At 63.8% G+C, this 115,343-nt stretch carries 102 protein-coding genes and 1 tRNA gene (1 of these 103 running past the window's edge); 65 read left to right on the forward strand and 38 right to left on the reverse strand.

The features are described 5' to 3' along the window. Window positions 1-135: 135 nt before the first annotated feature. Genes H6851_00790 through H6851_00815 form a run of 6 tightly spaced genes read left to right on the forward strand, consistent with a single transcriptional unit; the run spans window position 136 to window position 5,451 of the window. Window positions 136-816: a Tim44 domain-containing protein gene (locus H6851_00790; GenBank protein ID MCB9942144.1), complete on the forward strand. Its 681-nt coding sequence runs from the start codon at window positions 136-138 to the stop codon at window positions 814-816. Further along, a complete protein-coding gene (locus tag H6851_00795) occupies window positions 725-1,990 on the forward strand; it encodes a murein transglycosylase A (protein ID MCB9942145.1) in 1,266 nt (421 codons plus the stop codon). The genes H6851_00790 and H6851_00795 overlap by 92 nt, the downstream gene beginning before the upstream one ends. Window positions 1,991-2,032: 42 nt before the next feature. After that, window positions 2,033-2,791, forward strand: coding sequence for a (Fe-S)-binding protein (locus H6851_00800; GenBank protein ID MCB9942146.1), 759 nt, complete (start codon window positions 2,033-2,035; stop codon window positions 2,789-2,791). A 4-nt stretch (window positions 2,792-2,795) separates the two neighbouring features. Further along, the gene (locus H6851_00805; protein MCB9942147.1) at window positions 2,796-4,208 is read left to right on the forward strand and encodes an iron-sulfur cluster-binding protein; all 1,413 of its coding nucleotides are present in this window, start codon (window positions 2,796-2,798) and stop codon (window positions 4,206-4,208) included. After that, a complete protein-coding gene (locus tag H6851_00810; GenBank protein ID MCB9942148.1) occupies window positions 4,205-4,885 on the forward strand; it encodes an LUD domain-containing protein in 681 nt (226 codons plus the stop codon). The genes H6851_00805 and H6851_00810 overlap by 4 nt, the downstream gene beginning before the upstream one ends. Before the next feature lie 5 nt (window positions 4,886-4,890). Next, window positions 4,891-5,451, forward strand: coding sequence for a Smr/MutS family protein (locus H6851_00815; protein ID MCB9942149.1), 561 nt, complete (start codon window positions 4,891-4,893; stop codon window positions 5,449-5,451). Window positions 5,452-5,473: 22 nt separating this feature from the next. Here the strand turns inward: H6851_00815 and H6851_00820 are convergent, their stop codons facing one another. From H6851_00820 to speB, 3 genes are read right to left on the reverse strand one after another with little or no spacing between them, the layout of a single operon-like run. Then, window positions 5,474-6,184 (reverse strand): CoA synthetase, encoded by a 711-nt coding sequence (locus H6851_00820; GenBank protein MCB9942150.1) that lies wholly within the window; start codon window positions 6,182-6,184, stop codon window positions 5,474-5,476. Beyond that, entirely contained in the window at window positions 6,181-6,981 is an 801-nt protein-coding gene (locus H6851_00825; GenBank protein ID MCB9942151.1) for a CoA synthetase, read from the reverse strand. Before H6851_00825 ends, H6851_00820 begins: the two co-directional genes overlap by 4 nt. After that, window positions 6,968-7,957 carry an agmatinase gene (gene speB, locus H6851_00830; GenBank protein ID MCB9942152.1) on the reverse strand — a complete coding sequence of 330 codons (990 nt, stop codon included), beginning with the start codon at window positions 7,955-7,957 and terminating at the stop codon, window positions 6,968-6,970. Before speB ends, H6851_00825 begins: the two co-directional genes overlap by 14 nt. 219 nt (window positions 7,958-8,176) lie before the next feature. On the opposite strand from speB, the gene H6851_00835 reads away from it, so the two are divergent. Then, complete coding sequence (locus H6851_00835; protein ID MCB9942153.1) at window positions 8,177-8,665, forward strand: thermonuclease family protein; 489 nt, start codon at window positions 8,177-8,179, stop codon at window positions 8,663-8,665. Here H6851_00835 and H6851_00840 read toward each other — a convergent pair whose 3' ends face one another. After that, a complete protein-coding gene (locus tag H6851_00840) occupies window positions 8,666-9,916 on the reverse strand; it encodes an alanine--glyoxylate aminotransferase family protein (protein MCB9942154.1) in 1,251 nt (416 codons plus the stop codon). A 62-nt stretch (window positions 9,917-9,978) separates the two neighbouring features. Between H6851_00840 and H6851_00845 the strand changes: the two genes are divergently transcribed. Next, entirely contained in the window at window positions 9,979-11,169 is a 1,191-nt protein-coding gene (locus tag H6851_00845) for a YbfB/YjiJ family MFS transporter (protein ID MCB9942155.1), read from the forward strand. A gap of 27 nt (window positions 11,170-11,196) precedes the next feature. Here the strand turns inward: H6851_00845 and H6851_00850 are convergent, their stop codons facing one another. The 5 genes from H6851_00850 to galE form a co-directional block, all read right to left on the reverse strand. Then, window positions 11,197-12,411, reverse strand: coding sequence for an MFS transporter (locus H6851_00850; GenBank protein ID MCB9942156.1), 1,215 nt, complete (start codon window positions 12,409-12,411; stop codon window positions 11,197-11,199). A 192-nt stretch (window positions 12,412-12,603) separates the two neighbouring features. Further along, complete coding sequence (locus tag H6851_00855; GenBank protein MCB9942157.1) at window positions 12,604-13,383, reverse strand: hypothetical protein; 780 nt, start codon at window positions 13,381-13,383, stop codon at window positions 12,604-12,606. A gap of 353 nt (window positions 13,384-13,736) precedes the next feature. Beyond that, entirely contained in the window at window positions 13,737-14,417 is a 681-nt protein-coding gene (locus H6851_00860; protein MCB9942158.1) for a fumarate hydratase C-terminal domain-containing protein, read from the reverse strand. After that, window positions 14,378-15,346: a fumarate hydratase gene (locus H6851_00865; protein ID MCB9942159.1), complete on the reverse strand. Its 969-nt coding sequence runs from the start codon at window positions 15,344-15,346 to the stop codon at window positions 14,378-14,380. The genes H6851_00860 and H6851_00865 overlap by 40 nt, the downstream gene beginning before the upstream one ends. Window positions 15,347-15,530: 184 nt before the next feature. Further along, window positions 15,531-16,547 (reverse strand): UDP-glucose 4-epimerase GalE, encoded by a 1,017-nt coding sequence (gene galE, locus H6851_00870; protein MCB9942160.1) that lies wholly within the window; start codon window positions 16,545-16,547, stop codon window positions 15,531-15,533. Between the two features lie 425 nt (window positions 16,548-16,972). Here galE and H6851_00875 point away from each other — a divergent pair, with 425 nt between their 5' ends. From H6851_00875 to H6851_00935, 13 genes are all read left to right on the forward strand, one after another. Then, a complete protein-coding gene (locus H6851_00875) occupies window positions 16,973-17,656 on the forward strand; it encodes a polysaccharide biosynthesis/export family protein (GenBank protein ID MCB9942161.1) in 684 nt (227 codons plus the stop codon). Between the two features lie 19 nt (window positions 17,657-17,675). Continuing rightward, window positions 17,676-19,244, forward strand: coding sequence for a hypothetical protein (locus H6851_00880; GenBank protein MCB9942162.1), 1,569 nt, complete (start codon window positions 17,676-17,678; stop codon window positions 19,242-19,244). Further along, window positions 19,241-21,610, forward strand: coding sequence for a TIGR03016 family PEP-CTERM system-associated outer membrane protein (locus tag H6851_00885; protein MCB9942163.1), 2,370 nt, complete (start codon window positions 19,241-19,243; stop codon window positions 21,608-21,610). Before H6851_00880 ends, H6851_00885 begins: the two co-directional genes overlap by 4 nt. A 1-nt stretch (window position 21,611) precedes the next feature. After that, window positions 21,612-22,520 (forward strand): hypothetical protein, encoded by a 909-nt coding sequence (locus tag H6851_00890; protein MCB9942164.1) that lies wholly within the window; start codon window positions 21,612-21,614, stop codon window positions 22,518-22,520. A 59-nt stretch (window positions 22,521-22,579) separates the two neighbouring features. Beyond that, on the forward strand, window positions 22,580-23,401 hold the full coding sequence (locus H6851_00895) for a DUF3473 domain-containing protein (protein MCB9942165.1): 822 nt from the start codon (window positions 22,580-22,582) through the stop codon (window positions 23,399-23,401). After that, window positions 23,398-24,438: a FemAB family PEP-CTERM system-associated protein gene (locus tag H6851_00900; GenBank protein MCB9942166.1), complete on the forward strand. Its 1,041-nt coding sequence runs from the start codon at window positions 23,398-23,400 to the stop codon at window positions 24,436-24,438. Before H6851_00895 ends, H6851_00900 begins: the two co-directional genes overlap by 4 nt. 224 nt (window positions 24,439-24,662) lie before the next feature. Then, complete coding sequence (locus tag H6851_00905) at window positions 24,663-25,892, forward strand: TIGR03087 family PEP-CTERM/XrtA system glycosyltransferase (GenBank protein ID MCB9942167.1); 1,230 nt, start codon at window positions 24,663-24,665, stop codon at window positions 25,890-25,892. Window positions 25,893-26,009: 117 nt separating this feature from the next. Next, a complete protein-coding gene (locus tag H6851_00910; GenBank protein ID MCB9942168.1) occupies window positions 26,010-26,993 on the forward strand; it encodes a lytic murein transglycosylase in 984 nt (327 codons plus the stop codon). Beyond that, complete coding sequence (locus H6851_00915; protein MCB9942169.1) at window positions 26,993-27,973, forward strand: septal ring lytic transglycosylase RlpA family protein; 981 nt, start codon at window positions 26,993-26,995, stop codon at window positions 27,971-27,973. The genes H6851_00910 and H6851_00915 overlap by 1 nt, the downstream gene beginning before the upstream one ends. Before the next feature lie 83 nt (window positions 27,974-28,056). Continuing rightward, window positions 28,057-29,187 carry a D-alanyl-D-alanine carboxypeptidase gene (locus H6851_00920; GenBank protein MCB9942170.1) on the forward strand — a complete coding sequence of 377 codons (1,131 nt, stop codon included), beginning with the start codon at window positions 28,057-28,059 and terminating at the stop codon, window positions 29,185-29,187. Between the two features lie 35 nt (window positions 29,188-29,222). Next, on the forward strand, window positions 29,223-29,882 hold the full coding sequence (locus H6851_00925; protein ID MCB9942171.1) for a dTMP kinase: 660 nt from the start codon (window positions 29,223-29,225) through the stop codon (window positions 29,880-29,882). Then, complete coding sequence (locus H6851_00930) at window positions 29,879-30,979, forward strand: DNA polymerase III subunit delta' (protein ID MCB9942172.1); 1,101 nt, start codon at window positions 29,879-29,881, stop codon at window positions 30,977-30,979. Before H6851_00925 ends, H6851_00930 begins: the two co-directional genes overlap by 4 nt. Next, complete coding sequence (locus H6851_00935) at window positions 30,921-32,630, forward strand: methionine--tRNA ligase (protein ID MCB9942173.1); 1,710 nt, start codon at window positions 30,921-30,923, stop codon at window positions 32,628-32,630. The genes H6851_00930 and H6851_00935 overlap by 59 nt, the downstream gene beginning before the upstream one ends. Window positions 32,631-32,645: 15 nt before the next feature. Here H6851_00935 and H6851_00940 read toward each other — a convergent pair whose 3' ends face one another. Next, on the reverse strand, window positions 32,646-34,913 hold the full coding sequence (locus tag H6851_00940; GenBank protein MCB9942174.1) for a S8 family serine peptidase: 2,268 nt from the start codon (window positions 34,911-34,913) through the stop codon (window positions 32,646-32,648). 208 nt (window positions 34,914-35,121) lie between these two features. Between H6851_00940 and H6851_00945 the strand changes: the two genes are divergently transcribed. Continuing rightward, on the forward strand, window positions 35,122-35,904 hold the full coding sequence (locus H6851_00945; GenBank protein ID MCB9942175.1) for a TatD family hydrolase: 783 nt from the start codon (window positions 35,122-35,124) through the stop codon (window positions 35,902-35,904). Beyond that, entirely contained in the window at window positions 35,901-36,683 is a 783-nt protein-coding gene (locus tag H6851_00950) for an MBL fold metallo-hydrolase (GenBank protein MCB9942176.1), read from the forward strand. Before H6851_00945 ends, H6851_00950 begins: the two co-directional genes overlap by 4 nt. A 178-nt stretch (window positions 36,684-36,861) precedes the next feature. Here H6851_00950 and H6851_00955 read toward each other — a convergent pair whose 3' ends face one another. The 3 genes from H6851_00955 to H6851_00965 all read right to left on the reverse strand — a co-directional run bounded on the left by H6851_00955 (window position 36,862) and on the right by H6851_00965 (window position 40,168). Further along, on the reverse strand, window positions 36,862-38,268 hold the full coding sequence (locus H6851_00955; protein MCB9942177.1) for a SpoVR family protein: 1,407 nt from the start codon (window positions 38,266-38,268) through the stop codon (window positions 36,862-36,864). Between the two features lie 133 nt (window positions 38,269-38,401). Continuing rightward, window positions 38,402-39,322: a hypothetical protein gene (locus H6851_00960; protein ID MCB9942178.1), complete on the reverse strand. Its 921-nt coding sequence runs from the start codon at window positions 39,320-39,322 to the stop codon at window positions 38,402-38,404. 78 nt (window positions 39,323-39,400) lie between these two features. Then, window positions 39,401-40,168 (reverse strand): DsbA family protein, encoded by a 768-nt coding sequence (locus tag H6851_00965; GenBank protein ID MCB9942179.1) that lies wholly within the window; start codon window positions 40,166-40,168, stop codon window positions 39,401-39,403. A gap of 184 nt (window positions 40,169-40,352) precedes the next feature. Here H6851_00965 and H6851_00970 point away from each other — a divergent pair, with 184 nt between their 5' ends. Then, window positions 40,353-41,279: an IS1595 family transposase gene (locus H6851_00970; protein MCB9942180.1), complete on the forward strand. Its 927-nt coding sequence runs from the start codon at window positions 40,353-40,355 to the stop codon at window positions 41,277-41,279. Window positions 41,280-41,291: 12 nt separating this feature from the next. Here the strand turns inward: H6851_00970 and H6851_00975 are convergent, their stop codons facing one another. The 3 genes from H6851_00975 to H6851_00985 all read right to left on the reverse strand — a co-directional run bounded on the left by H6851_00975 (window position 41,292) and on the right by H6851_00985 (window position 46,980). Then, window positions 41,292-42,653 (reverse strand): M48 family metalloprotease, encoded by a 1,362-nt coding sequence (locus H6851_00975; protein ID MCB9942181.1) that lies wholly within the window; start codon window positions 42,651-42,653, stop codon window positions 41,292-41,294. Between the two features lie 149 nt (window positions 42,654-42,802). After that, entirely contained in the window at window positions 42,803-43,984 is a 1,182-nt protein-coding gene (locus tag H6851_00980; protein ID MCB9942182.1) for an aminotransferase class I/II-fold pyridoxal phosphate-dependent enzyme, read from the reverse strand. A 104-nt stretch (window positions 43,985-44,088) separates the two neighbouring features. Then, window positions 44,089-46,980, reverse strand: a complete 2,892-nt coding sequence (locus H6851_00985) for an Rne/Rng family ribonuclease (protein ID MCB9942183.1) — start codon at window positions 46,978-46,980, stop codon at window positions 44,089-44,091. 441 nt (window positions 46,981-47,421) lie between these two features. On the opposite strand from H6851_00985, the gene H6851_00990 reads away from it, so the two are divergent. The 3 genes from H6851_00990 to prfB all read left to right on the forward strand — a co-directional run bounded on the left by H6851_00990 (window position 47,422) and on the right by prfB (window position 52,641). Then, window positions 47,422-48,972 (forward strand): N-acetylmuramoyl-L-alanine amidase, encoded by a 1,551-nt coding sequence (locus tag H6851_00990; GenBank protein ID MCB9942184.1) that lies wholly within the window; start codon window positions 47,422-47,424, stop codon window positions 48,970-48,972. After that, entirely contained in the window at window positions 48,959-51,475 is a 2,517-nt protein-coding gene (locus H6851_00995; protein MCB9942185.1) for a penicillin-binding protein 1A, read from the forward strand. Before H6851_00990 ends, H6851_00995 begins: the two co-directional genes overlap by 14 nt. A 34-nt stretch (window positions 51,476-51,509) precedes the next feature. Then, window positions 51,510-52,641, forward strand: a protein-coding gene (gene prfB / locus H6851_01000; GenBank protein MCB9942186.1) for a peptide chain release factor 2 whose coding sequence is annotated in 2 segments (ribosomal slippage) — window positions 51,510-51,578 and window positions 51,580-52,641 — 1,131 coding nt in all. Because the reading frame shifts where the segments join, the coding sequence is not laid out codon by codon here. A gap of 77 nt (window positions 52,642-52,718) precedes the next feature. Here prfB and H6851_01005 read toward each other — a convergent pair. Continuing rightward, on the reverse strand, window positions 52,719-53,651 hold the full coding sequence (locus tag H6851_01005) for an AEC family transporter (protein MCB9942187.1): 933 nt from the start codon (window positions 53,649-53,651) through the stop codon (window positions 52,719-52,721). A gap of 164 nt (window positions 53,652-53,815) precedes the next feature. On the opposite strand from H6851_01005, the gene H6851_01010 reads away from it, so the two are divergent. The 5 genes from H6851_01010 (at window position 53,816) to coaD (ending at window position 57,345) form a co-directional block, all read left to right on the forward strand. After that, complete coding sequence (locus H6851_01010; GenBank protein MCB9942188.1) at window positions 53,816-53,977, forward strand: hypothetical protein; 162 nt, start codon at window positions 53,816-53,818, stop codon at window positions 53,975-53,977. A 221-nt stretch (window positions 53,978-54,198) separates the two neighbouring features. Next, window positions 54,199-54,951 (forward strand): hypothetical protein, encoded by a 753-nt coding sequence (locus H6851_01015; GenBank protein MCB9942189.1) that lies wholly within the window; start codon window positions 54,199-54,201, stop codon window positions 54,949-54,951. Window positions 54,952-55,019: 68 nt separating this feature from the next. Continuing rightward, the gene (locus tag H6851_01020) at window positions 55,020-55,529 is read left to right on the forward strand and encodes a transcriptional regulator (GenBank protein ID MCB9942190.1); all 510 of its coding nucleotides are present in this window, start codon (window positions 55,020-55,022) and stop codon (window positions 55,527-55,529) included. Then, window positions 55,513-56,721 carry a HAMP domain-containing histidine kinase gene (locus H6851_01025; GenBank protein MCB9942191.1) on the forward strand — a complete coding sequence of 403 codons (1,209 nt, stop codon included), beginning with the start codon at window positions 55,513-55,515 and terminating at the stop codon, window positions 56,719-56,721. Before H6851_01020 ends, H6851_01025 begins: the two co-directional genes overlap by 17 nt. A gap of 111 nt (window positions 56,722-56,832) precedes the next feature. Then, the gene (gene coaD / locus H6851_01030; GenBank protein ID MCB9942192.1) at window positions 56,833-57,345 is read left to right on the forward strand and encodes a pantetheine-phosphate adenylyltransferase; all 513 of its coding nucleotides are present in this window, start codon (window positions 56,833-56,835) and stop codon (window positions 57,343-57,345) included. 31 nt (window positions 57,346-57,376) lie between these two features. Here the strand turns inward: coaD and H6851_01035 are convergent, their stop codons facing one another. The 3 genes from H6851_01035 to H6851_01045 form a co-directional block, all read right to left on the reverse strand. After that, entirely contained in the window at window positions 57,377-58,165 is a 789-nt protein-coding gene (locus H6851_01035) for an aldolase (GenBank protein ID MCB9942193.1), read from the reverse strand. Window positions 58,166-58,252: 87 nt separating this feature from the next. Then, a complete protein-coding gene (locus tag H6851_01040) occupies window positions 58,253-58,432 on the reverse strand; it encodes a DUF1127 domain-containing protein (protein ID MCB9942194.1) in 180 nt (59 codons plus the stop codon). Between the two features lie 123 nt (window positions 58,433-58,555). After that, entirely contained in the window at window positions 58,556-58,714 is a 159-nt protein-coding gene (locus H6851_01045) for a DUF1127 domain-containing protein (protein ID MCB9942195.1), read from the reverse strand. A gap of 236 nt (window positions 58,715-58,950) precedes the next feature. Here H6851_01045 and H6851_01050 point away from each other — a divergent pair, with 236 nt between their 5' ends. After that, a complete protein-coding gene (locus H6851_01050) occupies window positions 58,951-59,856 on the forward strand; it encodes a UPF0280 family protein (GenBank protein ID MCB9942196.1) in 906 nt (301 codons plus the stop codon). A gap of 41 nt (window positions 59,857-59,897) precedes the next feature. Here the strand turns inward: H6851_01050 and H6851_01055 are convergent, their stop codons facing one another. The 8 genes from H6851_01055 to H6851_01090 all read right to left on the reverse strand — a co-directional run bounded on the left by H6851_01055 (window position 59,898) and on the right by H6851_01090 (window position 68,757). After that, window positions 59,898-60,512, reverse strand: coding sequence for a response regulator transcription factor (locus tag H6851_01055; GenBank protein MCB9942197.1), 615 nt, complete (start codon window positions 60,510-60,512; stop codon window positions 59,898-59,900). Between the two features lie 16 nt (window positions 60,513-60,528). Continuing rightward, window positions 60,529-62,712 (reverse strand): CHASE2 domain-containing protein, encoded by a 2,184-nt coding sequence (locus H6851_01060; GenBank protein MCB9942198.1) that lies wholly within the window; start codon window positions 62,710-62,712, stop codon window positions 60,529-60,531. Between the two features lie 56 nt (window positions 62,713-62,768). Next, window positions 62,769-64,430 carry a FecR domain-containing protein gene (locus H6851_01065; GenBank protein MCB9942199.1) on the reverse strand — a complete coding sequence of 554 codons (1,662 nt, stop codon included), beginning with the start codon at window positions 64,428-64,430 and terminating at the stop codon, window positions 62,769-62,771. A gap of 293 nt (window positions 64,431-64,723) precedes the next feature. Continuing rightward, the gene (locus tag H6851_01070) at window positions 64,724-65,527 is read right to left on the reverse strand and encodes an inositol monophosphatase (protein ID MCB9942200.1); all 804 of its coding nucleotides are present in this window, start codon (window positions 65,525-65,527) and stop codon (window positions 64,724-64,726) included. A 29-nt stretch (window positions 65,528-65,556) separates the two neighbouring features. Next, window positions 65,557-66,153 carry a thiamine phosphate synthase gene (locus H6851_01075; GenBank protein ID MCB9942201.1) on the reverse strand — a complete coding sequence of 199 codons (597 nt, stop codon included), beginning with the start codon at window positions 66,151-66,153 and terminating at the stop codon, window positions 65,557-65,559. Next, complete coding sequence (locus tag H6851_01080; protein MCB9942202.1) at window positions 66,150-67,061, reverse strand: class I fructose-bisphosphate aldolase; 912 nt, start codon at window positions 67,059-67,061, stop codon at window positions 66,150-66,152. The genes H6851_01075 and H6851_01080 overlap by 4 nt, the downstream gene beginning before the upstream one ends. Before the next feature lie 71 nt (window positions 67,062-67,132). Next, window positions 67,133-67,609: a hypothetical protein gene (locus tag H6851_01085; GenBank protein MCB9942203.1), complete on the reverse strand. Its 477-nt coding sequence runs from the start codon at window positions 67,607-67,609 to the stop codon at window positions 67,133-67,135. Further along, window positions 67,555-68,757 (reverse strand): phosphoglycerate kinase, encoded by a 1,203-nt coding sequence (locus H6851_01090; protein ID MCB9942204.1) that lies wholly within the window; start codon window positions 68,755-68,757, stop codon window positions 67,555-67,557. Before H6851_01090 ends, H6851_01085 begins: the two co-directional genes overlap by 55 nt. Before the next feature lie 222 nt (window positions 68,758-68,979). On the opposite strand from H6851_01090, the gene H6851_01095 reads away from it, so the two are divergent. Then, window positions 68,980-70,965: an acetyl/propionyl/methylcrotonyl-CoA carboxylase subunit alpha gene (locus H6851_01095; GenBank protein MCB9942205.1), complete on the forward strand. Its 1,986-nt coding sequence runs from the start codon at window positions 68,980-68,982 to the stop codon at window positions 70,963-70,965. A gap of 8 nt (window positions 70,966-70,973) precedes the next feature. Here the strand turns inward: H6851_01095 and H6851_01100 are convergent, their stop codons facing one another. Together H6851_01100 and H6851_01105 are read right to left on the reverse strand one after the other, a co-directional pair. Further along, window positions 70,974-72,314 (reverse strand): D-alanyl-D-alanine carboxypeptidase, encoded by a 1,341-nt coding sequence (locus tag H6851_01100; GenBank protein ID MCB9942206.1) that lies wholly within the window; start codon window positions 72,312-72,314, stop codon window positions 70,974-70,976. Between the two features lie 49 nt (window positions 72,315-72,363). Then, window positions 72,364-72,603, reverse strand: coding sequence for a DUF1127 domain-containing protein (locus tag H6851_01105; protein ID MCB9942207.1), 240 nt, complete (start codon window positions 72,601-72,603; stop codon window positions 72,364-72,366). 167 nt (window positions 72,604-72,770) lie between these two features. Here H6851_01105 and H6851_01110 point away from each other — a divergent pair, with 167 nt between their 5' ends. The 10 genes from H6851_01110 (at window position 72,771) to H6851_01155 (ending at window position 87,730) form a co-directional block, all read left to right on the forward strand. Next, window positions 72,771-73,643 (forward strand): LysR family transcriptional regulator, encoded by an 873-nt coding sequence (locus H6851_01110; protein ID MCB9942208.1) that lies wholly within the window; start codon window positions 72,771-72,773, stop codon window positions 73,641-73,643. Window positions 73,644-73,801: 158 nt separating this feature from the next. Next, a complete protein-coding gene (pepN, locus tag H6851_01115; GenBank protein MCB9942209.1) occupies window positions 73,802-76,453 on the forward strand; it encodes an aminopeptidase N in 2,652 nt (883 codons plus the stop codon). 114 nt (window positions 76,454-76,567) lie between these two features. Continuing rightward, window positions 76,568-78,067 carry a CoA-acylating methylmalonate-semialdehyde dehydrogenase gene (locus H6851_01120; GenBank protein MCB9942210.1) on the forward strand — a complete coding sequence of 500 codons (1,500 nt, stop codon included), beginning with the start codon at window positions 76,568-76,570 and terminating at the stop codon, window positions 78,065-78,067. A 501-nt stretch (window positions 78,068-78,568) separates the two neighbouring features. Further along, the gene (locus tag H6851_01125) at window positions 78,569-80,476 is read left to right on the forward strand and encodes an EAL domain-containing protein (GenBank protein MCB9942211.1); all 1,908 of its coding nucleotides are present in this window, start codon (window positions 78,569-78,571) and stop codon (window positions 80,474-80,476) included. 37 nt (window positions 80,477-80,513) lie between these two features. Further along, complete coding sequence (locus tag H6851_01130; protein ID MCB9942212.1) at window positions 80,514-82,115, forward strand: ABC transporter substrate-binding protein; 1,602 nt, start codon at window positions 80,514-80,516, stop codon at window positions 82,113-82,115. Between the two features lie 97 nt (window positions 82,116-82,212). Then, complete coding sequence (locus H6851_01135; GenBank protein ID MCB9942213.1) at window positions 82,213-83,802, forward strand: ABC transporter substrate-binding protein; 1,590 nt, start codon at window positions 82,213-82,215, stop codon at window positions 83,800-83,802. A 136-nt stretch (window positions 83,803-83,938) separates the two neighbouring features. Then, the gene (locus H6851_01140; protein MCB9942214.1) at window positions 83,939-84,817 is read left to right on the forward strand and encodes a hypothetical protein; all 879 of its coding nucleotides are present in this window, start codon (window positions 83,939-83,941) and stop codon (window positions 84,815-84,817) included. 56 nt (window positions 84,818-84,873) lie between these two features. Then, window positions 84,874-85,911, forward strand: coding sequence for a TRAP transporter substrate-binding protein (locus H6851_01145; GenBank protein ID MCB9942215.1), 1,038 nt, complete (start codon window positions 84,874-84,876; stop codon window positions 85,909-85,911). Window positions 85,912-85,928: 17 nt separating this feature from the next. After that, the gene (locus H6851_01150; GenBank protein ID MCB9942216.1) at window positions 85,929-86,411 is read left to right on the forward strand and encodes a TRAP transporter small permease; all 483 of its coding nucleotides are present in this window, start codon (window positions 85,929-85,931) and stop codon (window positions 86,409-86,411) included. Beyond that, complete coding sequence (locus tag H6851_01155) at window positions 86,408-87,730, forward strand: TRAP transporter large permease (GenBank protein MCB9942217.1); 1,323 nt, start codon at window positions 86,408-86,410, stop codon at window positions 87,728-87,730. Before H6851_01150 ends, H6851_01155 begins: the two co-directional genes overlap by 4 nt. A 49-nt stretch (window positions 87,731-87,779) precedes the next feature. Here the strand turns inward: H6851_01155 and H6851_01160 are convergent, their stop codons facing one another. Further along, entirely contained in the window at window positions 87,780-88,694 is a 915-nt protein-coding gene (locus H6851_01160) for a dihydrodipicolinate synthase family protein (GenBank protein ID MCB9942218.1), read from the reverse strand. A gap of 202 nt (window positions 88,695-88,896) precedes the next feature. Here H6851_01160 and H6851_01165 point away from each other — a divergent pair, with 202 nt between their 5' ends. From H6851_01165 to H6851_01195, 7 genes are all read left to right on the forward strand, one after another. Further along, window positions 88,897-89,913 carry a Gfo/Idh/MocA family oxidoreductase gene (locus H6851_01165; protein ID MCB9942219.1) on the forward strand — a complete coding sequence of 339 codons (1,017 nt, stop codon included), beginning with the start codon at window positions 88,897-88,899 and terminating at the stop codon, window positions 89,911-89,913. A 2-nt stretch (window positions 89,914-89,915) separates the two neighbouring features. Next, on the forward strand, window positions 89,916-91,088 hold the full coding sequence (locus H6851_01170; GenBank protein ID MCB9942220.1) for a LarC family nickel insertion protein: 1,173 nt from the start codon (window positions 89,916-89,918) through the stop codon (window positions 91,086-91,088). Further along, entirely contained in the window at window positions 91,085-91,888 is an 804-nt protein-coding gene (locus tag H6851_01175; protein MCB9942221.1) for an adenine nucleotide alpha hydrolase, read from the forward strand. The genes H6851_01170 and H6851_01175 overlap by 4 nt, the downstream gene beginning before the upstream one ends. Further along, on the forward strand, window positions 91,885-92,535 hold the full coding sequence (gene larB, locus H6851_01180) for a nickel pincer cofactor biosynthesis protein LarB (GenBank protein MCB9942222.1): 651 nt from the start codon (window positions 91,885-91,887) through the stop codon (window positions 92,533-92,535). The genes H6851_01175 and larB overlap by 4 nt, the downstream gene beginning before the upstream one ends. A 16-nt stretch (window positions 92,536-92,551) precedes the next feature. Continuing rightward, window positions 92,552-93,055, forward strand: coding sequence for a methylated-DNA--[protein]-cysteine S-methyltransferase (locus tag H6851_01185; GenBank protein MCB9942223.1), 504 nt, complete (start codon window positions 92,552-92,554; stop codon window positions 93,053-93,055). 326 nt (window positions 93,056-93,381) lie between these two features. Next, window positions 93,382-94,134 carry a methyltransferase domain-containing protein gene (locus H6851_01190; protein ID MCB9942224.1) on the forward strand — a complete coding sequence of 251 codons (753 nt, stop codon included), beginning with the start codon at window positions 93,382-93,384 and terminating at the stop codon, window positions 94,132-94,134. A 182-nt stretch (window positions 94,135-94,316) separates the two neighbouring features. After that, window positions 94,317-94,631: a hypothetical protein gene (locus H6851_01195; GenBank protein ID MCB9942225.1), complete on the forward strand. Its 315-nt coding sequence runs from the start codon at window positions 94,317-94,319 to the stop codon at window positions 94,629-94,631. A 24-nt stretch (window positions 94,632-94,655) separates the two neighbouring features. Here the strand turns inward: H6851_01195 and H6851_01200 are convergent, their stop codons facing one another. From H6851_01200 to H6851_01220, 5 genes are all read right to left on the reverse strand, one after another. After that, entirely contained in the window at window positions 94,656-95,348 is a 693-nt protein-coding gene (locus H6851_01200; GenBank protein ID MCB9942226.1) for a metal-dependent hydrolase, read from the reverse strand. Continuing rightward, window positions 95,345-96,013 carry an HAD family hydrolase gene (locus H6851_01205; protein ID MCB9942227.1) on the reverse strand — a complete coding sequence of 223 codons (669 nt, stop codon included), beginning with the start codon at window positions 96,011-96,013 and terminating at the stop codon, window positions 95,345-95,347. Before H6851_01205 ends, H6851_01200 begins: the two co-directional genes overlap by 4 nt. A 78-nt stretch (window positions 96,014-96,091) precedes the next feature. Beyond that, window positions 96,092-96,961, reverse strand: a complete 870-nt coding sequence (locus H6851_01210; GenBank protein ID MCB9942228.1) for an SDR family oxidoreductase — start codon at window positions 96,959-96,961, stop codon at window positions 96,092-96,094. Continuing rightward, the gene (gene queG, locus H6851_01215) at window positions 96,958-98,088 is read right to left on the reverse strand and encodes a tRNA epoxyqueuosine(34) reductase QueG (GenBank protein MCB9942229.1); all 1,131 of its coding nucleotides are present in this window, start codon (window positions 98,086-98,088) and stop codon (window positions 96,958-96,960) included. Before queG ends, H6851_01210 begins: the two co-directional genes overlap by 4 nt. Continuing rightward, window positions 98,069-98,734 carry a glutathione S-transferase family protein gene (locus H6851_01220; protein MCB9942230.1) on the reverse strand — a complete coding sequence of 222 codons (666 nt, stop codon included), beginning with the start codon at window positions 98,732-98,734 and terminating at the stop codon, window positions 98,069-98,071. Before H6851_01220 ends, queG begins: the two co-directional genes overlap by 20 nt. 624 nt (window positions 98,735-99,358) lie before the next feature. Between H6851_01220 and radC the strand changes: the two genes are divergently transcribed. From radC to H6851_01260, 8 genes are all read left to right on the forward strand, one after another. Beyond that, window positions 99,359-100,186: a DNA repair protein RadC gene (gene radC / locus H6851_01225; GenBank protein MCB9942231.1), complete on the forward strand. Its 828-nt coding sequence runs from the start codon at window positions 99,359-99,361 to the stop codon at window positions 100,184-100,186. Window positions 100,187-100,286: 100 nt separating this feature from the next. Continuing rightward, window positions 100,287-101,489 carry a CoA transferase gene (locus H6851_01230; GenBank protein ID MCB9942232.1) on the forward strand — a complete coding sequence of 401 codons (1,203 nt, stop codon included), beginning with the start codon at window positions 100,287-100,289 and terminating at the stop codon, window positions 101,487-101,489. Next, entirely contained in the window at window positions 101,486-102,295 is an 810-nt protein-coding gene (locus tag H6851_01235) for a citryl-CoA lyase (protein MCB9942233.1), read from the forward strand. Before H6851_01230 ends, H6851_01235 begins: the two co-directional genes overlap by 4 nt. Before the next feature lie 160 nt (window positions 102,296-102,455). Then, on the forward strand, window positions 102,456-103,439 hold the full coding sequence (locus H6851_01240) for a tripartite tricarboxylate transporter substrate binding protein (protein ID MCB9942234.1): 984 nt from the start codon (window positions 102,456-102,458) through the stop codon (window positions 103,437-103,439). Between the two features lies 1 nt (window position 103,440). Beyond that, window positions 103,441-103,872 (forward strand): tripartite tricarboxylate transporter TctB family protein, encoded by a 432-nt coding sequence (locus tag H6851_01245; GenBank protein MCB9942235.1) that lies wholly within the window; start codon window positions 103,441-103,443, stop codon window positions 103,870-103,872. A gap of 4 nt (window positions 103,873-103,876) precedes the next feature. Then, window positions 103,877-105,394 (forward strand): tripartite tricarboxylate transporter permease, encoded by a 1,518-nt coding sequence (locus tag H6851_01250; GenBank protein ID MCB9942236.1) that lies wholly within the window; start codon window positions 103,877-103,879, stop codon window positions 105,392-105,394. A 164-nt stretch (window positions 105,395-105,558) separates the two neighbouring features. Further along, window positions 105,559-106,605 carry a ferrochelatase gene (locus tag H6851_01255; protein ID MCB9942237.1) on the forward strand — a complete coding sequence of 349 codons (1,047 nt, stop codon included), beginning with the start codon at window positions 105,559-105,561 and terminating at the stop codon, window positions 106,603-106,605. Beyond that, window positions 106,602-107,771: a cell division protein ZapE gene (locus H6851_01260; protein ID MCB9942238.1), complete on the forward strand. Its 1,170-nt coding sequence runs from the start codon at window positions 106,602-106,604 to the stop codon at window positions 107,769-107,771. Before H6851_01255 ends, H6851_01260 begins: the two co-directional genes overlap by 4 nt. Before the next feature lie 109 nt (window positions 107,772-107,880). On the opposite strand, the gene H6851_01265 is transcribed toward H6851_01260, so the two are convergent. Next, window positions 107,881-107,954 (reverse strand) — tRNA-Cys (locus H6851_01265). A gap of 153 nt (window positions 107,955-108,107) precedes the next feature. Here H6851_01265 and H6851_01270 point away from each other — a divergent pair. The 4 genes from H6851_01270 to H6851_01285 all read left to right on the forward strand — a co-directional run bounded on the left by H6851_01270 (window position 108,108) and on the right by H6851_01285 (window position 112,245). Then, window positions 108,108-108,761 carry a protein-L-isoaspartate O-methyltransferase gene (locus H6851_01270; protein ID MCB9942239.1) on the forward strand — a complete coding sequence of 218 codons (654 nt, stop codon included), beginning with the start codon at window positions 108,108-108,110 and terminating at the stop codon, window positions 108,759-108,761. Window positions 108,762-108,941: 180 nt separating this feature from the next. Next, complete coding sequence (locus H6851_01275) at window positions 108,942-110,324, forward strand: TolC family protein (protein ID MCB9942240.1); 1,383 nt, start codon at window positions 108,942-108,944, stop codon at window positions 110,322-110,324. Between the two features lie 155 nt (window positions 110,325-110,479). Continuing rightward, window positions 110,480-111,220 carry a DUF2497 domain-containing protein gene (locus H6851_01280; protein ID MCB9942241.1) on the forward strand — a complete coding sequence of 247 codons (741 nt, stop codon included), beginning with the start codon at window positions 110,480-110,482 and terminating at the stop codon, window positions 111,218-111,220. A 239-nt stretch (window positions 111,221-111,459) separates the two neighbouring features. Continuing rightward, window positions 111,460-112,245, forward strand: coding sequence for a hypothetical protein (locus tag H6851_01285; protein MCB9942242.1), 786 nt, complete (start codon window positions 111,460-111,462; stop codon window positions 112,243-112,245). A gap of 62 nt (window positions 112,246-112,307) precedes the next feature. Here the strand turns inward: H6851_01285 and H6851_01290 are convergent, their stop codons facing one another. Further along, the gene (locus H6851_01290) at window positions 112,308-113,180 is read right to left on the reverse strand and encodes a LysR family transcriptional regulator (GenBank protein MCB9942243.1); all 873 of its coding nucleotides are present in this window, start codon (window positions 113,178-113,180) and stop codon (window positions 112,308-112,310) included. Window positions 113,181-113,284: 104 nt separating this feature from the next. On the opposite strand from H6851_01290, the gene H6851_01295 reads away from it, so the two are divergent. Continuing rightward, a complete protein-coding gene (locus tag H6851_01295; GenBank protein MCB9942244.1) occupies window positions 113,285-114,607 on the forward strand; it encodes an aminotransferase class I/II-fold pyridoxal phosphate-dependent enzyme in 1,323 nt (440 codons plus the stop codon). 133 nt (window positions 114,608-114,740) lie between these two features. After that, window positions 114,741-115,343 carry the 5' portion of a DMT family transporter gene (locus H6851_01300; GenBank protein ID MCB9942245.1) on the forward strand. 315 nt of this gene lie beyond the right edge of the window, so only the first 603 of its 918 coding nucleotides appear in the window; its start codon is at window positions 114,741-114,743; the stop codon falls past the right edge of the window.

The raw sequence follows: 115,343 nt of genomic DNA on the forward strand, positions 1-115,343 counted from the left end.
AGGTTGGCTGATGTAACCTTCTGTCGAGGCATCGTCCAGCGGGCCTCCGGGAGACTTCCTTGATCGGGAGGAATCCTGCAGTTTGCAGGACGGCTCCAGCAGAGCGATAACCAGGACGTAACGTGACCAGGACCCATGTCTGATTCCTTCGCCTATATCGACATCATCTTCTTTGCCATGGTCGCCGCGTTCATCGCCTTGAGACTGCGCAGTGTGCTCGGCCGCAAGACGGGGAACGAGCAGCAGCGCACCGGCATCGGCTCGGCCAACAACCCTTCCGAGAGCGCGCCGGCCAATCCGGCCGATGTGCCGCCGCCCCTGCCCGACATTACCGAGGAAATCATCTCCGACATGGAGAACGAGACGCTCAGGAATGGTCTCGTCCAGTTGCGCAAGGTCGACCCGTCGTTCGATCTGCCGGGTTTCCTGGAAGGCGCAAAGGCTGCCTTTGCCATGATTCTGGAGGCGTATGCCCGTGGTGACCGGGACACACTCAAGCCCCTGCTGTCGGCCGACGTCTACGACAGTTTCGATTCCGTCATCACCCAACGCGACGTCGAAGGTCAGGACATGCAGTTCGAGCTGGTCTCCGTGCGCAAGGCGGATGTGCATGAGGTCAATCTCGTCGATGGTCACATGGCCCGGGTAACGGTGCGCTTCGATACCGACCAGATCAACGCGCTCAAGGATCGTGATGGCAACATTCTTGAGGGCGATCCGACGCATGTCGAGGAACTTACCGATCTCTGGACGTTCGAACGCGATACCAGCAGTACCGACCCCAACTGGACCCTTGTCGAGACCCGCGCTCCCTGACGCCCGGGTGAGCGCCGTTTCACGGTCGGTCATGGCGGCGGCGGTGGCGCTTTTGCTGGCGTCGTGTTCGGAAACCCGCGAGCCTGAACCGACCTCGCCGACGCTCGTGCCAGTATCCTTCGGTTCCATCGATGGCTGGAAGGCCGATGACCAGTGGCCGGCTCTTGCTGCCTTTCGTCGCAGCTGCGGTCGTATCGGCAAGGCCGATGGCAGCCGGGACTGGGGCATTGCCGGCAAGGTCTCTGCGTGGCAGGCAATCTGTGCCGACCTGCAATATTCTCAGGATGCGAGAACATTCTTCGAGAACCATTTCCAGGCCTACGAAGTTCACTGGGGTGACGAGGATACCGGTCTTTTCACCGGCTACTACGAGCCGCTGCTCCATGGCTCGCGGCAACCCGACGAGCATTTCAACGTGCCGCTGCATGCCCGCCCGCAGGATCTGGTGAGCGTGGATCTGGGGCGGTTCTCCGACGAGATGAAGGGCCACCGCATCGGCGGACGGGTCGTCAACGGCAAGCTCGAACCCTATGCCGACCGTGCCGCCATCGATGCCGGAGCGATCGACGATGTCGCCCGGCCGCTGCTCTGGGTCGACGATCCGATTGCCAAGTTCTTCCTTCAGATCCAGGGCTCGGGACAGGTCCGGCTGACCGACGGTTCGGTCGTTCGCGTGGGCTATGCCGATCAGAATGGCCGTCCCTATCGGGCCATCGGCCGGGACCTCATCGACATGGGCGCTCTCACTCGCGAGAATGTCTCGCTCCAGTCCATTCGCGACTGGCTTGAGGCCCATCCCGACCAGGCGAACGATATCATGCACAGGAATGCATCCTATGTATTCTTTCGCGAACTGGATGATCTCGCCGGTGAGAGCGGGCCTCTCGGAGCCAGCAACGTTCCGCTCGAACCTGGCCGCAGCCTCGCCGTCGACCGCAAGTTCTGGTCCATGGGCATGCCCGTCTGGCTCGATACCACGGCCCCCTATCCCGATGGCGAGCGGCCCTTTCGTCGCCTGATGATTGCCCAGGATACCGGGGGCGCGATCCGCGGCGCGATCCGCGGCGATGTTTTTTGGGGTGCTGGCGACTTGGCGGAATACGCTGCAGGCCATATGAAGGGCCGTGGCCGCATGCTGGTGCTGTTGCCGAAGTCTTCTGCACCCTCCAGTTGACCGACCGCTGGAACACGACCTCGCCGATCGAGAAGCCTTACCATGAGCCGTCCGCCAAAAGTCGCCCTGTTCGTGACCTGTCTCGTCGATCTCTTCCGGCCGAGCGTCGGCTTTGCCGCCCTTCGCCTGCTGGAGGAGGCCGGTTGTGACGTCGAGGTTCCCGAGGCCCAGACCTGTTGCGGCCAGCCTGCTTTCAATTCCGGCGATCGCAAGACGGCGCGCGATCTGGCCATGGCCATCCTCGACTCCTTTGCCGGCTATGACTATGTCGTTGCCCCGTCCGGCTCATGTGCGGGAATGCTGCGCAGGCATCTGGCCGAGCAGTTCGAGGAAGGAGACGCCAACCTCGCGCGTGCCCGCGAGCTGTCGCAGCGCTGTCACGAGCTCACCAGCTTTCTCGTCGATGTCATGGGCATGACCTCCGTGGCCGCCCGCGCCGAGATCGACGTCACCTATCATGACAGCTGCTCCGGCCTGCGCGAATTGGGTATCAAGGGCCAGCCCCGGCAATTGCTGCTGAGTGCCGGCGCCGATATCGTCGAGATGGACAACAGCGAAGTGTGCTGCGGCTTTGGCGGCACGTTCTGCGTGAAATATCCCGACCTCTCGACCCGCATGGTTTCCGACAAGATGGCCAATATCGAGATTTCAGGTGCCGACACGGTTGTGGCAGGCGACCTTGGCTGCCTGCTGAACATGGCTGGCCGGCTCAGGCGCGAGGGATCAAGCGTTCATGTTCGCCATGTGGCCGAACTGCTCGTCGGCGATCTCGACACGCCTGCCATCGGCGAGGGGAGCTGAGGCGATGCAGGCCAACAGCCTCGCGTTTGAAGCCAGCGCCAGCGAAGCGATGGCCAACGAGACGTTGCAGGGCTCCCTGCGGCTTCTCGAACAGGGATGGCAGAAGGGACGTGGCCGGGCTGCCGCGAACCTGCCCGAATTCGAGGAACTGCGCGACATCGCCCGCGACATCAAGAACCATACGCTGGCCCATCTCGACCTTTACCTCGAGGTTTTCGAGGAGCGTGTGATCGAGGCCGGCGGTCACGTCCATTGGGCCCGCGACGCCGAGGAGGCACGCGCGATCGTCCTTGGCATCTGCCGCGATGCCGGGGCTCAGTCGGTGACCAAGAGCAAGTCCATGATCGCCGAGGAAATCGGCCTCAACGAATTCATCGAGAGCAACGGTATCGAGCGGGTCGAGACCGACCTTGGCGAATACATCATCCAGCTTGCCAACGAGCCGCCCAGCCATCTCGTCGGCCCTGCCATCCACAAGAGCATGGACGATGTCCGCGACCTCTTCCAGCAACACCATGGCGGCGAGCGCATCGAGGCTCCGGCTGCCCTTGTCGGGGAAGCCCGCCGGATCCTGCGGCGGAAATATTTCGAGGCGGATATCGGCATCACCGGCGCCAATTTCCTCGTGGCCGAGACCGGCACGGCCATCACGGTCACCAACGAGGGCAATGCCGAGCTGACCCAGGGCCTGCCCGATACACAGATCGTGGTGACCAGCATCGAGAAGATGGTTCCACGACTGTTCGACGCCACCACGTTCCTGCGCCTGCTCGCACGGTCGGCAACCGGCCAGGAATTTTCCGCCTACACCACGCTGATGACCGGTCCGCGTCGGGCGGGCGATCTGGATGGCCCCAGGCATTTTCACGTCGTTCTTCTGGACAATGGCCGCAGTTCGATGCTCGGTACCGCATTCCAGGAGATGTTGCGTTGCATCCGCTGCGGTGCCTGCATGAATCACTGCCCGGTCTACCTCGCTGCGGGCGGTCACGCCTATGGCTGGGTGTATGTCGGTCCCATGGGTTCGGTGCTCACCCCGCAGTTCATCGGCATCGACAAGGGCTATCCGCTGCCCAATGCGTCCACCTTCTGCGGGCGCTGCGAATCGGTCTGTCCGGTGCGCATACCGCTGCCCAAGCTCATGCGTCACTGGCGCGAGGAACAGTTCGACCGGAAATTGATGCCGCCGCGCGCACGCATGGGGCTGGCCCTGTGGGCGTATGTCGCCCGAAGGCCGCGCCTCTACCGTCTGGCCACCGGCATCGTGGCGCGCGTGCTTGGCCTGCTGGGCCGGAGGGATGGCAGCTTTTCGAGCCTGCCGTTCGCCAGCGGCTGGACGCTGAGCCGCGACATGCCGGCACCTCAGGGGGCGACATTCATGAGCCGCTACAGGAAGCATCGCCGGAGGAAGACGTGAGCAGCGACAGCCGCTCGGTGGTGCTGGAGCGCATCCGCAAGAGCATCGGCCGCACGCCCGAGGAACTCGCCCGCGCCCGTGCCCGCGTCGCCGAACGGCTCGCCTCGATGGAGCCCAATCTCGTGCCCGCGCGCGGGCAGGGCGATGACGAGCACCGCATCCACCTTTTCACCACCATGGCCACCGGGGTTCAGGCCGAAGTGCAGCGCCTTCGCCACTGGCACGACATACCCTCGGCCACCACCGCGTGGCTGCGCCTCCACAACCTGCCGCAGAAGCTCGTGATGGCCAACGATGCCCGGCTGCTGCAGGCGGGCTGGGATCACCAGCCGCTCCTGCGGACCCACACCGGCACCGCCGAAAATGAAGACACGACCGGCCTCACCGTCGCCGAGAGCGGTGTCGCGGAGACCGGGACACTGTGCCTCGCCTCATCGCCTGAACACCCCACCCTGCTGGCTTTCCTTCCCGAAAACAGCATCGTGGCCGTGCCATCCTCCCGTATCCTTGCATCCTATGAAGACGCGCTCCGCCTCTATAGCGAGGAGCACGACAGTCCGCCGCGGTCGATCAACTTCATCACCGGCCCCTCGCGGACCGGCGACATCGGGCAGAAGCTGGAACTCGGAGCGCATGGGCCGAAACGGTTGCTGATCCTGCTTGTCGACGGGGACTGACACGGGTGCGGCGGCGACCACGTCAGCTCTCCGCGGAAGAAGAGCGCCTGTGGAACCATGCCGTGCGCGATACCACGCCGCTGCATCCGCAAAACCGGCGTCCCGCTGCGACAGGGACCGCGGCCTTGCCGGCGCTTCCGTCCGCTCAGGCATCGGCAGATCGTGCAGGGCCGGCACCGCCGGTCGTGTACCCTTCCCTCCCCCGGACACCGCGGCAGAGCCAGCAGCTCGATCTCAGCCGGCCTGTCGACATGGATCGCCGCAACTGGCAACGGCTCAAACGCGGCCAGATGGGCATCGATGCGAGACTTGACCTGCACGGCCTGTCCCAGGTCGAGGCCCATGACCGGCTGTCCGGGTTCATCATTGCCCAGCAGGCCCGTGGGTCGCGCTGCCTGCTGGTGATCACCGGCATGGGCGAGCGCAATGGCGGCATCCTGCGCAACATGACCCCGCGCTGGCTGGATACCGAGCCCAACCGTTCGCGCATCCTCGCCTACAGCACGGCCCATGTCAGGGACGGCGGACCGGGCGCGCTCTACGTGCTCCTCAAGCGGCGGCGCTGACGATCACGACAGGCGGCATCATCTACCCACGCAGGACCTCCTCGCTGAAGCGGGGATAGATTTCGGCGATCTCCTCCGCGATCCAGCCATTGATGTTGCCGAGCTCCTCGGCCGTGGGCCCGGGCGTCGTCGTCAGTTCGTCCGGCCGTTCGAGCGCAAAGCCCGTGGCTGCTGCAACATCGTCGAAGGTCTCGCCAGGGTGAAGGCTCACGAGCCGCAATCTTCCCCGTTCGCGGCGAAAGAGGCAGCGATTGGTGAGAAGCTCGCGCCCGTCCCTGCCCGGCGCGGTCACAAAGTCGACCCGCTCGACCAGCGTTCGCGGACTGTGGTCCGTGCGGAACAGGATCAGTCGTGGAATGAGGGATGCAAGATAGGGTGCGCCGAAATTGCCGATGAAACGGCGGCGCAGCGAGGGTGGCCTGCCCTCGTCACGGTGCGGGCCGAGCCCCAGAAGGTTGATGCCGGCTTCCGCGTCGATCTGCACGCCGGAAAAGAAGAAGGCATCGATCCGCCCCTGCGCGGCACAGTCGAACAGCTCCCGACCACCGTCGGTAAACCCCGTATGCCGTTCGGAACCGAGAATGGAGACGCGCATGGCCCCTTGCGAGCAATGCCGGGCCAGCAATGCGCCCGCCGCCGGGATCGGTGAGCTCGCTCCCACCGCCACATGCCTGCAACCCGCCAGCAGCCGGGCGATCGTTGCAATCATCAGGCGGGTCGTATCCGGTCTCATGCTTCGTCCAGCCATTGATCGAGAAAGGCGGCAAGTGTGGAGTTTTCGACCGCAGCCTCGACATAGGCTGCCACCCAGTCCGCGCGGGCGGCATAACATCCGAACAGCCCCGATGGTGCGGCACCCCTTTTGATGATTGCCGTTCGTTCGACATACAGGGCGGGGATCGTGCCGGCTGCCGCAAGCGGATCGGTGAGCAGCGAGGCTTCCCGACACTCCTCCACACTCGCCACCGTTCGCCGTGCCGCATGAGCCATCAGCATCAGCTCCCGCCGCACGCCGATCCAGACATTGCCGCTGGCATCGGCGATCGGCGCATGGAACAGCGCAACATCCGGGCGGATTGCCGGCACCAGCAGGACGGGCTCATCCGTGAACGGGTCGACGATCTCCTTCCAGTCATCGCGCATGGCGACGAGATCGGAACCGAGGATCCCGGCCATCGGCATGAAGGCAATGCCCTTTTCCGCGGCCTGCAATCCTGCGTGGATGACCGGACAGGTGGCCTCCCGCACGACAATGCGCCCTTCGCGATAGGCCCTGTCGAATGCCGGTGCCCGCCCCAGCTCGCCGAGGCCGATGGCCGCCGTCTCGATGGCCTCGACACATCCCGCAGCGATGAGCAGTTCGGCCTGGAGGCCCAGTTGCGGACATCCCACCAGCCTCAGGCCGCGGGCCTCGCGCCGGATGAGCTCCCGAACGACCGCCAGCGCGCAGCCGGAATAATCCGGGGCAAGGGCGACCAGGGAACCATCCTCGATGGCACAAGCCAGCCCGGCCGCATCAACGTTCCTCACCCGTGACCCTTTCCACCTTGTCGGCCAGTACGCAGAGCAGCTCGAACATGATGCTCACTCCCACCCACGCGGTGCCACCGGTCGGATCGAATGGCGGGCTGACCTCGACCAGGTCCGCCCCAACGAGATTGAGCCCCTGCAACTGGCGAACCATGCGCTGGGCATCGTGGGTTGTAAAGCCGCCGATCTCCGGGGTCCCCGTGCCGGGCGCCATGGACGGGTCGATGCCGTCGATGTCGAAGCTGACATAGGTGGGCTTGTCGCCGACGATCGAACGGGCCTCGGCCATGACGTCGTCGACCCCTCGATCGCTCAGTTCCTCGATCATGATGATCCGCACGCCCTGGCTACGGCCGAACGCGACATCTTCCATGTCGTAGGACGATCCCCGGATGCCGATCTGCACCACCCGTGCGGGATCGAGCAGTCCCTCCTCGATGGCCCGCCGGAACGGTGTCCCGTGAGTGTAGCGGAACCCGCCGAAATAGCTGTCGAACAGGTCCGTATGGGCATCGAAATGGATCATGCCGACGGGCTCACCCGCCACCAGGCCGCGCAGGATCGGAAGCGAGATGAGGTGATCGCCCCCGGCGCTCATGGGCAGGATGCCACGTACGCGCAACTTGTCGTAGAACCCCTGCACCCGTTCGAGCGTATCCTGCAGATCGGCGGGATTGACCGGCACATCGCCCATGTCGGCACAGCGTGCGATGTGAAACGGGCGGATGAGCGTCGCCTGATTGACCAGCCGGATCATGGTCGACAGGTCGCGCAACTGTCGCGGTCCATGGCGCGCACCGGGACGGTTGGTGGTGCCGCCATCCCAGGGAACGCCGACCAGACCGATCTGTACCTCGTCGGCCCTGTCCTCGTCGGGATCGACGACGGGCAGGCGCATGAAACTCGGCACGCCGGCAAATCGTGGCAGTTCCATGCCCGACAACGGCAGGTAACCGTGGTCCATCTCTACAGTCATGATGCTCGCCTCCAGCTTCGCGTTGTTTCACAGTTCAGATCTGTAACATGCCCGCCCGGAACCTCCTAGACAAGCGAGGTAGAAGGCGCGATATGGCAATTGGTTACTATTCGTTAACCATATAGTGTCAAATGATACGTAAAGTTGAACTTCTCCTTGAGGTACTATTTGTTTATTCGGCAACATCGACGGCGTTCCGTCCGAAACATCCCGTGGTCCATGGCCGCGGCTATCATTGTCACCATACTGATCGGCATCGACCCGTCGCGATTGCAGGTCATGCGCGACATCGTCCGGTCATGGGGAGATCATGCCGGCTGGTCGGAGACCATCGACAAGCGCCACCGGATGACAGCGGGCGATGGACTGCCGGCGATTGGCAGCGTGATCCATGGTCGCGTGCGACGGGTGGCTGATGGCGACAGTCTCTACTTGCAGGATATCGAGCCGCAGATCCGTCTCTGGGGGCTGGATGCACCCGAGTGGAACCGCAGGGGCGGCTCTGCCGCCACGCATCAGCTCCGGCAGATCGTCGCGGACGGCGAGCTTGCCTGCACCGTCATGGACCATGACCGCTACAGGCGGATCGTCGGACGCTGCCGGCGCGGCAACGGCTCCGATGTCGCGGCCCTCATAATCCGGTCGGGCGCAGCACGGGAATACCGCCGCTACAGCGGCGGCTATTACTCGAACATCGGCAACGACTGATCAGGTCGCGGCGTAGGCTTCGTAGGCGGCATCGATACCGGCCTTCGGATCGACCCTGCATCCGTGGCGGGCCAGGACCATGCCCAGCGAAGCCAGACAGCGCATGACATTCGCCTTGCGGCAGACATGTCCCATGGTGCCAATTCGCCAGATCCTGCCATGCAGCGGGCCGAACGACGTGCCGATCTCGATACCGAAATCGAGCAGCATCTCGCTGCGGATCGCGTCGGCCTCACCGATGACCGCCTCCGGAATCCAGACACCCGTGACATTGGCCATGCGATAGGCGGGATCGCCGAACAGCTTCAGTCCCATGGCTTCGAGCCCGGCACGCAGCGCCCTCGATGTCAGTTCGTGGCGGGCTATGCCATTGTCCAGCCCTTCCTCCAGCACCACCCGCGCACATTCGCGCGCCGCCCACAGCATGGTCGTGGCCTCGGTGTGGTGGTTGAGCCGCTTCGGACCCCAGTAATCCATGAGCATGGCGAGGTCGAAATAGTTGGAGCGTATGACCGGGCCACGCGCGGCAACGAAATCATCGGGACGTATTCCGCCTTCGATGTGCTTCCGGCCGTTGACGACCTTCGCCACCCGCTCGTTGAATGTAATCGGGGAAATTCCCGGCGGGCCGGAAAGACACTTCTGCAACCCCGCCGACACGGCATCGAGCATCCACTCGTCCGTGAGCAACCTGTTCCCGGCAATGCTCGCGGTGGCATCGACATAGAGCAGGACGTCGTGTTCGCGACAGATCTTCCCCAGCCGGTCGAGCGGCTGGCACATGGTGGTCGAGGTATCGCCCTGCACCGTGGCGACCATGTGCGGGCGATGCTGCCTGATGGCGGCGCCAATCTCGTCAGGGTCGAACACCCGGCCCCACTCGGTCCCGATCGACACCACCTCGGCACCGCAACGCTCCGCGATCTCGGCAAGCAGATGGCCGAAGCGACCCATGATCGGCACCAGCACCTTCTGTCCGGGCTCGATCATCGAGGTCATGCAGCATTCGATGCCCGACCGGGCGGTACCATCGATCAGGATCGACCAATGGTTGTTGGTAACGAAAACCTGCCGGTAGAGGGCCATGACCTCATTCATGTGCCGGGTGAATTCGGGATCGAACTGCCCCAGCATCGGCGTGGACATGACCCGCAGCACCCGTGGATAGACATCCACCGGCCCCGGCCCCATGAGCAGGCGCGGACTCGGATCGAGTTCGCCGAAGGTGTCACTTGCGGGCTTGTGATTCATGGCTTTCTATTCCCTCGTCTGAACGCGTTATGTAGCCCCGCCAGGGAACCGGAATCAATGACATGCCCCATGCCGAGCAGCCCCTGACCTCGTCCGCATCGTGGAAAATCGCTTTGGGCGGCTGCCTGGTGATGGCATTGGCCATCGGTATCGGCCGCTTCCTGCTCACTCCGCTTCTGCCCGCGATGATGACCGAGCTGGGATTGTCGCCATCGGATGCCGGTCTCGTTGCGGCGGCCAACTATGCCGGCTATCTCGCGGGTGCCCTCATCGGCGCTTCCCCGCTCGTCGACAGTCGCCGATCCGCCGTCCTTTGGGGATCGGTCGCCGGCAGTGCCGCCTCCACGGCGCTGATGGGCCTGGACGGCAACCTGCCGTGGCTCGCAGCCATGCGGCTGATCGCCGGTGTCCTGAGCGCCCTTGCCCTTGTCATCGCGTCGGGTATCGTCGTCGAGAAACTCGCACAGGCCGGGCGACCGGGCCTCGCGGCCATGCATTTTGCCGGTGTCGGCGCGGGAATCGCGGCGAGTGCCATTCTCGTCGGTGTGGAAACCGCCCGCGGTGCGGAATGGTGGCAGCTCTGGCGCGATGGCGGCCTGGTGGCCGCCGCGTTCGGTGTCGTCGCCTGGTTTCTGCTGGGCCGGTACGAACCGCATGTGCCGGGCCGTCAATCGGGGACATCCCTGCGACTCGACCGCCCGATCCTGATGCTGACACTGGCCTATGCCCTGTTCGGCTATGGCTATGTCATCACCGCCACCTTCATGGTCACCATCGCCCGGGAGGCTGAACTGGTACATGCGACGCAGATGACGATCTGGTTCATCGTCGGCGTCACCGCCCTCCCGTCTGTTGCCTTCTGGACTGCAATGGCCAAACGGATCGGGGTGATGCCGGCCTATGTCCGCTCGACACTGACACTGGCCGCGGGAGTGATGGCGGGAGGACTGTTCCAGGGCCTGATCGGGCTGGCCATCGCAGCCCTCCTGCTGGGCGGGACCCTGATGGGTATCACCGCCCTGGGACTGGTTGCCGTGCGGCAGATGCAGCCGGATGCCCGCACACGCGCCATTGCCTTCGTCACCGCCGGATTCGGGCTGGGGCAGATGACCGGTCCGGCCGTGGCCGGATGGATGGCCGAGCACAGCGGCCTCGGCGGCGCTGCGGCCTATACCCTGCCCTCGCTCAGCGCCGCCGGCCTGCTGTTCGTGTCCGCGTGGATCGCGGCTCGCATCAGGACAGGAGCACCCTGAAGGCGGCCTTCCTTCCCCGCCCCCCCCTCAGGCCGGCTGCGTCACTCTCCGCTGCACCGGTTTTTCGACGATGGGCCAGTTCATCGCGGCGGCGAGGACGGCCAGTCCCACGCCGCTCCACCAGACATAGTTATACGTTCCCATGGTGTCATACAGGTAGCCGCCCAGCCAGACGCCGATGAATGCCCCGACCTGGTGGCTGAAGAAGACGATGCCGAACAGGGTCGCCATGTAGCGCGGGCCGAACATGACCGCGATCAGCCCGGAGGTCGCCGGCACCGTCGACAGCCACAGGAGACCCATCGCCGCACCGAAGATCAGGGTGGAGACGGTCGACACCGGCAGGCTCACATAAACGGCGATGACGACCGCACGGCTCAGATAGATGAGGCAGAGCAGGTTCTTCATCGACCAGCGGCCACCGATCCAGCCCGAGGAGAGCGAGCCCACGATGTTGAACAGTCCCACAAGCGCTATGGCCCAGCCACCGACCCAGACCGGGACGCCCCGATCCTGGATGAAGGCCGGCAGATGGGTCTGGATGAACGCCACATGGTAGCCGCAGACGAAGAAGCCCAGGGTCAGCAGTACATAGCTGCGGTGCCCGGCGGCCTCCTTGAGGGCCTGCCCCAGCGTCTGTCCCGCAAGCCCGCCCGGCGTTTCATCCGATTTGGCAAAAGGTGCCGAAAGGGGAATGACGAGCAGCAGCATGGAGCCCGTGAGCAGCAGTGCGACTGACCAGCCATAGGCCATGATGAACGCCTGCCCCAGGGGAACGAGCAGGAACTGGCCGAGCGAGTTGGCGGCGACGATGATGCCGAGCGCCATCGATCGCTTGTCATCCGGCATCATTCGCCCGACGGCGGCCATCACCAGGGCGAAACTCGCTCCCGCCCCGCCGATACCGATGAGCAGGCCGGCCGACAGGTTCAACAGCAACGGCGTGTCGCTCATCGACATCAACACGAAGCCGGCGATGTATATCAGGGTACCAACGACCAGCACCCTTGCGGTGCTGAAACGGTCGGCCAGCGCACCGGCGATGGGCTGGCCGATGCCCCACATGATGTTCTGGATGCCGATGGCCACGGCGAACACTTCGCGCCCCCAGCCATGCGCGGAGGACATCGGCTCCAGATAGATGCCGAAACCGGCGCGTGCACCGAAACTGACAAGGGCAATGAGACAGCCGGCGACAAGGATGACCTCGGGCCGCCGCAGGAATGGACGCGATGACAACATGATTCGGCCTTTGCGGGTGGAACACCGTTGCAGATCGGCCTATCGACCCGATCTGTCCAGTGCCAATCGAAGACCATCATCCATCAGGGACCAACCGCCTCCCGGTCGCTTGCTTGCAAACCCGGATGAGTTCGCAGTAGCCACCCAGGGGGCGTGGATCACTCGAAATGGCACGGGTTGCGATCGCATCGGTCATGGGGTTCCTCCGGATCTGGCACCGCCCGCATAGCGACGGAACAGCAGGGCGGCAAAGACGATGATGGCGACGGTGCCTGCGATGACGGCAAGGAGTTGGTCCGCAAACGCTGCCACGAGGACGATGACGGAAAGGCCGACGACTCCCGCAAACCATCGGGCCGCGAGCGGCACGGGGAGTTTCCGGCCGTGCACTTCCATCCACAGGGTCGCGCCGTTCAAGGCCACATGGATGACGGCCAGCGGCCACCACAGCGCACGGAATTCGGAATCCAGGAGTGTTCCGCCGAAGGCGATCATGTTTCCGATCAGCATGGGATGCGCGGTGAGCGAGTACGGAAATGCCGTGATCCGCTTCGGCGGCACGGAGCCAAGTTCGAATCCGTAGTAGGTCCGCTCGCTGCCGAGTCGAAGCGCTGCACTGATATTCAGTCCCAACCCCGCGATGATCACCAGAAGGGTGACGGCACCCGGGTCGTTGGGGAAGAAGACCACTCCCGCGACGGCCAGTGCAATACCCTTGAGCCAGAATGCATCATATGTGAACGTCGCAACCGGAACGGCTCGCAGGACAAACGCGAGGGCATAGACCGCATAGTGCCAGAAGCTGAGACCATAAACGGCGAGCGCTGGGGATCCCGCGCTCATGCCCGTCAGAAGGAAGATCGCGACCAGGGCGGGAATCGGCCACCAGCATGCGAAAAGTGCCCGTCGAATGTTCCGGATAATACTCTCGATCGACATTCCTCCACCCTTTCTCGACATACTCGACTTCATTGAATTTATCATTCGTGGAAAATATCGAAGCCGGAATCATGATCCAGTGAAATGGCGGGAAAGATCGGCAGCCATGGACGTTGTCGCCACTATTCCCTATTGGCTGACAATCGCCAGACAGACCATGTGACAGAAACGGGAATTTCAACAAAGTCCGGCGCTCCCCGAACCCCGGCAATTCCGCCGTGACATGGAGCAGTTATCACCGATATTCTGCATTGCGATGACAGGATCGAGGCAGGAAAACCCTGCAAGCGCGAAAATTGACACTTGCGGGACAGCCTTGCGCGGACCGGTGTGCCGCGCCGCAAGTGACCGGAACGAACCTTGTCACCCCAGAACGGACATCATCCTCAGATGAGTTCGTCCTTGCGATCGTCGGTTTCGCCGTAACGATGCAATGCCGGCGGCTTCAGCCCTTCGTAGAGTTTCGCCAGACGGGGATTGATTTCCGCCTGCTGCCGCTCGAACAGCGAATGGCCATGGGCATCGCCGTCGACCAGAAGAGGACCGAAATTCTCCACCTCCAGCACCCACATCGCCTGGGCGATGCCGAGTTCGTCGAGCCAGAAGACGTCGCGCACCCGCTTGATGCCGCGCCCGAGCAACGCGCCCGTCCCGTAGCCGAGAGTGGTCAGGTAGACCGCCCCCAGGGGCTGGAACAACTCACGATAGTCGCGAGCGCTCATGCCTCCCTTGCCGATGATCATCCGGGCACCGGAAATCTCGAACCAGCGCCTCATCCATTGGGAGAATCGAAAGGACGCCGTGGCGGTGACGGCACCGACGCGAAAGCCCCCCTGCCCGTCCGGTGCAGCCGCCGGGGAACAGTGAAAGTTGACGTTGGTGATGGCCGCCAGGTCCGCGGGCAATGGGTGACCGTCGCCGACCACCTTCTTGTAGACACTTTCCCGGCCCGTGTAGATCACTCCGTCGAGGAAGACGACCGTGCCGATTTCGAGGGCAGCCAGTTCTTCCGGACCGGCTGGAACCTTCAGGCGGACTTGCTTGATGCCGTTGGCGCCTCGGGCCATTCTACCGTCTCCCGGCGGTGATAGGGTGTGAACCATTGCGGGTCCGTGCGATGCTCGACACGCCCGTCGGCGTGAATGCGCGCGGTGGCCCGCCGTGACGACAGGCAGAAGGTGTGGACACTCATGGGCATGCCGCCCGTATGGGTGAAACCCGCTTCGATGTGGACATCGACACACATCGACGAGCCGATGAACCCCATGGCTCCCATGCCGATCGAATTGCCGAGGTCACGCAACTCCAGCTCCAGCGCGGCGATCCCGGGATCGGGGTTGCGGTCGCCGACGATCCTCAGGCAGGCGGCCTGCTTGCCCAGCACCATGGCGGTGTCCTTCGAGCCACCGAGGCCGATACCGACAATGGCCGGCTGGCAGGCGAGCCCGCGCTTGCCGAAAGCCACGAGCGTGTCGAGGAAGAAGCGCCTGACGCCGTCGATTCCGTCGCCGGGAAACAGCATGCGGTAATCCGTGCCGAACAGTCCGCCCTTGTGCACGGTGGTGATGTCAAGCCAGTCGACATCGGGCTCGAAACTCCATTCCACCTCGGGCGCGTTGAGGCCGACATTGTTGTCATGATCCGTGCGCCACAGCGGATGGACCCTGTTGGGCCGCAACGGAACCTCGCGAGTCGCCCGCGCCGTGGCATGGCGCAGCGCCCTTTCCAGCGCGACGAACCCTCCTTCCACCGACGCGTCGTTCCCCAGTTTGACATAGTATCGCGGCAGGCCGGTATCGGCGCACATGGGACGCCGGTCCTCGGTCGCGGCCTCCCAGTTCTCGACCATCGAACGGAGGACGAAGGCCGACAGGTCTCCCTTTTCGAGATTGATCATCGCCCTGATGCCATCGACATAATCCTGCGGGATGTCGATGGCGGCCCGCGACATGATCTCGAAAGCCGCCTGTTCGATCGTTTGCCCCGGTATAGCCATGGCCGTTTCGCCCTCCCTCGATCCGGCGCACGGTGTACGCGGCCGCGTCACCCATCCATGGACCGGATCATGACTGCCGGCAAGGGCAAGCCGGATCAAATGCGCATGATGCCCGGACGATCAATCACCCGGGACAGCGGCAGTCCGCCCTCCGGACACAGTTCGCGAAGGCGGAGGGAACAGCTCAGCGGCCGAATATGCGCTTGTGTTCCCAGGCGAGCGCATGGGTGACAATGTCATCGAGCCGGGCGAATTCCGGTTGCCAGTCCAGCGTTTCCCGGATCCGGGTGACATCGGCGATCACCTCGGCGGCATCGCCGGGGCGGCGCGGGGCCTCGCGGATATCGAGCCTGTTGCCCGAAAGACGCTGCACGGCTTCCAGGACCTCACGCACCGAAAAGCCACGCCCGTAACCGCAGTTGAGCGTGCAACTCGAACCACCTTGAACGAGATGCTCGACGGCGGCGACATGGGCGCTGGCCAGATCGGAGACGTGGATGAAATCGCGGATGCACGTACCGTCCCGGGTCGGATAATCGGTACCGAAGACGGAAATTCCCGACCGCTCCCCCAATGCTGCCTCACAGGCGACCTTGAGCAGGTGTGTAGCATTTTCGATGAGCTGCCCCGCCCGCCCCCCGGGATCGGCGCCGGCGACATTGAAATAGCGCAGGACCGCAAAGGGCAGGTCGTGGGCGTATGCCACATCGCGGACAATCCGTTCGATCATCAGCTTGGATGCGCCATAGGCATTGAGCGGTTCGGTACGGGCGGTCTCGGCGATGGGACTGGGTGCAGCGCCATAGACGGCCGCCGTGCTGGAAAAGATGAAGGCATCCAGTCCCCGGCGCGCGCAGACATCGAGCAGCGCGTGGGCGGCAACGGTATTGTTGTCATAGTAGCTGAGCGGGTCGCGCACGCTGTCGGGCACCACGATCGAGCCGGCCATGTGGATCACCGCCACCACATCGTGCCGGTCGAGGAGGCGGGCCACAAGTTGCTGGTCGTCGACTTCCCCCTCGACAAAGGCCGCCCGCGCATGGGCGGGACCGAGACGGCCCGTGGACAGATTGTCGAGGATGACCACGGGCCATCCCGCGTCGGCGAGCGCCAGCACCACATGCGATCCGATATAACCGGCTCCACCGGTGACGAGCACACTGCCGGAACGGGGCCGGCGGACATGCGCACGATTTGTCAAAACTGCTGACAAGGGAAACGAACCTTCACCGCGTCCGACGAGCAGGGAATGACCGGTCGATCCGGCGGACAGGACGCATCGACCCCAACGACGAAGCTAGCAGCATCCGGTAAAATGTCCGTTAACGTCGTTTCGACCGGACCTCCAGACACGACTCGCCACCTCCAGTATAGATTGGAACCGACATCATCCAATCGAAATGATCAAAATATTAAACATGTAAAAATTTCCGACACTCGCCCCGGACAACTCCTTTTACCCCTGCATGATTTGTTCATTGAGAAACATTCACTATAGTGCGCCTTTTAACCATGAAACTTCCGGCGATTAACTTGAGATGAGCGACGGCCTATGGCACTTTTTCGGCTAGCAAACCACACCATTTTTGGGAACGCCAAGCCGCGTTCGCGGAGGTCGGCAATATCATGAAGAATGCAGCCCGGACGAGTGCGTCGCACTCGAACCCTTCACCATGCTCTCGATTTCGCCGGCTGCGGTGGAGCAGCGCGATCGTCGCCCTTGCCGTCGCCGCGGCCGTGAGTGGCTGTCAACGCCTGCCCGAAGCGCCGCTGAACGTGTCTCCCACCAATGTCGACGCGGTTTCCGGCGAATACAGCATCGCTCCGGGCGACAAGCTGCAGGTCTTCGTCTGGCAGGACCGCGACCTTTCGCTGACGGTGCGGGTCCGACCCGACGGTCGCATCTCCATGCCCTTGATCAACGAGATCGCCGCTGCCGGCAAAACCCCTCCACAATTAGCGAATGATATTAAACGTCAACTATCGACTTATGTTCAGGACCCGGTGGTGACGGTCATCGTCGCCGACTACGAGGGACCGCTCGACCAGCAGGTCCGGGTCATCGGCGAGGCCACCAAGCCGCAGAGCCTGACCTATCAGCCCGACATGAGCCTGCTCGACGCCCTGATCGCGGTCGAGGGGCTGACCGACTACGCGGATGGCAATGCCGCCGTGCTGGTGCGCAAGACCAAGACGGGAACCGAGCGCTACCGCGTCCGGCTCAACGACCTGCTGCAGGATGGCGACGTCTCCGCCAATGCCAAGCTGCTGCCCGGCGATGTGCTGATCATCCCCGAGACGAGCTTCTGAGCCAGTACGGAGCGTCCCGATGCAAGAAGTCCTCGAACAGGTCGTCGGCCTCATCCGCCATGTGTGGCGGGGACGCTGGCTGGCTCTGGCCATCGCCTGGCTGATCTGCCTGATCGGCTGGGCCGTGGTCAGCATGATCCCCGACAAATTCGAAAGCCAGGCGCGGCTCTACGTCGACACCGAGAGCCTCAGCGGGCCGTTCCTGCCGAGCGGATATACCCAGGCCAACATGGATGCCCGGCTGACGCTGATGCGGCAGACCATGCTGAGCGCGACGAACATCGACCGCATCATCGAAAGCTCGGGGGTGCTGCCCGAGGGCACGCCCCTGGACAGCGCTGCCGCCCGCGCCCTTGCCGACAACATCCGCACGAACATCGACGTGCAGGTCGCCGAACGCAATTTCTTCTCGATCCGCTACACCGACCGGGAACCGCGGCGTGCCCAGGAAGTCGTCGTCGGGCTGCTTGATGTTCTCGGCCAGTCGCCGCAGGACTCCAGTGCCGACCAGATGCAGCAGGCGGCGGAATTCCTCGACGAGCAGATCGAGACGGCGCGTGCCCAGCTGGATACCGCGGAATCCAGGCTGACCGACTTCCAGGAACGCAATGCGGCTCATATCGGCGGCAGCGACCGGTTTTACAGCCGGTTGCAGGAAGCCCAGGCGCAGGTCCAGAAGTTCCGCGGGGATCTGGCGCTGGCCACGGCCGAACGCGACGAGCTGGAGCGACAGCTCAGGACGACCCCGCGAACGGTCGCCCGAATCGGCGCCAACGGGGAACCCCTGACGACGGGCCGCGCGGCGGAGTTGCAGGCGCTGCGCACCCGCCTTGCCGACCTTCAGGGCCGGTATACCCCGCAGCATCCCGACGTCACCGCCACACGGCGCGCGATCGAACGGCTGGAACAGGACCTGCAGGACAATCCGGGCGTGACCGCGGATGGCCCGAACAATCCGACCTATGAACGCCTTCGCCTGCAGCTCGCTCAGGCGGGCGCCAATGTCGCGCGTGCCAGGAGTTCTCTGGAACAGGCCCAGCTTGCCGCGGAAAAGCTCAACGGCGAGATCGATGTCGCGCCGCGGGCCGACGCCGAATATCGCCGCCTCAGCAGCGATGTGGAACTGGCCAAGCGCAACTACACGCAGCTCACGCAGCAGCGCGACCAGGCGAGGATCGCCGGCGAGTTCGATGCCCAGACCAAGAAGATCGAGTTCAGGGTCATCGATCCGCCAAGCCTGCCCACCGCACCGGCGAGCCCCAACCGCGCCCTTCTCCTGGCGGGCGTGCTGCTGGCCGGGTTCGGCATCGGCTGCGCGCTGGCTCTGGTCATCGGCCTGATCAACGCTCCGTTCGACAGCCCCAAGGCCCTGCACGAGGTCTTCGACCTTCGCGTGCTGGGGGCGGTCAGCCGCCTTCACAAGCACGGGCACCGTGTCTCCAGCATGGCCCGCGGCGCCGGCTTCGTCCTCGGCTGCGGACTGTTGATCCTCGCTCTCGGTTTTCTCATCTTCGCGGAACGCATGCAGATCATCCAGCCTCTGCGCAGCGAAGTTTCGCTCCAGCAAGGGGAGGCGCCGTCCGCATGAGTACGGTCCACAAACTGGTACCGATCCACAATCAATCGGCCGGGACGTCCGGGAACAAGTCCCGCAAGGCCGGCGGGGAAAGCGGAAAAGCTACGAAAACGGTATCATCTCCGCCACGCCGCAAGGCCCGCCCGTCCGTCGACGCGCATATCAGCCTCGCCCATCTCCGAGCCCATGGCTTCATCGACCCCCGCGGCGACCGTTCGCTGCTTGCGGAAGAGATGCGGGTCATCAAGCGGCCACTTCTGACCCATGCGATGATCTCGGAAAGAGGCGCGCGCGACCGCGTGATTCTGGTGACCAGCGCCCGGCCGGGCGAAGGCAAGACCTTCACCTCGATCAACCTTGCCCTCAGCCTCGCCCAGGAGCGCGATGCGCGGGTGGTCCTGATCGATGCGGACACGACGATGCGCGGCACACAGCTCGCACTCGGTATCGAGAACGATCGTCCGGGACTGACGGAATTCCTTGCAGGCCAAAAAGTGTCTCTGGCCAATATCCTGCAAAAGACGAATATCCCGAGGCTCACATTCATCGGCGCGGGCGAAGCCGGCAACGGCAATCCGGAACTCTATTCGAGTCGCCGCATGGCACGGGCGATCGAGGCCCTGCTGGGTGCCGACGAGCGCCTGATCGTGGTCATCGACGCCCCGCCGGTTCTGGCGACCAGCGAGGCCCTGGCGATAGCCCCGCTGGCCGGGCAGACGCTGTTCGTGGTCGAGGCGGGCGCCACTGCCCGGGATGCCGTGGAGCAGGCGGTCGAGCTCATTGCCGAGCACACCGACGTCCAGTTGATGCTCAACAAGGCCACCGCGGGCCGGGCCCAGCGCAACTACAGCTATTACTACTATGCGGAATATAACCAGACAGCAAACAAGGAGCCGGCGCGCAAGCCATCATGGTGGCGGCGGCTGTTCATGACCGCTCCGCTGGGCCTTGGCCTCGGCCTGTGGGTGACGATGGCGGCGGCACCGGTGGCACTGGCCGGCTGGGTTGTGGTGCCCCATATCGAACTGGCTTCGGCCTTTGTCGACAATGTCGAGGACGAGGATGACGGCGAGAAGGATTCCGATCTCGTCGGCAAGGTGGCACCCGGCGTGCGCATCGAGGGCAAGGAGCCTTTTCTCAACGTCGTGATGGATTACACACTTGAAGCCATGGGCTTTGCGCGGCACCGTCACGACTCGGATCTGAACCACAAGTTCAAGGGTGGAGCCCGCGCCAAGCTGATCGACAACCTTGTCTATCTCGACCTGCAGGGAGAAATCGGCGACACATTGATCGACAATGTCGGACCGACCTCGGTGAGCGAATTCGTCACCACGGACAAGCGGGTCAACGAATATTCAGGCTCGATCAGTCCCTATATCAAGCGCAAGTTGGGCGATTGGGCCGAAGTCGAGGCGCGCTATCAACTGACGCGACTGACCCAGAACGACAACTCGCTGGCCGATGTCACCGCAACGACCTATTCGGGCAGCCTCGAAAGCCTCGACAAGACCGGCCCGCTGTCCTGGACACTGCGTGGCTTCCGCGACGAGGCCAACTACGATGGCACCCGGGATGAAGAGGCACGGCACAGCACCGCCACGCTCGGTGCCCTCGATACGTCCTACAGGATCAACGATCAATTGGCCCTGCTGGGAGGGATTGGCTATTCCCAGATCAAGGATGACACGCTCAACAACAACACGCAGACCGGCCCATACTGGCAGGTCGGCTTCGAAGCCCGACCCACTCCCCGGACGCGTGTCAGGGCCACGGGCGGACAGATGTTCGAACAACCGAACATCGACGTCAAAGCCGAATGGCAGCCCACGGCAAAGCTGTCCATCAACAGCAACTACGTCAATCGCCTGTCATCCCGCTTCGATCGTTTCCGCCGGGAGATCGAGCAATCCGACCCGTTCGACGAACGCAACGATACTCCCGACGACATCCAGATCGCGCTCGACGACATACTTCCCGACAACGCGATCACCCGCCGCGGCGAGGAACTGTACCAGGACCAGTATCTCGATCTCAACGTCAACTCGCAGATCGGCCGGAACTACTTCCGCGTGGGCGGAATAGTCGAGAAACGGGATTTCGATTCGGCTGACGACCAGAAAAGCTACGGGGCCAATCTCTCCTGGCTGCGTGAACTCAATCAGCGCACGCAACTCCGCTTCGGCAGCTCGTGGCGGCACGTGGATTTTGGCGACGGCCCGAACAAGGACGAGGTCACGCTCACGGCGGCCCTCGTCCAGCAGCTCACCCCGAGCGCGGCCCTTTCGTTCGGTTACGAGTTCGACAAATCGCTGGTCGATGGTGGGCGCAACGAAACCACCAACACCGTTTATGTTCGCCTGCGCAAGGAGTTCTGACATGATCGCCTATGCGGAAAGCTTCGGACTTGCCGGCCGTCCGTTTCGTCTGGAGCCGGACCCCGACTGGTTCTTCGACTGTCACAGCCAGCGCGACGCCCTGGCCAGACTGACACTCTCGCTGGCGGCCGGCACACGGCTGTCCATCCTTACCGGCGAGCCCGGCATCGGCAAGACCATGCTGGCCCGCCTGATCGAGACAAGGCTCCAGCGCCCCAACCTGCCGGTCCTCCACTTTCGTGCCGACGATATCGATGTGCCCGGCGAGACCCGCCTCAATCACACTGCGGGGCGAAAGCTGCTCATCGTCATCGACGAGGCGCAGAGGCTCACTCCGGACAAGCTCGAACGGCTGGCAGGACTGAGCGAGATCAGTGGCGTGCGCGTCTTCATGCTGGGACGGCCCGAATTGCTCGGGCAGCTCAAGGAGACCCGCTCCGGCATTGCCCGCAAGGCGGCACGCGAAACCCTCACCTTGCGCCCGCTGGGCAGCGACGAGATCGTACCCTATGTCCACCACCGCCTGCGGATGGTCGGCTGGCAGGGGACGCGAATCCTCACCAACGGGGGACGCGACGCGCTCTATCTTGCCACAGGTGGGGTTCCTCGCCGATTGGGCAGAATCTGCAGCCGCGCCCTGGCACTGGCCGCCATCGATGGCCACAGCCTGATCGACAGCACGATCGTCGAACAGGCCGTGCAGGATTCGATCAGGCCCGTCGGCCGTGGCCACGACAGCGATATCGACGCCCTTCAGGTACGGATCGACCGTCTCCAGAATTCGATCGAGGCCGGTCGCGCGATCAGCGGCGGCGATGCCCGGCAGGAAGCCGCACGTGATATCGAGGCGGCCCAGCGATTGTTGCGCTGGCTGGGCCGGATGCAGGAGCAGCAGGGTCGGCAGTTGTGACACATCCCGGATCCATTCCCACAGCCGACGCCACGGACAGGTCCGGCGCGGTCCACGCCATGTCCATCGATGTCGAGGAGTTCTTCCAGGTCTGGGCACTGCGCTGCCACTATGCCCGGGACGACTGGGATCGCCTGCCGTCGCGCGTCGTGGCCAGCACCGGACGTCTCCTCGATCTCATGGAAGAAACATCTACAAAGGCGACGTTCTTCACCTTGGGATGGGTGGCCGAGCGCCATCCCGGACTTGTCCGCAGGATCGTCGAGGATGGGCACGAGCTTGCCAGCCACGGCTACGACCACAAACTCGTCCATGAAATGAGCGAATCCCAATTTCGCGAAGATCTTGCGAAGTCAAAGGATCTCCTCGAACAGGCGGGTGGCGTCGCGGTGCACGGCTATCGTGCTCCCAACTTCTCCATCAACACCGCCACCCCCTGGGCCTATGACGCCCTGCGCGAGACGGGATACAGCTACAGTTCGAGTTCCCACCCGGTCGCCAATGACCATTACGGCGATGTTCGCGGCGAGCGCCGGCCGCACTGGCGCGACGGTATAACGGAGCTGCCGGTGACGGTCCTGCCCCTCGCCGGCCGCAATCTGCCCTGCGCCGGCGGAGGCTATTTCCGCATCCTGCCCTATGCATGGACCCGTTACGCGCTGGCTCGGGCCGTGCGCGAACCGGGAATCCGCGGAATGTTCTATCTTCACCCCTGGGAGGTCGATCCGGGCCAGCCACGCCCCGACGGGCTCGATCTGAAAACCCGTTTTCGTCATTACACAAGGCTTTCACGATGCGCCTCGATGCTGAAGGACCTGATGCAGCGGTTCGCCTGGGACCGGATCGACGTCATCTATCGAAACGAGCTGGATCGTCAATGAGCCAGCCCATCCGGACGGCGCCGCTTGCCGCCGACCGCCAGCAGGCATGGGACACTTATGTCGACGCCCATCCGGCCGGCACCTTTTTCCACCGCAGCGACTGGCAAAGGGCGATGAAGGACGGCTTCGGCCATGATTGTCACTTCATCGAGGCGCGGCGCGGCGACGAGGTCACCGGCGTTCTCCCGCTGGTGCAGGTGAAAAGCCCGCTTTTCGGTCACGCATTGATCAGCACCGGGTTTTGCGTCGATGGCGGGCCGCTGGTCAGCGATGACGACAGCCTCGCAGCCCTGCTGGACGCCGCCGAGGCCATCGCAGGCGAGTTGGGAGCGGAGCGCATCGAATTTCGCGCACCGGCTCCGGATCGCGACGGATGGGTCGATGCCGGCGGCACCTATGTCGGCTTCCGGCGAGAGCTTGAGAGCGATCCCGATGCCAATCTGGCACGCATTCGGCGCAAGCAGCGGGCGATGGTGCGCAAGGGGCTGGGTTTCGGCCTGACCGCCGTCATCGACCCCGGGATCGACCGTTTCTACGAGATCTATGCCGCGAGCGTGCACCGGCTGGGGACGCCGGTTTTCGGCAAGGGGTATTTCAGGGCGCTGCAGGAAACCTTTGCCGGGGATTGCGACGTGCTCACGATCGAGCACGAACAGCGGCCCGTGGCCTCGGTACTGAGTTTCTATCACAAGGGTACCGTTCTGCCCTATTATGGCGGCAGCCTGCCGGAGGCTCGCGACCTTGCCGCCAACGACGTGATGTACCACGAACTCATGCGTCATGCGGTGGTGTCGCGCGGCTGCACGATGTTCGACTTCGGTCGCAGCAAGAAGGATACCGGCGCCTACAATTTCAAGCGGCACTGGGGTTTCGAACCCGAGGAACTGACCTATGGATTCTGGATGAAGGACGGAGGCACGCCACCGGAAATCAATCCGCTCAACCCGAAGTACCGGATATTCATCAACATGTGGCAGAAAATGCCATTCTGGTTGACAAAGATCGTGGGGCCACCCATCGCCCGGCAACTGGGCTAGCAACGGGTGGCGTCATGCTGACAATCACATGGCGGGAAGAGGCCGGCCGCATCGCGCGGCCCGTTTCCGCTGACCTTGAAACGCGGACGGGTGGTTGCCTGCGCCGGCGCGGGCATCTGCCATCCTCGCTGCATGTAGGGGGAACGGCCGACGGCCTGTCGTCACATGCGTCGTGGGTCGCAGACGCCGCCAGTCCGCCACCCCGTTGCCCGGAGCGGTGATTCATGGCGGAGATCCTGTTCGTCGCTCATCGGGTTCCCTATCCGCCTGACAAGGGCGACAAGATTCGCGCGTTCAACATCATTCGCCACCTCTCCCGGCACCATCGTGTCCACCTCGCGGCCTTCATCGACGATCCGGCCGATATCGAACCGTCGGGGGAGCTGAACCGATGGTGCGCGAGTTTGCACCTGTCCGTCATGGGACGGGCGGCGAAACTCCGGCGCATGGCGACGGCCCTCCTGACCCGGAAGGCCCTGAGCGTGGCGGTGTTCGAGGATCCTGCCCTGCGCCAGTGGGTTCGCCAGCGCGTCGAACAGGGAATCGATCTCGCCATCGGCTATTCCGGAGCTGTCGCCCCGCTCATCGATGCCACTCCCCTCATCTTCGACCTCGTCGATTGCGACAGCGCCAAATGGCAGGCCATGGCCCGTGACCGGGGGCCGTTGAAGGGGTGGATCTACCGGCGGGAAGCCGAACTCGTCTCCGGTCTCGAACGTTCCATCGTCGCAAGGGCCGCGGCGACGATCCTGGTCTCGGAACCCGAAGCCGAGCTTTGCCGGAAAATCACCGGCGGTTCCCGGCAACGGATTCATGCCGTGGCCAATGGTGTCGACACCGGCATGTTCGATCCGGACAAACCGACATCATCGCCTTACGGGGGAGAACATCGCCCGGTACTGGTCTTCACGGGGGTCATGAACTACCCGCCCAACATCGAGGCCATGCAATGGTTCCACAATCGTGTCTGGCCAATCCTGCGCCGCCACCCGACCCGCCCGCGACTGGCCATCGTCGGGTCTGCACCGACTGCGGCCATCCGGGCATTCGCCGACGGCGATGACGTCCTGGTCACCGGGCGCGTGCCTGAGGTGCAACCCTGGCTAGCTCACGCGACGATCTCGATCGCTCCGCTGCAGCTTGCCCGCGGCATCCAGAACAAGGTGCTCGAAGCCATGGCGATGGGTCTGCCGGTGGTGGCAACCAGCGCAGCAGCCGAAGGGATTGATGCCACCACCGGCGAACATCTCATCATCGCGGACGATCCCGAACAGTTCAATACCACCATCGGCAATCTTCTCGACGATCCCGAGCGGGTCAAGCGCATGGGTCGTGCGGCGCGGCAGCGGGTGATCAAGCGCCATTCCTGGGGCGCAAGCCTTGCCCGGCTCGATGCGATCATCGACGCGATCCGCTCTCCCGGTCGCGGTAGCCCAACCGCGGCAAAGATGTGACGGATGGCCCGGCCTTCACATGGTTGCCCAACGAGTGAACCGGAAGGTCTTTAGCAACCGGACGTTGTACGCTAGGATCATGGCCAGGTACAACATCATGCCTTGGGTAAACAGAACATGGCTTTTCGACGCGGGCGTTTCGGACCGGCCCTCGGTGTGATCGGCCTGATCCTGAGCGCCACGCCGCTATCGGCCCAGACCAGCTTCAAGAGCTGGCTTGAGGGTTTTCGCGGCCAGGCCCTGCGAGCCGGGATCACCGAGCACACGCTTGATACGGCATTCGAGGGTGTGAAACCCATCGACCGCATCATCGAGCTCGACCGCAAGCAGCCTGAAGGGCGCATGACCTTTGTCGAATACAAGAGGAAGGTCATCTCTCGATCGCGGATCGCGAAGGGCCGGGAACTGCTGCGCAGGCATGCGGCCGTCCTCGCCGAAACCGAGCGCCGCTTCGGTGTGCCGGCCGAAGTCATCGTGGCCCTGTGGGGCATCGAATCGAGCTTTGGCGAGTTCAAGGGGCGCTTCCCGGTGATCGATGCACTCGCGACGCTGGCTTATGATGGTCGACGCGAGGAACTCTTCACACGTGAACTGATTTCGGCCCTGCAAATTCTCGACAACGGGGATGTCGACAAGGTCAACATGTTCGGCTCCTGGGCCGGGGCCATGGGCCAGTCGCAGTTCATGCCATCGACATTCGCCGGCTATGCCGTCGATGCCGACGGTGACGGACGCCGCGACATCTGGACGAGCCTGCCTGACGTCTTCGCGTCGATGGCCAATTATCTCTCGCGCATAGGTTGGGATCGAGATTACATCTGGGGGCGCGAGGTTACAGGTGCGGGCAAGGTCGCTGCCTCGAAAATCGGCCTCGACAACGAGCTGCCACTGCGCGAATGGAAGCGCATGGGGCTTCGCCGCGCCGATGGCGGTCCCCTGCCCGTCGCCGACATCAACGCTTCGCTGGTGACCACAGATGACGGTGCCGGGCCTTCCTATCTCGTGTATAACAATTTTCGTGTAATCATGCGCTGGAACCGGTCGACCTATTTTGCCACCAGTGTCGGCCTGCTTTCGGATGCCCTGAGGAGCGGCCGCTGATGCCGTTGTCGCCATTTCGCCGTGCCGCGTGGCTGCGGCCCGTTGTCATTGTCCTGCTGCTGGCGCTGGCCGCCTGCAGCAGCACTCCCCGCCTGCCCGACGATGGCGGCGGTCGTTACAAGTTGGGGCAGCCCTACTCGATCAAGGGGCGCTGGTATCAACCCGAGTTCGATCCGTCCTACGAACGAACCGGTATCGCATCATGGTACGGCGATTACTTTCACGGCCGCAACACGGCCAATGGCGAACGCTTCGACAAGGACCTCATAAGCGCCGCGCACACGACCCTGCCGTTGCCGAGCCTTGTCGAGGTGACCAATCTCGAAAACGGTCGCAAGCTGGTGGTGCGGGTCAATGATCGGGGACCGTTCGTCAATGACCGGCTGATCGACCTCTCTGAAGCGGCTGCGAGCGAACTGGGCTTCCGCGAGAAGGGCCTCGCCCGTGTACGCGTGCGCTTCCTCGAACTGGCTTCGGCCGACGGCACGCCGCCCAGACCGACCACCGGGCAGGCGGCAAGTCCATCCCGGGGGACAACGCAAAGGGCGGCCGCAAAGCCGGCCGCAGCCTCGCCGGACCCGAGAAACCTCGGATCGACCCGCATTCAGACCGCTGCCCTTGAACCCTCCGCGGGCGGTCGACAGCCGCAGGCGGGCACGCTGCTGCCAGGCGATCTCGACGACCTTCCACAGTTGTCCCGGACTAACGACGTACCGGCATCGGGCACGTCATCCGCCACGGCCTGCCTGTCCTCGAACAACTTCGTCCAGATCGGCGCTTTCAGCGACCGACAGCGGGTGGACAGGATATCGCGCGGCCTGCGACGTCTGGGGGACATAAGGATCGACCATGTCGACAGCAGGAGCCGCTCCCTGTTCCGCCTGCGCGTCGGACCTCTGGACACCCGCCTGCGGGCCTTCGACGTGCTGGCCGAACTTCGGCGCCTGGGATACCATGAAGCGTATGTGATCAGTTGCTGACCCATCACCATCCGGGCCAACGGCATGGCAGATGGACCTGCTGCCACGGCCTTGCAATCACCCTCGAAATCCGGAGATCGTGAATGTTGCGCTGCCTGTTCGCCGCCGTCACCCTCACCGTCCTGCTTGTATGCGGTGAAGCGCGGGCCTTTGAAGTCGACGCACGTGCAGCCATTCTTCTCGATTATCGCAACGACAAGGTGCTTTTCGCCAAAAATCCCGACGAGGAACTGCCGCCGGCTTCGATGAGCAAGCTGATGACCGCCTTGGTCATCTTCGAGGATCTCAGGAGCGGCCGCCTCGCACTCGACCAGGAATTGCCGGTCAGCGAGAAGGCGTGGCGCATGGGCGGCTCGCGGATGTTCGTCGAGGTCAACACGCGCGTGAAGGTGCGCGACCTGCTGCGCGGCGTCATCGTCCAGTCCGGCAACGACGCCTGCATCGTGCTGGCCGAAGCCGTCTCCGGCAGCGAACAGGCCTTCGTCGACCGCATGAACGCACGCGCCCGGGAACTCGGCCTCGAACACAGCCATTTCGCCAACGCGACCGGCTGGCCCGCCGAAGACCACTACATGAGCGTTCGTGACCTTGCCACGATCGCCCGCATCATCATCGAAGAATATCCCGAATATTACGATCTCTACTCGATTCGCGAATTCGAGTACAACGGCATCAAGCAGACCAACCGCAATCCCTTGCTGCGGGCCGGGGTTCCGGGCGTGGACGGGATGAAGACCGGACATACCAGCGAGGCCGGCTACGGCCTCGTCGCATCGGCCGAGCGCGACGGACGCCGGCTGGTTCTGGTGGTGGCGGGCACCACCAGTTCGAACAAGCGACGCAGCGAAGCCGAGCGGCTGCTCGAATACGGTTTCCGCAACTTCCACGAGTACCGCATCTACGACAAGGGACAGACGGTGGTCGAGGTTCCGGTCTGGCAAGGTGAGGACAGCACGGTGCCGCTGATCGGGCACGATGTCGTGGGCATCACGCTGGATCGTGCCGAACGCCCCGGCCTCAGCGCCAAGGTGCGTTACGAGAGCCCGGTGGCCGCACCGATCACGGCGGGCCAGAAACTCGGCGAGGTCGAGATCGACCTTCAGGGCAAACCCGCCGCCACGATCCCGCTGGTCGCCGCCATTGATGTGCCACGGGCAGGCATCTTCGGACGCATGACCGGCGCACTGGACTATCTTATCTGGGGACGTGACTGACCGTGCCACGGGCTGAGGTGTCATCGACCCCCGGTATCTCGTCATCGCAACCGGCGTCGCCGCCACGGCGTGGGCGCTTCATCACGCTCGAAGGTGGCGAGGGAGCCGGCAAGACCACGCAGATCGGGTTGCTGGAAGAGCATTTGCGTGGGAGCGGTCATGACGTCATGACGACACGGGAACCCGGCGGAACACCGGGCGCCGAGCAGATTCGCGGTCTGGTGACCAACGGTTCCGTCGATCGCTGGCATCCCATGACCGAACTGCTGTTGATGATGGCGGCGCGCAGCGACCATGTCGAGCGGGTCCTGCGGCCATCGCTGACCGCGGGCTTCTGGGTGATCAGCGACCGGTTCCATGATTCGAGCCGCGTCTATCAGGGACTGGCCGGGGGCCTCGGCCTTGATGTGGTCGACCGGCTTCATGAACCCTTGCTCGTTGGCACTCTTCCCGATCTGACACTTGTTCTCGACTTGCCCGTCGAAACCGGCCTCGCCCGCCGCCATGCCGGTGGCGGTGCCGGACGCTTCGAGGCCAAGGACCACGCCTTCCATGAAACGGTGCGAAAGGGTTTTCTCGAACTGTCTCGCCGCGAACCCCGTCGCATCCGGGTGGTCGATGCGACCCTTCCGGTGGCGGCAGTGGCCCGGCAGATCCGCGATGCCGTCGATGCACTGGAAGCCGGCACCGGATGACCGACCTGCCCTTCCCCCGGCCGCGTGAAAACCCGCTGTGCCTTGGCCACGACAGGGCATTCGACCTGTTCGAGCGGGCGCGGCACAGCGGCCGGCTGCCCCACGCCTGGCTGTTGCAGGGTCCTCGCGGCATCGGCAAGGCGACCTTCGCGTTCAGGCTGGCGCGACACATGCTCGCGCCATCGGACCAGAACCCGGACGATCCCCAATCGGCGATCTTCCGCCAGGTGGCCCATCTCTCGCATGGGGACCTTCACCTCATCAATCGCCGACCTCATCCGCGTACCGGCAGGATGCAGAGCCATATCGTCATCGAGACCGTGCGCGAGGTCATCGACAAGCTGCACGAGACCGCCAGCGGACGGCGCGGCCGCGTCGTGCTCGTCGATGCCGCCGACCTCTTCAACACCAATGCCGCCAACGGCTTTCTCAAGATCCTCGAAGAACCGCCGCCGCAGACGGTGGTCCTGCTGGTCTGTCATCGGCCGGGAGCGGTCCTGCCTACCATCCGCTCGCGTTGCGCCCAGCTCAACCTGCGCCCGCTGAGCCTTGCCGGGACCGTCGACGTGATCGACCCCTGGCTGCCCGATCGACAGCCGGACCGGATCGAGGCTCTGGCGCGGCTCGCCGACGGCTCGCCGGGACGGGCGCTGAAGCTCGCCCTTACCGGATTTCTCGAAGCCTATGCCGGCCTGCTCGATGCGGCAGCCGGCACGGCGGACCATGATCTGCCCAGCCAGGCGATATTTGACGTCCTGACAGAGTTTTACGGGCGAAGCGATATCCACATGACGGCGGAACTGCTGGGACAGACATTGCACCGAGTAGCACTTCTTTCGGGCGGTGCCGACCTCGGTCGCCCGCTGGTCGAGCACGAGGAACAACGGCTGGCGACCATCTCCGCCGGCAGCCCGCTTGATCATTGGACATCCTTGTGGAACAAGCTGAATGGCCTCGCGAGCCGGGTCGACAAGCTGAACAACGATCCCCGTCAGGAACTGATGCTGGCGGCCATGATGTTTGCCGATCGCCCGACGCATGGTTCCGGATCGTCTGCACCGTCATTCTTGGCTGCCCGCGAGCCTTTCCCGATCTAGAGCCTTTCCCGATTTGCCGAAATTCGGGAAAGGCTCCGGATCGTCGTTCTGCCGTATTTTCCGATCGTCAGGGTCTACCGGCCCCGATGGTGAAAAATCTTTGGGAGCCCACCCCGTGTCCGCACCTGGTGCCTACTACGTTACGACGCCGATCTACTACGTGAACGACAACCCGCATATCGGCCATGCCTACACCACGCTGGCCTGCGATGCGGTAGCCCGTTTCATGCGGCTCGACGGCAGACAAGTCCATTTCCTCACCGGCACCGACGAGCACGGCCAGAAAGTGGAGAAGGCGGCGACCGCCCGCGGCATGGACCCGCAGTCCTTCACCGACGAGGTCAGTCAGCGCTTCCGGGACCTTGCCCGGGCGATGAATTTCTCCAATGACGATTTCATCCGCACGACCGAGGCCCGTCACAAGCGTTCGGTGCAGGATCTGTGGAACCGCCTGCTGGAGGCTGGCGACATCTATCTCGGCAGCTATGCCGGCTGGTACGCGGTGCGCGACGAGGCATTCTACGCCGAAAACGAGATCAAGGACGGCAAGGCGCCCACGGGAGCGCCCGTGGAGTGGGTGGAGGAGCCATCCTACTTCTTCCGGCTGTCGGCCTGGCAGGACCGGCTTCTGGCCTGGTACGACGAGGACCCGGACCGTGTTCTGCCGGAAAGCCGCCGCAACGAGGTGATCAGCTTCGTCAAGGGGGGGCTGCAGGACCTGTCGATAAGCAGGACCACCTTCCGCTGGGGCGTGCCGGTACCCGGCGACGACGACCATGTGATGTATGTCTGGCTCGATGCGCTGACGAACTACATATCGGCCGTGGGCTATCCCGATCGCGACTGCGAGTTGTTCTCGACCTTCTGGCCTGCCGACGTCCATGTCGTCGGCAAGGATATCCTGCGCTTCCATGCTGTCTACTGGCCCGCATTCCTCATGGCGGCGGGCATCGAACCACCGAAGCGCATACATGCCCATGGCTGGTGGACCAACGAGGGCCAGAAGATCTCCAAGTCGCTGGGAAATGTCATCGATCCCTATGAGCTGATCGAGCGCTACGGACTCGACCAGGTGCGCTATTTCCTGTTGCGCGAGGTGCCATTCGGCAATGACGGTGACTTCAGTCATGCTGCCATGGTTCGCCGGATGAACAGCGACCTGGCCAATGATTACGGCAATCTCTGTCAGCGGGTACTGTCGATGATCGGCAGGAACTGCGGTGGTGCCGTGCCCGAACCCGGCGCATTCTCCGATGAGGACCAGATGTTGATCGGTTCGGCCGAAGCTCTTCTCGACACGGTGCGTGGGCACATGGAGCGGCAGTCGTCGCATCTGGCGCTCGAAACCATCTGGCGCGTGATTGCCGACGCCAACCGTTATGTCGACAGCATGGCGCCCTGGACCCTGCGCAAGACCGATCCCGCGCGCATGGCCACCGTGCTCTATGTGCTGGCGGAGACCATTCGCCATCTGGCAATTCTCACCCAGCCCTACATGCCCGACTCGTCCGGTCGCATTCTTGATTTGCTGGCCATCGACAAGCGGGACTTTTCCACACTTGGCGAAAGTGGCCGCCTGGTACCGGGTACCCCCCTGCCCCGGCCCGAAGGCGTATTCCCGCGCCACATCGAGGCCGAGCCGGCTACCTGAACCGAATGACATTTCCTACCATGTAAAATCGAAGCGCAGGCCGAAGACCGCCTCGTCGTCGGCCTGCGCCACGTGGTCGGGCTCATGGCGCAGCATCAGCCACGGCTGGACGCGAGCATGCTCGCCGAGCGGTCGGTCATAGGCGAGTTCGAGGCGTAATTCACGTCCGCTGGGCGTGGTATCAAGGCGGGACGAGGCATAGCCGATCGAGCCGTCGGCAGCCTGCGACACGGGCAGTTCGGCCCGGACGCTACCGTCCTCCACCCGCAGGGGCTGGCCGAACGCGATGCCCAGGCGGTCGCCTTGTGCGATCAGGTCATGCCCCGTTGCACGGGCGACAAAGGCCGATGACCAGACCGCCGACCAGTCGCCGAATGCCCCCCTGCCACTGTCGATGTCGCTGCGGCCTACACTGGCATCGATACCGATCGACCAGCCCGCCAGCTTCCGGCCGAGGGAGAGGCCCAGGAACTGCGTCCGGGCACCCGTCCCCAGCCCCGCAAACGCGCCGCCGGCATCGCTGCCCAGCACCGCCCCGTCCTCGTTGACGAGGCTGTGGGTCACGGCGAACCCTCCGCCGAGTTCTACCCGCGTGGCGATCATGACGCTGCCGCCATCGCCCTGCAAGGCATCTCCGGAATGCACGGCGACGCGAAGGCCCTGCGCCGCCAACATGAACTGCTCGCCCGATCCGGCGAGGCCCAGCGCCGGCATGGCCATGTCCGCAGGCGAGAGCAGGAGCCCTTCATTGTCATGGATTTCGCTGTACAAGGCCGAGGCGGGCATGTCGAACCCCAGCCGCAGGCGTCGGTCATCGATATCGCCAAAGGCCCATCCGACACGACCCCGGCTGTCATCATCGACATTCTCCGCACGATAGGCCGTAAAACGGGTATCCGCGGCCGCCGTCCGGGCGGTCCAGCTCACTCCTCCCCCCAGCAGCGGCGCGGAACCGCTGGCCCGGCCGTCCGTGGCCTCGCCCATTGCAAACGCGTCGAACCGCTGTTGGAGCAGCGGTGCCGGGTCATGACGATGGATGCCCCGCCCCAGACCGGCATCATAGGCGCGACCGAGCCCGTCGATGGCAAGGGCGGCAGTGACGATGTCGGAACCCGCCAGCGCATCACCGAAGGCCGGTCCGAGATCGAGATGGCTGCCGGCAAGTTGCGTCGAGGAGCCATCGCTGCCCGGCAGGGACAGGCTGCCCGACGGCGCCAGTGCAGCCCCGAGGTCGAGCATGCCGCGTCCATAGGTCAGATCGGTGCCGGCAGCACCGAGATCGCGGGCGCTGGAAAGCAGGAGGTCGACGACCTGCGCGCCGCTCATGAAAGGGAAACGGGCCTTGAGCACGGCCACTGCCCCGCTGACCAGCGGAGTGGCGAACGAAGTGCCATTGACTCTCTGCAGTTCACCGGCGGCATTGGTGGCATTCACACCTTGTCCCGGCGCGACGAGGTAGAATTCCGCCTGCTCCGGGGTGGCGGGCCTGGATGAACTGGCGGCGAGCGTGAGATCGGCGCCGACCGATCCGACGGCAACCAGCTTGCCACCCAGTCGCGAATCGCCGGCATAAGCAGCGGGATAGATCAGCGATCCACCGGTATTGCCGGCAGCGGCCGCGATCACCACGTCCTGACCGGTCGCCTCAACCAGCGATGCGATCGGAAACCCTGCGAGGTCCGAACTCCCCTGGCTCAGGTTGATGACATCGGCACCGTTCGCGGCGGCATGGCGCACGGCAGCAGCCGTATCATCGGCACGAAAGCACGAGGCCCCACAGGACTGGTCCGCGTCGAGGGACATGAGCCGCGCGTCGGGAGCGATGCCGACGATCATGCGGCCATCGCGTTTCGACACGATCCGCGAGGCGACCCAGTTTCCGTGATCGAGGTCGTCCCGGCCACCACCGGCCACCACACGACCGTTGCGGAACGTTGCACTGGCAGGGTGGAGGTCGTCGTTGAAGTCGGTCGGATCCACCGTTCCGCCTGGGCCGTTATAGGAGGTCACTCCACTGTCGACGAGCGCAACCACGCTCCCCTTGCCGGTGGCACCGGCGGCCAGGGCTGCATCGCCGCGGACAGCGCGAAGGGACCAGCTGCTGGCAAGTTCGCGTTTCAGCTGGGCAGTGGTCGGAGCGGGCGGTTGCAGGGCAGGCCGCTGCGGTTGCGAGGGGCTGCTCGCCATCGTGGCCGAACCGCCGCCCGAGCCCCCACCCCCGCAGCCCGACAGCAGCAGGGCGATGACCACGCCGGATGCGCCGTTTCGAAGCCATTCCCGCATGACGTTCTTCTCCCGTTAACCTTATTGCCTCACCATGGTTAAATCGCCAGGTGGCTCATTCGAACGTCATTGCTATCGGGACCACACCTCATGACGTCAATCGCGTTAACCATAGCCGTGAACCTTGCCTCTCACCGGCAGGGAAGCTAGTTCGAAGATCCTGACGACCGATCCTCCGCCTGCCAACCGATCGAAACCGAAGGCCCTCATGCTCGTTGATTCCCACTGTCATCTCGACTTTCCCGAACTGCTGGCCGAGGAGGCCGGCGTGCTGGCGCGTGCACGCGAAGCGGGCGTGCGGACCATGCTGACCATCAGCACGAGACTTTCGACCTTCGACAACGTTCTGCAACTGGCAAATCGGCATGACGGGGTATGGTGCGCAACCGGTGTCCATCCCCATCAGTCGGGAGAAGAAGGTCCCGACAGCGCCGCTCCACTGATCGCCCATGCGGCCCATGCCAAGGTGATCGGCATCGGCGAGGCCGGACTGGACTATTTCTACGACAAGAGCCCCCGCGAGGCGCAGGCAGCGGGGTTCCGCGCCCATATCGACGCCGCGCGGGCGACCGGACTGCCCCTCATCGTCCATACCCGCGACGCCGAGGAGGACACGATCCGCATCCTCGAAGAGGGATTGGCCAGGGGGCCGTTCGGCTGCGTCATCCATTGCTACAGCTCCAGTCCATGGTTGGGCGAGCGGGCCGTGGAGATGGGATTCCACCTCGGTATCGGTGGCATTCTCACGTTCAACCGCTCCACCGAACTGCGCGAGACGGTCGCCCACATGCCGCGCGACCGGATCATCCTCGAAACCGACAGTCCCTATTTGGCACCCGTCCCCAAGCGCGGAAAACGCAACGAACCGGCCTTCGTCGCCCATGTGGCGGGCAGGCTTGCCGAGGTCTGGCAGATGACTATTGCCGAGGTGGAAACACTGACCACTGACAATTTCTTCCGTCTGTTCAGCAAGGCGGAACGGCCTGCATGAGAGTTACCGTTCTGGGATGCGGCACGAGTTCCGGCGTCCCGCAGATCGGATGCGACTGCGCTGTCTGCCGTTCACCCGATCCGCGCAACCGCCGCCGCCGCTGCAGCATCTTCCTCGAAGCCGCCGGCGAACAGGTGCTGTTCGACACGGGCCCTGACCTGCGCGATCAGTGCCTGACCGCCGGCATCGCCCGCATCACCGCCCTGATCTACACCCATGCCCATGCCGATCACATCCACGGGCTCGACGACCTGCGGCAGATCAACAACGTCATCGGCCAGCCGATCCCGACCCATGCGGCACCGGAGGTGATGCAGCGGATCAGGGACCGCTTCCCCTACGCCTTCCTCGGCGGGCGGCATGCAGAAGGGGGATTCTGGCGGCCGGAGCTCGACGAACGACCGTTCACCGGGCCATTTTCCATCGGCGCCCTGGACTTTGTCCCCTTCCGGCAGAAGCATGGCCGCGGGGAGAGCTGGGGGTTCCGGGTGGGGCCGTTCGGATATTCCACAGATGCCGACGGTCTCGACGAGAATGCCTTATCCATTCTCGAAGGTGTCGAGGTGTGGATCGTCGACGCACTGCGCGACAAGCCGCACCCGAGCCACGCCCATCTCGAACGCACGCTCGGCTGGATCGACCGCGTTGGCCCACGACGCTGCTGGCTCACCCACATGAATCACGAGGTGGACTACAACGCCTGGCTGGACAAGCTTCCGCCGGGCATCGAACCGGCCCATGACGGACTTGTCATCGATATCGGGAATGCGGCGGACTGAGGACCAATAAACAACCCCGCCGCAAGCAGCGGGGTATTCGCCTTTGCGTTCAAGCGCCACGCAGGCTGCGCTCCCGGTCGGTCGCTAGTCGTCGCTGCGCTCCTCCACCGTCGCAGCGAGCAGCGGGGAATGTACCCAAAGAGATTCAAGCTCGCCACCTGTCCCGAACCGGCTCCGTTCAGTTGATCAGCTTCGCATCGAAGCCCTCCTCGGTGCTGGTGAGCAGCGCCTTCTTCTCGCGCAGGCTGGTTTCGAGATAGCAGTCATGCCCCCAGAGATAGCGCAGATGCTCAAGTGTCTTTTCCGCCTGTGACAGGTCGAGGTCGCGGCCATCGTGGTCGTGCACCAGATAGAGGATGCGGCCGCCCTTGTGGTCGCAATCGGCGATCCTGATGACCGGCATCGAACTGCAACCGACCTGCAACAGCAGCTTGTTGCGCACGTTCTCCCAATGGTCCTCGTCCGACACCGCATCGACGACCAGGTGCTCTCCGCGCGGAGCATAGGAGAAGATGTCGAGTTCACGCATCAGGTCGTGTGTCAGGAAACGGCGCAGGAAGGCGACGTCGCGGTCGCTCTCGCGCACCACCATCATCTTCGCCCGGCCCTCGGGCGTATCCGCCCCGCCGAAGCGCTTTTCGATGTCATGCCAGACCATGAAGCCGACGTGATAGGGGTTGAGACCGCCCGGATGCGGGCAGATCACCTGATTGTGCCGCACCATGAATTCGAGGAAGATCTCCTGCGGCAGGTCGAGGCTCGACATGATCTTGTGGTGCCAGTAGCTGGCCCAGCCCTCGTTCATGATCTTGGTCTCCATCTGCGGAATGAAGTACCGGGCCTCCTCGTCGACGATGGTCAACAGGTCGCGCTGCCATGTGGCGAGATCGGGATTGTGGTCGCGAACGAACAGCAACAGGTCGCCATCGGGTTCCAGCGGCACGCGCGAGAGGTCGACCTCCGCCGGCTCCTCGCCGGCATGCAACTCGCCGAACGGGTCGGTGCGCGGCGTCGCCGCCTCCAGCGCCCTCGCCCGCTGCTCCGCCCGGCTCAGTCTCGGCGTCAGCGCGTTGCGCGAGCGGTTCATCGACAGGGCATGGGCCGCATCGAGGAACGCCTCGACCAGATCGGGGCCGATCGACGGGTCCTCGATATAGCCACGCACCCGGTCGGCCCGCCGCTTGAACGCACTGATGGTGTCGCCGGCGCGCGTGCCGGAGGTAAAGGTGAAGTTGTTCTTGAAGAAGTCGTTATGGCCATAGACGTGGGCAATTGTCAGCACCTGCAGGCAGAGGCTGTTGTCGCGCATCAGATAGGCCAGGCACGGGTCGGAATTGATCACCATCTCGTAGGGCAGGCCCTGAACGCCATAACCGTAGAGCGTCTTGGTCTGCTCGAAGGATTTCCCATAACTCCAGTGCGGATAATGGGAAGGCATTCCATGGTAGGCCATGTAGCCGAGCATCGCTTCCTGATCGCAGACCTCGAACTCCTGCGGGTAGCAGTCCAGCTCGAACTCCTGCACCTTTTCCCGGATCTTCACGTCCCAGCGCTCCAGATCCGCCATCGACCAGCTCGTCACGATATCCGCCTCCAGATGAGTAAGGGCCTGCCTGTGAAACCTTACGACCTGGGCGTTATTTCAAAAGGTATAATAAACGCAATGGTAGATTATATGGGAAAGCCTGTCGAGACGGGAGTTGCCACGAACATCATCCCTATGGTGCCTGCGGCGGGTTTTCCCGCTTCCCGATGGAACCGGGACCGGCCGCGTCCGACGGGACGCTCACCGCACTCCCTGCCCCGGACCGAACCTCCGCGAGCCCTCCGGCCGCAGGGCATGGCTGCCGGGTGGCGAGAAAGCTGCCTGCCCGCAGGGCCATGGCCTTGCGGGCGATGACCGACTGTGCGGTCGCATGGACGATGACCGGCTGCGCTGTCTTGCCGCTGCCGGCCGAAGGTACGGACGGTCCGGCATCCTCATCTGTCACCCCTGTCACCACCAGCGTGAACAGCTCGCTGCCGGCGGTCACCAGATCGCCAACGACCGCCCGGGCAAGTGCACGCTCGCCGGAACGTAGTGTCCGCGTCATGGCTTCCGCTGCCAGCTCCTCGTGGGTCGCATCGGGGGCTTCCGGCGTCGGGTACGGCCGCATGCGGTGGCTACCTGGCGGGATTGCGGGTGTCGCCGAAGATGCGGATGCGGCATCTGTCCGCCGTCGGCGGCGGAAGGTCCGGCGCTTTTCGCGCAGGCTGGCCAGCAGCAGTTCGACTCCGCGCCGGGCGGGATCGCGACCGATCACATCGATGCAGTAGGAACAGAAGACGAGCAGGCGAAGGTCGGTCGGCTCGCGGTTCAGCTCGCTCTCGATCTTGCGTCTCACCAGCGGCCGCAGCCGCCGGCAGAACGCCTCGTCATCGTCACCGGCACAGCCCGCATAGGAACGGACCAGCCGGGCGACGACGGGTTCATCGAGCAGCCATGCGACCGCCCGCTCGTCGAGACCGGACGTTCCCGCCAGTTCCGCAGGCCCGGCGCCGCGCGCGGCTGCCCACGAAAAACGCCAGAAGTCCTGCGGCCCCCAGCCATGCAGGGGGCCGGCCAGACGATCGTCGAAGATGCGGAACCCATGGCTCATGACCGCCATCTTCACTCAAGATAGCGGTAATTTCAAGGATTATTTTCTTATTCAAGTCATCGACCCGGGTCTGCCGGCTCAGTTGGCGCCTTCACCGGAACGCGCTTCATCGACCAGCGCGGCCAGATTGGCGACCGGTACCGCACCGGGGATGATCGTGTCGCCGAGCACGAAGCTCGGAGTGCCGGAGATGCCGAGCGATCGGCCGAGTTCCAGCGTGCTGGCAATCTGGGCCGCGACATCCTCGCTCTCCATGTCCTCCTTGAGCCTGTCGACATCGAGATTGCTGCGCTCCGCCAGCCGCTCGATCGCGGCCATCGACATGTCGGAGGCGGTCATCAGCGCATTGTGGAAGGTCTCGTAGGCTCCCTGCTTCTTGGCAGCAAGGGCCGCGCGCGATGCCCGCAGGCTGTCCTCGCCGAGGATGGGAAATTCCTTGAGCACGAACCGCAGCCTGGTGTCGCGGGCGATCAGCGACTGCAGGCCGGCATTCATGCTGCGGCAGTAACCGCAGCGATAATCGAAGAACTCGACGAGAGTGACATCGCCGTCGGGATTGATGACCCCGTCGCGGTCATCGTGGAAGATCTCGTCGGACTGGGTGAGAAGGGCCTGTTTCTGGCGGGCCTCGTCCTCGGCCTTCTGACGGTTCTGGTATTCCTCGATCGCCTGCAGGATGACCTCCGGTTCGCGCATCAGATAATCCTTGACGATGCGTTCGACCTGGTCGACCGGTAGGTCCTTGCCACTGTCCTGGGCGATCGCAGGGACGGCCGCAACGAGGCTGCCGACACCGATCGCGGCCAGCAGGCCGAGGAAAACATGGCGCATGGGTTCACCTTTCATCTTGAACAGGATTCCAGCCCAACAGGGACAGACCATTATGCCGCAGGTTGGCCGTTCGCGGGTGAGATTTCTAGGCGACGACCGGAACAATAGCCATTCACATCTGCGAAAAGTGGCGTAGTGCCTATCCGCTTGGCTCAGGCTCGTCTATATGTTGTGTTGAGCGCTTAGGTCGGTCTTTTGCATGTCCCGTCCCGATTTTCCACGCACGCTTTCCGAGTTTCAAGCTCGGTTCGGCTCCGAGGAAGCCTGCCGGCACTACCTCGTGGCGTGCCGATGGCCGGATGGCTATCGCTGCCCACGCTGCGGCGGCAGTTCCGCATTCGAGGTGTCGTCGCGAGATCTGTTGCAGTGCAAGTCATGCCGGCATCAGACCTCGGTCACCGCAGGCACGGTCCTGCACCGCACGCGCCTTCCGCTTCGCTCGTGGTTCTCGGCCGCCTATCTGGTGACCACGCACACGCCTGGTTTTTCGGCAGTTCAGTTGCAACGGCAGCTCGGCTTGGCGCGTTACGAGACGGCCTGGACGATGCTGCAGAAGCTGCGCCGCGCGATGCTGCGACCGGAGCGGGATCGCATCTCGGGCACGGTGGAGGTCGACGAAGCCTATGTCGGCGGTGTCGAGTCGGGGCGCCGCGGCGGACGCCAGCGTGACAGCACGAAATCCATCGTCGCTGGCGCCGTCGAGGTGCGTGGCAACGGCTCCGGTCGGATCAGGCTCGCCGTCGTCGAGGATCTGTCCGCCAGCTCGCTGACCACCTTCGTCGAGACGTCGGTCGAGCCAGGTAGCATCGTGTTGACCGATGGATGGCAAGGCTATGCTCCGCTGCGCACGAGCTACGACCACCAGCCGTCGACCGTCGGAGATCCGAAGAATGCCGCCAAGCTCCTACCGCGAGTCCACAGGACCTTCTCCAATCTCAAGACCTGGCTGAAGGGAACTCATCACGGTGTCGGTGCGAAGCACTTGCCGCACTATGTCGACGAGTTCGTCTTTCGCTTCAATCGCCGTCGCACGCCGATGGCTGCCTTTCAGTCTCTGCTCGGGCTGACCGCTCGGCACCCACCAACGACATACAAGATGTTGTACCAAGCTGAGCCAAGCGGATAGGCACTAGTGGCGTTATCCGGCTTCCATGTCGCTGACCGCACGTTCGAGGTCGAGCAGATGCACCCAGCCCGGGTCGCCCTGCGAGATGCGTTTCTTCGCCTGGGCCAGATAGAGCTGGGCATCGTCGCGATTGCGCAGCAGCATCGCATGTTCGGCCAGGGCAAGGGCAGCCTCGCCATCGTGGCCGTCGCGTCCGTAGGCGAGGCCGAGGAAACGCCAGACGGAGGGGTTCTGCGGCTCGATCACGGAGGCCTCGCGCAGCAGGTCGATCGCCTGGCCGGGATCGCCGCCGGATTCCATCAGCGCCCGGGCGAGGCCCACCTTGAGCAGGGCGGAATCGCCCACCTCCCGGTTGGCCTTGCGGTAGGGTGCAACGGCCGCCGCGACATCGCCGGTCTCGAACAGGATCTGCCCCTTGAGCTCGTTGAACCATGGGTCGTCGGGTTCGCGGGCGAGAAGCTGGTCGATCAGCTCCAGCGACTGCGGGATATCGGAGGAGCGGTAATAGGCGATCGCACGGGCATAGATGTCGGGGATGGTATCGCCCTGCCACTTGCGAAAAACCTGGTTGCGATTGTCGAGAAAGCCGTCGAGCTTGGCCACCATGCGTGCATGTTCGATATCGTCCAGCCTGCTTTCATGCTCGCCCTTGAGCGGCGACTGATCGACCTGGTTGACGAGGAAGGCGATACGATTGCGCGTGAGCGGGTGGGTACGCAGGAATTCGCTGCCATCGACATTGATGCGCAGATTCTGGTTTTCCAGGATCTGGAAGAACTGGAGCAACCCCTCGGGCGAGCGTCCGGCCTGCTCGAGGTAACCGATGGCGGCCTGGTCGGCGGACTGTTCCTGCGCCCGGCTGAAAGCGAGCAGGTTGCGCTGGGCCACCGTGGCCCCCCCGGCGACAATCGCCGTGCCAAGCTGAGGTGCACCGGCAACGGCGGCCGCTGCGCCAAGCAGCGCGCCGATCAACGCCTCGGCGGCTGCATTCTGGCTCTCCTTGCCGATTCGCGACAGATGGCCGCCGGCGATATGACCGGTTTCATGGGCGATCACGCCAGCCACCTGATCGAGGCTCTCGCTGCGCATCAGCAGGCCGGTGTTGATGAACAGGTTCTGCCCACCCGCGACGAAGGCGTTCAGCCGCGGATCGGCGATCATGTAGATCTTCACCGAATCCGGATCGAGCCCGGCTGCGGAGAACAACGGGTCGGCCACGCCCGCGAGGATGCGTTCGATCTCCTCGTCGCGGATGAGCTGCTGGGCAACGGCCGACTGCACGGCAAGCATCAGCGCCAGCAAGGCCAGCACCAGCCTTGCCCGGAAACTCCTCGACCGCGCCCTCGGGCCGCTGGTCCCCATTGCGATGTCCATGGTCGAACAGGTCTCCCGACAAACCTTGGGCCAGACAAGGGCAGCAAGCTGCCTACCTAGACAAGGGCAGCAAGCTGCCTACGATGCCTTTACCTTACCAGCATTCTGCCATTATGGCACCATTGAGTAACCATTTGCTTAAGGAAGGATCAGCGGCCGAACGTGCGGATCCATGTTTCGAACTGTGCACACGCACGCTCGATCTGCCCTGTCTCGCCGGCAAACGAGAAGCGCACGAACCGGTGTCCGCGCACCGGGTCGAAATCCACACCCGGTGTTATGGCAATACCGGTATCGGCCAGCAGCCGGCTGCAGAATCCGATCGAATCGTCGCTGTAACGGCCGATATCGGCGTAGGCGTAGAAAGCTCCTTCGGCCGGAGCGATCCGGTCGATACCGGCGCGTGCGAGGGAGGCCAGCACGAGGTCGCGATGCTTGCGGTAGGTGTCCACTCGTGGCCGCAACTCGGCCTCCGCCTTCAGCGCCGCGATGGCAGCATGTTGGCCGATGGCCGATGCCGAGATGTAGAGGTTCTGTCCCAGCCGTTCGACGGCGGCAGTGAGATCAGCCGGCAGAACCAGCCAGCCGATGCGCCAGCCGGTCATGGCGAAGAACTTCGAGAAACTGTTGACGACGATGGCGTTGTCCGTGTGACGCAGGACCGTCGTCGCCGGGCGCTCGTAGGTGATTCCGTGATAGATCTCGTCGGCCACCAGCCTTGCGTCCTGCGCGTCGCACCAGTGGGCGATGGCGGCCAGGTCGTCGTCGCCGATCATCGAGCCGGTGGGATTGGCAGGGCTGGCGATGACCAGCCCGTCGATCGCTCCCTCTCTGACGACAAGTGCATCGAGTTCCGCCAGTGTCGGCTGAAAGCCGTTTTCCAGCTTTGCCTCCATGCGCACCACCTCGATGCCGAGCGCTTCAAGGGTGTTGCGGTAGCAGGGATAGGACGGATCGGCGACGGCCACCCGATCCCCCTTGTCGAAGGCTGCCAGAAATGCCAGCACGAACCCGCCGGAGGCTCCCGCCGTCACCGCGATCCGTTCTGTTGCGACCGTCGTCCCATGCCATCGCCGGTAGAGGTCGGCGATACCCTCGCGCAGCTCGCCGATGCCGAACGCATTGGTGTAGCCGACCGGTCTTTCCCGCAGGCAGCGGGTCGCAGCCTCGATCACCGATGGGGGAGCGCCCCCGCCGGGCTCTCCCAGTTCCATGTGCAGCACGGTTCCGCCCGCCGCTTCGCGGGCATTGGCCTCGCGCAGGACGTCCATGGCGAGAAAGGGGCTGATCCGGCTGCGTTGCGAAGGTTGCACGACAGAATCCCACGTCATTACCGTTCCGGCACGACCTCGCGAACGATCGACCGGGAAACGCTACGGGACATCAGGACAGGGAGCCGCAATCGACCGGTCCCCTGTCCGATGAGAGACCCGGATCAGCGGACCCAACGACTCCACCAGCCACGGCGGACCTCGCCGTCATCCTCGCTCTCGTCGATGTCGGAAGCGGGTGCGGATGGGCTCTCGCCTTCGTCGGTTCCCGCTGACGCCTGCGGCTGTTCGACCGTCGCGTCAGCAACCAGTGCCACCGGGGCTTCTTCGACGGCTGGCACCGATTCCGATGTAGCGAATTCGTCCACCCTTGGCTCTTCGGGCCTTGGCTCTTCGGGCGATTCCACGGCGATATCGGCAGCAGGTTCGACATGCGTCTCATCCGCCCGCCCGGTCTCCTCCCGCACTTCACGTCCTTGCACCCCGTCCGGCTGTGCCTCACCGGCCGGCGATTCGTCCAGCTGCGATGGTTCGGCCGGAGATACGGGCCCGACGCTGTCCTCGGTCATTGTCGCCTCGGAGACAGCCACGACCTCGTCGATCACCGCGGCATGGGCAGCAACGGCTTCGGGGTCGGCCGGGGATTCGTTGCCACCAGCGTCCTCACCGGCAGCAGCATCCGCCTTGCGGGACCGCGTGCGACGGCGACGACGGCGCGGCCTGTCCTCCTCCCCGTCTTCGGCCGATGCACCATCGGCCGACGGCGCATCACCTGCCGGCACCTCATTGCCGGGCTCCTCGACGGGAACATCAATGGCCGCATCAGCCGACACCGGCGGTTGCTCGTCCGTCCCGGGTGCCGATTCGGCAGGCTCGGCCTGGCGACGCGAGCGGCGACGACGGCGCGTACGGACCTCCCTCTCGCCCGACTTCGCCTCCGGCTCCTCCTGCGCAGAATCGCCAACGCCCGCATCGTCAGCCGGTTCGGCAGTCTCGTCGTCATCGACATCGCCAGCCTGACGGTGCTCACCGGCCATGGTCGGCGAATCATCCTGCTGGTCACTGCCGCCGCGGCGGCGGCGACGGCGGCGACGGCGCTTGTTCCGGCCACGCCCGTCATCCTCATCCTCGCCGTTCTGCGTCGGGGAAGCCTGTCCCTTGTCGCTACCGCGATCACCCCGCTCCCCACCACGCGTCGATGCGGGTGCGGATGCGGACGACTCGCCCTCCTCGACCGCCTCGCCATCGACCGTGCGCTTGACGGATTGCACCTCCATGTGCGGCGCATGCAACTCTGCATCGACCTGAACCGACACGTCGATGTCGTAGCGCTCCTCCAGTTGCACCAGGATATCGCGCTTGTTGTTCAACAGGTAGAGACCGACATCGACGGGCAGAGTTAATGACAGCTCGGCAATCTCGTTCTTGATACCTTCTTCCTGGACCAGGCGCAGTGCCTGAAGGGCGCAGCTTTCGGTGGAGCGGATCACCCCCAGCCCCGAACATGTCGGACAGACCTGCGAGGAAAGCTCCTGCAGGCTGGCCCGCAGGCGCTGGCGCGACAGTTCCAGCAGGCCGAACATGCTGATCTTGCCGACCTGAAGGCGCGCACGGTCGATTTTCAGCGCCTCTCGGAAACGGCGCTCGACCTGCCGCTGATGCCGCATTTCGGCCATGTCGATGAAGTCGATGACGATAAGGCCGGCGAGATCGCGCAACCGCAACTGCCGGGCAACCTCGTCGGCCGCTTCGAGATTGGTCTTGAGCGCCGTCTCGTCGATGTGCCGTTCACGGGTCGAACGCCCGGAATTGACGTCGATGGCCGTCAGTGCCTCGGTCGTGTGGATCACGATCGACCCGCCGGACGGTAAATACACGGTGGGGCTGTGCATCGCATCGAGCTGATCCTCGACCTTGTAGCGATAGAACAGCGGCAACTCGTCCTTGTACTGCTTCACGTTCCGAGCACGGCTGGGCATCATCATCTGCATCAGCCGCTTGGCCACGCGATAGCTGGCCTCTCCCTCGACAAGCACTTCCTCGATATCGCGCGAGTAGAGATCGCGAACCGCGCGCTTGATCAGATCGCCCTCGGCATAGATCAACGCGGGGGCCACGCTTTCCAGCGTCGTCTCGCGAATGTCGCTCCACTGGCGCAGGAGGAAGTCATAGTCGCGCTTGATCTCCGACTTGTTGCGCTGCTGGCCGGCGGTGCGGACGATCAGCCCCATTCCTTCGGGGACTTCCATCTCCTGGGTAATGGATTTCAACCGTCGGCGATCATTGGCATTGGCGATCTTCCGGCTGATACCGCCGCCGCGCGGGGTGTTGGGCATCAGCACGCAATAACGTCCGGCGAGGGACAGGTAGGTCGTCAGCGCCGCTCCCTTGTTGCCGCGCTCCTCCTTGACCACCTGCACGAGCAGGATCTGCCGGCGCTTGATGACTTCCTGGATCTTGTAGGACCGGATCAGGCGCGCGCGCATCCGCGCCTGGGCATCGACCACGTCCGCGGTCTCCTCCTCGGCATCGACGGTAACCGAGGCCTCGCGTCTCGATGCCTCCATCCGGGCGGCAGCGGTGGCGTCATCGATATCCTCATCCTCGGCCTCGTCCGCCCCCGCATCGGCACTCCCGCCGTCATCATCGGCGACAGGTGCATCGTCCTCGTCCGAAGACGATCCCCCATCGCCGGACTCCTGCGCATCGGAAACAGTCTCGCTGTCGCCTTCGTGATCACCGTGCCCCTCGTCGCCCGTTTCATGGGCATGCTCACGCTCCATGCGTTCGAGCATTTCACGGTCGGCTTGCGGGATCTGGTAATAATCCGGGTGAATTTCGCTGAAGGCCAGAAAGCCGTGGCGGTCGCCGCCATAATCAACGAACGCCGCCTGCAGCGACGGCTCGACGCGGGTCACCTTGGCAAGATAGATATTGCCCTTGAGTTGCTTTTTGGTCGATGTCTCGAAATCAAAATCGCAGAGCTGGTCCTTGTCGACGACGACGACCCGTGTCTCTTCGGCATGGGTCGCATCGATCAGCATTCTTTTCGTCATCTGGGTGAATCTCCGACCGGAGCACGGACAGCGGCCTCGGCACGCGAGCCCGGTCACGATCATACGGGTTGGTCCAGCGCACGATCGAACCGCGGGGCCCGGAGGCCGGCTTGTTCATCGATGGTGACGGCTGGCGCATGTTGTCCTTTGGTTTTTCGATGCCGGAGGGCCGGCCTGCCTGCGTCAGGCGCAGGGGCAATCCTGGCCACTTTGGCGGATTTGCAACCGCTGGGTTCTTTGACGGATCTGACGGCATGAACTCAGCGACCTTCGCCAGGTCGTGCGTAAGCTGATATTCTGCGCATCGTCTTTCGATCCATCCGTGATATTATAGGGTCTGTCACTGCGTGCTACAATCCACTAATGTCGTTTCTGGACAGCGTCGTGCATCCCACGCAAATCGCGAACAGCCTGCCCGGGTCCAGGGATGCGAGCTCACTCATGAGGATTCTGGAACCATCTGAGCGCATGATCGCCGGTATTGATGAGATTTGCCCGAAATCGACCCGTTTCGCGGGCCTGGCGATGCGCGTCGTCTTTTCCTGCATGGTCATGCTGATGGCCGTCGCAGCGGTTGCATCGCCGTGGTTCGCATCGGATGCCGGCGCCCAGCAGACGCAGGTGCTGGGGATCCGCTTCGGCATTCACCAGACGCGGACCCGCATCGTCGTCGACCTGAATGCGAGCGTCCCCGTCAACACCCGGGCCGATTCCTCCCCCCGGCGGGTGGTGATCGACCTGCCATCCGTGCGCTGGAACCTGCGGGCATCGGACCAGAGCGAGCCAAAGGGCCTGGCCACCGGGGTAAGACACGGACCGGTCGGCGACTCCGGTTCGCGGATCGTGATCGATACCGCTACACCGGTGAAGATCGTCAACACGATGATGTTACCACCATCGGGCGACGCGGAGGGATATCGCTACGTTGTCGACATTGCCGAAGACAAGGATGCCGGCACGTCCAAACCCGGCGTCGTTGCCGCGGCTCCCGCCCGCTCCGAAGCGAAGGCTCCTCCCCGGCGGAAGGCCGAGGTCCGTTCGCCGGGCCCCGCGCGCCCGTTTGTCAGGGTGAAGCCGCGCCCGGCCAGCCCGGTCACGGCTGACATCGGTGATACGGCGACCACGCAGGCACCCGTCGGCGCGACCGTGGCGCCGCCCGATGTCGATCATACGGTCGAGGACCAGGCCCGGGCACATCCCGAACCCGTGAACATCCCGTCCCGGCAGGCGTCGTCACCGCCATCCTTCATCCCGGCGCCGAGACCCGGGCCCGAACCGGGCGATCCGGCGATGGCCGGAACCGGAAAGCCGCTGATCGCCATCGATGCCGGCCACGGCGGCATCGACCCCGGTGCCATTGCGGTATCCGGCGAACTGGAAAAGAACATCACGCTTGCCACGGCCCGGACGCTTGCCCGCATTCTCGAACGCACGGGGCGCTACAGGGTGCTGCTCGTGCGCGACGATGACAGTTTCATCCGCCTGCGCCACCGGGTCGAGATTGCCCACCGCGCCGGAGCGGACATGCTCATTTCGCTGCATGCCGACAGCATCGACGACCAGAAGTTCCGTGGCACCTCCGTCTACACGCTGTCCGAGACGGCGTCGGACAAGGAAGCCGCCCTGCTTGCCAGCAAGGAGAACAAGGTCGACATCATCGGCGGCACCGACCTGAGCCACCATGACAAGCTTGTGGCCTCGATCCTTATTGACCTTGCGCAACGGGATACCAACAATAAGAGCATCGACCTCGCCGATCTGTTGATCAACGAACTTGGACAGGTCACCCATCTCGTCAAGAACACGCGGCGTTATGCCGGCTTTGTCGTATTGAAGTCGCCCGACACGCCCTCGGTGCTGATCGAGCTCGGCTACCTGTCCAACAAGACGGATGCCGCGGAGCTCACCAGGCCCTCTCACCAAGAGAAACTTGCCCATGCCATCACCCAGGCCATCAACCGGTACTTCTCGCAGCTCCATGCACCGCTCTGACAGGGGAGTGCTGGCACGGCTGGGCGGGGCAATCGCATCGGGCGTATCGTGGCTGGTCGTGACCTTGGCCCTGGGAATCGTCATCGCGGGCGGCGTACTCGTCTATATCATCAATCGCGCCGGCGACGACCTGCCGGACTACAGTCGACTCGCCGATTACACCCCTCCGAATGTCACACGCATTCATGCGGGCGATGGTCGCCTTCTGGCAGAATACGCACACGAAAAGCGGATATTCGTACCCATCGACGCCATCCCCCGTCGCGTCAGGAACGCCTTCGTCGCGGCGGAGGACAAGAATTTCTACCACCATATCGGTGTGGATCCGGTGGGAATCCTGCGCGCCGTGCTCGACAATATCGAGCGCATGCAGCAGAACCTGCGTCCCCAGGGCGCGTCGACCATCACCCAGCAGGTCGCGAAGAACTTCTTCTTCACCAACGAGGTGTCGCTCGATCGCAAGATCAAGGAGGCGGTGCTGGCACTGCGCATGGAGCGGACCTTCACCAAGGACCACATCCTCGAACTCTATCTCAACGAGATCTTCCTCGGACACCGTTCCTATGGTGTCGCCGCTGCCGCCCTGAATTACTTCGACAAGTCGCTCGAAGAACTGACGCTCTCGGAAGCAGCCTTCCTCGGCGGCCTGCCCAAGGCCCCCTCGCGCTACGATCCGCAAACGGCCTATCAGGCGGCAATCGAACGGCGCGACTACGTCATCGGCCGCATGCTGGATGACGGCTACATCACTCCCGAGGAGGCGGCACAGGCTCGCAGCGAACCGTTGACCCTGCGCTCGCGCGCACCCACCGATTTCGTCTCCGCCGATTTCTTCACCGAGGAGGTCAGGCGCACACTGGTCGACCGCTTCGGCGAGGACGGATTCTATGGCGGCGGACTTTCCGTGCGAACCACCGTCGATCCGCAACTGCAGCACATGGCCGACACGGCGCTTCGCCGCGGGCTTTCCGCCTACGACCGTCGCAAGGGCTATCGCGGGCCGATCGGTCATATCGATGTCGATGCTCCGGACTGGCAAAAGCAGCTCGATGCGTTCGATCCGGGCTTCGAGACCTCGCCGTGGCAGGTCGCGCTGGTCCGTGAGAGCGGCAGCAAGGCAGCAGGGCTGGCTCTCGCCGGCGGCGAGAAAATCGAGATCCAGGCGCGCCACCTCTACTGGGCACGGCGGATCGGTGGGGACGGCCGTCTCGGCCCGGAGGTCGCCCGCGCCGACCAGGTGCTGGCACCGGGCGATGTCGTGCTCGTCACGCTGGTCGAACCCGAAGACGAGGATGGCGACGGCAAGGTCGATGGCAAGGCGGTATGGGGCCTGCGCCAGAGACCCGAGGTCGATGGCGCGGTGGTCGCGCTGGATCCGCATACCGGCCGTGTCCTGGCCATGAGCGGCGGTTTCAGTTTCCGCCAGAGCAAGTTCAATCGAGCCACCCAGGCCGAACGCCAGCCGGGCTCGGCCTTCAAGCCCTTCGTCTATCTGGCGGCCCTTGAGGCGGGCTACACTCCGTCCTCGATCATTCTCGATGCGCCGCTGGTCATCGACCAGGGCGAGGGCCTGCCCCGCTGGAAACCGGCAAATTACGGCGATCATTTCTATGGCCCGAGCACGCTGCGCCTCGGGATCGAGAAGTCGCGCAACCTGATGACCGTGCGGCTGGCACAGAACATCGGCATGGAGCGGGTGGTCGACGTTGCCCGACGCTTCGGCGTCGATCACGGGCTGGGCTACAATCTCGCCTCGGCCCTCGGCTCCAACGAGGTCGCCCTGCTGAACCTGACGACCGCCTACGCGATGCTGGTCAATGGCGGGCGCAAGATCACGCCGAGCCTTGTCGAACGCATCCAGGACCGCTACGGCCACACCGTGCTGGCCCGCGATCCGCGGGTATGCGACGCCTGCCGCAAACCGTTCTGGGACAACGAACCTCCTCCCGTGATCCCCGACGACCGGCCCCTGGTCGCCGATCCGCGCAAGGCCTATCAGATGGTCCACATCATGGAAGGTGTGATCGAGAACGGCACCGGTGTCCGGGCCAAGGCGATCGGCAAGCCGCTGGCCGGCAAGACCGGTACCACCAATGACAGCCGTGACGCATGGTTTGTCGGGTTTTCGCCCGATCTGGCGCTCGGCGTGTATGTGGGCTACGACATCCCCCAGACGCTGGGTCGCAAGGAGACGGGGGCGAGTGTCGCATTGCCGATATGGACCGAATTCATGGCCAAGGCCCTCGCCGACAAGCCGGCGACTCCATTCCGCACTCCGCCGGGAGTACGTCTTGTGCGCATCGACGCCGATACCGGGCTGCTGCCGAGCGCTGCGACCAAACGGGTGATCGCCGAGGCCTTCCTGCCGGGCACGGAGCCTGTTACGACGACGCCGGTTGCCATCGTGTCGCCGGTCACCGCTGACGACGGCAGGCAGGACGGAAGCCAGTTGCCGGCCGTCACCAGGGCACCGCAGGCTCCGGCATCCAACGGCATTTACTGAATACCGCTACCGCATTCCTGGAGAATATCGTTCGATGAGAGCCGAGATCAGCAATCTGGCAGATCAATTGAAGCAGGCGCTGGACCTGCTGAGGAGGCATCTTTGACTGGGATGAAGCCCTTCGCCGTCTCGACGAACTGAATGCCCTGACCGAAGATCCAAACCTGTGGAATGATGCCGAAAAGGCGCAGGCGTTGATGCGCGAGAGAACGAAGCTCGCGGATTCGATCGAGAGCCAGAAGGCCATGGAACGACGCCTTGCCGACAGTCTCGAACTGGCGGATTTGGCCGAACTGGAAGATGATGGTTCGACCCTCGACGAGATCGAGGCCGATCTTGCCGACCTCAAGCTCACCACCGACCGATTGCAGCTCGAAAGCCTGCTGTCGGGGGAGGCCGACGGCCTCAACGCCTTCCTCCAGGTCAATGCCGGTGCCGGCGGCACCGAAAGCCAGGACTGGGCGCAGATGCTCCTGCGCATGTATGTGCGCTGGGCGGAGAGCAAGGGCTACAAGCTCGAATGGATCGAAGAGAGCGAGGGAGAGGAGGCCGGGCTCAAGTCCGCCACGGTGAAGATACAGGGCGACAACGCCTATGGCTGGCTGAAGACCGAGGCCGGCGTCCATCGCCTGGTGCGCATCTCGCCGTTCGACAGTGCCGCCCGCCGTCATACCAGCTTTGCCAGCGTCTGGGTCTATCCCGAGATCGACGACTCGATCGCGATCGAGATCGAGGACAAGGATTTGCGCATCGACACCTACAGGGCATCGGGAGCTGGCGGCCAGCACGTCAACCGGACCGATTCGGCGGTACGCATCACCCATAACCCCACCGGCATCGTCGTCCAGTGCCAGAACGACCGCTCGCAGCACAGGAACAAGGCGCAGGCGATGGACATGCTCAAGGCCCGTCTCTACGAGCTGGAGTTGCAGAAACGGCGCGAGGAAGCACAGGCCACCGAGGACACCAAGACCGATATCGGCTGGGGCCACCAGATCCGTTCCTACGTGCTCCATCCCTACAAGATGGTGAAGGATCTGCGCACGAGTGTGGAAACCGGTAATACCCAGGCCGTACTCGATGGCGACCTCGACCGGTTCCTCGAAGCTTCACTGGCCATGGGAGCGGGCCACCTGCGCCCCGAGGCAATGGACAATACCGAATAGACCGCGGCGGCGTTCAAGGCGACAGACTGGCCGGTACCCGATTCGACACAGGTCGGTCCCGGCAATGACCGCGGCGGTCAGGCCAGCCAGTGCAATATCAGTGTCAGCACCGGCACCGCAAGCAGTGTCGAGAGCAGCATCGACGCTGCAATTTCCGTCTGCGCCTTGCCATAGCGCACGGCGAACAGGTAGGCGTTGACGCCGGTGGGCATGGCCGCGGCGATCACCGCCACGGACGCCCATAGTGGATCGACGTCGAAGACGACAAACGCCAGGAACGCCACCAGCATCGGCTGCATCACCATCTTGATGGCGACCATGACGACGCACAGGCGCAATGTACCGGCGATGCGGTAACCGCGCAGCGACGCGCCCACGGAAAACAGTGCACATGGCAATGCCGCTCCCCCCATCAGATCGCCGAAGCGGTCGAACAGGCGGGGCATCGGCAGGTCGGCCAGGTTCCATGCGACACCGCCGACAAGGCCGATGAGAATGGGGTTGGTCGCCAGACCTTTGACGGCATTGCCCATGACCGCCCATGTCCGTCCCCTGCCGCGGGCAACCCCTTCCACGAGGAATGTGACCAGACTGAAAAAGATCACGGCATGGAACGACAGCAGGAGAAACAGCGGCAGACCGGCCTTGTCGCCCAGTGCCGCAAGGATGATCGGTATGCCGATCAGCACCGTGTTGCCGTAGATCGAGCCGAAAGCGGCGAGCACACGAAACTCGAAATCGGCATGTCCCAACCAGCGATAGCCCATGATGGCAAGGACGAAACTCGTTCCTACCCCGCCATAATAGGCGGCGAAATAGCGGACATCGATCTCGGCGGGCAGTTCCTTGGTGGCAAGGCTGTGGAACAGCATCACCGGAATGGCGAAATAGAAGACAAAGCGGCCGAGCGCGGCCCCGGCCTGGTCGTCGAATGCACCGGTATAGGTGGCAAGATAGCCCGAAGCGATCACCACGAAGACCGGCAGCACGATATCGAGAAGAATTTCCAAGCGGTCCTCACGGTTCAAAAAGATGCTCCAGGCCACAGCAACGCCCTGACCGGCTGCATGAAACAGCGATCCTGACCGATATTGAGCCTGCCTTGCGGTGTTAAACTTTTTTTAAGGGGAGGTGCAATAGACTGCGGATATCAAGAAAAGTAAAGGAGGGCCGAATGATTGCCCAAGCCGAGCCTCAGCCAGTCCAGGTCGCCACAAGCGAACTTCCACCGCAGACGGAACGTTGGCCCATTCCCCAGGCGGCGATGTTCATCTTCACCTCGGCCAGCCTGTGCTGGATTGCCATCTTCGCCGTGATTCGCGCCCTTTTTGTCTGATTTCCCCCTTTCATGAAAGTCTCCTTGCAGGGGCAATCCTGTCCCTGCATCCTGAGACCGCATGGGCCGAACACAGGCGTTCTTGTGTCGTGACTTTCCCGTTCAGGCGGAACACACGAACGACAGGGGAATGAGCCACGCGGCGCATTCCGGACTGGATCTTTGTGTCATGTTATGCTATTATTCCTAATATTAGCGTAATGACATGACAGGAGTCCTTCGTGTCCAGCCCCGCCCTTGCCCGCATCCCTCGAAACGACGGCACTCCCTCCCCTGTCCGGCTCCGCGGTCCGCGAGTAGCGCCCGCCCTGGAGGATACAGGGCGGCACAACGCCATTTCGGGTCCGTTCCACATCGCCGACGCCGGTGAACGAGCCGAATTCGAGGCGCTCGTGGCGGATCTTTGCACAACCTGCCGATGCAGTGGCGCAGCCATGAAGCACTGGGTCCTCGAAATGGCCGCGGCCATGTGGCGCCAGCGCTGGCTCGTGGCGCTGGAGGAACGGGTCATGGCGGAAGGTGGCGGCACGGCCCCGTCCCGCCTGCCGTCGCTGGCCACCATCATCCGCTATCGCAGCCGCCTCGCGGCCGATTACCGGATGGCCGAGGAAAATATCGTCCGCCTGCAGGAGGCCCGACGGCTGAACCCGCCGGATGAACGGGCAGGAACCACGGGCTCCGACGAAGACTGCCCGCCGCGGGCCGCGCCCCAGGACACCGGCGGCGGCAAGGAAGACACCGGCGGCGGCAAGGAAGACACCGGCGGGGAAGATACGAGGGCGGATACCCCCGGCGATCCGCCCCGCAGCGGTGACGGTCATGCCGGTCCTGCCCCCTCTCCCGCCATCGCGACGGCCGCCCTGTCCGCAGGGCCCGGCCCGTCGCCGGATGACGGCGGCGCATCCGCAGCTCCCGTCACGGATCGGGAGAAATCCGGACCGGCACCGCCGGATCCCGGGTCCCGGCAGCCCTGAGCCGGATACATCGCTTCGGAACATTCATATCCGCCAGTCCTGTTATTTACGTCAATAGAAGACAGACCATGAACGAATCGCCCCCGCCCTTTGCCGATGCCCCCATCGAACGGAACCGCGACCGGTTCCTGCGCGAGCTGCTGCGCGAACTCACGGGCATCCTTGAGGAAACCGTCGGCCTGGAGGAAGCCGAGGGCTTCATCTCGCTGGTCGGCGGCCGGCTTGGACAGGTCATGAACGACGAATACCGCGCGGCCAATGACGGGGCCCTGCTCGATGCGCGGCAGGTCGCCCACGCACTGGTCGATCTCAAGCGCCGCATCGAAGGAGGATATTCCATCGAGAGCATCGATGCGAAGCAGATCGTCCTGGTCAACTCCGCATGCCCCTTCGGCCCCCATGTCAAGGGCCGCAGATCGCTTTGCATGATGACCTCGAACGTGTTCGGCAGGATCGCCGCCGACAATCTCGGCTATGCGCGCATCGAGCTTCAGAAATCCATCGCCTCCGGCGACGGGTGCTGCCGGGTCGTGATCCACCTGAGCGAAGGCGAGAACGGTCGTGAATATTTCGGTTGAATCGAATGGCCTGCCCCACCTGCTGATGCGGCAGTTCGAGCGCCTGCCCCGCGCGGCGATCATCATGGACATGAGCGGCGGCATCCATGCCATGAATTCAAGGCTCGCCTCGGTGACGAAAGCGGTCGTGGACGGGCATCGCAGCGGGCCGTTCTCGCTGGCGGACATCGTCAGGGACGATCCCCGCTCGCTGCTGAACGACATCCGTCACGCATCCCGCGGGGACCGGGTCGCGGTTCACCTCCATCGGGCCGACCCGCCCGATCGCTCCGCGACCCTGTTCCGCGTCTGGCCGCTCACCCTCCACATGGGTCGCGTACGCGATGTCTTTCTCGAAGAGGACGAGGCCCGGCAGATGCGCCGGGTCTTTTCCGACCTGAACACGAGACTCCGCCTTTCCAACAGGAACGAAGCCCGTGCCCGACACGAGGTTCGAAGGCTTCGCGATCGCAACGATTTTCTGGAGATATTCGGCCGGGCCGCGTTTCATGACCTCAAGTCGCCCCTGAACCAGATCAGGGGATGCACGACATGGCTGGCCGACGATTACTCCGCTCTCCTGCCGCCCGGCGCTCTCGAACTCCTGAAAATGATCAACGAGGCGACGGATCGGCTGCAAAAGCTGATCGAGAGCGTCGCATCCCTCTCCCACGCCGATTCGGCCACGCTGGAGAAGAAACGGATCTCCGTGAAACACTCGATCGAGGATGTCATCTCGTGCATGGACAAATCCGTCCTTGACGAGGAAATCCGGATCGAATGTCGTGGAAGCTTCTTCGATGTCGTTGGCGACGAATTTCTTTTCACACGACTGATGCAGAACATCATTGAAAATTCGATGAAGTACCGCTCGCCGAAAAGAGTTCTGGCGATCACGGTTTCCATGCAGCGGTCGAACCGCGGCGAGGTGCGGCTTTCACTGCGCGACAACGGTATCGGGTTCGACAATTCCCACGCCAGGAAGATCTTCGAACCCTTCCAGCGGTTGCACCTCTATTCGGATGTCGCGGGCAGCGGGATAGGGCTGGCGACCTGCAAGGCCATCTGCGATCGCCACGGCTGGTCGATCGAAGCCCGCGGCGAAGTCGATGCCGGTGCCGAATTCACGATCGCCTTCGACGACAGCCGGGCCGCACCGGACGTGACGACAGCCGTCCGAACCGACGAATTAAACCTGTGCGAGAATAAATGAATCATGTTAGTATCATGAGGTGAGATTCAATACTCAATCGCCGCGCCGGACTTGCGTTTGGAGCCGGCACGCTTATGCTGCATCGCAACAGAAAAGGCCGGGGTAGCGTCAATGCAGCGAATGAAGACCGGGATCTATCCGGGGACATTCGATCCGATCCACAATGGGCATATGGACGTGATCCGCCGGGCCACCGTACTGGTCGACCGGCTGATCGTGGCTGTCGCCATCAATGCCGGCAAGGACCCCCTGTTCGGCCTCGAACAGCGCGCGGCCATGGTCGAGGCCGACATCAACGGACTGATGGCCGCCAATGCCACCAATGGCACCCGCATCGAGGTCAAGCCGTTCGAGAACCTGCTGGTCGCCTTCGCGGCGGACAATCATGCGGACATGATCATCCGCGGGCTGCGGGCGGTGTCGGACTTCGAGTACGAGTTCCAGATGGCCGCCAACAACAAGCGGCTCAATCCGAAGATCGAGACGGCCTTCCTCATGGCGTCCGAGACCAACCAGTTCATCTCCTCGCGCTTCGTCAAGGAAATCGACAAGCTCGGCGGCAATGTATCGAGTTTCGTCTCGCCCCGGGTGCTCAACGAACTGGCCAAGCTCCGCCAGCGATGACCGTATCCGGGGCGAAACGCGCCGGGTGCGGTCAGCCGCCCTTCTGGAGCGAACGGGCGATGGCCATCTGGCTGCGCATGCCCTGCAGCACGAGCGAGAGATCGGAGCCGAGCAGGGCGAAGCCGAAGCCCATCGGCAGGTAGCGTTCGAGGAGCTCGCGCGAATATACACCGCCCAGGCCGACGAACTTGCCCTCGGCACGCGCCGCATCGATCACGGTGCGGTAGGCTTCGGCGATGCGCGGATGGTCGAGCTGGCCGGGTATGCCCATTTCGATGGCAAGGTCATTGGTGCCGAAAAGAAGGATGTCGACACCGGGAACGGCCGCGATCGCCCGGGCATTCTCGACCGCCTTCGGGCTTTCGATCATCGGGCAGATCAGGGTTTCCTCGTTGGCCCGCGCCATGGCCTCGGGCGCCGGCAGCGCCTCGTAGTCGAGCTGCGGCAACACCCCTCCCAGCGAACGGTGGCCCTGCGGGGCAAAGCGGCAACGATCGACAAAGGGCTCGATCTCTTCGGGCCTGTCGACGTGAGGAACGACAATGCCCACGGCCCCGACATCGAGCAGCCGGGACGCCACTTCGGGGGTCTTTCCGGGCACCCGCACCAACGGCACGACACCGGAACGGGCAGCAACCAGCGACAGTTCGCTGGCGAAATCGACGGTAATCGGATTGTGCTCCATGTCGATGAAGAGCCAATCCATGCCGCTCACCGCGGCCAGTATCGCAATCTCGGTCGAGCGGGCAAGGCGCGTGCCGAACCCCATCAGCACTTCACCCGCCGCCATCCGCTCGCGCATCTGCCTGCCACCCGACATGCCACTCTCTCCCCTGTTGCATCGGTTGATGATCTTCAGGAGAGAGCTAGCACGCTTCGGCAGGCGTTGCACGAGAGCAGGACGGCATCAGCGTTCCACGGAACCGCAGGCAATGGCGGCAATCTGGCTGCGATGAATGCCGATGTCGCGCAGGTCGTTGTCGCTCAGCGCGGACAGCTCGCGTCTGGTCGTGGCGATCAGCGCGCGGCGCTGCTGCCACGCACGGAAGCGGTCGAGGAACGACGCATCGTCGGAACGGCTGAACATCGTGGCGAAAAGGCCCATCGAACGGGCAGGGTTGACAAGGGCGTAAGACATAGGATCCTCCTTCGGATCACACGATATTTCGAGGATTTGGCGTTGAATGAGCGAAACGTTCCGGCCGGATCGTCAGCCGCGGCGGTCGTGGAGCCTGTTGGTGCTCTCTTCCGCGATGCGGGGAATGTCGCAGCGGGGGATCCCCAGATCATCCAGCTCGCGGTCGCTCATGCAATTCAGCTCGCGGACGGTCTGCTTGTACATCTCGCGACGGGCAAACCACTCGCGCATTGCGACAAAAAGGGTATCCCGGGAACGGCCGGCAACCACATCGGTCACCATCCGCAACATGCTGACGGGATTGATAAGGGCGTAAGTCATCTTGGTCCTCCAAGGTCAGGGTCCACACGCACAGGTCCGGTGTGCGATCCAGATAATGACCATTCGCGAGCCCGATTTGAACGCCCGCCTTCTCAATGCTGCAATGCAAAAACGCCGACACTCTCACCAGGAGCCGTATGATATAAATGGCGGGATTTTCTCGACCTTTGCATCTTCAGGCCGGTCCGATCGACCTGCTGATTGGCGTCGATGGCGAAAAAACGGAAGCATTGCGGGCACTTGAACAGGCCCGTGCGGCCTTTGCGCCGGTCCTCCCGGAACTCGCGGAAGAACTCGCTTCAATTCGCCTTGAAGTTGTAGAATCGGACCCGCCCCGGACCTTCAGGAGCCCCGTCGCCCAACGAATGTCGAATTCAACCCATGAGTTCCGCGAGCATTTCATCACCCCGATGGCAGCGGTAGCGGGAGCGGTGGCCGATCACATGCTCACCGCCATCATCGACGGGCGCCGTCTCGAACGGGCCTATGTCAACAATGGGGGCGACATCGCCCTGCATCTCGCTCCGGGCCGTTCGATGCGCCTGGGCATCGTCGGCGACATCGGCGATCCCGCGCTTGACGGGCATGTCGAGATCGACAGCGAAAGCGGGGTGCGGGGCATCGCCACCAGCGGCTGGCGCGGACGCTCGTTCTCCCTCGGCATCGCCGATTCGGTCACCGTGCTGGCGACATCGGCGGCGATGGCCGATGCCGCCGCGACCCTGATCGCCAATGCCGTCGACATCAATGACCCGGCTGTCGTCCGCCGCCCGGCTGCCGAACTCGACCCGGACTCGGATCTCGGCACCCGTCCCGTCACGGTCGATGTCCGAAGGCTTTCGGCAACGAATATCGCCACCGCCCTTGCCGCGGGCACCGCACGCGCCGAAAGTTTCATCCGGTCGAAACGGATCATCGCCGCGGCCCTGCGCCTGCAGGGCGACACGAGACTGGTCACGGCAGGCAGTCACGGCTTTCCGGGACACCCGCCACGAATCAGCACGGACGGCCCCGGGGCAACGTCCCGCGAAAACAGGTCGGACGGGGAATGACGCCGGACGCCGGTTGGACGGTCAAAAACGGTCGATGAGGCTCAGCCAGCCCAGTTCACGTCCACGTCCGCCGCGATGGCCAGGCGCACCAGCTGGGACAGGCTGCGGACTTCCATCTTCTGGATGATCCGCTGCCGGTGAATCTCGACGGTCCGCGGACTGATGTCGAGGTCGGCGGCGATCACCTTGGTCGGATGGCCGGCGGCCACCAGCTTCATGATCTCCGCCTCGCGCGGTGTCAGGCGTTCGTAGAGCATCTGCGCCCGCTCGCGGGTCTCCGCGTTCGACCGGCGCTCGCTCGCGGTCTGGCTGGCACTGCGGACGGCATCGAGGATCCGGTTGTCGGCGAACGGCTTCTCGATGAAGTCGACCGCCCCCAGACGCATCGCGCGAACCGCCATCGGTACATCGCCATGTCCCGTGATCATGATGATCACGAGGTCGGGCGCCCGTTCGCCGAGTACGCGCAACACCTCCAGCCCGTTGGTCCCGGGCATGCGGATATCGAGAAGGACCACCCCATGGCCGAGCCCGTCGAGCGCCGCGAGGAGTTCGTCGCCGGAAGCCATGGTGCGGACATTCACCCCTTCGGAATCCAGCAGCAACGAAAGCGAATCGCGCACCGCCTCGTCGTCATCGACGACGATGACCTCCATGGAATCATCACTGTCTTCAAGCATCGGCATGAACCTGCAATGGCAGATTGAAACTGAACACGGTACCACCGCCTTCCGCCGCACGGGCCCGCAACTCGCCACCATGCGCCTCGACGATCGTGCGACTGATCGACAAACCCAGCCCCATGCCACCCGGCTTGGAACTATGGAATGGCTCGAAGAGTGCTGCCTGCACCTCGGGCGGAATGCCAGCGCCAGTGTCGGCAACGCTGACCTCGACATCGCCTCCCCGCAGCCGGCTGGCTACCCGAAGTTCACGCCTGTCACACCCGGCTACAGCCTCTGCCGCGTTGCGCACCAGATTGACGATCACCTGCTGGATCTGGATCCGGTCGAACGGCACCTGCGGCACCCGCTTGTCGAGATCGACCTCGACGGAGATGCCGAGATCGTACTTGCCGATCATTGCCAGCTCGATGGACTCGTCGACCACCTCGCCAAGATCGTGCAGCCCCATTTCCTCGCGACCCTTCTCGAAGAACCGTCGCAGCCGCCGAATGACCAGCCCGGCCCGCTCCGCCTGCTGGGTGACCTTGTGAATGGCCTCGATCAGCTTGGCCCTGCTGCCCGGATCCTCGCGTTCGGCGAGACGGCGGGCAACCGAAGCATAGGTGGTCATCGCCGTCAGCGGCTGGTTCACCTCGTGGGCGATCGAAGCCGAAACCTGTCCGACCGCGCTCAACCTGCCGGCATGCTGCAACTCGCGCTCAAGCTCCCGGCGGCGGCGTTCGCTCTCCTCGAACAGGCGGCGCGACGCCTCCTGCTCGGTGATATCGTGGAGCACGATGACATGCCCCGATGGCGAACCGTGCTCATCGAAGATCTGCCCGCGGGACACGAGGATCTCGCGGATCGTGCCGTCGCGGCGGCGCAACCGGGCCCGCACGCGCTTCCCGTTGAGTTCGTTGTCACCGAGGCTGACAGGCTGATTGGTCTCTCCCAGAAGACAACGGACCACTTCGGCCAGAAGTCTTCCGTGTGCACTCTGCCCGCTCCACCCCGTCAGCATCTGGGCCGCCGGGTTGAGATAGTTGATGTGTCCATCGGGTCCGACGGTCACGACCGCATCGGCAATCGCACGCAACGTCACCGCGGCCCGTTCGCGTTCGGTGCGCACGGCGGCCCGTTCCATCTGCCGGACCACCACGCTCCATCCCGCCCAGGAGGCAAGGGCGCCGATCATCGCCGCACCGGGCGGAATCCAGACCCCGAGCAGTTGCAGCATGGCCGCCGATATCACCAGCATCAGCAAAATCACGGCAAGGGTGGCATAGAATGGCCGACGCGAATGCTGAACGAGAATCGACGAGGCGACCGCGAACGCGACGAGCACCGCGATCAGTAGCGGCCAGCGCAGTTCATGCCACACGATGCCATGACTGAGCGCGTTGAGCAGGTGGGCATGCAGCACGACACCCGGCATCGGCACGCCATTGCTGGAAAGCGGGGTCGAGAAGGTCGAACCGAGGCCGGAGGCCGTGGCTCCCACGAGGACCAGCTTGCCGCGCAGCCGCTCGGGCGAGATCCGCCCCTGAACGACGTCGGCGAAGGTCATGCGGTCGAAGCGATTGCGGGCCGAGAACGGGATCAGCGTCCAGCTCTCGTCGAGCAGCAGGGAATCCGGGCGCAGCGGGTCGAGATCGGCCCTGTAGCCGCCACTCTTCACGGCGCGCTCCAGCAGTGCCGCGACGAGATAGGGACGCTGGTTGGGTGGAAGACCCGTCGTCGGCCGGATCTTGCGCACCACGCCATCGGGATCGACCTCGAGCTCGACATGACCGAGACCGACCCCGGCCTTGATCAGCCGTGGCAGGGGGCGGATCTCCTCGGGCAACTGGCCGCCGACGCGCACGTCGGTGAACACCGGCATGACGACCGGCCCATAGGAACGGATCGCCCTGGCGAACTCCTCGTCCCCGGAGAGATTCTCCCAATCGGGCTCGGCGAAGATGATGTCGAACGCGACGCCGGCCGCCCCCGCCTCGTTGAGCCGGTCGATGAGTCTTGCATGCAGTCGCCGCGACCATGGAAAACGGCCGAGTTCGAACAGGCTGGATTCGTCGATGGTAACCACCACCACATCCGATGGGGCGGGCGGCGTCCATGAATGCAGCGCGAGATCGTAGATGCGGTTGTCCAGCCGTGTGGCCAGACCGAAGAAGCCCAGGAGCCCGGTCACCAATGCGATCGCCAGGACGAACCCGATGCGATCCCGCCTTCTGACCGGGGCCGTCCTCATAACATGAGCGCTAGGGCTGCGATGGCCGCGGGAATCGAGATCACCGCCCACAACGGGCGCGGGCCGAACCCGACCTGCACGGGCTCGCCATAGGGACCCGCATAGCCGTCCTCGTCGATGGCCCGCGCACGGACCCACCATGTTCCGGGCAAGGGCCGCGGCAGGCTGTCATGGGTCCCCTTGACCTCGAAGGTACGGTCGACCGTGGCGAAGTCCCTCGTCTTCGCGATCTCCACACGGTAGGCGAACAGCGGCTCCTGCTCCGGCCAGGAAACATCGAGCCGGCCGTCGCTCCCCTCGTGGGCGGAAAGCCGCACCGGCTGCGGGGGAGGAACCAGCCCGAATTCGGTCGGCCTGCTCGGCCGGCCCTCGTCGCCCGCGGCATCCCGGGCCATGACCTGCCACCAGTAGCGGCCTTCCTCCAGGTTGTCGTCCAGGGTCACGCTCGTCCGGGCGATACCGGACGCGACGGTACGGGCATTCGCCATTTGGGGATTGTCAGCAAGGCGAACCGTATAGGTCACGCCCGCCCCCGACGATTCCCAGGCAAGCCGCACCGGGTCGCCGCTTCGAAAGCGGCCCTCGCGCATCGGCGCCGGCACGATCGGCCGTGCATCGATCTCGATGGGGCGAGCCGCCTCGATGCCCTCAAGGCCAAGATCGTCCACCGCCCGGACACGCAGTCGATAGCTGCCGTCGGGCAGGTCGATTCCCCCTACGGCGGCGACATCCACCCGCCTGTCGAGGATGACGCTGTTGGCGGTTTCGTCGCGTGCGATCTCCACATGATAGGCTTGCGCCTCGTCGACCGGGGCGAAACGGATCGCCGACGGGAAACCCGCGATGACTTCGGGCACGCCGGACAGGTCGGGAGCCGCCAGAAGCGGGCGCGGCGGTACCGGAGGCTGGCCATAGTCGGCGGCACTGCCATAGTTCAGCGGGACACGGACGGTTTCACCGGAAGCGGCGAAGTCGACGCCGCCCTTGAGCACCTCGGTGCGGGCACTCTCGCCGCCATCATCCACCGCCACGCGGAAGACGGTCCCGCGCACCGAGGTCACGGCGGGCTTCGTCCACAGAAGAAAGCGGCCCGGATTGGCTTCGGCCGACGGGAAGAAGGTCGCCGCGGACCCCGATTCCAGCTTCATCTCGATATCCGAGATCGAGCCGTCCCCCAGAGCCGTCAGGCGCACGAAACTCAGACGGCTGTCGGGACCGAGGTCAACCGTCGAACCGTCGCCGAGAATGACCGAGACCCGGCCATCGCTGCCCGTGGTCACCACCACATCGGCCGTGTCGTCGATTTCACCGGCGGAAGCCTCGCTGACCGAACCGTCAGCATAGGCGAGCCGCACCGTTCCCGCCGGATCCTTCAATGCCGCTGTCATCGGCTGCTCGCGCAGCCATTCGCGCGGAATGAGCAGTTTCGAGCCGACGGGCATCCTGCGCGGACTCTCGATGCGGTTGCGTTCGCGAACTTCATTCCACAAATCCGGGTCGCGCAGATGCCGGTGCGCAATCTTCCACACGCTGTCGCCGGGCTCGAAACTGTAGACCCAGTCCTCGGCACGTGCCGAACCGGCAGCCAGCATGACAAGAACAAACATTCCAACCGGCAGAAACTTGCCCGACTGATCTTGATGGCGGTGATTCGTCATGGGTTGCTCAGAAAATTCCGTCGAGGGGAGTGCGGTGGCATGATAGCCGAGAGAACGTGACCGTGAAACATTCTCTCACGAATGGCACACCATGAGAGTCACCACGCCTCACCCCGACGGTAAGTCAACCACGCGATCGGCTAGCAGTCCGATCACCGTACACGTCGCTGGTCATAGGGGTTTCCAGCGCGACCAACATCTCCAATTGCGGGGTTGTTGGAAATACGGTTGTTCACTTACCAGCATCATCGAGAAGGAATCGGTTGACTTCCCGCCTCCTGCAACTCGTTGAATCAGAATATTGTTTTCGACGAGATCAATTGACGAAGCGGCTCGTGGATATTGGCGTTGGAAGCCACGATCGTGCCTTCCGCAAGCAGGTCGTCATCCCCCTCGATCCGGCTGACCCGGCCGCCGGCCTCGCGAATGATGAGGATACCGGCAGCGATGTCCCAGGGCTTCAGCCCGTACTCCCAGAAGCCGTCCTGCCGACCCGCGGCGACATAGGCGAGATCAAGCGAGGCGGTGCCCAGGCGACGCAATCCGCCGCAGACATCGGCCACCGCGGACATCTGCGCGTCGAAGCCCTTCCCCCTGCCCTTCCAGTCCTGCACCGGCAGGCCGCAGCCGATCAGCGCCTGCCCCATGTCGCTGCGACTCGAAACGCGCAGGCGACGGTCATTGAGAAAGGCGCCGTCCCCCTTGTCGGCCGCGAACAGCTCGTCCTTGAGCGGATCGTAGATACAGGCGGCGACAATCTCGCCCCGCTGTTCGAGGGCCACCGAAATGGCGAAATGCGGCATTCCGTGCAGGAAGTTGGTGGTGCCGTCGAGCGGATCGACGAGGAACCGGCTGGTACCGTCCCTGGCCTTGATCGCCTCGCCTTCCTCAAGGAGGAAGCCGTATTCGGGCCGCATGCGCTGCAATTCCTCGACGATGATCCTCTCCGCCTTGCGATCGGCGGCCGAGACGAAATCGGCAGGTCCCTTCATCGAGACCTGCAACTGCTCGACCTCACCGAAGTCGCGCACCAGATTGCGTGCGGCCTTCACGACGGCACGAATCATCACCTGGAGATTGACGGAGCGACGGGGCATTTCGGTTTCTTTCTTTCAATCGGCGGGCATCAACCGCCAAGCATCCTGTCCAGGGACAGGATCAGCGACCGCGCCGACACGGGATCATGAGTTGCCATGGGCATTGGCAACAGGAAGTCCGCACCGGCCGCGACCAGCCTTTCAGCCTCGTCGACACCTCCGAATCCCGTAGCCGCCACCGGAAGGACGAACAGTTCCCGCCACCAGACGAGAAATTCTTCCATCTCGTCGATAGCCGCAGACCCGTCCGCGTGACCGGTTAGCGTATAGTCCGCACCGTTCTCGCCTGCAACCATCGCGGCATGCCGGGACATGCCGCATCGTGCACCGATGATCGCGTCCCGCCCCAGATGGCGGCGCACCGCGCCGATGTCCGCATCATGGTCGACCAGCGCCCCGTCGACCGCGAGGCGGCCGTCATAGGGTCCGTCGATATCGAGGAAAAGCGCGGCCTCGCGGCCGGCAAGCCAGCGCCCCGCAGCGGCGATCCCGTCCTCGCCGGCAATCAGGCCGGCCAGCGACGGCAGGTCGCCGATTCCATCCAGGACCGCCTCGCCGGGCCAACGCAAAAGGAGGCGGCAAGCCGCCTCCTCCGCATCGATGAAGGGTCCCTCGGACTCGCTCACGCTGCCCCTTTATAGATGTCGATGACCCTGGAGAGCAGGTCCAGGGCTTCCGCCTTCGGTCGCTGGAAGCTGTTGCGGCCGACGATCGAGCCGGAACCGCCGCCCGCGGCAATTTCCCTGATCTCGCCCAGGAAACCCTCGGTGTCCTTGGCTTCGCCGCCCGAGAAAACCACAAGTCTCTTGCCGTTGAATGCCGCCTGCATGACATGTTCGATGCGCTGCTTGAGCGTATCCTGGGGCACGCCCTCATAGGCACTTTCGGCAGCCTTGAGATCGACGCCGGCCTTCGGCGGCTTCACCTTGATGATGTTGGCCCCGAGCAGGGCCGCCATGTGGGCCGCATAGGCACAGATGTCGAGCGCGGTCTCGCCGGCCTTGCTGACATTGCCCCCGCGCGGATAGGACCAGAGTACCGAGCACAGCCCGTTGGCCTTGGCCTCGGCGGACATTTCGCGGAACTCCTCCATCATGTTGTAACAGTTGGGGGAACCGGGATAGATGGTGAAGCCTATGCCGACGCACCCCAGCCGGAGCGCATCCTTCACCGTTCCGTGCACCGCCTGGTCGCCATCGCCCGCATGCAGGCTGTTGGCGCTGTTGACCTTGAGGATCAGCGGCATCTGGCCGGCGAAGGTATCGGCTCCCTGTTCGAGCGATCCCAGCGGCGCCGCATAGCCCGACAGGCCGGCATCGATGGCAAGCTCGTAAAGATAGTGCGGGTCATAGGCCGCGGGGTTCTTCGAGAACGAGCGCGCCGGCCCGTGCTCGTAGCCCTGATCGACCGGCAGTATCACCAGCTTGCCGGTTCCGGCCAGCTTGCCCTGCATCAGCAGGCGGTAAAGGCTCGCCTTCACCCCGGGATTTTCGCCCTCGTACCACGAAAGGATCTTCTTGACCTTCTCACTCATCCAGCAACTCCATCATGCAAGCCAGAGCCAAGTCCGCCGTTACCTACTACGCCGCCCGCCGGCAACCAAGGTCACAAGCCGGTGTCCGGAACCGGATCCAGTCGCCCCCTGAGCGTCCGGACCGTCCGATCCTCCCGGTCAAGCCGGATCACCGCGGCGGGCGGTGCATCCAACAGCCGACCACCGGCCTTTTCAACCATACTGCGCGCCGTCGAGCGAGCGATATAACCTTCACGATAGACAAACTGCCGAAGCCCGTGACGCAACCCGGCCATGACGATGCCGGCGCGATCCCCGCAATCGACAAGAATATGGCTCGACAGGGCGGACTCGACCGACCGGAGGAAACCGACACCTGCGAAACATGTCAATTCAGCGGGCGAATAGAGCTGCAATTCCACGCCAATGGTGCGTGAAAACATCAGGATCTCGCGCGCCTGGTCTCCACTCCAGAACGTCACCCACCAAACCGGCCGCTCGTCGCCGTTACCGCTCAGCGGCCCGTCGCCAGGGCGGCCACACCCGGCAGCTCCCTGCCCTCCAGCCATTCGAGGAATGCCCCTCCGGCAGTGGATACATAGGAGAAACGTTCGAGGACACCGGCATGAGCCAGCGCCGCGACCGTGTCGCCACCGCCCGCCACCGTCTTGAGCCTGCCCGCATCGGTCAGGTCCGCGGCCTTGCGGGCAACGGCATTGGTGCCGGCGTCGAAAGGAGCGATCTCGAACGCCCCCATGGGGCCGTTCCACAGCAGCGTGCGCGAATCCGCCAGCGCCTCGCCGACCCGCTCGACACTCCGGGGGCCGATGTCGAGGATCATGTCGTCCTCGCCGACCTCAGCGATATCGACCGTGCGGGTATCGGCATTCTCGCGGAACTCCGTGGCCACCACGGCATCGACGGGCAGGACGATCTCGACTCCCCCGTCCCTCGCACGCTGCATGATGGTCCTGGCCGTTTCGGCAAGGTCATGCTCGCACAGAGATTTTCCCACCTTGACACCCTGCGCCGCCAGGAAGGTATTGGCCATGCCGCCACCGATCACCAGACGGTCCACCTTGTCGAGGATCTGCCCCAGCACGTCGAGCTTGCTCGACACCTTGGCACCGCCAACCAGCGCCGCCGCCGGCCGCTCCGCATTGCCCAGCGCGGAGTCGAGCGCCTCGAGTTCGGCCTGCATCAGGCGTCCGGCATAGGCAGGCAGATCGGCGGTGACGCCAACCACGCTGGCATGGGCGCGGTGCGAGCAGGAAAAGGCGTCATTCACGTAGATGTCGCCATGCCGGGCCAGAGCTGCGGCAAAATCGGGGAAATTCTTCTCCTCGCCGGCATGGAAGCGGAGGTTCTCCAGCAACAGTACATCTCCCGGTTGCATCCCGGCCACCGCGGCATCGGCTTCCTCGCCGACGCAGTCGTTCGCGAAGGCGACGGGCCGGCCGCCCAGAATTTTCGAGAGCACCGGCACGACGGGTCGCAGCGACATGGATGACTGGACGCTGCCCTTCGGCCTGCCGAAATGCGAAATGATGACGACCTTCGCTCCGGCATCGGCCAGTTCGCGAATGGTTGTCGCGGCCCGCTCGATACGGGTTGCATCGGTAACCGCGCCATCCTGCATCGGCACGTTGAAATCGACCCGGACAAGAGCGCGCCCGCCATCGAGGCTCAATCCGTCGAGCGTCCTGAAATCGGCCATCGGTCCTGACTTTCGCTGCAAGAACATGGAAAAAACCGGGGTTCCCCGCGCTGCTACCATGACGCCCCGTCGCTGTCCATCGACCGCGTCGGGACATCGGCGCACAATGATCGTCCTCCATCGCCACTTCGACGCATGGCGCTTACCTCGGGTCGATATTGCTGCTAGTGCGTTGCAGCACCAAGACAAGCCGGTGACGGTCGCCTAAAGCTGGACAGGGCCATGTTCGACAAGATTCTGATTGCCAATCGTGGAGAGATTGCCTGCCGGGTAATCCGTTCCTGCCGCAAGCTCGGCATCAGGAGCGTTGCGGTCTACAGCGACGCCGACGCCGACGCGCTGCATGTCCGCATGGCCGACGAGAAAGTGCATCTGGGGCCGCCGCCGGCAGCGCAGAGCTATCTGCTCATCGACAGGATCGTCGAGGCCTGCAAGGCCACCGGCGCACAGGCCGTCCATCCGGGATACGGCTTCCTTTCCGAGCGCGCCGCGTTCGCACAGGCCCTTGCCGCGGCCGGGGTGGCCTTCATCGGCCCTCCCGTCGGCGCCATCGAGGCGATGGGCGACAAGATCGAGAGCAAGCGACTGGCGCGCGAAGCCGGCGTTTCGACCGTGCCCGGCACGCTCGACGCCATCAGCGACCCCGAAGAAGCCCGCCGGATCGCAGGCGAGATCGGCTATCCGGTGATGATCAAGGCGTCGGCCGGCGGTGGCGGCAAGGGCATGCGCGTCGCCATGAGCGAGGACGAACTGCTCGACGGACTCGAGCGCGCGCAATCGGAAGCGAGGAATTCCTTCGGCGATGACCGTTGCTTCATCGAGAAATTCGTCACCGAGCCACGCCACATCGAGATCCAGGTCCTGGGCGACAAGCATGGCAACTGCATCCACCTGGGGGAGCGCGAATGCTCGATCCAGCGCCGCCACCAGAAGGTCATCGAGGAAGCGCCCTCGCCGTTTCTCGATGCCGCCACCCGCAAGGCCATGGGCGAGCAGGCCGTCGCCCTCGCCAGGGCGGTGGACTATTGCTCGGCAGGAACAGTGGAATTCATCGTCGACGGCGAGCGCAACTTCTACTTCCTCGAAATGAACACCCGCCTGCAGGTGGAGCATCCGGTGACCGAGCTTGTCACCGGCGTCGACCTCGTCGAACAGATGATCCGGGTCGCCGCCGGCGAGAAGCTCTCCTTGACCCAGGACGACGTCAGGCTGACGGGCTGGGCCATGGAAGCCCGCGTCTATGCCGAGGAGCCATCGAAGGGCTTCCTTCCCTCCACCGGTCGCCTCGTCACCTATCGCGAGCCCGAAGGCGAAGGCGTGCGGATCGACACCGGCATCTACGAAGGTGGCGAGGTGTCGATGTTCTATGATCCGATGATCGCCAAGCTCTGCGCCTTCGGTGACGGCCGCGATGCGGCGATCGCCCGCCTGCGCGATGCCATCGATGGCTACGTCATCGAGGGACCCGGCCATAACCTGCTGTTCCTCAATGCGCTCCTGAGCCATCCCCGCTTCGTCGAGGGACGGTTGACGACGGGCTTCATCGCCGAGGAATACGGCGATCGTTTCGACGATCCCGATCTCGAAGGCGATGCGCTGATCCGCGTGGTCGCGATGGGTACGGCCATGCGCGCGCGGACCCTCAACCGGGCCAAGGCCATCTCCGGCCGCATGTCCGACCAGCCGCTGAAGCCCGACACCTCCTTTGCGACCCTGCTGGGTGACACGGTCTTCGATGTCGAGGTGGTCGAGGACGGCCACGACACCCGGGTGACCGTGAATGATGGACCGGCATTGACGATGCGGCTCGACTGGAGTCCGGGGCAGCCCCTGGTTGCGGCCGTCATCGATGGCAGGACATGGCGTGCCCATGTCCATCGCACACCCGAAGGTTTCATCATCTCGCATGCCGGATCGAAGGCGGAGCTGACCGTTCGCCGGCATCGTGCGCAGGAAATGGCCCGCCGCATGCCTCCCAAGCCGCAGGCCGACACCTCGAAGATGGTGCTATCGCCCATGCCGGGCCTGATCGTGCGCGTGGCCGTTGCACCCGGGCAGGATATCAAGGTCGGGCAGGAACTGCTCGTGCTGGAAGCCATGAAGATGGAAAATGTCCTGCGCGCCGAGACCGACGGCAAGGTCGAGAAGATCGAGATTGCCGCCGGCGACACGGTCAGTTCGGATCAGCTGTTGATCAGTCTCGCCTGAGGTGCCGATCAGCGGCGGCGGAGCCAGCCGGTGACAAGCGCATCCTGCAATGCCCTGGAGCGGACTTCCCATTCGTCCGCCTCCCTGCGAATGGCCGCAGTCGGCGCCTTCATCGAATCGTAGACGGCCCGGCGGGCGTCGTTGGCCGTCATGATGACGAACAGGCGCAAGCCGTCATCGGCCAGGAGATATCCCGCCAGCGCACTGGCGAAATCGAGACTGCCGGTCTTCGCCCAGACACGCAGCGCCGTGCCGTCGCCGGCAAGGCGCCGTTCAAGGCTTCCGGACCAGCCGCTTGTTGCCAGCAGTTCGGGCAGGTCGTGGCGGTCGAGGCCGTAGCGCAGCAGGGCTGCAAGCTGCGCCGGTGTTGCCCGCGTCGCGGGTGACAATCCCGAGTGATTCTCCATGTGAAGGGCGCTCCAGTCGGCGTCGATACGCGCGGTGACGATTTCCGCCGCAATCTGCGCCGATTGTGCCAGCGTCCGTGGATGCCGTCCCAGGCTTCCCGACAGCACGAGGCCCAGCGTCTCGGCCAGCTGATTGTTGGAATAAAGCAACATGTCCTCGACGAGTTCGGAAAGCGGCTTGCTGGAAATGGTCCGCAGCAGCCGGGCCTTCGGCGGTACGGTGCCGCGTTCGGGATCGTTCATCGCAATGCCCAGCCGTCTTGCCATGAGGGCGAAATTGCGCGCGGCGTGCATGCCGACATCGCGCACGGGTATCGCCCGGGAACGCTTCGGCCGCGCACTGGCGACAATGCTCCACGCCGGTCCCCGTTCCACCAGTGGCGGCAATCCACTGTAGTTGCCCATCCCGTCGGCCCGCATGGAGACCCGGCTGAACGCCAGCGCCATGGGTCCGACACCCGCGTTGTACGTGGCATCGGGCGGCTGATCGGGGTTGACTTCCGGGAAACGGGCGAAGGCGTCATCGTCCAGCAGCAGCCGGCCCTTCACCGTCCGGATGCCGGACGACCGCAGGCCCAGTGCCAGTTCCATCAGGTCGTCGATGTCGAACTCGACATCGCCACCCCCTTCGAGAACGAGATCACCATCGAGCTGGCCGTCCGACACGTCGCCATCCACCCATAACCGCGTCTGGAGGCGGTAGTCGGGACCGAGCCGGTCGAGCGCCGCCAACGCCGTCACCAGCTTGATGGTCGATGCCGGGATCATCGGTCGCTCGGGATCGCGGCTTTCCAGCACCTTGCCACTGGCGGCATCGACCAGCAGGTAGCCGATCCGGCTTCCCTGCAGGTCGAAGCGCCTGACGAGCGCATCCCCATCGGTGGTGGCAAATGCCGTTGAGGTGAATATTCCAAGACAAAGCGCAACGACCAGGATCCGCATGCACCCCTCGACGAACCGTTATCCCGCGGGCGCCGCCGGGTATCCGGAGCTAGATCCGCTCAAGCCGCCTCTGCTGGCGGATGGGCAGGTCCCAGAAGGGACGCGATGTCTCCCGGCGCACATCCCGGACATCCAGACCGAGGTCCGCCAGAGCCCTGTCGTCCAGCCCGGACAATTGTCGACGCTCGCGCGCCGTCTGCCACATCGCGACGATCAGGGCCAGTGGATATATCCACTTCAGGTTTGGTGAAGCCAGATCAATTCGATTGATGGTCGTGTTCAGCCTCATTTCCCACACTCCTTGTGAACGGCCACCAGTGTCGCATCGGCAATGCCGGAACGAACTCCGATCCGGTGACGGTAATCCGGCAACATGCATAACGGAAACGAATGTTCTTTATGAATTCCATAACGTGTGATAATCATGCGGACATCAGGACAGGTCAGGAACGGATCATGCGCAATATCGACACGACTCTTCTGCGCAGCTTCGCCGTCGTCGCCGAAACGGGCGGCATGACCGCGGCCGCGCGGCAGCTCAACCTCACCCAGGCCGCCGTCAGCCAGCAGATCAAACGGCTGGAGGAGATGCTGCAATGCCGGCTGTTCGAGCGCGACCGCAAGGAGTTCGGACTGACGGCCGCCGGTGAGCGGATGCTGTCCAAGGCCCAGCGGATGCTGTCCCTCAACGACGAAATCTGGGAGACGATGGTCCGCCCGGAGTTCGAGGGCGAAGTCCGTCTCGGCGTACCGCACGATATCGTCGCCCACCTGATGCCGCCGGTCCTTCGACGTTTCGACCGTGCGTGGCCGCGGATCCAGATCACGTTCGACTGTTCGGCCACACAGAACCTGTTGCGCCGCCTCGAAGGAGGCGAACTCGATGTGACGCTGACCACCGAGCCCGGCCCGGCCAGGGATGGCGATACCCTGATGCGCGAGCCGCTGGTATGGGTCGGCGCTTCGGGCGGCAAGGCGCATCTTCAGGATCCGCTGCCCATTTCCCTGGGCGAACCGCATTGCGCCTTTCATCCGGCCGTGGTCGAGGCGATCCGCACGATCGATCGCGACTGGCGGTCCGTCTGCAATCAGGGAAGCATGCAGGCCATGGAGGCGACCGTCAGCGCCGATCTGGCCGTTTCGGCGATGTTGCGATGCGCCGTCCCGTGCGATCTGGAGATCATCCCGGCCAGCGCCGGCCTCCCGCCCCTGCCGTATTTCCACATCAACCTCTATGTGCGCAAGGGAGCGGTTTCGCCGGCGGCCAACGAACTCGCCCGTCACATTCGTGACACACTGATGGCGGAAAGCATGGGTCACGCGGCTTGACGGCATGTCGAGCGGCGTTCTGCCGCAAGCCATCAAACCCGACGTTGAACAATTACCCATCTGTCGAATAGGTTATGGCCCTGCCAACACCGTCAGGAAAGCGGTGACCCGGCATGCAGGATCTGTCTGTCGAGGATGCAAACCGAGGAAATTCCGGCATGAACGATGTGAAAAAGCCGACCGCCGTCCGGCTCGAGGACTACACGCCGCCAGCTTACCGCACCTCGGCCGTCGAACTCCTGTTCCGGCTCGATCCGCAGGCCACGAGAGTGATCGCGAAGCTGTCTGTCGAACGGGCCGGGGACACCGAAGCGGGAACACCGTTGCGCCTGTCGGGTGATGGCCCGCAGCTGCTCGGCCTGTCGCTTGACGGCAGCCCGGTGGACGAGAGCCGTTATCGCCTCGAAGGCAGGGATCTCGTCATCGACGATCCGGGCGCGCAGTTCGAACTTGTCATCGAGACAGAGATCAACCCCCAGGCGAATACAACCTTGATGGGGTTGTATATCTCCAATGGGGTCTTCTGCACCCAGTGCGAAGCCGAAGGCTTCCGCAGGATCACGTTCTTCCAGGACCGGCCCGACGTGCTTGCCCGCTATCGGGTTCGCATCGAGGGCGACAAGACCGCCCAGCCGGTCCTGTTGTCGAACGGCAACCTGATCGAAAGCGGGGATCTGGACGAAGGGCGGCATTTTGCCGTCTGGGAAGATCCCTTCCCCAAGCCTTCCTACCTGTTCGCACTGGTGGCGGGCGATCTCGCGATGATCGAGGACCACTTCACCACCATGTCCGGCCGCGACGTCACGCTGCGCATCTACAGCGAGCATGCGTGCATCGACCAGTGCGACCATGCGATGATCAGCCTGAAGAAGTCGATGCGCTGGGACGAGATCCGCTACGGCCTCGAATACGATCTCGACATCTTCATGATCGTGGCCGTATCCGATTTCAACATGGGGGCCATGGAGAACAAGGGCCTCAACATCTTCAATACATCGGCAACACTTGCCCGGCAGGAAACGGCCACCGACAGCGACTTCGTCTCGGTCGAGAGAATCATCGCCCATGAGTATTTCCACAACTGGACCGGCGACCGCGTCACCTGTCGCGACTGGTTCCAGCTCACCTTGAAGGAGGGGCTGACCGTCCTTCGCGACCAGCAGTTCACCGCCGACATGCACTCGCCGGCGGTCAAGCGGATCAACGATGTCGTCCAGCTGCGCGAAAGCCAGTTCATCGAGGATGCCGGCCCGCTCGCTCACCCGATCCGTCCGTCGAGCTACATCGAGATCAACAATTTCTACACGCGCACGGTGTATGACAAGGGTGCCGAAGTCATCCGCATGATTTTTACCATGATCGGCGAGGATGCATTCCGCAAGGGCATGGACCTCTACTTCAGGCGACATGACGGACAGGCCGTGACCTGCGAGGATTTCGTGGCCGCCATGGCCGACGCCTCGGGCCATGACCTCACCCAGTTCCTGCGCTGGTACAATCAGGCGGGCACGCCCAGGCTCACCGTCAACCGCCACTATGCCGCCGATACGGGCCGCTTCATGCTGGAAATCAGCCAGGAGACGCCGCCGACACCCGGCCAGCCGGACAAGGAGCCGCTGCATATCCCCATCCGCATCGGCCTTGTGGGTCGCACCAGCGGCAAGGTGCTGCCGATGGCGCTGGAGGGCGAGAATTCGCAAGGCAGCGAGGAGCGCATCCTGGAACTGACCGAACCCGTCCACCTGTTCACCTTCACGGGACTCGGCGAGGAACCGATTCCATCGCTGCCGCGCGGTTTTTCCGCTCCGGTGATCGTCGACATGCCCATGTCCCGCGACGAGCTGGCCCACATGCTGGCGCGCGATCCGGATCCGTTCTGCCGCTGGGAGGCAGGGCAGAAACTCGCGATCGAGGTTCTTGACGAACTGATGGAACAACACCGCGCCAGGCAGCCGCTGGAGGTCGATCCGCGCCTGCCCGGGGCACTGGGCGCCGTACTCGACCTCGGCGATCCCGATCCGGCCTTCACCGCCAGGATGCTCGGCCTGCCGTCGCGTTCCTATTACGCCCAGCGGCTGCCGGTGATCGACGTCGAGGGCGTGATCCGCACGCACGACCACCTGCGCCGGCAACTGGGCAAGAGCCTCACCGGGAAGCTGCGCCAGGCCTACCAGGCCAATACCGCCGATGGCCCGTTCTCGATCGAGACGGAAGCCATGGCCAGGCGATCACTCAGGAATGTCGCCCTCGCCTACCTGGTTCGCGGCGGAGCCGACCGGGCGATTGACCTGGCGGTCTCCCAGTTCCGCGATGCCGACAACATGACCGACCGCATCGCGGCCCTTGCGGCCCTGCTCGACGTCCAGGCGCCGGGATATCAGGAACACCTCGACAGCTTCTATGAGCAATGGAAACATGAACCGCTCGTGGTCAACAAGTGGTTCGCCCTGCAGGCGATGATGGAGGATGACGACAGTCTCGGCCGCGTGCACCGGCTGATGGAACATCCGGCGTTCAACATGTCGAACCCCAACCGCCTGCGCTCGCTGATCGGCGTGTTCTGCATGGCCAACATGAAGGGCTTCCATCGCGCCGACGGGGCCGGTTATGCCTTCCTGGGCGATATCGTCGCCGATCTCGACCGCCGCAACCCGCAGGTGGCCTCGCGGCTGCTTGCCGTGCTCGGTCGCTGGCGCCGCCACGATGCCGGCAGGCAGGCGCTGATGAAGGCCCAGCTGGAACGCATCCTTGCCATCGACGGCCTTTCCAGCGATTCTTTCGAGATCGCCAGCAAGAGCCTGGAGGGCTGAAGCCGGCTTCGATTGACTCTGGTCATCATCGACCGGACGTTCCAATCGTTCAACAAAATGGAACACACGTTCCACAACAACGGCCCGTGTGGGTCAGCGATTCGAGGAAGGGCCATGAGCAAGAACATCGGGCATTTCATTGGCGGCAAGCGCGTCGCCGGCAAGAGCGGCCAGACATCGCCGGTCTTCAACCCGGCTACGGGCGAGCAGAGCGGCGTGGTGGCACTGGCCAACGCCTCCGAAGTACAGGAAGCGGTCGATGCCGCCCGCAATGCGCAAGCGGACTGGGCCAACACCGCGATCATCCGTCGTGCGCGCACCATGTTCAAGCTCAAGGAGCTGATCGAGGCCCACATGGACGAGATCGCCGCGACGGTCACTGCCGAGCACGGCAAGACCTTCGACGATGCGAAGGGGTCCGTTACCCGCGGACTCGAGGTGGTCGAGTTCGCCTGTGGCATTCCGCAATTGCTCAAGGGCGAGTTCAACCACAATGTCGGCACCAGCGTCGACCTGCTGTCGGTACGCCATCCCATCGGCGTCACGGCCGGCATTACCCCCTTCAACTTTCCCGTCATGGTGCCGCTGTGGATGGCGCCCCTGGCCATTGCCTGCGGCAACGCGTTCATCCTCAAGCCATCGGAAAAGGATCCGAGCAGCTCGATGATGCTGGCCGAACTGGCGCTTGAGGCGGGGATCCCGGCCGGCATTTTTCAGGTGGTCAACGGCGGCAAGGATGCGGTCAACGCCATCCTCGAAAATCCCGGCATCGGTGCTGTCTCGTTCGTCGGCTCGACCCCCATTGCCGAATACATCTACCAGACCGGCACCAAGAACGGAAAGCGCGTGCAGGCGCTGGGCGGGGCCAAGAACCACATGGTCATCATGCCCGATGCCGACATGGACATGGCCGTCGATGCGCTCATGGGTGCCGCCTACGGTTCCGCCGGCGAACGCTGCATGGCGGTCTCGGTGGCCGTCCCCGTCGGCGAGGCCACGGCCGATGCACTGATCGAGAAACTCTCGCCGCGCGTCAGACAGCTGGAAATCGGCCCGGGCATGCAGAAGGGTGCCGAGATGGGACCGCTGGTTACAGGCGAACATCTCGCCAAGGTGCGCGGCTATGTCGACCTCGGCGTCAAGGAAGGGGCGGAACTCGTCGTCGATGGCCGCGACTTCAAGATGCAGGGCTACGAGAACGGCTTCTTCATCGGCGGCTGCCTGTTCGACAAGGTCACCGAGGACATGCGGATCTACAAGGAGGAGATCTTCGGTCCGGTGCTGTCGGTGGTGCGCAAGCCGGATTACGCGTCGGCGGTGAAGATCGTCAACGACCACGAATACGGCAACGGTACGGCGATATTCACCCGCGACGGCGACGCCGCCCGCAGCTTCGCCAACGAGATCAATGTCGGCATGGTCGGCATCAACGTTCCCATTCCGGTGCCAATGGCCTTCCACAGCTTTGGCGGATGGAAACGTTCGCTCTTTGGCGATCATCACACGCATGGAATGGAAGGCGTGCGTTTCTACACCCGCCAGAAGGCCATCACCTCACGCTGGCCGACGGGCATCAAGGCCGGTGCGGAGTTCAAGATGCCCACCATGGGTTGATTGCTCCACCGCAAGCCAGTTCTTCGATAAGGGCCGCCTTCGGGCGGCCCTTTGCATGTCTGCCCCGCTGCTTGCCGGATCGCACCGGATTCGTTCCGTTTCGCTCACATCGTAAGCGAAAAAGCGTATGGAGCCGTGAAAAAATTCAGATGCGGCACTGCTGGGGAACACAAGGCAATCCCTATCGCATTCGCAGGAAAACCCAAACGCGCAAAAAGACAATTTTCCGCCCCACACATCTGAACGGGCCAATGATAATTAACCAATAACGCGATCTTGTATGATTGTTTATAATATCATAATTGAATCTCGACACGTTTGCATGGATTCGCCGCAGGTGGAAATCCATTACATGAACTTGCGTGGGAAAGCCGATTATTCACTTGTCTAACCGTAATTCATCGACATCACCGTTACATCGCAATCCTGGGCCATGACGGCACCGGTTTCGCCGGTCGCCATGCCGGCCCCGCGCTCGAACGCTGACGGCAGCATGATGGCATGATGGTCCACGGCACGCCGATCCGCACCCTTCTGGCGAAGAACATCGCATTCGTGACGATCATCATCTCGATCACGATCGCGGCCGCATCGATGTCCATCTTCAAGTTCCAGCAGGATCAGGCCGAGCGGGTCCAGCTGCAGATCAAGATCACGAACTATGCCAATCTGATCGATGCCAATCTCAGGGTCGCGGACTTCGCCACCATCGCGCAACTCGCCGAACTCGCGGCCATCGACCCCGATTTCAACATGGTCCGGGTGACCAATCATCTCTCCACGGTCATCATGGAATATGCCTCACCGGACTTCACGTCTTCGAGCGTGGTGGAAAGACGCCTCATATGGAGCCCGGATCCGGAACGCTACGGCCACAGTTCGCTCGAATTCGGCCTGCGGCCCCAGCACTTCGACCGGCAGGACATCACCGTGCTTGCTGCGGTGGGCATCCTCAACGTCGCCGCCTGCACGATCCTCGGCGCATGGCTGTTCCATACCATCCATGCCCGCATCGGCGTGCCGCTCAAGGACATCTGCGACGCCATCGAGAACCATCAGGGCGACAACTGGCAGCAGATCCGGGTCAACGGGCCGCAGGAAGTCCAGGCCCTCGGTCACGCGCTCAACACGATGGCAGGCGATCTGGTCGACCGGGCCAATCATGACGCCCTCACCGGCATGGCCAACCGCTGGGCCATGCAGCAGCACCTGGACCAGACCATCGCCGGCGCGTCCAGGGCAGGCCAGCGCGTCGCCATACTGCTCGCCGATCTCGACCATTTCAAATACATCAATGACCATTTCGGCCACATGTCCGGCGATGGCGTCCTGACCCAGTTCGGCACCCGGCTGGGCTCGCTGGTCGATGAAAACATCCGCGTATTCCGCCTTGGCGGGGACGAATTCGTCATTGCCATCGAAAATGCGGACAATCGGAATACCAGGGAGACGCTGGACAGCCTCGCGGAGTTGTCCAGCCACGAGTTCGAGGTGGGCGGCATGCAGCACCGCCTTTCCTGCTCTGTCGGTTCGGCCGTCTATCCCGACGACGCCAGTGACGTGCAGGACCTCATCCGCAAGGCCGATCTGGCCCTCTACCGGGCCAAGGCCAACGGTCGTCACCGGCATGTCGCCTATGATGCGTCCCAGTTGAGCGAAAATGCGATGTGGGTCGCGATATCGGGCTGCCTTCGCGCCGCGGTCGACATGCCGCTGCTGCATCATGCATTCCAGTCCATCCACCTGACGAACGACGGTGTCTGCTGGGGCGCGGAAGCGCTGATGCGCCTGCGCAGTCACGAATTGCCGCGCGCAAACTTCCCACCCGACATGGTGATGCGTGTCGCCTGCGAGCTTGGCATGCAGGATTTCGTTGCGATGAAAACCATTGAAAATGCACTCAACTGGCTGTGCCGGCAACCGCATCCGATCAACGTCACCCTCAACCTGTCGTGGGAACAGATCGCCCGGCCCGAGTTGCGCGAGATCCTGATCGAGCAGATGAAAACGCGCGGCATCGACCCCCGCCGCGTGGTCATCGAGCTGACCGAGGACCGATTGCTTCAGGACCCCATGCTTGGAGAGGTTCTGCATTCCTATGCCGAGACCGGAGTGGCCATCGCGCTCGACGATTTCGGCACCGGCTTCAGTTCGCTGAGCTGCCTCACCAGACTGCCCGTCACCATCGTCAAGACCGACAAGTCCCTGATCTGGGGTCTCGCGCACGACCCCAAGGCACGGGCTCTGTTTCTGGGCATCGCCGATATCGCCCACCGGCTCAATCTCACCATCATCGCCGAGGGCATCGAGACGGAGAACCATCTTGAGGAGGCCCGCTCGGCCCGGTGCGATCTCGTTCAGGGTTTCCTCTTCGGCAAACCGGCAATCTCGCAACTGCGCATCGCGTGAACCCGGTCGTCGTTCGGATTCTCAAGGAGAGCAGGACATGATTCGTTTTCTGGTTGCACTATGTCTGCTGGCGGAAGCCTTCGGGGCCATTCCGGTCGCCAGGGCATTCGACAACACCCTGCGGGTGTCGTGGACATTGCCCCTCAATGTTCATACCTATGCACCCAACACCTCGCTCTACACGGTTCACTTCGACATTTCATACCTCCTGTTTCCCCGCCTTGTACGATCCGACGAGGGAGGCAAATGGAACGGCGAGGCGGCAAGTTCATGGTTCCTGAGCGATGACAGGCGAACCCTGCACTTCAGGTTGCGCGACGATCTCAAATGGACGAATGGCCAACCGCTGACGGCCGAGGATTTCGCCCGGACGTTCCGGCAGTCGCTCCACCCCCGATCTCCCAAGAGGAATTTCCTGACATTCATCAGGAACGCCGGCGATTACGACGTCGACCGTGACATTTCACATGCCGCCATCAGTACAAATGGACCGCACGAACTGGTGCTCGAACTGGAGACTCCCTTTGCAGGCCAGATCGACTCCATCGGTTCGGCATTCCTCCTCGACAATATCGTCGCCACTCCCGAAGGCATGAGCGACGAGGCGTCGTGGCTTTCGTCAGGAACCACGCGCGTGACCGGAGGACCCTTCCGGCTCGTCTCCGTGTCAGAGTTCGAAATGCTCTTCGACCGGGACGAGGACAATCCCCTCAGCGAAGGCATCGAGATCGAACGGATCCTCATGCGCCACGTCGACATGTCGACGGCGATCAGCGATTACGTGTCCGACCGGGCCGACCTGCTGCTGGGACCGCTGGGCAACCAGCGCGACTGGCTTGTCGACCGCCTGCCGACGGATATCATCATCGACAGCGGTGCACGAATTTACATGGCCGCCATCCACCGGGATTCCGAGGCGCTTGCCGACAAAGACGTGAGGCAGGCCCTGTCTCTGGCGCTGGATCGCGAGAATTTCGGCAGACATCTCTTCGGGAAGACCTTCGCCCTCCCGGTCGGCATCATACCGAATGGCATCAGCGATTATGTCGCCGATGCCTCGTTCGTCAATCCTGCGCCCCGGACCTACGATGAGCGGCTGGCCCTCGCCCGGGAGCTGATCGCGCAATCAGGCCACGGTGCGTCGAACCCGCTCCGGCTCAAGCTCATCTATGCCACCCAGGTCAATGGCTACCGCGAGATCGTGAACTTCCTCAAGGCCAGCTGGAAAAATATTCATGTCGACCTTGAAATCAGCCTGGTGGAAAATTTCTGGAATTCGGCAGAACTATTCAATGAAAATCGTTTCGATCTCATGATAAGCTCGACATTTCATGAAATGTTATTGACATTCATTTCCTTCATGTCAGGAAAATTCGTTGAAGACATCCTGCCTTCCGACAAGGAATTTCTCGACCTGCGCCGGAACGTCTTTTTCGCGATCGGCGATGTGGAACGCCTGGAAGCCATTCGGGAATTCGACCGCTACATCACCCAGACCTTCTCCCTCATTCCTGTCGCCATTGCCCGCACGATGCTCTTTGCCAAACCCTACGTCGATACCAACAGGCAAGCGCACAGTGAATTCCGGATGAGTCAGGTTCGTCTCATCCCTGAAAAGATCCCCTCCGACCGTCCATGAAATCCTACCTTCATCGCGGCGATCGTCCGCTGCGCATGATCCGAGCCCGAAAACGCCGCATCCGGGCCATTGCCCGGGCGCTCAAGGAGAACAGGACATGATCCGCATTCTGGCCGCACTTTGCCTGCTGGCGTGGGGAGTCGGTTCGACCGGGTCGGCCGTGGCATTCGACAACACCTTGCGGGTATCGTCGACATTGCCGCTCGACATCGGCGAATACGAACCGAACCAGACCATCTACACGGTCCACCAGGAGATTTCGCCCCTGCTCTTTCCCCGCCTTGTCCGCTCCGGTCCGTCCGGCGGCTGGGTCGGCGAGGCGGCAAGGTCATGGTTCACGGGCGACGATGGGCACAGCCTGCACTTCAGGCTGCGCGACGATCTCAGGTGGTCCAACGGGAAACCGGTCACGGCCGAGGATTTCGCGCGGGCCTTCAGGCGGATGCTGCATCCCCTGTCGCCCAAGCGGAACCTGCTGATGTTCATCAGGAATGCCGGAGACTACGACGTCGAACGCAACATCTCGCGCGCGACGATCAGCACTAGCGGACCCTACGAACTCGTATTGGGTCTGGACTATCCCTCTGCCGGTCATATCGATTCCATCGGGGCGACCTATCTGGTCGCCATTCCCGAAGGCATGGACGAAGAACCCTCCTGGCTGGACGCGGGCAGCAGACGGGTGACCGGAGGTCCGTTCCGCCCTGTTTCGGTGACCGGCACCGAGATGCTGCTCGACCGCGACGAGAACAATCCCCTGAGTGCCGACATACAGGTCGACCGGATCTGCATACGTCACGTCGACATGGCAACCGCGATCAGCGACTACGTGTCCGACCATGCCGACCTGCTGCTGGGGCCGCTGGGCAATCAGCGCAACTGGCTTCTCAACCGCCTGTCGACCGATACCCAGAAAGACACCGGCGCACGCATGTACATGGCCATCATTCACAGGAATTCCAGGGTGCTGGGCGACAGGAACGTCCGGCGGGCGCTCTCCCTGGCGCTGGATCGCGAAACGTTCGGCAGAAACCTGTTCGGCAAGACCTTCGCCCTTCCCGTCGGCATCATCCCCGATGGCATCAGCGGCTATGTCGCCGATGCCTCTGTCGTCAATCCCACCCCGCGGACCTACGAGGACCGACTGGACCTGGCCAAGGAACTGATCGCCGGATCCGGCTACGACGCATCCAATCCGATCCGGATCAGGCTCATCTACGCCTCGCAGGTCAACGGTTACCGCGAGATCGCGAGCTTCCTCAAGGCAAGCTGGAAGAACATCCATGTCGACCTTGACATCAGCACGGTCGAGGACTTCTGGAAATCCATCGATATCTTCAACAAGTCTTCCTATGACGTTGTGATAAGCTCGACATTTGATGAAATGCCACTGAATTACCTGGAATCGCTTCTGAGCAAGACCTTTGCGAGCCGCCTGTACGTCAACCCGGAATTGCAGGAATTGCGCCATGCCGTATCGGCAGCGGTCGGTGACGAGCAGCGGATGAAAGGCCTTCAGGCATTCGACCGCTACATCACCCAGACCTTCGCCGCCATCCCGATCGCCACCGATCGAACGGTCCTCTTCGCCAAGCCCTATGTCGACACCAGCATGTCCCGAAGCCCCGTCTTCCGCATCAGCCATGCCCGCCTCGTCCCCGAAAAGATCCCGGCGGAACGCCCATGAAATCCATTGCTCGAAAGTTGATGACTGTCCTGTGCCATGTTTCCCCAATCAGAGAAATGCTCCAAAATTCCAGTAATTTCATGTCCGCCCCTGAGGTCCGCGCCGCTCCGGGCGGCGCTGGCGGATCGTGAGCGGCATGGGGATCCGCTGGCGAAAGGTCAGGGATGCTGCACGACGGTATGGCCTGAAGGCCGCACTGCGTCGGACCCTGACATGGGCACTGGCCCGCGCGGGGCTGGTGGAAGACACCGAAGCGCGGCGCCGGCTGGTGGCCCGGTACCTGTCGCGGACCTGCAGTTCCACGGTACGCTACGGTCCGCTGCGCGGGATGGTCCTGCCCGAGGGCGCATGGTGGTCGATGCACGACCGGGCGGCAATGGTCCTGGGACTCTATGAGCGGGATGTGCTTGAGGAACTGGTGCGGGCCCTCAGGAGACGTTCGCTGTTCATCGATATCGGCGCCGGCGACGGCTATTTCGCCATCGGGCTGGTTCGCGCCGGACTCGCGGATCAGTCGTGGTGTTTCGAGGCCTCCGCCCATGGCCGTCAGGTGATTGCCGGGGCAGCGCGACTCAACGGCGTGGCCGGCCGTGTACGGGTCGAAGGCACGGCGACCCGTGAGTGCCTGTGCGACCTGCCGCGGGACAGGCTCGCGGATGCGGTCGTGCTCGTCGACATCGAGGGAGGGGAATTCGGCCTTCTCGACAAACGGGTGCTCGGACACCTGCGCGAAACCGTGATCGTGATCGAACTGCACGACCACAAGCCGGGCTTCGGTCCGGATTGCCGCATCGCCCTTGAAAGCCGGGCCCGCAACCATTTCGACATCTCGGAAATCGCGCTTCTCGCCCGCAACCCCGACCTGTTCTCCGAACTCGACGACCTCGAAGAGAATGACCGCTGGCTGGCCTGCTCCGAAGGTCGCGGGCGCAAGATGACCTGGCTGCTGCTGCAACCGCGGATAGGACGACAAACGCAGACCGATCGCGAATCGCGGATTGTCCAGCCCACTTGATCGCTCACCTCGCGATGCTACGATCCGGGCAACAAGTCGGCGGAGGAAAGACCATCATGATCAGACGCACCTTTCTGGCATCGACGGCCGCCGCCGGACTGGGCGCGGCGACGACGCGACGGGCGGCGGCACAGGAAGTGACGCTGCGGTTGCACCAGTTGCTGTCGCTCCAGGCCATCATACCCGGCAAGGCACTGGTCCCGTGGGCCCACAAGGTCGAAACGGAGTCGGGCGGGCGCATCAAGGTCGAGCATTACCCCTCGATGCAGCTCGGCGGCGCTCCGCCATCTCTCTACGATCAGGCCCGGGATGGCGTCGTCGATCTGGTCTGGACGGTGCTGGGCTACAATCCGGGACGTTTTCCGGGAGCGGAGGTCTTCGAACTGCCGTTCATGGTCACGAGTGCGGAAGCGACCTCGAAGGCCTTCCACGCCTTCTACGAAAGGTACCTGCAGGACGAGTTCGCGGACATCAAGCCCATCGCCCTCCATGTCCACGGCCCCGGCACGCTGCACATGAAGGGGCCGCCTGTCGCAAGGCTGGAGGATCTCAGGGGCAGGAAGGTGCGCGGCCCGACCCGGATCATCACGACCCTGCTCGAACGGCTGGGCGCCGTTCCCGTCGGCATGCCGGTGCCGGCCGTGCCCGAAGCCCTCTCCAAGGGCGTGATCGACGGCACGGTCATTCCCTGGGAAGTCACCATACCGCTGGGCATTCTGGATCTGGTCGACAGCCATACCCAGGTTTCAGGCGACCACGGATTGTACACCGCGACGCTTGGCTTCGTGATGAATCGCGGCGCCTATGAAGGACTGCCCGACGATCTCAGGGCGGTGATCGATGCCAATTCCGGTGTCGAGACGGCCGGCCTGTTCGGCCGGGCGCTGGACAGGGGCGATGCCGCCGCGGAACAGGCGGCCCGCGAGACCGGCAAGCCGGTGATCACCATCGATGAAGCGGAAACCCGCCGCTGGAAAGATGCATCCCTGCCGGTGATCGACGACTGGATCGCGGAGATGTCCGGCCGCGGCATTGACGGCAAGGCGCATCTCGACGCTGCGAGGACACTGATCGACCAGTACACGGCCTCGTGATACCGGCAGCAGGCCGCATGCTCCACGTCATCGCCCGCGGCCTTGCCCTGCTTGGCGGCACCGTGCTGGTGGCCATGATCGTGCTGACATCGGTGAGCATCATCGGTCGCGCCCTGATCTTCGCCGGCCTCGGCCCGGTTCCGGGCGATTTCGAGCTGATGGAAATGGGCTGCGCCTTCGCCGTCTTCGCCTTCCTTCCATGGTGCCAGCTCCGGCGTGGCCATGTCACCGTCGACATCGTCATGGGGCGTTTCGGCCGCCGCGCCAACCGGCTCATCAACGCCTTCTCCAGCCTGCTGATGACGGGAGCGGCGGTCATCGTCGCGCTGCAGCTGTTCAAGGGTGCGGCGGACAAGGCATCCTACGGGGAAACCACCTGGATCCTGCAATTGCCGCTCTGGTGGGGCTATGCAGGAGCCTTGCTCGGAGCGGTGATGCTCATTCCGGTCTCGGCCTACACGATCTGGCGCGACCTGCACGACCGCGGTCCGGCCGCATGAGCAATCCCGAAATTGCCGGGGTCTCGCTGGCCGTCCTCCTGGCGATGATCTTCATCCGCATACCGATCGGCCTCGCGATGCTGGTCTGCGGCTTCTTCGGTACATGGATCGTCACCGGCAGCCCGGTGGCGATCATGGCCCAGCTGAAATCCCTGACCTACGACACCTTTTCCAGCTACTCGCTCTCCATCGTCCCGCTGTTTCTGCTCATGGGCCAGTTCGCCACGCGTGGCGGCATGTCGGACGCCCTGTTCCAGGCCGCCGAAAGCTGGCTGGGCCACCGCAAGGGCGGCGTGGCCATGGCGGCTGTCGGCGCGTGCGCCGGCTTCGGCGCCATCTGCGGCAGCTCGCTGGCAACGGCCGCCACCATGGGACAGGTCGCACTGCCGGAACTGCGCCGCTTCGGTTATTCGGGCGCCCTGGCGACGGGTTGCCTTGCCGCGGGCGGAACGCTCGGCATTCTCATTCCGCCTTCGGTCGTGCTGGTCATCTATGCCATTCTCACCGAGCAGAATATCGCCAGACTGTTCGTCGCCGCCTTCATACCGGGCTTTCTCGCGGCCATGGGCTACCTCGTCACCATCGCGATCTTCGTCCGCCTCAGGCCCGAATCGGCCGGCCTGCGCGATCCTTCGCCGCGGTCCGAGCGCATCCGGGCCCTCCTCGATGTCTGGCCGGTCATGCTGGTCTTCCTCCTCGTGATCGGCGGCATCTACCGGGGCTGGTTCACTCCCACCGAGGGTGCTGCGGTCGGGGCAGCCGGAACCGGGGCGATCGCGCTGCTGCGTGGCGGCCTCGGACGCAAGGCCCTCGCCGAATGCCTGCTTGCCACCGCCACCACCACCGGCATGATCTTCTTCATCGTCTTCGGCGCTGCCGTGTTCAACGGTTTCCTCGCCTTCTCGCAACTGCCGCAGCAGGTCGCCGACTGGGTGACGGCACGGGACTACGGGCCGATGACGGTGCTGGCTGCCATCCTGTTCTGCTATCTGCTGTTCGGCTGCTTCATGGATTCGCTGTCCATGATCCTGCTCACCATCCCGACCTTCTACCCCATCGTCTCCGCGCTCGATTACGGGCTGCCGGCGGAAGACTTCGCCATCTGGTTCGGCATTCTCGTCCTGATCGTCGTCGAGGTCGGGCTCATCACCCCGCCCGTCGGCCTGAACCTGTTCGTCATCAACGCCATGGCCGATGACGTGCCCATGTCCCATACCTTCAGGGGTGCGATTCCCTTCGTCGTCAGCGACATCCTGCGCGTGATCGTCCTCATGGCCTTCCCCGGCATCACATTGTCCCTGGTTTGGCTGATGTATTGAAGCTGTCCTGAATTCGCCATCCATCAATATCGGGGGTCGCTGGATCGTTTCAGCGCAGCCGCGCTTCCAGCCGGTCGCAAAGCCAGTCGATTTCGCGACGCGACGCCTCGCTCAGGTGCGGGGCCGGGGCGCGGGTGGTGTCGCCGGCAATGGCACCGCGGCGCATGAGCACGTATTTGCGTGCGGCAAGGCCCAGTCCCGGCTGCTGCTCGTAGCGCACCAGCGGCAGGTAGAGGTCGAAGAGGTCGAGCATCTGCTCCCTGCGGCCGGCGCGGTGATGGGCGCACACGCCCACCAGCATCTCCGGATAGGCAAAGCCGGTCATGGCGCCATCGGCACCGCGCAGCAACTCGAACGGCAGGAAGATCCCGCCATTGCCGGTGAGGATCGCAATCCTGCGCCCGAGTGCGGTGCGCACCGCCGAAAGCTTGTCGAGGCCGGGCCAGTCCTCGTGCTTGAGCATGACGCAAGACGGCAGCGTCTCGACGATCCGCCGGATCAGCCCCGCACTCATCGGCACGGATGACGCCAGCGGGAAATCCTGCAGCACCCACGGGCTGTCCTCGCCGATGGCCTCCACGCACTGGGTGAGATAGGCCAGCACCGCCTCATCGCCCCTTGCCGCGGCGACGGGTGGCTGGATCATCAGTGCGGCCGCCCCCTCCTCGATCGCCGCCCGGCCGAGCTGGGCCATGGAGGCGAAACCCGGCGCGGAGGCGCCCACCACCACGGGCACCCGTCCCTCGACGCGCCGGATCACGTGGCGGGCAAGGGCCAGCGCCTCCTCGGTGGTGAGCTTCGGCGCTTCGCCCATCAGGCCCAGGACGGCGAGCCCGGACACCCCGCGTTCGAGATAGAACTCGACCATCCGCGACGCGCTCTCCAGGTCGAGGCGCCCGCTGTCGTCAAACGGCGTGGCGGCGATGGCGAACACGCCGCGCGCTCCGTGGGTGAGCTTCGTCATCCGCAGTTACTCCCCGGGGCCGGGCACTCCACTCTGTCGGCAACGATCATGGTCGTTTCCGGGCCGGGTGTCGACAACGCCGCGCGATTTGCCCGCTTCGGCAACGATCGTGGAACACCGGGCAAATGGTGGATTTGCTCACCGTGGTCGGCTATGCCTGCATGACAGGACATCAGGCAGAAATCCGGGGGGACGCTTCGACATGGAAAAGTTGCGCTTTGGCATCCTGAGCACGGCGAGGATCGGCTGGGACAAGGTCGTGCCGCCGATGATGAAGGGCCGGCGGACGGAAGTGACCGCGGTGGCCTCGCGCGATATCGAACGGGCACGCAAGATGGCCGGCGAACTCGGCATCGCGAAGACCTACGGTTCCTACGAGGAGCTGCTGGCCGATCCCGACATCGACGCCATCTACAATCCGCTGCCCAACCACCTGCATGTTCCCTGGACGATCAAGGCGGCCGAGGCGGGCAAGCACGTGCTGTGCGAGAAGCCCATCGGCATCACCCGTGCCGGGGCCGAGCCGCTGCTGGCCGCGGCGAAGGACAAGGGCGTGATCATCCAGGAAGCCTTCATGGTCCTGACCCACCCGCAATGGCTCAGGGCGCGCGAGATCGTCGCGGGCGGCGAAATCGGCGAGTTGCGGGCGATCCAGGGAATATTATCCTATTACAATGATGATCCCGACAATATCCGCAACAAGGCCGACATCGGCGGGGGCGGCATGCTCGACATCGGCTGCTACCCTACCGTCACCTCGCGCTTCGTCACCGGCCGCGAGCCGGAACGCGTGTTTGCCTTCATGGACAGCGATCCGGGGTTCGGGACTGACAGGCTCGGATCGGTCATCCTGAAATTTTCCGATGCGGATGGCTTTCCCGTTCAGGCAAGCTTCCTCTACTCGACGCAGCTCACGCCCTTCCAGCAGATGACCTTCTTCGGCACCAGGGGCCGGCTTGAGGTCGAGATCCCGTTCAACGCCATACCCGGCCAGCCAGCCCGGCTCTATCTGGACGACGGCAGCAACGCACCCGGCACCAGCCGCAAGGCCATCGAGATCGGGGCCTGCGACCAGTATGGCGTGGCGGGCGATGCATTCGCCGCAGCCGTGCTCGACGGCACGCCGCAGCCGGTGCCGCTGGAGTTCACCATGGCCAACATGGCGGTGATCGAGGCGGCCTTCCGCTCGGCGTCAAGCGGCGAATGGGAGAAACCCTGATCGTGACGAGATCGGCGAGGCTCGACCTGCTGGGGGGAATTGCCGGCGACATGTTCGCGGCCGCCATGCTCTCGGCCCTGCCCGATCTCGAACGCCCGTTGCGCGAGGAGATGCGGGTGCTCGAAGCGATCGGGCTTTCGGCCTTCCGCCTCGAACGGCGGCATGACGGCGTGTTCGACGCGCTGCATCTCGACCTCGACGGCCCGAGCCGCCATGAGCATCGCAACTGGAGCGATATTCGCCAGTTGTTGAACACACTGGACATCGAGCGGCCCGTGCGCGATCGGGCGCTGGCCATGTTCACGCTGATCGCCGAGGCCGAGGCGAAGGTCCATGCCCGGCCGCTGGATGACGTTCACTTCCATGAGGTGGGCGCATGGGATTCGATTGCCGACATCCTCATGGCGGCATGGCTGATCGAACACTCGGGCGTGACGGCGTGGAGCTGCGGTCCGGTCCCGCTGGGCGGCGGCCAGGTGCGCACCCGCCACGGCCCGATGCCTGTCCCCGCACCGGCGACCACGCTCCTTCTCGAAGGCTTCGAGCTTGTTGACGACGGCGTGCCGGGCGAACGGGTCACGCCCACGGGTGCCGCAATCCTGCGCCACCTGTGCCAGCCCGGCGGAAAGGCCCGGGGCCGCATCGTCGCCCAGGGTGCCGGACGCGGGACGATGGAGCTGCCCGGCCGGGCCAATATCCTGCGCATCCTCCTCATGGACACGGCCGACGTCGATTCCACCCGCCGTGAACAGCTCCGCGAGATCGCCTTCGAGATCGATGACCAGAGTGGTGAAGACCTGGCCCTTGCCCTCGACCGGCTGCGCGGGCTCGATGGCGTGCGCGACGCGTTGCAGATACCGGCATTCGGCAAGAAGGGGCGCATGACCGTCGCCGTGCGACTGCTGGTCGAGCCCCGCTATTGCGAGAAGGTCGCGCAGGCGTGCTTTCGCGAAACCACGACGCTCGGCCTGCGCATGGCCGAGGTGGAGCGGCTGGTGCTGCCGCGCGAACAGCATGGCGACGTGAAGCTGGCTCGTCGCCCGGACGGCGAGATCAGCGGCAAGGCCGAAGCGGATTCGCTTACAGCCGGGAGCGCCTTCGCCCGATCCCGCGAACGTTTCGGGAAGGTCGAACGGGCGATTGCCCGCAACGACGGCGAACGGGACAGGCCATGACGCTCCAGCGTCTGCATCATGTACTCGACAGCTGCGCACCGGCCGCCATCGCGCTTTCGGGAGGAGTCGACAGCATGACCCTGGGCTTCATTGCCCATCGCCGCCTGCCCGGTCGCGTCGCCATGTTTCACGCCGCATCGGCGGCCGTCCCGCAGGCCGCGACCGAACGCATCAAGGCGTATGCTGCCCGTGAGAACTGGTCGCTGAACGTCGTCGATGCCGGAGAGCTCACCGACGAGCGCTATCTCGCGAACCCGGCCAATCGCTGCTTTTTCTGCAAGTCCAACCTTTACGGCACCCTTGCCTCGCTCACCGCCGATCAGTTGCTGTCCGGAACCAATCTCGACGATCTCGGCGACTGGCGGCCCGGTCTTCAGGCCGCGCGGGAGCATCATGTCCGTCATCCCTTTGTCGAGGCGGAAATCGACAAGAATGGCGTTCGCGCGCTTGCGGCCAGCCTTGGCCTCGACGACCTCGCCGAACTGCCGGCGGCTCCGTGCCTTTCCAGCCGCATCGAGACCGGGCAGCGCATCGATCCGAAGGATCTGGCGCTGATCGACCGGGTCGAGACGCTGTTGCGCGCATCCTGTGCAGCCCGGACCGTTCGCTGCCGCATCCGCCATGATGCAATGGTGATCGAACTCGACCCGGCCGATGCCCTCGGTGCAACGGCACGTCAGCAACTGGCGAACCGTATCCGCTCGATGATGCACGAACGGAAGCCGGTTCGCTTCGAGTCCTACCGTCGTGGCAGCGCCTTCCTGCGCCATACCCTCGACAATCCGGATGCCGTCCCGTGAACGATCCGCAGGTCTTCGTCTGGGATCGCGAACGGCAGGACCGCCTCGGCTTCGATGAAGCGATCTACTGTAGTGGAAAGTCAGCAGCGCATGTCGAAACCATCCTCGACGAAGCCTCGTCGATGGGAAAATGCCTGCTCCTGACAAGACTCGACGAGGAAAAGATCGCCGAACGGCACCGTGCGGTCATCGACTACGATCCCCTTTCGCGGACCGGAATCTTCGGCGAGTGTGCCCGGCCATCGACCGCCGGGCGTGTCGCCATCGCCACGGCCGGCACCTCCGATCTCGCCGTCGCCCACGAAGCCCGCCGCACGCTCGCCTATTACGGCGAGGAAGCCACGCTGTTCGCCGACATCGGCGTGGCCGCCCTCTGGCGCCTGTCGTTGCGCATCGAGGCCGTGCGCACGCATCGCATCTGCATCGTCGCCGCCGGCATGGATGCAGCGCTGCCCAGCGTCATCGGCGGGCTGTTCAGGGGGGCCGTGATCGCCGTTCCCACGTCGGTCGGCTATGGCGTGGCGCAGGGCGGGCGTACGGCCCTCGATGCCATGCTGGCCAGTTGCGCGCCGGGCATTGCGGTCTGCAACATCGACAACGGCTATGGTGCCGCCTGTGCCGCCCTGCGGATCCTCAACGCGACATGATGACGAGTTCGGTTCCATGAAACTGCATCGCACCCGAGTACCATCGCCGGTGGGCGAAATCATCCTCGTTCACCGCCCGGACGATGCCGTCATCGTTCATCTCGACTTCGAGGATTGCCCCGAGCGGCTGAATTCCCTTCTTGCCCGCCGCTTCGGCGGAATCGAACTCGACGACGCGCCGCACGTTGACGGCCAACGGGCCCTCGACGGCTACTTCGAGGGCCGATTCGATATGCTCGACCGGCTCGATGTCGATCCGGGTGGAACCGAATTCCAGAACCGGCTCTGGCTTGGTCTTCGCGACATCCGGGCCGGCACCACCGCGACCTATGCCGACATGGCCCTGCGTCTTGGCAATCCCAGGGCCGTACGCGCCGTGGGCCGTACCAACGGCCTCAATCCCATCGCGCTCATCCTCCCCTGCCACCGGGTCATCGGCAAGGACGGCAGCCTGACGGGCTACGCCGGCGGCCTCGAACGCAAGGCCTGGCTCCTGCGTCACGAAGGCGCGTTGCTCTGACCGCCCCACCCGTTCGCGGTCGCAGGGATATTCGAAACGGCATGAAGAGGACGGTGGTTGACACCGGAGGAATTGCGCTGCCTGTTGAAAAATGGCTGATTTAATAGACAAATTCACCAAGCCATTTCACCTTCCGCAAAAATCGACATGTAACTTTCCATACCGACAAGCGAATATTGACAACGATTTGAATCAATTTCTTGTTGATAAGATCAACATGAGTTCACTTAATTTTAAAATATGTAATTATTATAGAAATGGTGTAAAAATCGGTTATAATGATATTGTTCTGAATTTATTTATATCAGATTACGGAGAGCGTGGAATTGGCTCAGGAACGTTATGACGATGGCCGTATCGAGCGGGAGCGCGACTTTCATAACGAACGCTACCAGAACGAAGTTCGTGGCGGTGTGTGGAAGTTCTACCGGGCCATTGACGACTGCATGGACGACCATCGCCAGGCCGTGAAGGAAGCCAGTCGCGGAAGGGATGTCCTTGAATATGGGTGCGGCAGGGGTACGAAGTCCCTTGAGCTGGCGCCTATCTGCAAGTCGATCGTCGGCATCGACATTTCCGATGTGGCCGCCGGCAACGCCAATGAAGAGGCCGCTCGGCGCGGACTCGGCAATGCCCATTTCATGGCGATGAATGCCGAAGAGATGAATTTCCCCGATGGCTCCTTCGACATCGTGTTCGGCTCCGCCATCATCCATCACCTGGACATCTCGCGCGCCTATGCCGAGATTGCCCGGGTCCTGCGTCCCGGCGGTCAGGCCATCTTCGTCGAGCCCCTCGGCCACAACCTGGCCATCAACTCCTTCCGCAACAGGACACCGGCCCTGCGCACGCCCGATGAACACCCCCTGCTTCGCCCCGACATCGAACTGGCACGGCAGTATTTTCGGGACATTGATCTCAAGTTCTATGGATTGACGAACCTCGCATCGGCGTTCGTCCATGATACGCCGCTTTTCCGCCCGGCATTGGCAGCACTTGGTGCGGTCGATCAGATATTGTTCACGATCCCGCCCCTGCGCTGGCAGGCCTGGTACGTGCTGATCCGCCTCTCCCGCTGATCGGAACTTTCTCCCTTGCGCCATGGCCGCAAAAGCGAAATGCTGCCTTGATGTTCCCGCACCGGTTTGCAGATCAATAACGATTCCTGTATGGGTTTTTTCTGGGCCATGCGGCATGGTCGGACGCGATCGGGCGCCACGCGATCGACGAACCCGTTCAGGAATTCAAGGAAAACCGGTAGATGAAGTACGCCATCCTCGCCCTCGCCCTGCTGCCCATGATGGTGGCGGGCTGCACGCAACGTTCCACGCTCGGAAATGCCATCAGCAGCGAGGGGGCCGCCATTGCCGCCATCGGCGACAAGTGGAGTTCCGGCGACGACCTGATCGAAATGGGCAACGGGCAGATCAAGGATGGCAACGAGATGATCGAGGATGGACGCGACCTCATCCAGCGCGGCGAGGACAACATCGTGCTCGGCAAGAAGATGAAGCAGGAAGCCGAGAACGACTATCAGGCCCGCACGGGCAAACCATTGCCCACGCCCGAGGAGTGATTACCCCGGGCGCGGGCGAGTGCTTCAGACCTCGATGGACCCGCCCGGTTCGAGGATTTCGACACGGCCGCGCGTGACCTTGTCGCGGAAGACCCTCGGATCGCCGGTCAGCAGGTCGAAGGTACCCCAGTGAACCGGAATGGCAACGTCGAGATCGAGGAACTCGTTGCAGGCGATGGCGGCCTGTTCCGGTCCCATGGTGAAGCGATCCCCCACGGGGAGAAATCCGACCTTGGGCTGGTAAAGCCGCTGGACAAGCGCCATGTCGGAGAACAGGCATGTGTCGCCCGCATGGTAGATGCTGTGCCCGCCCGTGCGGATGACAAAGCCCGCCGGGTCGCCCATGGTGACGGGCTTGCCGTCTTCCATGATGGCCGAACTGTGGAATGCCGGAACCATCGAATAGAGGACCCCGCCGTCATCCACGGTGCCCCCGGTATTCATCGGCTGGAACTTTTCCACCCCCTTGCCATTGAGATACATGCAGATTTCGAACTGGGCGACCAGCACGGCATCGAATGCCCTGGCCAGTCGCACGGCATCCTCGCCCATGTGGTCGCTGTGTCCATGGGTGAGGACGATGGCATCCAGCCGGTCGAGTCCCTTTTCCCAGTCCTGCGGAAATTTCGGATTCCCGGTGAAGAACGGGTCGATCAGGATCGAGCGTTCTTCGGTACGCAGATGTACGGCGGAATGGCCGAGCCAGGTGATGTTCATGCGTTCAAATCCTCCATGAGCCTGATGAGTCCGTCGGCATCGGTGGCAACATGATGGGCACCGGCCGCACGCAGTTTCGGCGCGTGAACGGCATGGTCGACATGACTTCCGGCAGTGAAACCCACAACCGTCATGCCGGCGGCCACGCCGGCCGTCACGCCGGCGATGCTGTCCTCTACGACCATGCACCGGCCGGGCTCGGCCCCCATGGTCCGGGCAGCGTAAAGGAAAAGATCCGGCGCGGGCTTGCCATTCTCCACCATCGTACTGGAAAACAGGTTCGGTTGCAGCCGTTCATGGAGACCGCAGAGCTCCAGCGAGCGGCGGATGCGTTCGGGATGGCTCGACGAGGCCACGCAGACGGGACCGCGCGTGCGGGCCAGGACCCTTTCGATACCCGTCACGGGTTCGAGCTCGCCCTCGTAGGCTTCCAGCGTCCGCTGCCGGATATGGTCGCGGAAGCCCTCGGGCAGCTTGCGACCGAAGCGGGCCTCGACATCCTTGAACATCGTCGTCACGCTCGTGCCGAGATAGCGTTCGCAGACGGTCCGCTCGTCGATGGGAAAGCCCGCCTCCGTCAGGCAGGCCGCACCGGCACGGCAACTGATGAGCTCGCTGTCGACGAGCACGCCGTCCATGTCGAAGATCACGAGGTCGATGGCCACTACTCCCCTGCCGGTTCGAACACGATGCAAGCGTCAGGAACCTAGCAGCGTGCCGGACAAATGCCGACAGCTAGATGTTCACCGGGTCGTGCTTCCGCTTGCCGGCCCGCCGGTTCCTCCAGAACCCCATTCTTCCAGGAGCGCCGCAAGCCCTTCCCGATAGGTCGGATAGCGCAGTTGTACCCCCAGTTCATCGCGGATCCGCGAGGCCCGGACCTTCCGGCTGTCAGCGTAGAACGTGCGGGCCATCGCGGGAAGATCCGCCGTTTCGTAGGCCTGCTCGGGCGGTGGCTCGACACCCATCAGGCCCGCTGCATGAGCCACCACATCCTGCGGCGGTGCGGGCTCCTCATCGCAGACATTGTAGATGCGGCCGGGATCCGGTGACGCGATGCTCGCCAGCAGCACGGCCACGATGTCATCGACATGGATGCGCGAGAAGAGCTGCCCCGGCTTGACGATCCGCCGTGCCGTACCGTTCCTCAGATTGACGAAGGCGTTGCGCCCCGGACCGTAGATGCCGGCCAGGCGGAAGATGTGGACCGGCAGGCCGCTGTCGAGCCAGGCCCGTTCGGCACGCTCGCGTCGCCGGGCGCGGTCGAGCGTGGGCATCGTCGCGCTGTCCTCGTCCACCCATTCACCGCCCCGATCTCCGTAGACCGCGGTGGTGCCCAGATAGCCGATCCAGCGCAGTTCCGGCATGGCATGCAGCTCGCGCCGGTGTATATCGAGAAGAATGTCGCCCGTGCCGTCGGGCGGGATCGACGTGAGGACATGCGTGATGCCGTCGAAATCCGCTGTTTGCAGCGGATGTTCGCGGGAAAAGCGCCTCGTGCCGTCGCGTCCGTCGCGCGTGGTGCCGGCAACGCTCCACCCTTGCCCGCCCAGCGCCGCGGCAAGTCGACGCGCCGTGTAGCCATGGCCCGCGCACAGGAGTCTTCCGGTCATGCCGTCCACTCCTCGATCACCTGTCCGTCCTCCTCGTCACGCGGCCTCGCCCGATCGTCACCGCCGAGCCGCCGCCACGCCCACACGGCAGCGCCGCGGAGCACCGGATCCGGGTCGCACAGATGCGGTTTCACCGATGAGGCCAGCTTGTTGTCACCACTGTTACCGATTGCAACCATCACGTTACGAAGGAAACGTGCGCGACCGATGCGCTTGATCGGCGACCCTGAAAAGAAGTTACGAAATGCGCCATCGTCCAGTTCGGCCAGGCGGGCAAGGGCTGGCGATGCAAGTTCCTCACGCGCCCGCAGTTTCACCTCGCCGGCTGTTCGGGCGAACTTGTTCCACGGGCAGACCGCAAGGCAGTCGTCACAACCGTAGATGCGATTGCCCAGCAGCGGCCGGAGATCGCGGGGAATGGGCCCCTTGTGCTCGATGGTGAGATAGGAAATGCAGCGCCGGGCATCGAGTCTGTAGGGGGCAATGAAGGCGCGGGTGGGGCAAATGTCGAGGCAACGGCTGCAACGGCCACAACGGTCCTTCTCGGGATTGTCCGCGGGAAGACGGGCGGCCGTGAGGATTTCGCCCAGGAAGAACCAGCTGCCCATGTCGCGTGACACGAGGTTGCTGTGCTTGCCCTGCCAGCCCATGCCGGCCTGCTGCGCCAGCGGCTTTTCCAGCAGTGGTGCCGTATCGACGAATACCTTCACCTCGGAGTCCGTTACCCGGTGCACCCATGAGGCCAGTTGCTTCAGGCGACCCTTGAGCACATCGTGATAGTCGCGATTGCGGGCATAGACGGAAATGTTGCCATTCGACCGTCGTTGCAGGTTGTCCAGCGGATCGTCCTCGGGACCGTAATTCAGGGCCACGATGATCGCCGAACGCGCCTGCGGCCACATGCCCTGCGGTTGCTCGCGGCGGTGCGGTTCGCGGGAAAGCCAGTCCATGTCGCCATGCAGGCCGGCGCGAATGAAGTCGCGGTAGGCAGCACTGCGGGCATCCGGGACACGGGCATCGGCAATCCTCACGAAATCCAGCCCCAGGCCGCGTGCGCGTGCATCCAGGTGGCGCCTGAAACTTTCTTCGGGAAAACGTGACAAACTTTCAGAAGTCGAGATCGGCATAGTGATCGGGCGGCTTGAAGCTGACAACGCGATCGGCAAGCAATGTCCGGAAACTCGGGCGTGACTTGATCTTGGCATACCAGTCACGGGTGGCGGGAAAGTCCTTCCATGGCACATCTCCCAGATAGTCGAGCACCGACAGATGGGCCGCGGCAGCAAGATCGGCCATGCTCAGGACATCGCCGCCGAGCCAGCGCCGATCCTCATACAGATGGGCGATGTACCCCATGTGACCGCGGATGTTGGCCGCGCCGGCCCGCATGGCTTCAGAATTGGGCGTCCCGACCCGTCGCAGCTGCTTGAGCAGCCGCTCGCCGAACAGCAGGTCGGTGACCTCGCGGCGGAACTTGACGTCGAACCAGGCCACCAGACGCCGGATTTCCGCCCGCTGTTCCAGGCTTCCGCCCAGCAACGTGGTCTGCGGATAGGCCTCCTCCAGGTAGTCGGCAATGGCCTGACTGTCGACAATCGTCAGGTCGTCATCGACGAGAACGGGTACCTCGCAGGCATGGTTCAGTGCGATGAACGAGTCCTCGCGCTTCCACGGCTCGATATCGATGGACTCCGCAACGAGGCCCTTTTCACTCAATGCCAGGCGGATCTTTCGCGAGAACGGACAAAGGGGGTGCTGATAAAGGGTGAGCATGGCGGTTCCGTGCAATGCCTGGCATGGGTTCCTTAAAAGCCCAGCCACGCCCGCGCTTCAAGCCCCATGGACATGCCCTCCCGAAAGTCGAATGAAAATCTGCGAACGGGGAACGGGCAATCCCTTTTCGGACACGGAAGACACATATGAGTGAGGCTTTTGAAACACATTGAAAAGGAGGCCAGTACGAACCACTGGAAACCAATTTTCTTCCAATTGTGCGTTTCTCCATGAATTTCCCTCCATGCAAGAAGCTTTGCGACTTTCTTACATGTGTCAGAACGTTACGAAGGTTGAATTGGTATTTCGATTGGTACGCTTGACTGGCATGGGAATCCCTTCGAGCATGCCTGTAATTGTCTCGATTTTCCCTAAAAAACACGGGATTCCGCCCTTTCCCGCAACCGATATTTCTTTATTTTTCCGTTTGTTACATGCCCCCGAAAGCACTCATGACGAACGTCACCTTCACTGTGGGATATTGATCACACGTGGAGGAAACCCGGAAAATGATACCTCTGGCACGCCAACTTGCAGAATTGTGTTGCACATCAACCACTGGTTGAAATATAAGATCGTCAGGCGTCTGCCACATAATCGACATGACCTGATGAGGGAATAATCATGCTCCTGACGGATGGAGTCGAGATCGGAATGACTGCCCTTCAGGCCGATGGCTGGAGCGGCCTCGCGACCGCACGGACAGGTCTGAAAGAGGAGAATTCCATCCATGCCTTCGTCCGGCAGGACACGGCCGAAGCCGGCCGCCACGGCGACTGGAGTCACTGGCGCAACCTGCGCCGGCGCTTCAACCGCGAGGGCGAGGAGGCGATCGGCGAACAGGAAGTCCTCGAGGTCCTGCTCGCGCTGGCAACCGGCAATACCGAAAGCCAGCAGGATCTCGCGGCCGGCCTCCTGTCGCGTTTCGGCGATCTGGCAAGCGTGCTCGGCGCCAGCCCGCGTCTCCTGAGCGAAGCCATGGGTCAGACCCGGCGCTCCGGCTACTGCATCACGGCGATGCTCAAGGTCGTCCACGCCGCGGCCGTCAAGGTCATGCGCCGCGAGATCATCGAACGTCCGGTCATGAGCTCCTATGAAAGCGTGGTCTGCTATTGCCAGGCACTGATGGCCGACCAGCCGCAGGAGCAGTTCCGCATCCTCTTCCTCAACAAGAAGAACATCCTGATCACCGACGAGATCCATGGCCGGGGCACCGTCGATCACGTTCCGCTCTATCCCCGCGAGGTCGCGAGGCGCGCGCTCGAACTCGGCGCGAGCGCCGTCATCATGGTCCACAACCATCCAAGCGGCGATCCCTCGCCTTCGGCCGCCGACATCGACATGACCCGCAAGGTCATCGATGCGCTCAAGCTCTTCGAGATCATCGTCCATGATCACATCATCGTCGGCGCGGGCCGGCATCTGAGCTTCCGCTCGCGCGGCCTCCTTTGAAGGATCCGCACACCGCGTTCGGACGGGGAATGTTCCCCGCCTTCTTGACAATCGCCCCGACTATCGGCCATCGCCTGATCGACTCGCAAGGGAGGGGTGAATGGCTGCGCTGCTCGAGGGCATCCGCGTACTCGATCTGACCAATGTGCTCGCCGGGCCGTTCTGCTGTTACCAGCTGGGGCAGCTGGGTGCCGAAGTGGTCAAGGTCGAGGTTCCGGGGACCGGCGACCTCGCCCGCCAGCTGGGAGCCGATCCGCAACTCAATGCCGGCCTCATGGGCGCTTCCTTTCTCGCGCAGAACGCAGGCAAGCGCTCGATGACCCTCAATCTCAAGCATCCGGACGGACGGGCAGCCTTCGAAAAGCTCGTGGCCACCGCCGATGTCCTGGTGGAGAATTTCCGGCCGGGAGTCATGCGGCGCCTCGGTCTCGATGCGGCCCATCTGCGAACCATCCGCCCGCAACTGGTCTATTGTGCCATCTCCGGCTTCGGTCAGGACGGGCCCCTGTCCGGCAATCCTGCCTACGACCAGATCATTCAGGGCATGGCCGGGGTCATGAGCGTCACCGGCGACCGGACCAGCGCGCCGCTTCGGGTGGGCTATCCGGTGGCCGACACCATGGGCGGCATCACCGCCGCCTTCGCGATTGCCGCGGCACTGGTCCGCGCCCGGTCCACGGGCGAAGGCGAAACCATCGACGTCTCGATGCTGGAAAGCACCCTGGTGGCCATGGGCTGGGCCGTTTCCAACTGGCTCATCGCCGGGCGGGAAGCCTCGCCCCTGGGCAACGAGAACATGACCGCAGCGCCGTCGGGCACTTTCCGCACCGGCGAGGGACTTCTCAATATCGCCGCCAATCGCCAGCAGCAGTTCGAATCCCTGTGCCGGCTCATCGACCGGCCCGAACTGATCGATCATCCGGACTATGCGGACCGCGAGGACCGGAAGCGCAACCGGGATGCCCTGCGTGGTGAGATCGAACGGGGGCTCGGCAGCCGAACCGCCGCACAATGGTCGACGATCCTCAACGAGGCGGGTGTGCCGGCCGGGGAAGTCCTGTCGGTGCGGCAGATCCTCGACCATCCACAGGTGGAAACACGCGAACTGATCCGCCGGTTCGACAAGGTTCCCGGTGTGGATCGCGACATCTCCGTCGTCCGCGCGGGCTTTCGCCTGGCCTCCGGCGACCCGGCCCCGGCCACCCCTCCCCCGGGGCTGGGTGCGGACACCGACGCCATTCTGGCCGAACTGGGCCTGACGTCCGACGAGATCGATGCGATGCGCAGGGAGAAGGTCATATGAACGGCAACGACAGCGACGACCGCAGGGCCAGCGAGGACTGGTGGCACACCTCCATCATCGAGATGGAACCGGGCATGATCCGCTATCGCGGATATGCCATCGAGGATCTGATCGGCCGGATCTCCTTTCCCGCCATGATATGGTTGATGCTCAAGGGAGAACTTCCCACGGACGGGCAGGCCGAGCTTCTCGGCACCGCCCTCATGGCGGCCGTCGACCACGGCCCGCAGGCTCCCTCCATAGCCATTGCCCGCATGGCGATGACCTGCGGCGTCGGCATCAACAATGCCATGGCGTCAGCCATCAACGTACTGGGAGATGTGCATGGTGGGGCCGGTGAGCAGGCGGTGATACTCTACAATGCGATTGCCGCCGACATCGACGCGGGCACGCCGCCCGGACAAGCCGTCTCCTCGGCACTGGACCGGGAACGATACGTCCCGGGTTTCGGCCACCGGTTCCATCCCGTCGACCCGCGCGCACCGCGACTGATGGAGGTCGTGCGCGAGCACGCGGCAAGGGGAACGGTCAGCGGCCGTTTCGCCGGCATCGCGCAGGCCATCGAAAGGACACTTGAACAACGTAAATCCCGTCGCATCCCGATGAACATCGACGGTGCCACCGCCGTGATTTACGCCGAACTGGACTTTCCGCCCGAGCTCTGCCGCGGCCTGTTCGTGCTGTCCCGCTCCGTCGGGGCCATGGCCCATGCCTTCGAGCAACGGCAGCAGGGCGGCCGCAACAAGGGGCCCATCCCGCGCCAGTATACCTGGACCTATGACGGGACGCCGCGACGGGATCCCTGACGGCAGCATTTCTCCGCATCCGGCCCTTTTCCGACGTATCGGGGCATGGATGGACGATGCCTTGGCATCGGTCCGGCGCGACAGGATGAAACGCCGTTCTTGACATGGTTTCCCGCAACCCCTTCTCTGCGCCGGACGAGTTGATCACGGAGGCAAATTCATGATTCGCAGATTCATTCTGCTGTCGGCCGCGGCCCTTTCCGCGCTGGCGCTGGTCGGACCGGCCAGGGCTTTCGAGCCATCGAATGTCGAGTGCATTGCACCGGCCAACCCCGGTGGCGGCTGGGATTTCACCTGCCGGCAGATCGGCAAGCTGCTCAGCGAGCTGAACGTGGTTCCGGGTACGGTTCAGGTGACCAACATGGCCGGCGGCGGTGGTGGTGTCGCCTATAGTCACGTCGTCACCAAACGCAACGAAGATCCGAACCTGATCGTGGCCGCTTCCACTGCAACCGCCACCCGCCTCGCACAGAACCAGTTCGCCGGCCTCACCGCCGACCAGGTCCGGTTCGTCGGCTCGCTCGGCGCGGATTACGGGATCATCGCCGTCGACAAGGACGCCCCTTACCAGAACCTCCAGGACCTGGTTGACGCGGTGAAGGCGGATCCGGCGTCGATTTCATTCGCGGGTGGCTCCGCTGCCGGCGGGTTCGATCACCTCAAGGTCCTGCAACTGCTCAAGGCCGATGGCTTCGATGACATCCGTTCGGTACGCTACATCAGCTTCGATGGCGGTGGCGATGCCATCACCCAGATGCTCGGTGGACATGTCCAGGCGATGACCGGCGACATCTCCGAGGCGGTGGGCTTCATCCAGTCCGGTGACGTGCGCGTGCTCGCCGTGCTTTCCGAAGACCGTCTGCCGGGCGAATTCAGCGAGATTCCGACGGCCAGCGAACAGGGTTTCGACGTGATCGCCCCCAACTGGCGCGGTCTCTACATCCCCAAGGGCACGGGCGAGGAGGTCTTCGAGTTCTGGGCCGGTGCTTTGACGACCGTTGGCGAAAGCCAGCAATGGCAGGATATCATGGCCGCCAACGGGCTGATGCCATTCTTCAAGGTCGGCGATGATTTCCAGAGCTTCGTCGACAACCAGATCAAGAGCATCCAGGACCTCAGCCGCGAAATCGGCGTGATCCAATAACATGTCGGACCGCATTCTCGGCGGTTTGCTGATCCTGCTGGCGGTTGCATTCGTTGTGGCCGCCACGCGGATCGAATCGGCGATGATCTTCGATTCGCTGGGACCCAAGGCCTTTCCGATACTGATCGGCGTGTTGCTGGGACTGGCCGGCCTCTATCCCTTGCTGCGGCCGGATCCGGAGCCCGACTGGCCCGCGTGGCCGAGATTCTTCGAGGTCGTCCTAGGGCTGGCCATACTCATAGGCTACGCCCAGTTGCTCCAGCCGCTCGGCTTTCTCATCGCCACGGCGATCGCGGCGAGCCTGCTGTCCTGGAGACTGGGAGGCTCGCTGCTCGCAGCACCCGTCATCGGCATCGGCCTGTCGGCCGGCATCTACACCGTCTTTCACCTGATCCTTGGCCTGTCGCTGGCCCGGGGCCCGTTCGGTTTCTGAGGTCATGGAAACACTCGGCTTCCTCATGCACGGGTTCAGTGTCGCCCTGACACCGACCCACCTGCTGCTGGCCTTCATCGGCTGCTTCCTCGGCACCATCATCGGTGCCTTGCCGGGTCTGGGACCGTCCAACGGCGTGGCCATTCTCATCCCGCTTGCCTTCTCGCTCGGGCTGGATGCGACCGCGGCATTGATCCTCCTCACGTCGGTCTATTACGGTGCCATGTATGGGGGGCGGATCTCCTCGATCCTGCTCAACATCCCCGGTGACGAACCGGCCCTGATGACCACCCTCGACGGCTACCCCATGGCACGGCAGGGCAAGGCCGGCGAAGCCCTCGCGCTGTCCGGCTTCGCCTCGTTCATCGGCGGATTTTTCTCCACCGTGGGGCTGGTCATCCTCGCTCCGGTCCTCGCCAAGGTCGCCCTCCTGTTCGGTCCCGCCGAGTATTTTGCACTGTTCACGCTGGCCTTTGCCACGCTGGGCGGCATCTCCAGCCGCAACCAGGCCAAGGCAGCCATCGCCGCCATGCTTGGCCTCGGCATCGCCATGATCGGCATCGACGGTTCGTCGGGAACGACACGTTTTACATTTGGCGAAATGCACCTCATGGAGGGCATCGACTTTCTCGTCGCCATCGTCGGCCTTTTCGCCATTGCCGAAGTTTTCCTGTTCTTCGAACATGGTGCGGCCAACACGCCCGTCGGCATGGCGCTCGGACGCATCACCGTGCCGATCGCCACGCTCGGCAAGTGCACATGGACCATGGTCCGCAGCACCATCATCGGGTTCCTTGCCGGTGTCCTGCCCGGTGCGGGCGCATCGCTCGGCAGTTTTCTCGCCTATACCGTCGAAAAGCGTGCCAGCGATCGCGACGGCACCTTTGGACATGGCGATCCGCGCGGCGTTGCCGCGCCTGAAGCCGGGAACAATGCGGCAGCCGGCGGAGCCCTCGTCCCCATGCTGACGCTGGGCGTGCCGGGGTCGGGAACCACGGCCGTGCTGCTGGCCATGCTCATGACCCTCAACATCACCCCGGGACCGCTGCTGTTCGAGCAGAAGCCCGACATCGTCTGGGGCCTGATCGCCGCACTGTTCATCGGCAATGCGATGCTGCTGGTGATGAACATTCCGCTGGTGGGCCTGTTCGTGCGCATCCTGACCGTGCCGCCGCACATCCTCATGCCGGCCGTCGCCATGGTTTCGTTTGTCGGCATCTATGGCATTTCGGGATCGGTGTTCGACCTCATGCTGATGATCCTGTTCGGGGTCATCGGCTGGCTGTGTCGCAAGGTCGACATTCCCACCGTGCCGATCATCCTGGGCATTCTCCTGGGCAACCAGATGGAGAACAACCTGCGTCGTGCCCTCACCATTTCCAATGGCGACTGGTGGATCCTGGTCGAGAGTCCGCTCGCCAAGGGCTTGTGGATCGCCGCCATCGTCGGTTTCCTCGCTCCCCTGGTCATCGGCAAATACGTTCGACCGAACGTCAAGCGCGAGGAAGAACTGACCGATTGAACGGCCGCGAGCGGGCGACCGCAAAGCGAGCCGGGAGAGCGGGTTCCCCGATTCGCAGGGTCCGGGCGACCGACCCCGGGCATGATGTCCGCATGGGGTTGTCCTTGCGGATGAAGGGACTATGTGGGGCGTAGCGATTTTCATTCGTTGAACCGGGGCGCCGCATGAACGACATGGCCGTCAAACCGACCGACCATCCCGATGCCCGGCGCGGCCGCATCGGGGTGATCCTGCTCAATCTCGGCACACCGGAAGCCACCGACTACTGGTCGATGCGGCGATACCTGAACGAGTTCCTGTCCGATCGCCGGGTGATCGATCTGCCGCGCCTGTTCTGGCAGCCGCTGTTGCAACTCATCATCCTGAGCAAGCGGCCGTTTTCTTCAGGTGAAGCCTATCGCGCCATCTGGAACAATGATCTCGACGAAAGTCCGCTGCGCACGGTGACACGATCCCAGGCCGAACGGGTGGCAGCCCGCCTGCAGGCCGATTACGGCGACCGGGTGGTCGTCGACTGGGCCATGCGCTACGGTAACCCGTCGACGCGCTCGGTCATGGAGCGACTGATCGCGCAGGGTTGCGACCGGCTGGTGTTGATGGCACTCTATCCGCAATATGCGGCTCCCACGACGGCCACGGCCTACGACAAGGCCTTCGAGGCCCTGCAGCAGATGAACTGGCAGCCCGCCGTGCGGACCATGGGGCCCTATCACGACCATCCGGGGTATGTCGATCTGCTCGCACGGTCTATCGAGGAGCACCTCTCCTCACTCGATCATGAACCGCAAAAGGTGTTGATGTCCTATCATGGCGTACCCAAACGCTATCTCATCGAGGGCGACCCCTATCACTGCATGTGCCGCAAGACGACCCGCCTCGTCGAGGAACGGTTGGGTTGGGATCCGGGGCGGATCATGACCGTCTTCCAGTCGCGCTTCGGCTCGGAGGAATGGCTCAGGCCCTATCTCGACGAGACCCTCGAGTCGCTGCCGGGCCAGGGCGTAACGCGCATAGCCGTCATCTCGCCGGCATTCGTCACCGACTGCGTCGAGACGCTTGAGGAGATCGACCAGCAGGGGCGGGAATCCTTCCTTCACGCGGGTGGCGAGCAGTTCAGCTACATTCGCTGTCTCAACGACCGTCCCGACCACATCGAATTCCTTGCCGGCCTTGCAAGGCGTGAACTCGCCGGGTGGATCGATCCGGCATGATCGTCGAGGAACTGAACCGGCGGATCGCGGCCGGCAGCCTGAAGCCCGACGTCGCGCAGGAAGATGCGGCCCGCAAGCTCGACGCGCTGGCATCCCGGCTCGACGGCTACGAACCACCGGCGGCACCCCGGAGGAGCGGCCTTCGCCGGCTGTTCGGCGGAGGGGGCGAAACGGGTGCTCCAGCACCGCGCGGCCTCTATATCCATGGCGCAGTCGGTCGCGGCAAGTCGATGCTGATGGACCTGTTCTTCGACCTCGTTCAGGTCGACAGGAAGCGCCGTGCCCACTTCCACGCCTTCATGCTGGACGTTCACAAGCGGCTGCACCGCCTGCGCCAGGGCGGCCACGGGGCCGATCCGCTCAAGGCCGTCGCCGATGAGCTTGCCGATGAGCACCATTTGCTGTGCTTCGATGAATTCCATGTGGTGAACATCGCCGATGCGATGATTCTGCGTCGCCTGTTCGAGCGGCTTTTCGAGCGCGGCGTGGTTGTCGTCGCGACCTCCAACTGGCCGCCCGAGCGTCTTTACGAAAACGGCCTCAACCGCGATCGCTTCCTGCCCTTCATCGACTTGTTGCTTGAACGCAACGACGCACTGTCGCTTGACGGCCACATCGATTACCGCCTCGGCCGCCTGCGCCAGTTGCCCGTCTACCACCACCCGCTCGGTCCGAAGGCATCCCGTGCGCTGCGTGCCGTCTTCGAGGAGCTCACCGACGGCGCGCGGGCCACTGCGGACGAGGTCCAGGTCAACAGCCGGCACATCCATATCCCCGAGGCGCACGGTGGCGTCGCCCTCCTGACCTTCCCCGATTTCTGCGAACAACCGCTCGGCGCCGCCGACTACCTCGCCATTACCGATGCCTACTGGGCCCTGCTGCTCGACGGCGTCCCGCGCCTCACGGCCGAAAATCGCAACGAGGCCCGGCGCTTCATGATCCTCGTCGACGCCTGCTACGAACGCAAGACCATGCTCTATGTCGCCGCCGATGCGCCGCCCGACGAACTCTATGCCGCCGGCGACGGAACCTTCGAATTCCAGCGCACCGTCAGCCGGCTCATGGAAATGCGCTCCGTCGAATATGTCGAACAGTGTCGCGCCCGCAGTCTCGGCGGCGATGACAGGCCCTTCGAGCCCTATGCCCTGACCAGCGACCTGGTCTGAGCGGACCTGACCAACGCCTGGTCTGAGCGGAGAAGGATCCAACGGGAACGGGCTGCGATGCGAACAGACATGCGACGAGAATGCCGGAGCTGTCCGCCAGCTTGGACAATGGAGGCCCGGGCCGGAATCGAACCGACGTACAAGGATTTGCAGTCCTCTGCATCACCACTCTGCCACCGGGCCGGTGCGTCGAGCGTGGAAGTCTCTATATGCATTCGCCACGGCAACGTCAATCGGACCCTGAGACCTTCGATCACGGTACGGGACGGACGAATTGTACCCCGGATGACATCGCGGTATAGGAAGGCAGGTCGTCAGGAGCACCGGGTGGAAGATATGACGGATTTAGCACTTGCGCGCCACTACATGGTCGAGAACCAGCTGCGCACCAACAAGATCGACGAGCCGCGGCTGGTCGCCGCCCTTTCCACCATCCCGCGCGAACTCTTCCTGCCCAAGCGCCTTCGCCGCGTCGCCTATATCGACGACGATATCGACCTCGGGAACGGCCGCCATCTCATCGAGCCGCTTGCCCTGGCCAAGATGCTTCAGGCCTCGGCACCCCGGGCAGGCGAAGTCGCACTGGTGGTCGGCTGCGGCACCGGCTACAGCTCTGCCGTGATGGCAAGGTTGGTCGCCACGGTCTTTCACCTGGTCGCGGATGAAAGCGAGGTGGCCACGGTTGAATCGCTGATGGAAGAGGCCGGCTGCGACAACGTCGTGGTGCAGGTCGCCGCTGCCGGCGAGGGCCTGCCGGCCCAGGCCCCCTTCGGTGTCATCCTGCTCGCCGGCAGCGTCCCCGCCGTTCCGGAGAAGCTGGCATCGCAGCTTGAGGAGGGAGGCCGCCTCGCCTGCATCGTGGCCTCCGGCTACAATGGCAAGGTGACCATCCGCAAGCGTGTCGGCGAGACGGCCGGCGACCTGACCCCGTTCGATGCCTGGATCCCGAGGCTCGAAGCGCTGCAAGCCAGGGCCGGGTTCGCCTTCTGATCCCGGTCGGCCTGATCCCGGTCGGCCTGATCCCGGTCGGCAATGTCCGGCATCGTGCTGGCGGATTCATGCAACCGCCGGCACCGGGGAACGACAGTAATGCACTTGTGAATACTGTTAATACACGTGTGAATATTGTTCGCCACCTGACAATACGCGCATCGGTCGCATAACGCTGGCATGCTTCAACGTTCGGTGGTACCATGCGAGTCGATGCGCGTACTGGTCATGGTCCTCCTTGCCTCGATATCCGCTCCGACGGTCGCCGCATCGGCGACGACATTGCCGGCGGTGCTGGCGCGCGTCTATGAACAGAGCCCGCTCCTCGCCGCCGCGCGCGCCGATCTGCGTGCCCTCGACGAACAGTCGCCCATAGCCCGGGCCGGCCGCAGGCCCAGCATCGGCCTGACCTCGTCGACGGGCATGATCGTCAAGGGGACCGGCGACACGCCCGACGGCGCCCATGCCGGCCGCGCCGGGCTGTTCCTGGAACAGCCGATCTATACCGGCGGTAGGGCCTCCTCGGCCATCGAACAGGCCCGGCGTCAGGTCGAACGGGCACGGGCCGAACTCGATGCCCGCGAACAGGACGTGCTCCTGAGCGCGGTGAATGCCTATCTGGCGGTCATTTCCGCCGATCGGCGGATGGCGCTGGCCACGGCGAACGAACAGCGGTCGCAACGCATCCTCGCCAATGCCCGGGACCGCTACCGGCTGGGCGGTTCGACCAGCACCGATGTGGCCCTGGCCGAGGCCCACCTCGAAGAGACCCGCGCCGACCGCGAGGCCCTGCGCGCCGTGCAGGCTGCGGCACGGGCCGACTTCGCCGCCATCGTCGGCGAGGAGCCGGAGAATCTGGAAGCTGCCGGCCGTCCCGGGGAATTGCCACGCGATGTCGGGGAGCTGCGGGCACGGGTGGAGGATCACCCGGCGCTCCACGCTGCTATGCTGGCCGTTTCCGTCGCCGAATCGACGATCGAAATCGCCCGCTCCGCATCGGCCTCCAGCATGACGTTCAATGGCGAGGCGTCCTATGTCGACCAGCCGGGCCAGACCAGCGGTTTCGAACCGCAGGTCCGCGTCGGCGTCTCCTTCGAATGGCCGCTTTATCGGGGTGGAGGCGATTTCGCCCGCGAGAGACAGGCACGGCAGGCCATGGTCGCCCGCGAGCATGACGTGAACGCCGTCCGCCGCCGCCTCGACGCCGAACTGCTCTCGGCCCGTGCCGCCGCCGAAAGCGCCCGCTTGCGCCGGGTCAGCCTCGAAGCCCGCAGGCGGGCAGAACGCATGGCCATCGACGGGCTCCAGCAGGAAGCCATGCTCGGACTTGTCGGCATGACGGAAGTCCTTGATGCAGAAGAAAATCTTTTTGAAACTGAAGTCGATCTCGAACTGGTCGCCCATGAAGAGATTTTTGCGGAATACAGACTTATTGCCGCAACCGGAGGGCTTCTGGCACGCAGGCTCGGGCTTGACGTCGTCCTTTACGAGCCCGACGATCACTTTCAGGAGGTTCAATCGAAATGGTTCGGCAAGACCGTTGACGATGAAACCGGGAATTGACCAGCCATGACGCGATCGTTGCCGCGGCAGACATCGCCATTCGGGAGAATTCCTGACCATCGGTTACGATCTGTTTACTATTTCACCTTATGTTCAGGCCTAGCGTCGAACCCATCGCGCGGCGTGGTCGCAACGACGAGATTGAGACACGAACGATGAGCAAGTCGAAGGAAGAGCAGGAACCGTCGATGGAAGAGATTCTCTCCTCGATTCGACGGATCATTGCTGACGAGCAGGACGAGGACGGAAAGGGCGGCCATGACCTGGCGGCCGATCTCGACGATACGCTGGATTTGCAGGACGACGGGATCGGCGAGGACGAGGACGATGTGCTCGATCTCGGCGACGATGACGTCCATGACGTCACCGCCGGCGCGTTCGACGACATCGAGGAGGATACCCTCGACCTTGAGGATCCGGTCGCCTCGATCGAGGAACCGGAGTATATCGAGGATGAGGAAGATGCCGAAGACATCTTCGACCCGGCCGACCTGACGGCGGATGACGTGTTCCCGGAACCGGAAGACGAGGACGAAGCCGATCTCGAACCCATCGAGATGACCGAGCCCGTTCCGGCAGAACCCGAACCTGCTCATGCGATGACGCACATGGACGATGAGATGGAGACCATTGAAGTGGCAAGCCGAGCGACAGACACTTTGATTTCAGAGCCCGCAGCGTCCGCCAGCACCAGCGCTTTCGCGCGCCTGGCGAGGGCCGCGGCCGGTGACGGCGGTCGGGCCATCGAAGGCGGGGACAAGTCCATCGAGCAGTTCCTCTCCGATCTCATCAAGCCCATGCTCAAGGAATGGCTCGACGAGAACCTCAACACCGTCGTCGAGCGCGTCGTCGAGCAGGAAGTCAAGAAACTCGCCCGCCGCGCCGAACTCCTCTAGCTTTTCCCGTTCAGGCGGAATAGCCTGAACGATCGGGAAATGCAGCGAAACAATGGATGGAGCGTCAGGCCGGTCGCACCCGATCGGAAAGCGCACCGTCGGGCAAGGGCAATCGGGCACGCCTGGTTGCCCGTTTCTCAAACGGTGCGGGACCCGCATGGCGGGACGGTGCCTTGTCGTGACGATATCGGAAAATATTCCTTGACTCTCATGCTGCCTTTCCATCATAACCTCCCCCCATGTCCCATACCCCCGCCACACCCCCCATATTGCCGCGCAAACTCGCCGGGCGGGTCTTTCGCTGGGGCGCGCCTCGCTTCCTGAAGGTGTGCTGGCTGGTGGCGACCGGGCGGCGCGGGGTGCTGGCGGGGCCGGCGGTCCGGCTCGATGTGGCGGAGGTCGACGGGCTGGAACATCTGCCGCATGTGGCGGGTGTCCTGTCGGCGATGCGGGCGGGACTGTCCCCACATGGCGGTCATGGCCTTCGGGCGATCCTCCACCGTCTGCTGCTGTTCCACTCCCGCGACTGGTTCCGCCAGTTGCAGGACAACTCCCTGGCGCAATCCGTCGCATCGGCGGATGGTGCCGAAAGGGCATGGCTGGATCGTGCCGGACGCAGGGGAATGGGGAATGTCATCACCTCGCTGCTGAAGTCGGTGGCCAGAGGGATCGATGTGCCGGATGTCTGCCCGGTGCCATGGTCGCTCACGAAGGACACTCCCGCGGCGGCGAAACCCGCAAGAACGAGGAAATCCCGCAGCGAGGAGGAAAGGCTCCGCGCAAGGGGACGGTCCCGTCTGCTGAAAAGTCTCCACGAGCATATCCTCGACGCGATGATGACGACCCCGCAGGCGGGAGCGTTCGCCATCTTCGCGCCGGACGAGTTGCGCCTGATCCGCGCGCTTCCGCCCGGCGATTTCCCCGACCTGCCGCCGCCACCCGTGCGGCCCGTGCCAGCGAGGCGGCCGCTACCGGTCTGCAAACCCCACCCGATATTCGGAAAATCGCTCTCCGGCATCCCCTGACGCCTTCGTGTGAGTCTATTATACAGTAGAAATAATGGTATTTTGGGCTGTTTCCTGCCTTGTCACTTCGCCAGCAGCCTGACGACATTTTCGACTTCGCGCGGCATGGGGCTGCGTTGGGGCCACAGGGTCAGCGAGCGCGGCAGCGGGACCTCGACCTCGAAGGGGGCAACGAGTTTGCCGCTGGCGAGGTCATGCTGGACGAGGGCGCGGTGGCCCATGAGGACGCCGGCACCGTTTCGGGCTTCCTCAAGAGCCAGGGCGTAGAGGGAAAAGGCAGGTCCGCGGGCGGGAAGCGGCGTGCCGGGCATGGCGTGGGCGGCCCACAGGGTCCAGTCCTCGGGCCATGCGGCATCGACGAGGCAGGTGGTGCGCAGCAGGTCGGCCGGATGCCGGAGCCTGCCCGCCAGTGATGGTGCGCAGACGGGAAAGATGATATCCGCTCCGAGATTCCTTGCATTCGGCGGTTTTCCGCTCGTGAAGAACAGGCACAGGTCGAAGGGAACGCGCTTGAGGTTGGGGGGCGATTCGAGCGCGGTGATGGAGATGTCGATGTCCGGTAATTCCTCGCGCAATCCGGGCAGGCGTGGTGACAGCCAGAGCTGGGCCAGGGCAGGCAGGGTGGCGACATGCACCTTGCGCGGCGCGGCTTCGCGGCGAAGGTCCCGGACTGCCTGCCCGAGCGCGTCGAACGCGGCGACCAGACCGGGCAGCGTGCGGTTGCCGAGTGCGGTCAGGCGCACGCCGCGCGAATGCCGCTCGAACAGGTCCGCACCCAGTTCCTGCTCCAGCGCCTTGACATGTGCCGCCACCGCACCGGGCGTCACCCCGAGTTCACCGGCGGCGGCGGCGAAACCACCGAGCCGGGCGGCGGCCTCATAGGCGCGAAGGGCGTTCAGGGGCGGCAGACGGGGAAAGGGCGGAGCGACAGGCATGCCGGTGAGACCCAGTTTTTCTGAGGCCGATATTTTCCAAAGCTGGTTTGCGTGAATGCCGTCCATGATGTCAAGCTGGCGTCACCATCTGCCGGAGGAAGACGATGACCGCCCTTGCCCACCGCGACTGGCTGCCCGCGATCTGCAGTCAGCGCATCGATCCGATCGCCGCGCGGACCGCCAGCGCATCGTCGGATGCCATTGCCGCGAGGATCGCCGGGCTGGTCGCGGAGAACCGCGAGATCCACGAGCGGCTGTGCTTCAACCTCAATCCTGCGACCAATGTGATGAACCCGGCGGCCGAGGCGGTGCTGGCGGCCGGCATCGGCTCACGGCCATCGCTGGGGTATCCAGGCGACAAGTACGAGATGGGGCTGGAGGCGATCGAGGAGATCGAGGTCATCGCCGCCGAGCTTGCCGCCGGGATATTTCACAGTCGTCATGCAGAGATCCGCGTGGGCTCCGGAGCGCTGGCCAATCTCTATGCCTTCATGGCGACGACGAAGCCGGGCGATGCGATCATTGCCCCGCCGGCCGCCATCGGCGGTCACGTCACCCATCATTCGGGCGGCTGCGCGGGGTTGTACGGCCTTGTCACCCATCCCGCCCCGGTCAATCCCGACGGCTACACGGTCGACACCGATGCCCTGCGCCGTCTCGCCCGGAACGTGAAGCCGAAGCTGATCACCATCGGCGGCAGCCTCAATCTGTTCGAGCATCCGGTGGCGGACATCCGGGCCATTGCCGACGAGGTCGGCGCGCACGTGCTGTTCGATGCGGCGCATCAGTGCGGCATGATCGCCGGCGGCGTGTTCGCCGATCCGCTGGCGCAGGGCGCGCATCTGATGACCATGAGCACCTACAAGAGCCTCGGCGGTCCGGCGGGCGGACTGGTCGTGACCAATGACGCATCGCTTGCCGAGCGTGTCGAGGCCATCGCCTTCCCGGGACTCACCGCCAATTTCGATGCCGCGAAGTCCGCGGCACTGGCTATCAGCCTGCTCGACTGGCGCGAACACGGTGCCGCCTATGCGCGGGCGATGGTGGAGACCTCGAAGGCGCTGGCGGAGGCGCTCGCCGGCGAAGGACTGCCGGTCTTCGCCGGCGGGCGCGGGTTCACTGCCTCACACCAGTTCGCCGTCGAGGCGGCAGCGTTCGGCGGCGGTCAGGCGGCATCGAAGACGCTGCGGCGCGCGGGTCTCCTCGCCTGCGGCATCGGCCTGCCGCTCGACCCCGTGGCGGGCGACATGAACGGATTGCGCATCGGCACGCCGGAACTGGTGCGCTGGGGCATGACCACCGCCGACATGCCGCGGCTGGCCGCGTTGATCGCACAAGCGCTGCGCCCGGACGCACCCGAGGGGCTCGCCGGCGAGGTGGCCGAGTGGCGGCAGGACTTCGACCGGCTGCACTTCATCCGCCAGTAGCGAATATCCCCTGAAGAAGTGTTGTATCGATTGGCCGTATTCGCCATGAATACGGTTTCGATGCGACCTTCGGGGGAAAACGGATGCGCGCACCAATCAAGAGCCGATGCCGCCAGGCAACGGCCGGGCGACCATGACACGGGCTGGAATCACCTCGTCCGACCGACCGGCCGGGCTCGACACGCTGGGCATCGCCGCCGCGATCGTGGGCGCCGCCCTGTTCTCGACCAAGCCGGTGTTCATCAAGCTCGCCTATGCCGACGGCAGCATCGATGCGATCACGCTGCTGGCCCTGCGCCTGGCCATGGCGCTGCCATTCTACATCGTCATCGGTGTCCATGCATGGCACCGGGCGCCGACCCCGTCGCCACGGCTGGTCATCGCCATCATGGCCAACGGCCTTCTCGGCTATTTCGTCGCCAGCCTGCTCGACTTCATGGCGCTCGAAGAGATCACCGCCCAACTCGAACGGCTGGTGCTGTTCACCTACCCGATCTTCGTCGTCATCCTCGGGGCAATGTTCTTCGGCCAGCCGCTCCGGCGCATGGCCCTGCCCGCGATCGCCATCGCCTATGCCGGCCTCGCGCTGGTCTTCATCGGCAACATGCAGCACGACGGCAACCGGGACATTGTCACGGGCACACTGCTGGTACTCGCCGGCGCGTTCAGCTTTGCCCTTTTCCAGTTGTTCGGCCGCAGGCTCGTGGGCGCGGTCGGTGCCGCACTCTACACCTCA

The sequence above is a fragment of the Geminicoccaceae bacterium genome (genome assembly GCA_020638465.1).
GTDB lineage: Bacteria > Pseudomonadota > Alphaproteobacteria > Geminicoccales > Geminicoccaceae > JAGREO01.

Bases quoted from the DNA above. Each gene is read 5' to 3' on its own strand.
- H6851_00790 (MCB9942144.1), top strand. From the start codon at position 136: ATGTCTGATTCCTTCGCCTATATCGACATCATCTTCTTTGCCATGGTC.
- H6851_00795 (MCB9942145.1), top strand. From the start codon at position 725: ATGTCGAGGAACTTACCGATCTCTGGACGTTCGAACGCGATACCAGCA.
- H6851_00800 (MCB9942146.1), top strand. From the start codon at position 2,033: ATGAGCCGTCCGCCAAAAGTCGCCCTGTTCGTGACCTGTCTCGTCGAT.
- H6851_00805 (MCB9942147.1), top strand. From the start codon at position 2,796: ATGCAGGCCAACAGCCTCGCGTTTGAAGCCAGCGCCAGCGAAGCGATG.
- H6851_00820 (MCB9942150.1), bottom strand. From the start codon at position 6,184: ATGAGACCGGATACGACCCGCCTGATGATTGCAACGATCGCCCGGCTG.
- speB (MCB9942152.1), bottom strand. From the start codon at position 7,957: ATGACTGTAGAGATGGACCACGGTTACCTGCCGTTGTCGGGCATGGAA.
- H6851_00835 (MCB9942153.1), top strand. From the start codon at position 8,177: ATGGCCGCGGCTATCATTGTCACCATACTGATCGGCATCGACCCGTCG.
- H6851_00840 (MCB9942154.1), bottom strand. From the start codon at position 9,916: ATGAATCACAAGCCCGCAAGTGACACCTTCGGCGAACTCGATCCGAGT.
- H6851_00845 (MCB9942155.1), top strand. From the start codon at position 9,979: ATGCCCCATGCCGAGCAGCCCCTGACCTCGTCCGCATCGTGGAAAATC.
- H6851_00850 (MCB9942156.1), bottom strand. From the start codon at position 12,411: ATGTTGTCATCGCGTCCATTCCTGCGGCGGCCCGAGGTCATCCTTGTC.
- H6851_00855 (MCB9942157.1), bottom strand. From the start codon at position 13,383: ATGAAGTCGAGTATGTCGAGAAAGGGTGGAGGAATGTCGATCGAGAGT.
- H6851_00860 (MCB9942158.1), bottom strand. From the start codon at position 14,417: ATGGCCCGAGGCGCCAACGGCATCAAGCAAGTCCGCCTGAAGGTTCCA.
- H6851_00865 (MCB9942159.1), bottom strand. From the start codon at position 15,346: ATGGCTATACCGGGGCAAACGATCGAACAGGCGGCTTTCGAGATCATG.
- H6851_00875 (MCB9942161.1), top strand. From the start codon at position 16,973: ATGAAGAATGCAGCCCGGACGAGTGCGTCGCACTCGAACCCTTCACCA.
- H6851_00880 (MCB9942162.1), top strand. From the start codon at position 17,676: ATGCAAGAAGTCCTCGAACAGGTCGTCGGCCTCATCCGCCATGTGTGG.
- H6851_00885 (MCB9942163.1), top strand. From the start codon at position 19,241: ATGAGTACGGTCCACAAACTGGTACCGATCCACAATCAATCGGCCGGG.
- H6851_00890 (MCB9942164.1), top strand. From the start codon at position 21,612: ATGATCGCCTATGCGGAAAGCTTCGGACTTGCCGGCCGTCCGTTTCGT.
- H6851_00895 (MCB9942165.1), top strand. From the start codon at position 22,580: ATGTCCATCGATGTCGAGGAGTTCTTCCAGGTCTGGGCACTGCGCTGC.
- H6851_00900 (MCB9942166.1), top strand. From the start codon at position 23,398: ATGAGCCAGCCCATCCGGACGGCGCCGCTTGCCGCCGACCGCCAGCAG.
- H6851_00905 (MCB9942167.1), top strand. From the start codon at position 24,663: ATGGCGGAGATCCTGTTCGTCGCTCATCGGGTTCCCTATCCGCCTGAC.
- H6851_00910 (MCB9942168.1), top strand. From the start codon at position 26,010: ATGGCTTTTCGACGCGGGCGTTTCGGACCGGCCCTCGGTGTGATCGGC.
- H6851_00915 (MCB9942169.1), top strand. From the start codon at position 26,993: ATGCCGTTGTCGCCATTTCGCCGTGCCGCGTGGCTGCGGCCCGTTGTC.
- H6851_00920 (MCB9942170.1), top strand. From the start codon at position 28,057: ATGTTGCGCTGCCTGTTCGCCGCCGTCACCCTCACCGTCCTGCTTGTA.
- H6851_00930 (MCB9942172.1), top strand. From the start codon at position 29,879: ATGACCGACCTGCCCTTCCCCCGGCCGCGTGAAAACCCGCTGTGCCTT.
- H6851_00935 (MCB9942173.1), top strand. From the start codon at position 30,921: ATGGTTCCGGATCGTCTGCACCGTCATTCTTGGCTGCCCGCGAGCCTT.
- H6851_00940 (MCB9942174.1), bottom strand. From the start codon at position 34,913: ATGCGGGAATGGCTTCGAAACGGCGCATCCGGCGTGGTCATCGCCCTG.
- H6851_00945 (MCB9942175.1), top strand. From the start codon at position 35,122: ATGCTCGTTGATTCCCACTGTCATCTCGACTTTCCCGAACTGCTGGCC.
- H6851_00950 (MCB9942176.1), top strand. From the start codon at position 35,901: ATGAGAGTTACCGTTCTGGGATGCGGCACGAGTTCCGGCGTCCCGCAG.
- H6851_00960 (MCB9942178.1), bottom strand. From the start codon at position 39,322: ATGAGCCATGGGTTCCGCATCTTCGACGATCGTCTGGCCGGCCCCCTG.
- H6851_00965 (MCB9942179.1), bottom strand. From the start codon at position 40,168: ATGAAAGGTGAACCCATGCGCCATGTTTTCCTCGGCCTGCTGGCCGCG.
- H6851_00970 (MCB9942180.1), top strand. From the start codon at position 40,353: ATGTCCCGTCCCGATTTTCCACGCACGCTTTCCGAGTTTCAAGCTCGG.
- H6851_00975 (MCB9942181.1), bottom strand. From the start codon at position 42,653: ATGGACATCGCAATGGGGACCAGCGGCCCGAGGGCGCGGTCGAGGAGT.
- H6851_00980 (MCB9942182.1), bottom strand. From the start codon at position 43,984: ATGACGTGGGATTCTGTCGTGCAACCTTCGCAACGCAGCCGGATCAGC.
- H6851_00985 (MCB9942183.1), bottom strand. From the start codon at position 46,980: ATGACGAAAAGAATGCTGATCGATGCGACCCATGCCGAAGAGACACGG.
- H6851_00990 (MCB9942184.1), top strand. From the start codon at position 47,422: ATGAGGATTCTGGAACCATCTGAGCGCATGATCGCCGGTATTGATGAG.
- H6851_00995 (MCB9942185.1), top strand. From the start codon at position 48,959: ATGCACCGCTCTGACAGGGGAGTGCTGGCACGGCTGGGCGGGGCAATC.
- H6851_01010 (MCB9942188.1), top strand. From the start codon at position 53,816: ATGATTGCCCAAGCCGAGCCTCAGCCAGTCCAGGTCGCCACAAGCGAA.
- H6851_01020 (MCB9942190.1), top strand. From the start codon at position 55,020: ATGAACGAATCGCCCCCGCCCTTTGCCGATGCCCCCATCGAACGGAAC.
- coaD (MCB9942192.1), top strand. From the start codon at position 56,833: ATGCAGCGAATGAAGACCGGGATCTATCCGGGGACATTCGATCCGATC.
- H6851_01035 (MCB9942193.1), bottom strand. From the start codon at position 58,165: ATGTCGGGTGGCAGGCAGATGCGCGAGCGGATGGCGGCGGGTGAAGTG.
- H6851_01040 (MCB9942194.1), bottom strand. From the start codon at position 58,432: ATGTTCAGCCGTTCCGACGATGCGTCGTTCCTCGACCGCTTCCGTGCG.
- H6851_01045 (MCB9942195.1), bottom strand. From the start codon at position 58,714: ATGCGCGAGTGGTTTGCCCGTCGCGAGATGTACAAGCAGACCGTCCGC.
- H6851_01050 (MCB9942196.1), top strand. From the start codon at position 58,951: ATGGCGGGATTTTCTCGACCTTTGCATCTTCAGGCCGGTCCGATCGAC.
- H6851_01055 (MCB9942197.1), bottom strand. From the start codon at position 60,512: ATGGAGGTCATCGTCGTCGATGACGACGAGGCGGTGCGCGATTCGCTT.
- H6851_01065 (MCB9942199.1), bottom strand. From the start codon at position 64,430: ATGACGAATCACCGCCATCAAGATCAGTCGGGCAAGTTTCTGCCGGTT.
- H6851_01070 (MCB9942200.1), bottom strand. From the start codon at position 65,527: ATGCCCCGTCGCTCCGTCAATCTCCAGGTGATGATTCGTGCCGTCGTG.
- H6851_01080 (MCB9942202.1), bottom strand. From the start codon at position 67,061: ATGAGTGAGAAGGTCAAGAAGATCCTTTCGTGGTACGAGGGCGAAAAT.
- H6851_01085 (MCB9942203.1), bottom strand. From the start codon at position 67,609: ATGGCTGGAGGGCAGGGAGCTGCCGGGTGTGGCCGCCCTGGCGACGGG.
- H6851_01090 (MCB9942204.1), bottom strand. From the start codon at position 68,757: ATGGCCGATTTCAGGACGCTCGACGGATTGAGCCTCGATGGCGGGCGC.
- H6851_01095 (MCB9942205.1), top strand. From the start codon at position 68,980: ATGTTCGACAAGATTCTGATTGCCAATCGTGGAGAGATTGCCTGCCGG.
- H6851_01100 (MCB9942206.1), bottom strand. From the start codon at position 72,314: ATGCGGATCCTGGTCGTTGCGCTTTGTCTTGGAATATTCACCTCAACG.
- H6851_01105 (MCB9942207.1), bottom strand. From the start codon at position 72,603: ATGAGGCTGAACACGACCATCAATCGAATTGATCTGGCTTCACCAAAC.
- H6851_01110 (MCB9942208.1), top strand. From the start codon at position 72,771: ATGCGCAATATCGACACGACTCTTCTGCGCAGCTTCGCCGTCGTCGCC.
- pepN (MCB9942209.1), top strand. From the start codon at position 73,802: ATGAACGATGTGAAAAAGCCGACCGCCGTCCGGCTCGAGGACTACACG.
- H6851_01120 (MCB9942210.1), top strand. From the start codon at position 76,568: ATGAGCAAGAACATCGGGCATTTCATTGGCGGCAAGCGCGTCGCCGGC.
- H6851_01125 (MCB9942211.1), top strand. From the start codon at position 78,569: ATGATGGTCCACGGCACGCCGATCCGCACCCTTCTGGCGAAGAACATC.
- H6851_01130 (MCB9942212.1), top strand. From the start codon at position 80,514: ATGATTCGTTTTCTGGTTGCACTATGTCTGCTGGCGGAAGCCTTCGGG.
- H6851_01135 (MCB9942213.1), top strand. From the start codon at position 82,213: ATGATCCGCATTCTGGCCGCACTTTGCCTGCTGGCGTGGGGAGTCGGT.
- H6851_01140 (MCB9942214.1), top strand. From the start codon at position 83,939: ATGGGGATCCGCTGGCGAAAGGTCAGGGATGCTGCACGACGGTATGGC.
- H6851_01145 (MCB9942215.1), top strand. From the start codon at position 84,874: ATGATCAGACGCACCTTTCTGGCATCGACGGCCGCCGCCGGACTGGGC.
- H6851_01150 (MCB9942216.1), top strand. From the start codon at position 85,929: ATGCTCCACGTCATCGCCCGCGGCCTTGCCCTGCTTGGCGGCACCGTG.
- H6851_01155 (MCB9942217.1), top strand. From the start codon at position 86,408: ATGAGCAATCCCGAAATTGCCGGGGTCTCGCTGGCCGTCCTCCTGGCG.
- H6851_01160 (MCB9942218.1), bottom strand. From the start codon at position 88,694: ATGACGAAGCTCACCCACGGAGCGCGCGGCGTGTTCGCCATCGCCGCC.
- H6851_01165 (MCB9942219.1), top strand. From the start codon at position 88,897: ATGGAAAAGTTGCGCTTTGGCATCCTGAGCACGGCGAGGATCGGCTGG.
- H6851_01175 (MCB9942221.1), top strand. From the start codon at position 91,085: ATGACGCTCCAGCGTCTGCATCATGTACTCGACAGCTGCGCACCGGCC.
- H6851_01185 (MCB9942223.1), top strand. From the start codon at position 92,552: ATGAAACTGCATCGCACCCGAGTACCATCGCCGGTGGGCGAAATCATC.
- H6851_01195 (MCB9942225.1), top strand. From the start codon at position 94,317: ATGAAGTACGCCATCCTCGCCCTCGCCCTGCTGCCCATGATGGTGGCG.
- H6851_01200 (MCB9942226.1), bottom strand. From the start codon at position 95,348: ATGAACATCACCTGGCTCGGCCATTCCGCCGTACATCTGCGTACCGAA.
- H6851_01210 (MCB9942228.1), bottom strand. From the start codon at position 96,961: ATGACCGGAAGACTCCTGTGCGCGGGCCATGGCTACACGGCGCGTCGA.
- queG (MCB9942229.1), bottom strand. From the start codon at position 98,088: ATGCCGATCTCGACTTCTGAAAGTTTGTCACGTTTTCCCGAAGAAAGT.
- H6851_01220 (MCB9942230.1), bottom strand. From the start codon at position 98,734: ATGCTCACCCTTTATCAGCACCCCCTTTGTCCGTTCTCGCGAAAGATC.
- radC (MCB9942231.1), top strand. From the start codon at position 99,359: ATGCTCCTGACGGATGGAGTCGAGATCGGAATGACTGCCCTTCAGGCC.
- H6851_01230 (MCB9942232.1), top strand. From the start codon at position 100,287: ATGGCTGCGCTGCTCGAGGGCATCCGCGTACTCGATCTGACCAATGTG.
- H6851_01235 (MCB9942233.1), top strand. From the start codon at position 101,486: ATGAACGGCAACGACAGCGACGACCGCAGGGCCAGCGAGGACTGGTGG.
- H6851_01240 (MCB9942234.1), top strand. From the start codon at position 102,456: ATGATTCGCAGATTCATTCTGCTGTCGGCCGCGGCCCTTTCCGCGCTG.
- H6851_01245 (MCB9942235.1), top strand. From the start codon at position 103,441: ATGTCGGACCGCATTCTCGGCGGTTTGCTGATCCTGCTGGCGGTTGCA.
- H6851_01250 (MCB9942236.1), top strand. From the start codon at position 103,877: ATGGAAACACTCGGCTTCCTCATGCACGGGTTCAGTGTCGCCCTGACA.
- H6851_01255 (MCB9942237.1), top strand. From the start codon at position 105,559: ATGAACGACATGGCCGTCAAACCGACCGACCATCCCGATGCCCGGCGC.
- H6851_01260 (MCB9942238.1), top strand. From the start codon at position 106,602: ATGATCGTCGAGGAACTGAACCGGCGGATCGCGGCCGGCAGCCTGAAG.
- H6851_01270 (MCB9942239.1), top strand. From the start codon at position 108,108: ATGACGGATTTAGCACTTGCGCGCCACTACATGGTCGAGAACCAGCTG.
- H6851_01275 (MCB9942240.1), top strand. From the start codon at position 108,942: ATGCTTCAACGTTCGGTGGTACCATGCGAGTCGATGCGCGTACTGGTC.
- H6851_01280 (MCB9942241.1), top strand. From the start codon at position 110,480: ATGAGCAAGTCGAAGGAAGAGCAGGAACCGTCGATGGAAGAGATTCTC.
- H6851_01285 (MCB9942242.1), top strand. From the start codon at position 111,460: ATGTCCCATACCCCCGCCACACCCCCCATATTGCCGCGCAAACTCGCC.
- H6851_01290 (MCB9942243.1), bottom strand. From the start codon at position 113,180: ATGCCTGTCGCTCCGCCCTTTCCCCGTCTGCCGCCCCTGAACGCCCTT.
- H6851_01295 (MCB9942244.1), top strand. From the start codon at position 113,285: ATGACCGCCCTTGCCCACCGCGACTGGCTGCCCGCGATCTGCAGTCAG.